Source organism: Streptomyces sp. NPDC006733, from assembly GCF_040636125.1.
Lineage (GTDB): Bacteria > Actinomycetota > Actinomycetes > Streptomycetales > Streptomycetaceae > Actinacidiphila.
Window position 1 is genome coordinate 340,479 of sequence record NZ_JBEYJD010000001.1, and the last position, 86,738, is coordinate 427,216.

General features: G+C 72.3%; 74 protein-coding genes, 1 tRNA gene and 1 riboswitch (1 of these 76 only partly in view). Of the genes, 55 read left to right on the top strand and 20 right to left on the bottom strand.

Features of this window, described 5'->3' with window-relative positions; all coding sequences use genetic code 11:
• From ABZ721_RS01540 to ABZ721_RS01555, 4 genes are all read left to right on the top strand, one after another.
• Positions 1–553, top strand: the 3' end of a protein-coding gene (locus ABZ721_RS01540; protein ID WP_358786495.1) for an NAD(P)/FAD-dependent oxidoreductase. Its footprint begins 956 nt before the window's first position; only the last 553 of its 1,509 coding nucleotides appear in the window; the start codon falls outside the window, past its left edge; the stop codon is at positions 551–553.
• Positions 550–1,533 carry an alpha/beta hydrolase gene (locus ABZ721_RS01545; protein ID WP_358786496.1) on the top strand — a complete coding sequence of 328 codons (984 nt, stop codon included), beginning with the start codon at positions 550–552 and terminating at the stop codon, positions 1,531–1,533. Before ABZ721_RS01540 ends, ABZ721_RS01545 begins: the two co-directional genes overlap by 4 nt.
• Complete coding sequence (locus ABZ721_RS01550) at positions 1,530–2,426, top strand: SDR family oxidoreductase (RefSeq protein WP_358786497.1); 897 nt, start codon at positions 1,530–1,532, stop codon at positions 2,424–2,426. Before ABZ721_RS01545 ends, ABZ721_RS01550 begins: the two co-directional genes overlap by 4 nt.
• A 105-nt stretch (positions 2,427–2,531) precedes the next feature.
• A complete protein-coding gene (locus ABZ721_RS01555) occupies positions 2,532–2,723 on the top strand; it encodes a hypothetical protein (protein ID WP_358786498.1) in 192 nt (63 codons plus the stop codon).
• A 154-nt stretch (positions 2,724–2,877) separates the two neighbouring features.
• Here ABZ721_RS01555 and ABZ721_RS01560 read toward each other — a convergent pair whose 3' ends face one another.
• On the bottom strand, positions 2,878–6,327 hold the full coding sequence (locus ABZ721_RS01560) for a S41 family peptidase (protein ID WP_358786499.1): 3,450 nt from the start codon (positions 6,325–6,327) through the stop codon (positions 2,878–2,880).
• Between the two features lie 139 nt (positions 6,328–6,466).
• Here ABZ721_RS01560 and ABZ721_RS01565 point away from each other — a divergent pair, with 139 nt between their 5' ends.
• The 6 genes from ABZ721_RS01565 to ABZ721_RS01590 all read left to right on the top strand — a co-directional run bounded on the left by ABZ721_RS01565 (position 6,467) and on the right by ABZ721_RS01590 (position 14,574).
• Positions 6,467–7,573 (top strand): energy-coupling factor ABC transporter permease, encoded by a 1,107-nt coding sequence (locus tag ABZ721_RS01565; protein WP_358786500.1) that lies wholly within the window; start codon positions 6,467–6,469, stop codon positions 7,571–7,573.
• 1 nt (position 7,574) lies between these two features.
• On the top strand, positions 7,575–8,339 hold the full coding sequence (cbiQ, locus tag ABZ721_RS01570) for a cobalt ECF transporter T component CbiQ (protein WP_358786501.1): 765 nt from the start codon (positions 7,575–7,577) through the stop codon (positions 8,337–8,339).
• Positions 8,336–9,127 (top strand): ABC transporter ATP-binding protein, encoded by a 792-nt coding sequence (locus tag ABZ721_RS01575; RefSeq protein ID WP_358786502.1) that lies wholly within the window; start codon positions 8,336–8,338, stop codon positions 9,125–9,127. Before cbiQ ends, ABZ721_RS01575 begins: the two co-directional genes overlap by 4 nt.
• A 370-nt stretch (positions 9,128–9,497) precedes the next feature.
• A complete protein-coding gene (locus tag ABZ721_RS01580) occupies positions 9,498–11,168 on the top strand; it encodes an FAD-binding dehydrogenase (protein ID WP_358786503.1) in 1,671 nt (556 codons plus the stop codon).
• 216 nt (positions 11,169–11,384) lie between these two features.
• Complete coding sequence (locus tag ABZ721_RS01585) at positions 11,385–13,175, top strand: glycoside hydrolase family 6 protein (protein ID WP_358786504.1); 1,791 nt, start codon at positions 11,385–11,387, stop codon at positions 13,173–13,175.
• 199 nt (positions 13,176–13,374) lie between these two features.
• The gene (locus tag ABZ721_RS01590; protein ID WP_358786505.1) at positions 13,375–14,574 is read left to right on the top strand and encodes a serine hydrolase domain-containing protein; all 1,200 of its coding nucleotides are present in this window, start codon (positions 13,375–13,377) and stop codon (positions 14,572–14,574) included.
• Positions 14,575–14,635: 61 nt separating this feature from the next.
• Here ABZ721_RS01590 and ABZ721_RS01595 read toward each other — a convergent pair whose 3' ends face one another.
• Entirely contained in the window at positions 14,636–16,252 is a 1,617-nt protein-coding gene (locus ABZ721_RS01595) for a penicillin-binding transpeptidase domain-containing protein (protein ID WP_358786506.1), read from the bottom strand.
• Between the two features lie 144 nt (positions 16,253–16,396).
• Entirely contained in the window at positions 16,397–18,181 is a 1,785-nt protein-coding gene (locus ABZ721_RS01600) for a phospholipid carrier-dependent glycosyltransferase (protein WP_358786507.1), read from the bottom strand.
• A gap of 190 nt (positions 18,182–18,371) precedes the next feature.
• On the opposite strand from ABZ721_RS01600, the gene rsmI reads away from it, so the two are divergent.
• Positions 18,372–19,256: a 16S rRNA (cytidine(1402)-2'-O)-methyltransferase gene (gene rsmI, locus ABZ721_RS01605; RefSeq protein ID WP_358786508.1), complete on the top strand. Its 885-nt coding sequence runs from the start codon at positions 18,372–18,374 to the stop codon at positions 19,254–19,256.
• A 222-nt stretch (positions 19,257–19,478) separates the two neighbouring features.
• On the opposite strand, the gene ABZ721_RS01610 is transcribed toward rsmI, so the two are convergent.
• The gene (locus ABZ721_RS01610) at positions 19,479–20,243 is read right to left on the bottom strand and encodes a glucose 1-dehydrogenase (protein ID WP_358786509.1); all 765 of its coding nucleotides are present in this window, start codon (positions 20,241–20,243) and stop codon (positions 19,479–19,481) included.
• Complete coding sequence (locus ABZ721_RS01615; protein ID WP_358786510.1) at positions 20,240–20,995, bottom strand: TetR family transcriptional regulator; 756 nt, start codon at positions 20,993–20,995, stop codon at positions 20,240–20,242. The genes ABZ721_RS01610 and ABZ721_RS01615 overlap by 4 nt, the downstream gene beginning before the upstream one ends.
• Before the next feature lie 217 nt (positions 20,996–21,212).
• Here ABZ721_RS01615 and ABZ721_RS01620 point away from each other — a divergent pair, with 217 nt between their 5' ends.
• The 5 genes from ABZ721_RS01620 (at position 21,213) to ABZ721_RS01640 (ending at position 26,192) form a co-directional block, all read left to right on the top strand.
• Positions 21,213–21,563, top strand: coding sequence for a hypothetical protein (locus tag ABZ721_RS01620; RefSeq protein WP_358786511.1), 351 nt, complete (start codon positions 21,213–21,215; stop codon positions 21,561–21,563).
• A 33-nt stretch (positions 21,564–21,596) separates the two neighbouring features.
• Positions 21,597–22,475 (top strand): TatD family hydrolase, encoded by an 879-nt coding sequence (locus tag ABZ721_RS01625; protein WP_358786512.1) that lies wholly within the window; start codon positions 21,597–21,599, stop codon positions 22,473–22,475.
• A 296-nt stretch (positions 22,476–22,771) separates the two neighbouring features.
• Positions 22,772–24,118, top strand: a complete 1,347-nt coding sequence (locus ABZ721_RS01630; protein WP_358786513.1) for a ubiquitin-like domain-containing protein — start codon at positions 22,772–22,774, stop codon at positions 24,116–24,118.
• Positions 24,119–24,288: 170 nt separating this feature from the next.
• The gene (gene rsmA, locus ABZ721_RS01635) at positions 24,289–25,248 is read left to right on the top strand and encodes a 16S rRNA (adenine(1518)-N(6)/adenine(1519)-N(6))-dimethyltransferase RsmA (RefSeq protein ID WP_358786514.1); all 960 of its coding nucleotides are present in this window, start codon (positions 24,289–24,291) and stop codon (positions 25,246–25,248) included.
• A gap of 2 nt (positions 25,249–25,250) precedes the next feature.
• Positions 25,251–26,192 carry a 4-(cytidine 5'-diphospho)-2-C-methyl-D-erythritol kinase gene (locus ABZ721_RS01640; protein ID WP_358786641.1) on the top strand — a complete coding sequence of 314 codons (942 nt, stop codon included), beginning with the start codon at positions 25,251–25,253 and terminating at the stop codon, positions 26,190–26,192.
• Between the two features lie 757 nt (positions 26,193–26,949).
• Here the strand turns inward: ABZ721_RS01640 and ABZ721_RS01645 are convergent.
• Genes ABZ721_RS01645 through ABZ721_RS01655 form a run of 3 tightly spaced genes read right to left on the bottom strand, consistent with a single transcriptional unit; the run spans position 26,950 to position 28,009 of the window.
• Positions 26,950–27,270 (bottom strand): hypothetical protein, encoded by a 321-nt coding sequence (locus ABZ721_RS01645; protein ID WP_358786515.1) that lies wholly within the window; start codon positions 27,268–27,270, stop codon positions 26,950–26,952.
• Entirely contained in the window at positions 27,267–27,494 is a 228-nt protein-coding gene (locus ABZ721_RS01650) for a hypothetical protein (RefSeq protein ID WP_358786516.1), read from the bottom strand. The genes ABZ721_RS01645 and ABZ721_RS01650 overlap by 4 nt, the downstream gene beginning before the upstream one ends.
• The gene (locus ABZ721_RS01655) at positions 27,473–28,009 is read right to left on the bottom strand and encodes an ATP-binding protein (protein WP_358786517.1); all 537 of its coding nucleotides are present in this window, start codon (positions 28,007–28,009) and stop codon (positions 27,473–27,475) included. Before ABZ721_RS01655 ends, ABZ721_RS01650 begins: the two co-directional genes overlap by 22 nt.
• Positions 28,010–28,124: 115 nt before the next feature.
• On the opposite strand from ABZ721_RS01655, the gene ABZ721_RS01660 reads away from it, so the two are divergent.
• Both ABZ721_RS01660 and ABZ721_RS01665 read left to right on the top strand, forming a co-directional pair.
• Positions 28,125–28,976 (top strand): helix-turn-helix transcriptional regulator, encoded by an 852-nt coding sequence (locus ABZ721_RS01660; protein WP_358786642.1) that lies wholly within the window; start codon positions 28,125–28,127, stop codon positions 28,974–28,976.
• 12 nt (positions 28,977–28,988) lie between these two features.
• Positions 28,989–29,177, top strand: coding sequence for a DUF397 domain-containing protein (locus ABZ721_RS01665; protein ID WP_358786518.1), 189 nt, complete (start codon positions 28,989–28,991; stop codon positions 29,175–29,177).
• Here ABZ721_RS01665 and ABZ721_RS01670 read toward each other — a convergent pair.
• The gene (locus ABZ721_RS01670; RefSeq protein ID WP_358786519.1) at positions 29,174–29,491 is read right to left on the bottom strand and encodes a hypothetical protein; all 318 of its coding nucleotides are present in this window, start codon (positions 29,489–29,491) and stop codon (positions 29,174–29,176) included. The genes ABZ721_RS01665 and ABZ721_RS01670 overlap by 4 nt on opposite strands.
• 156 nt (positions 29,492–29,647) lie before the next feature.
• Between ABZ721_RS01670 and ABZ721_RS01675 the strand changes: the two genes are divergently transcribed.
• The 7 genes from ABZ721_RS01675 to ABZ721_RS01705 all read left to right on the top strand — a co-directional run bounded on the left by ABZ721_RS01675 (position 29,648) and on the right by ABZ721_RS01705 (position 38,935).
• The gene (locus ABZ721_RS01675; RefSeq protein WP_358786520.1) at positions 29,648–31,453 is read left to right on the top strand and encodes an ABC-F family ATP-binding cassette domain-containing protein; all 1,806 of its coding nucleotides are present in this window, start codon (positions 29,648–29,650) and stop codon (positions 31,451–31,453) included.
• Between the two features lie 169 nt (positions 31,454–31,622).
• A complete protein-coding gene (locus ABZ721_RS01680) occupies positions 31,623–33,380 on the top strand; it encodes a hypothetical protein (protein WP_358786521.1) in 1,758 nt (585 codons plus the stop codon).
• Positions 33,381–33,706: 326 nt separating this feature from the next.
• Entirely contained in the window at positions 33,707–34,393 is a 687-nt protein-coding gene (locus ABZ721_RS01685; RefSeq protein ID WP_358786522.1) for a LuxR C-terminal-related transcriptional regulator, read from the top strand.
• Positions 34,394–34,572: 179 nt separating this feature from the next.
• Positions 34,573–35,616 (top strand): galactose-1-phosphate uridylyltransferase, encoded by a 1,044-nt coding sequence (galT, locus tag ABZ721_RS01690; protein WP_358786523.1) that lies wholly within the window; start codon positions 34,573–34,575, stop codon positions 35,614–35,616.
• Complete coding sequence (gene galE / locus ABZ721_RS01695; protein ID WP_358786524.1) at positions 35,613–36,611, top strand: UDP-glucose 4-epimerase GalE; 999 nt, start codon at positions 35,613–35,615, stop codon at positions 36,609–36,611. The genes galT and galE overlap by 4 nt, the downstream gene beginning before the upstream one ends.
• Entirely contained in the window at positions 36,608–37,750 is a 1,143-nt protein-coding gene (gene galK, locus ABZ721_RS01700; RefSeq protein WP_358786525.1) for a galactokinase, read from the top strand. Before galE ends, galK begins: the two co-directional genes overlap by 4 nt.
• 342 nt (positions 37,751–38,092) lie before the next feature.
• The gene (locus ABZ721_RS01705; RefSeq protein ID WP_358786526.1) at positions 38,093–38,935 is read left to right on the top strand and encodes a response regulator transcription factor; all 843 of its coding nucleotides are present in this window, start codon (positions 38,093–38,095) and stop codon (positions 38,933–38,935) included.
• Here the strand turns inward: ABZ721_RS01705 and ABZ721_RS01710 are convergent.
• The gene (locus ABZ721_RS01710) at positions 38,894–39,391 is read right to left on the bottom strand and encodes a MarR family transcriptional regulator (protein WP_358786527.1); all 498 of its coding nucleotides are present in this window, start codon (positions 39,389–39,391) and stop codon (positions 38,894–38,896) included. The two genes, ABZ721_RS01705 and ABZ721_RS01710, sit on opposite strands and share 42 nt — an antisense overlap.
• 112 nt (positions 39,392–39,503) lie before the next feature.
• Here ABZ721_RS01710 and ABZ721_RS01715 point away from each other — a divergent pair, with 112 nt between their 5' ends.
• The 3 genes from ABZ721_RS01715 (at position 39,504) to ABZ721_RS01725 (ending at position 41,389) form a co-directional block, all read left to right on the top strand.
• On the top strand, positions 39,504–40,328 hold the full coding sequence (locus ABZ721_RS01715) for a trans-aconitate 2-methyltransferase (RefSeq protein ID WP_358786528.1): 825 nt from the start codon (positions 39,504–39,506) through the stop codon (positions 40,326–40,328).
• Positions 40,325–40,690 carry a VOC family protein gene (locus tag ABZ721_RS01720; RefSeq protein WP_358786529.1) on the top strand — a complete coding sequence of 122 codons (366 nt, stop codon included), beginning with the start codon at positions 40,325–40,327 and terminating at the stop codon, positions 40,688–40,690. The genes ABZ721_RS01715 and ABZ721_RS01720 overlap by 4 nt, the downstream gene beginning before the upstream one ends.
• Before the next feature lie 114 nt (positions 40,691–40,804).
• Positions 40,805–41,389 (top strand): Uma2 family endonuclease, encoded by a 585-nt coding sequence (locus ABZ721_RS01725; protein WP_358786643.1) that lies wholly within the window; start codon positions 40,805–40,807, stop codon positions 41,387–41,389.
• Between the two features lie 48 nt (positions 41,390–41,437).
• Here ABZ721_RS01725 and ABZ721_RS01730 read toward each other — a convergent pair whose 3' ends face one another.
• The 6 genes from ABZ721_RS01730 to ABZ721_RS01755 all read right to left on the bottom strand — a co-directional run bounded on the left by ABZ721_RS01730 (position 41,438) and on the right by ABZ721_RS01755 (position 46,266).
• Positions 41,438–41,956 carry a hypothetical protein gene (locus ABZ721_RS01730; protein ID WP_358786530.1) on the bottom strand — a complete coding sequence of 173 codons (519 nt, stop codon included), beginning with the start codon at positions 41,954–41,956 and terminating at the stop codon, positions 41,438–41,440.
• 49 nt (positions 41,957–42,005) lie between these two features.
• A complete protein-coding gene (gene pth / locus ABZ721_RS01735) occupies positions 42,006–42,605 on the bottom strand; it encodes an aminoacyl-tRNA hydrolase (RefSeq protein WP_358786531.1) in 600 nt (199 codons plus the stop codon).
• An 85-nt stretch (positions 42,606–42,690) separates the two neighbouring features.
• Positions 42,691–43,281 (bottom strand): 50S ribosomal protein L25/general stress protein Ctc, encoded by a 591-nt coding sequence (locus ABZ721_RS01740; protein ID WP_358786532.1) that lies wholly within the window; start codon positions 43,279–43,281, stop codon positions 42,691–42,693.
• Positions 43,282–43,495: 214 nt separating this feature from the next.
• Positions 43,496–44,476 (bottom strand): ribose-phosphate diphosphokinase, encoded by a 981-nt coding sequence (locus ABZ721_RS01745; protein WP_277438543.1) that lies wholly within the window; start codon positions 44,474–44,476, stop codon positions 43,496–43,498.
• 165 nt (positions 44,477–44,641) lie between these two features.
• On the bottom strand, positions 44,642–46,084 hold the full coding sequence (gene glmU, locus ABZ721_RS01750) for a bifunctional UDP-N-acetylglucosamine diphosphorylase/glucosamine-1-phosphate N-acetyltransferase GlmU (protein ID WP_358786533.1): 1,443 nt from the start codon (positions 46,082–46,084) through the stop codon (positions 44,642–44,644).
• Between the two features lie 110 nt (positions 46,085–46,194).
• Positions 46,195–46,266: transfer RNA gene (locus tag ABZ721_RS01755), tRNA-Gln, on the bottom strand.
• Between the two features lie 200 nt (positions 46,267–46,466).
• On the opposite strand from ABZ721_RS01755, the gene ABZ721_RS01760 reads away from it, so the two are divergent.
• Both ABZ721_RS01760 and ABZ721_RS01765 read left to right on the top strand, forming a co-directional pair.
• Positions 46,467–47,450, top strand: coding sequence for a fatty acid desaturase (locus tag ABZ721_RS01760; RefSeq protein ID WP_358786534.1), 984 nt, complete (start codon positions 46,467–46,469; stop codon positions 47,448–47,450).
• Between the two features lie 88 nt (positions 47,451–47,538).
• Positions 47,539–48,141, top strand: coding sequence for a TetR/AcrR family transcriptional regulator (locus ABZ721_RS01765; protein ID WP_358786644.1), 603 nt, complete (start codon positions 47,539–47,541; stop codon positions 48,139–48,141).
• An 87-nt stretch (positions 48,142–48,228) separates the two neighbouring features.
• On the opposite strand, the gene ppc is transcribed toward ABZ721_RS01765, so the two are convergent.
• Entirely contained in the window at positions 48,229–50,961 is a 2,733-nt protein-coding gene (gene ppc, locus ABZ721_RS01770; protein WP_358786535.1) for a phosphoenolpyruvate carboxylase, read from the bottom strand.
• Positions 50,962–51,199: 238 nt separating this feature from the next.
• On the opposite strand from ppc, the gene ABZ721_RS01775 reads away from it, so the two are divergent.
• Positions 51,200–52,579 (top strand): histidine kinase, encoded by a 1,380-nt coding sequence (locus ABZ721_RS01775; RefSeq protein WP_358786536.1) that lies wholly within the window; start codon positions 51,200–51,202, stop codon positions 52,577–52,579.
• A gap of 154 nt (positions 52,580–52,733) precedes the next feature.
• Here ABZ721_RS01775 and ABZ721_RS01780 read toward each other — a convergent pair whose 3' ends face one another.
• Together ABZ721_RS01780 and ABZ721_RS01785 are read right to left on the bottom strand one after the other, a co-directional pair.
• Positions 52,734–53,225, bottom strand: a complete 492-nt coding sequence (locus ABZ721_RS01780) for an SUKH-3 domain-containing protein (RefSeq protein WP_358786645.1) — start codon at positions 53,223–53,225, stop codon at positions 52,734–52,736.
• A gap of 32 nt (positions 53,226–53,257) precedes the next feature.
• Complete coding sequence (locus tag ABZ721_RS01785) at positions 53,258–53,758, bottom strand: YwqJ-related putative deaminase (protein WP_358786537.1); 501 nt, start codon at positions 53,756–53,758, stop codon at positions 53,258–53,260.
• Between the two features lie 254 nt (positions 53,759–54,012).
• On the opposite strand from ABZ721_RS01785, the gene ABZ721_RS01790 reads away from it, so the two are divergent.
• The 9 genes from ABZ721_RS01790 (at position 54,013) to ABZ721_RS01830 (ending at position 68,780) form a co-directional block, all read left to right on the top strand.
• On the top strand, positions 54,013–54,798 hold the full coding sequence (locus tag ABZ721_RS01790) for a sensor domain-containing protein (RefSeq protein WP_358786538.1): 786 nt from the start codon (positions 54,013–54,015) through the stop codon (positions 54,796–54,798).
• 100 nt (positions 54,799–54,898) lie between these two features.
• Positions 54,899–55,924: an SMI1/KNR4 family protein gene (locus ABZ721_RS01795; RefSeq protein ID WP_358786539.1), complete on the top strand. Its 1,026-nt coding sequence runs from the start codon at positions 54,899–54,901 to the stop codon at positions 55,922–55,924.
• Positions 55,925–55,932: 8 nt separating this feature from the next.
• Positions 55,933–58,539, top strand: a complete 2,607-nt coding sequence (locus ABZ721_RS01800; RefSeq protein ID WP_358786540.1) for an SUKH-4 family immunity protein — start codon at positions 55,933–55,935, stop codon at positions 58,537–58,539.
• 200 nt (positions 58,540–58,739) lie between these two features.
• Positions 58,740–59,663: a cellulose-binding protein gene (locus ABZ721_RS01805; RefSeq protein WP_358786541.1), complete on the top strand. Its 924-nt coding sequence runs from the start codon at positions 58,740–58,742 to the stop codon at positions 59,661–59,663.
• Positions 59,664–60,073: 410 nt separating this feature from the next.
• Entirely contained in the window at positions 60,074–60,865 is a 792-nt protein-coding gene (locus tag ABZ721_RS01810; RefSeq protein WP_358786542.1) for an ABC transporter ATP-binding protein, read from the top strand.
• Positions 60,862–63,426 carry an FtsX-like permease family protein gene (locus ABZ721_RS01815; RefSeq protein WP_358786543.1) on the top strand — a complete coding sequence of 855 codons (2,565 nt, stop codon included), beginning with the start codon at positions 60,862–60,864 and terminating at the stop codon, positions 63,424–63,426. The genes ABZ721_RS01810 and ABZ721_RS01815 overlap by 4 nt, the downstream gene beginning before the upstream one ends.
• A 187-nt stretch (positions 63,427–63,613) precedes the next feature.
• Positions 63,614–67,174 (top strand): transcription-repair coupling factor, encoded by a 3,561-nt coding sequence (mfd, locus tag ABZ721_RS01820; RefSeq protein WP_358786544.1) that lies wholly within the window; start codon positions 63,614–63,616, stop codon positions 67,172–67,174.
• Between the two features lie 143 nt (positions 67,175–67,317).
• Positions 67,318–68,334 carry a glycosyltransferase family 2 protein gene (locus ABZ721_RS01825; protein ID WP_358786545.1) on the top strand — a complete coding sequence of 339 codons (1,017 nt, stop codon included), beginning with the start codon at positions 67,318–67,320 and terminating at the stop codon, positions 68,332–68,334.
• Positions 68,334–68,780, top strand: coding sequence for a GtrA family protein (locus ABZ721_RS01830; protein WP_358786546.1), 447 nt, complete (start codon positions 68,334–68,336; stop codon positions 68,778–68,780). Before ABZ721_RS01825 ends, ABZ721_RS01830 begins: the two co-directional genes overlap by 1 nt.
• Here the strand turns inward: ABZ721_RS01830 and ABZ721_RS01835 are convergent.
• Positions 68,761–70,191 (bottom strand): DUF2079 domain-containing protein, encoded by a 1,431-nt coding sequence (locus ABZ721_RS01835; RefSeq protein ID WP_358786547.1) that lies wholly within the window; start codon positions 70,189–70,191, stop codon positions 68,761–68,763. The two genes, ABZ721_RS01830 and ABZ721_RS01835, sit on opposite strands and share 20 nt — an antisense overlap.
• A 321-nt stretch (positions 70,192–70,512) precedes the next feature.
• On the opposite strand from ABZ721_RS01835, the gene ABZ721_RS01840 reads away from it, so the two are divergent.
• From ABZ721_RS01840 to ABZ721_RS01910, 15 genes are all read left to right on the top strand, one after another.
• Entirely contained in the window at positions 70,513–71,157 is a 645-nt protein-coding gene (locus ABZ721_RS01840; RefSeq protein ID WP_358786548.1) for a hypothetical protein, read from the top strand.
• Entirely contained in the window at positions 71,154–72,692 is a 1,539-nt protein-coding gene (locus tag ABZ721_RS01845) for a protein kinase (protein ID WP_358786549.1), read from the top strand. Before ABZ721_RS01840 ends, ABZ721_RS01845 begins: the two co-directional genes overlap by 4 nt.
• A gap of 68 nt (positions 72,693–72,760) precedes the next feature.
• Complete coding sequence (locus ABZ721_RS01850; protein WP_358786550.1) at positions 72,761–73,474, top strand: HNH endonuclease family protein; 714 nt, start codon at positions 72,761–72,763, stop codon at positions 73,472–73,474.
• Positions 73,475–73,599: 125 nt separating this feature from the next.
• Positions 73,600–74,241: a SurA N-terminal domain-containing protein gene (locus ABZ721_RS01855; RefSeq protein ID WP_358786551.1), complete on the top strand. Its 642-nt coding sequence runs from the start codon at positions 73,600–73,602 to the stop codon at positions 74,239–74,241.
• A gap of 59 nt (positions 74,242–74,300) precedes the next feature.
• A complete protein-coding gene (locus tag ABZ721_RS01860; RefSeq protein ID WP_358786646.1) occupies positions 74,301–75,284 on the top strand; it encodes a nucleoside triphosphate pyrophosphohydrolase in 984 nt (327 codons plus the stop codon).
• A 49-nt stretch (positions 75,285–75,333) separates the two neighbouring features.
• On the top strand, positions 75,334–76,035 hold the full coding sequence (locus tag ABZ721_RS01865) for an endonuclease V (RefSeq protein WP_358786552.1): 702 nt from the start codon (positions 75,334–75,336) through the stop codon (positions 76,033–76,035).
• Between the two features lie 17 nt (positions 76,036–76,052).
• Positions 76,053–77,354, top strand: a complete 1,302-nt coding sequence (locus ABZ721_RS01870) for a cytochrome P450 (RefSeq protein WP_358786553.1) — start codon at positions 76,053–76,055, stop codon at positions 77,352–77,354.
• A 179-nt stretch (positions 77,355–77,533) separates the two neighbouring features.
• Positions 77,534–78,553 (top strand): transglycosylase family protein, encoded by a 1,020-nt coding sequence (locus ABZ721_RS01875; protein WP_358786554.1) that lies wholly within the window; start codon positions 77,534–77,536, stop codon positions 78,551–78,553.
• 272 nt (positions 78,554–78,825) lie between these two features.
• Positions 78,826–78,998, top strand: a riboswitch (cyclic di-AMP (ydaO/yuaA leader).
• 4 nt (positions 78,999–79,002) lie between these two features.
• The gene (locus ABZ721_RS01880; RefSeq protein WP_358786555.1) at positions 79,003–79,728 is read left to right on the top strand and encodes a transglycosylase family protein; all 726 of its coding nucleotides are present in this window, start codon (positions 79,003–79,005) and stop codon (positions 79,726–79,728) included.
• A gap of 272 nt (positions 79,729–80,000) precedes the next feature.
• Entirely contained in the window at positions 80,001–81,284 is a 1,284-nt protein-coding gene (gene eno, locus ABZ721_RS01885; protein WP_358786556.1) for a phosphopyruvate hydratase, read from the top strand.
• A gap of 94 nt (positions 81,285–81,378) precedes the next feature.
• On the top strand, positions 81,379–81,876 hold the full coding sequence (locus ABZ721_RS01890; protein ID WP_358786557.1) for a septum formation initiator family protein: 498 nt from the start codon (positions 81,379–81,381) through the stop codon (positions 81,874–81,876).
• A gap of 88 nt (positions 81,877–81,964) precedes the next feature.
• Positions 81,965–82,519, top strand: coding sequence for a DUF501 domain-containing protein (locus tag ABZ721_RS01895; RefSeq protein ID WP_358786558.1), 555 nt, complete (start codon positions 81,965–81,967; stop codon positions 82,517–82,519).
• The gene (locus ABZ721_RS01900) at positions 82,516–83,460 is read left to right on the top strand and encodes a Ppx/GppA phosphatase family protein (RefSeq protein WP_358786559.1); all 945 of its coding nucleotides are present in this window, start codon (positions 82,516–82,518) and stop codon (positions 83,458–83,460) included. The genes ABZ721_RS01895 and ABZ721_RS01900 overlap by 4 nt, the downstream gene beginning before the upstream one ends.
• 309 nt (positions 83,461–83,769) lie before the next feature.
• Positions 83,770–85,182 (top strand): NAD(P)/FAD-dependent oxidoreductase, encoded by a 1,413-nt coding sequence (locus tag ABZ721_RS01905; protein WP_358786560.1) that lies wholly within the window; start codon positions 83,770–83,772, stop codon positions 85,180–85,182.
• 155 nt (positions 85,183–85,337) lie between these two features.
• Complete coding sequence (locus ABZ721_RS01910) at positions 85,338–86,663, top strand: cyclopropane-fatty-acyl-phospholipid synthase family protein (RefSeq protein ID WP_358786561.1); 1,326 nt, start codon at positions 85,338–85,340, stop codon at positions 86,661–86,663.
• Positions 86,664–86,738 lie beyond the last annotated feature (75 nt).

Consider the following 86,738-nt stretch of genomic DNA (forward strand, 5'->3'; position numbering starts at 1 on the left):
CACGTCGGACGGCACCGAGCGCGAGGTCGACGCGATCGTCTTCGGCACCGGCTTCCACGTCACGGACATGCCGATCGGCGACCGCATCACCGGCGTCGGCGGCCGTTCGCTGGCCGAGCACTGGAAGGGCGGGATGGCCGCGCTGCGCGGCACCACGATCGACGGCTTCCCGAACCTGCTGCTGATCATCGGCCCCAACACCGGCCTCGGGAACAGCTCGATGATCCTGATGATCGAGTCGTCCATCAACTACGTCGCCTCCTACCTGCGCACCCTGGAGCAGACCGGAGCCGCCGCGCTGGACGCCAAGCCGGCAGCGGTCCAGGCGTGGAACGCCGAGATGCAGCGGCGCACCGCCCGCACGGTGTGGAACACCGGTGGCTGCAAGAGCTGGTACCTGGACGCCGAGGGCCGCAACACGACGGCCTGGCCGGGCACGACGGCCGAGTTCCGGCGCGCCACCCGCGAGCTGCGGCTGGCGGAGTACGACGTGCTGCCGGCGCCCGCGCGCACGGCGGAGCCCGTCGAGCCGGCGGAGGTGGCCGCGTCATGAGCCGGACCACCGCGAAGGCCGCGACGGCGGGCCTGGCCGCCGATAGCCCGTTCACCCTGCCCGCCCCCCGCCGCGAGCTGGTCGTGCACTCGGCGGACGGCACCCGGATCCACGTCGAGGAGCACGGCCCGGCCGACCGGCCGACCGTCGTCCTGATCCACGGCTGGACCTGTTCCACGCTCTTCTGGGCGCCGCTGATCCGGAACCTGTCGGCCGACTTCCAGGTGGTCGCCTACGACCAGCGCGGCCACGGCCGCAGCGGCGTCCCCGACCGCACGGGGTACAGCACGCGGGCGCTCGCCGACGACCTGACGGCGGTGCTGGAGGCCGTCGTCCCCGAGGGGCGGCGGGCGGTCCTGGTCGGGCACTCGATGGGCGGCATGACGCTGATGGCCGCCTCCGGGCGCGCCGCCGTGAAGTCCCGCACCGCCGCCACCCTGCTGGCCAGCACCGGCAGCGGGCGGCTGCTCGCCGAGACCCAGGTACTGCCGCCGCGGTTCCGCTCGAAGAAGGTCCGCGACGGCTTCCACCGGCTGCTGCTCGGCTCGCGCGCCCCGCTCGGCCCGGTCAGCGCGGTGTCGCGGGCCGCGCTCAAGTACGGCGTGATGGCGGCGGGTTCGACGCCCGAGCAGGTCGCCGCGACCGCGCGCGTCGTGCACGCCTGCCGGACCCGGCCGCGCTCCGCGTGGGGACGGGTACTGGCGGGGCTCGACCTGGACGCGGCGCTCGGCGGGCTCACCGCGCCGACCGCCGTCCTGGTCGGCTCGGCGGACAAGCTCACCCCGCCGGTGCACGCGCGCGGCATGGCCGCCGCGCTGCCGCACTGCGTGGGCCTGACCGAGCTCGACGGCCTCGGCCACATGACACCCATCGAGGGCACGGACGCGGTCGCGGACGTCGTCCGCGGTCTGGTCAGGGACCACCTGCCGAACCACCCACCGGTCCGGGAGAACCTTTCCGTGAAGGAGAAGACGGTATGAGCCAGTCGTTGAACGGGCAGGTCGTGGTCGTCACGGGTGCCGCCCGCGGGGTGGGCGAGCTGCTCGCGCGCAAGCTCGCGCGGCGCGGCGCCAAGCTGGCGCTCGTCGGCCTGGAGCCCGACCAGCTGAAGGCGGTGGCGGAGGGGCTCGGCGGCGGCGCCGCGCACTGGGTCGCCGACGTCACGGACCTCGCGGAGATGGAGCGGGCCGCGGCCGAGATCCTGGCGCACTTCGGCCGGATCGACGTCGTGGTCGCCAACGCGGGAGTGGCGACCGGCGGTCCGTTCCTGGACTCCGACCCCGTCGCGTTCGAGCGGGTCATCAGCGTCAACCTGCTCGGCAGCGTCACCACCGCACGGGCCTTCCTGCCCGCGCTGCTGCGCTCGCGCGGCTACCTGCTGCAGATCGCGTCGCTGGCGGCGATCACCCCGGCGCCGATGATGACCGCGTACTGCGCGAGCAAGTCGGGCGTCGAGGCGTTCGCGCACAGCCTGCGCGCCGAGGTCGGCCACAAGGGCGTCAAGGTCGGCGTCGGGTACCTGAGCTGGACCGACACCGACATGGTGCGCGGCGCCGACGAGGACGAGCTGATGCGCCACATGCGCGCCAAGCTGCCCTGGCCGACCAACCGCACCTACCCGCTGGAGCCGGCCGTCGAGCGGATCGTCGCCGGGATCGAGCGGCGCTCGCCGCACGTGTACGCCCAGTGGTGGCTGCGCGGCATGCAGTCGATCCGCGGGTACCTGCCGTCGGTCATCGGCGGCGCGCTCGGGCAGCGGGAGATGCGGAAGGCGGAGCCGAAGTTCGCGGCCACCTCGGGCACCCGGCGCGGGCTCGTCGGCCGGGGCGGGGAAGCGGACGAGGCGGCGCAGTCGTCACGCTCCGTAGGGTGACGAAGGCCTGGTCAGTGTGGGGTCTTCGTCCCGACATGCGAGGTGTGTCCACTCGTGTCAGTCTGATCGAGGCCCCATCCCCACTAGCTCCAGGAGGAGTAGATCATGGGCGCTTTCGACCAGTTCAAGGACAAGGCCGGCGACCTCTCGAACAAGGCCAAGGAGGCCATGGACGAGAAGCGGGACAAGTCCGCCAAGGGCGCGGACGAGACTCGCGACAAGGCTGCCGACATGCGTGACCAGGGCCGGAACAAGGCTCAGGACGCGGCCGAGGACGCCCAGGACAACTGGAGCTAGTCCGCTAGCGCGGCACGAACGGTGAAGGGGCGCACCCGCCACGGGTGCGCCCCTTCCTGCTGCCCTTCCTGCTGCCCTTCCTGCTGCCCTTCCTGCTGCCCTTCCTGCCCCGCTGGTCCGTTCCCTCCGAGGGGAGCGGACCAGCGGGAGCGGATCAGCGCGGCGGCAGGGGCGGTCGGCGGCGGTCCGGCCGCCGCGAGAGGTCCGGCGGGACGACGGCGGGGTGTTCGGCCAGCAGCGTGAGGGCCGCGTCCACGGCCACGCCCAGCTGCGCGTGTCGCCCCTCCGCCCAGTCCAGCGGGGTGCGCAGGGCCTCGATGTCGGGATCGACGCCGTAGTTCTCGACGCTCCACTCGTACGCGTCGAAGTAGCCCGCGTTCATCGGCACCGTGATCACCGTGCCGTCACCCAGCGTGTGCCGGCCGGTCATCCCGACCACGCCGCCCCACGTCCGCAGCCCCACCACCGGCCCGATGCCCAGCAGTTTGAACGCCGCGGTGATCATGTCGCCGTCGGAGGCGGTCGCCTCGTCGGCCAGCGCGACGACCGGACCGCGCGGCGCGTTGCTCGCGTACGAGACGGGCTGCGCGTTGCGGGTCACGTCCCAGCCGAGGATGGTGCGGGTGAGCTTCTCGACGACGAGTTCGCTGATGTGGCCGCCCGCGTTGCCCCGCACGTCCACGATGAGCGCCTCGTAGGCGACCTCCCTCCGCAGGTCGCGGTTGAACTGCGCCCAGCCGGAGCCGCCCATGTCGGGGATGTGCAGGTAGCCGCACCGGCCGCCGCTCAGACTCCGCACGACGGAGCGCCGTTTGGCGACCCAGTCCTGGTAGCGCAGCGGCCGTTCGTCGACCAGCGGGACGACGGCGACCCGGCGCGGGTGCCCCTCGCCGGGCGGGGTGAACGTCAGCTCCACCGTCGTGCCGCCCGCTCCCGCGAGCAGCGGGTACGGTCCCGCGCACGAGTCGACGGGCCGCCCGTCGACGTGGGTGAGCACCGCCCCCTCGCGGATCCCGGTGCCGGCCAGCGGGGAGCGCGCCTTGGAGTCCGAGGACTCGCCGGGCAGGATCCGCACCACCGACCACGTGCCGTCCTTGTTGCGCTGGAAGTTGGCGCCGAGCAGCCCGATCGGCCGCTGGTAGTGCGCGGGCCCCTCGTTGCGGCGGGCGGGGCTGACGTAGGCGTGCGACGTCCCCAGCTCGCCGAGGACCTCGCGCAGCAGGTCGGCGAACTCGTCCGGGGTGGCGACGCGTTCGACCAGCGGCCGGTACTGGTCGAGGACGGCCGGCCAGTCGATGCCGCACATGTCGGGGGCCCAGAAGTAGTCGCGGATGAGCCGGCCGGCCTCGGCGTACGACTGCCGCCATTCGGAGGGCGGGTCGACCTCGTGCAGGATCCGCCGCATGTCGACGTAGACGGTCGAGTCGTCGTCGCCGAGCTCGGTGGCCGGCAGGACAGCCAGCTCGCCCTCGTCGAAGACCGCCAGCCGCCGGCCGTCGCCGCTGACCGCGTACCAGTCCATGTGGCGGACCAGCTCGGTCCGCTTGGACTTGCCCAGGTTGTAGTACTCCAGGGTCGGCCGTGCGGAGGGGTCCGTCGGGTTGGTGAACGTCTCGCCGAGCGCGCCGGAGATCGGCCAGCGCAGCCACACCAGGCCGTTGTGCACCGGTTCCAGCGCCGAGTACTTGGACGCGGGGACCGGGAACGGCGTGACGCGGCTCGCCAGCCCCTCCGTCTCGACCACCACGGGACCGCCCCCGCCGCCCTCCGCCGGGTCCAGGCCGCCGCCGATCGGGCGGCCGTCGACGGGCAGCGCGAACGGCGACGGCGTCGCGGAGTTGAGCGGTACGAGGTAGGGGCGGCAGCCGAGCGGGAACGACAGGTCGCCGGTGTGCACGTCGTAGACGGGGTCGAAGCCGCGCCAGGACAGGAACGCCAGGTACCGGCCGTCGAGGGTGAAGACCGGCTGCTCGTCCTCGAAGCGGCCGTTCGTCACGTCGATGATCGTGCGGTCGGCGAGCTTGGCGATCTTCACCGAGCGCAGGGACCGCCCGATGTTGGGGTGGGACCAGGTCAGCCAGGCCGAGTCGGGGGAGAACGCGAGGTCGCGGACGGGCCCGTTGGTGGACCTGATCAGCTCGGTCACGGTCCCGGACGCCCGGTCCGCGTGGTCGGGGTCGGTCATGAAGCCGCCGCCGGCCCCGGCGCCGTTCTCGCCCGCGTGGCCCCCCTCGCCGGTGGCGACGAGCAGCAGCCGCCCGTCGTTCGCGGCGACGGCGAGCGTACGGCCGTCCGGGGACGAGACCAGTTCCAGCACCCGGCCCAGCTCGCCGACGCCGAGCCGGGGGCCGGTGCCGGTGACGGCGGCGCGGCCGGCGGTGCCGGTGGAGACGGGGGTCTGCGGAGGACCCGCGTCCGCGCCCGCACCGTCCTCGTCCTCGTCCGGGGCGTCGGGGCCGTCGTCCTCGTCGAGGCCCTCCAGCGCCGCCCGCACCGCCGGGCGGCTGGCCCGGCCCGGCAGCTGGGCGATCTCGATGCCGTCCTCGCCCTCCGCGTCCGTGACGAAGGCGATCCGGCCGGTGTCCCCGAGCATCTCGGGCAGCCGGACCCGCGCGCCCGGCTCGTCGGTGATGGTGCGGGCCGGGCCGTCGCGGTGGGTCAGCCAGTACAGGCTGCCCCGGACGCAGACGGCGCTGGCGCGGCCGGTCCGGTCGCAGGCCAGGCCGTCCAGGTGCGCGGCGGCCGGCACCTGGTAGGGCCGCCGCCCGGCGCGGGGGCCGCCCAGCCGGACCTCCAGCCGGCGCGGCCGGGCGCCGGGGGAGAAGTCGTCGACGATCCACAGCTCGCCCGCGCACTGGTAGACCACCCGCTCGCCGTCGGTCGCGGCGCTGCGGGCGTAGAAGTCCGCGTGGTCGGTGTGCCGGCGCAGGTCCGTGCCGTCCGGAGCGCACGAGTACAGGTTGCCGATGCCCTCGTGGTCTGAGAGGAACGCGACCCGGTCGCCGACGAACATCGGCGAGTTGAGGTGCCCGTCGATCCTCGGTGCCAGCCGCTCGCCGTGCAGCCACAGCCGTCCCGTCGCACCGCCCCGGTACCGCTTCCAGGCGTGCGGCTCGTGCGGCGGGGTGCCGCTCAGCAGCAGGGTGTGGCGCTCGCCCGCCACGTCGCTCACCGCGATGTCCGAGACCGGCCCCCACGGCAGCCGTCCGCCGGGGCCGCCGGTGGTGGGCACGCTGTGGGCCCAGGAGAAGTACGAGAACGGCTGGCCGTGCGAGGAGACCGCGAGGATCTGCCCGTCGGGCGTCCAGGAGCACACCCGGGTGTCGAAGCTGCCCCAGTACGTCAGCCGGCGGGCGGGCCCGCCGTCCACCGGGGCCAGGTGGATCTCCGGGTCCAGGCTGCGCCAGGAGGTGAAGGCGATCGTGGAGCCGTCCGGCGAGAAGCGCGGCGAGCCGACCCGGGTGCGGTCGGCCGTGACCCGCCAGGCCCGGCCGGGGGCGCCTTCGGGCGGCCCGAGCGGAGCGACCCAGATGTCGTCCTCGGCGACGAAGCACAGCAGTTCACCGTGGATATGCGGATACCGGAGATACGCGCCATCGATCACCTACCCCATGGTTCTGGGCATGGGGAGTGCGGGCAACTCGTGCGCGCCTCCGCTGCATCCAAACCGCTCTTGCACACCATTTGCAGGAAGCCGGTACCATCGAACGATTGGCCAGGAGGCAGCACTCAAGGGGAACCTCATGCACGTACCCGACGGATTCATCGACACGCCGGTGTCAGCGGCGACCGGTGTCGTCGCGATCGCTGCCGTCGCGATCAGCCTGCGCGGCGCCCGCCGTGAGCTGGACGAGCGCACCGCGCCCCTCGCGGGCCTCGTCGCCGCCTTCATCTTCGCCGTGCAGATGCTGAACTTCCCGGTCGCCGCCGGTACCAGCGGCCATCTGCTGGGCGGCGCGCTCGCCGCGATACTCGTGGGCCCCTACACAGGGGTCCTCTGCGTGTCCGTCGTCCTGCTGATGCAGGGCGTGCTGTTCGCGGACGGCGGGCTCACGGCGCTCGGCACCAACATCACCGACATGGCGATCGTGACGACCGTCGTCGCCTACGCGATCTTCCGCAGCCTGGTGAAGGTGCTGCCGCGCAGCCGCGCCTCCATCACCGCCGCCTCGTTCGCCGCCGCGGTCGTCTCGGTGCCGGCCGCCGCCGCCGCGTTCACCGCGATCTACTGGCTCGGCGGCACCACCGACATCCCGATCGGCAAGGTCGCCACCGCGATGGTCGGCGTCCACGTCCTGATCGGCATCGGCGAGGCCGCGATCACCGCGGCCACCGTCGGCGCCGTCGTCGCCGTCCGCCCCGACCTGGTCTACGGGGCCCGGGGGCTGAGCAAGCCGCTGGAGCTGCGCACCACGCCGACCGGCGCCCCGCTGGTGCCGGGCGCGGCCCGGCCGGCCACCGCGTCCGTCACCGTGGCCACCCCCGCGCCCGCTGCCGCCGTCACCTCGCCCGCGCCCGCCGGCCGCTCCAACCGTCCGGTCTGGATCGCGGGCCTGATCGCGGCACTGGTCCTCGCGGGCGGCGTCAGCTACTACGCCTCCGCCAGCCCCGACGGCCTGGAGAAGGTCGCCCACGACAAGGGCATCGACGAGAAGGCCAAGCCGCACGCGTCCGAGGACTCCCCGCTCGCGGACTACAGCGTCAAGGACATCGGCGACGCCCGGCTCTCCGGCGGCCTCGCCGGGATCATCGGCGTCGGCGCGACCCTGACCGTCGGCTCCGGCGTCTTCGTCGTCATCCGCCGCCGCCGCAACCACGCCGGCCTGCCGGTACAGGGCCAGGAGGCCTGACATGGGCGCCGGACACGCGCACCGGCTCTACCGGCACGGGCACTCGCCCGTGCACGGCATGCCCCCGCACTGCAAGATCGCGGCCGTCTTCGGCTTCGTCCTCGTCGTGGTCTCCACCCCGCGCGAAGCGGTGTGGGCCTTCGGCCTGTACGCGCTCCTGCTGCTGGCCGTCGCGTTCCGCGCCCGGGTCCCGATCCCGTTCCTGCTGCGCAGGCTCCTGATCGAGGTGCCGTTCGTCGCCTTCGCCGTCCTGCTCCCGTTCGTCGCGACCGGCCCGCACGTCGACTTCCTCGGCCTGTCGCTGAGCGAGAGCGGGCTGTGGGGAGCGTGGAACGTACTGGCCAAGGGGACGCTCGGCGTCGCCGCGTCCGTCCTGCTCGCCTCCACCACCGAACTGCGCGAGCTGCTGCTGGGCCTGCAGCGGCTGCGGATGCCGCCGCTGCTCGTCCAGATCGCGTCGTTCATGATCCGCTACGGCGACGTCATCACCGACGAGATGCGGCGGATGCGGATCGCCCGGGAGTCGCGCGGCTTCCGGGCCCGCGGCGTCCGGCACTGGCCGGTGCTCGCGAAGTCCGCGGGCGCGCTCTTCATCCGCTCCTACGAGCGCGGCGAACGCGTCCACCTCGCGATGGTCAGCCGCGGCTACACGGGCTCGATGCCCGTCATCGACGACGTCACCGCGACCCGGGCACAGTGGTCGCACGCCGCCGTGCTCCCCGTACTGGCCCTGGCCGTCTGCCTGGCAGGATGGACGCTGAGATGACCACAGAACCGACCCTCGACCCGCTCACCGGCGGGCAGCCGCCCTCGCTGGACGTCCGCGGCCTCGCCTACGCCTACCCCGACGGCCACCAGGCCCTCTTCGGGGTGGACCTGAGCGTCGCCCGCGGCGAGCGGGTGGCCCTCCTCGGCCCCAACGGCGCCGGCAAGACCACCCTCGTCCTGCACCTCAACGGCATCCTGACCGGCGGCGCCGGCACGGTCACCGTCGGCGGCCTGCCCGTCGGCAAGAAGCACCTCGCCGAGATCCGCCGCCGGGTCGGCATCGTCTTCCAGGACCCCGACGACCAGCTCTTCATGCCGACCGTCCGCGAGGACGTGGCCTTCGGCCCCGCCACGTCGGGGCTGCGCGGCGCGGAGCTGGAGGCGCGCGTCATGAGCGCGCTCGACCAGGTCGGCATGGCCGCCTTCGCGGCCCGCCCCCCGCACCACCTGTCCTTCGGACAGAGGCGGCGGGTCGCGGTCGCCACGGTGCTGGCGATGCGGCCGGAGATCCTGGTCCTGGACGAGCCCTCGTCCAACCTGGACCCCGCGTCCCGCCGCGAGCTGGCCGACATCCTCCGCACGCTGGACGTCACCGTCCTGATGGTCACCCACGACCTGCCGTACGCCCTGGAACTCTGCCCGCGCGCGGTCGTCCTCAGCGAGGGCGTCATCACCGCCGACGGCCGCACCCAGGAACTCCTCTGCGACGAGGACCTGATGCGGGCCCACCGCCTGGAGCTCCCCTTCGGCTTCGATCCTCGCTCGGTGACGGCGCCGGTCGCGTAACGGGGCCGGCCGTTACGCGCAGCGGGTGGGTGCGCACGGTGCGCGGCTGGGGTCGGCGCCGCCGCGGGGGTATCTCTCCCCCAACCTCCGGCCGGGGGTGCCCCCAGGGGCAAAGGCTCGTGCGGTTCTCAAACTTCAGGTCGGCTTCGTTCGCCGCCCTGCGGGGACACCCCCACACCGTCACCTCCGAGGCCGTATCGCGCCTGCCGGTGAGCGGGGCTGAGCGCATTTCCCAGGCCCGTCGCGTGGATGCCATTCCGCAGCCGCCAGGTGTGCAGACGTGGAACGGGGCCGACCACCGACCCCAGCCGAAACCCGCGCGTACCACGCGGTAACGTGCCCCCCACCGTCGAACCCGGAAGGCACCGCCATGGCAATGGACGCGGACGTCATCGTCGTAGGAGCAGGACTCTCCGGGCTGGTGGCGACAGCCGAACTCGCCGCGGCCGGCCGCAAGGTCATCCTCGTGGACCAGGAGCCGGAGGCGTCCCTCGGCGGGCAGGCGTTCTGGTCGTTCGGCGGGCTGTTCCTGATCGACTCGCCGGAGCAGCGCCGCATGCGCATCAAGGACAGTCCGGAGCTGGCCCTCCAGGACTGGATGGGCACGGCCGGCTTCGACCGTCCCGAGGACCACTGGCCCCGCAAGTGGGCCGAGGCATACGTGGACTTCGCCGCAGGCGAGAAGCGCTCCTGGCTGCACGAGCGCGGCGTCCGGTTCTTCCCCGTGGTCGGCTGGGCCGAACGCGGCGGGTTCCTGGCGACCGGCCCCGGCAACTCCGTGCCGCGCTTCCACATCACCTGGGGCACCGGCCCCGGCATCATCGAGCCCTTCGTCCGCCGGGTGCGCGAGGCCGTCGCCTCCGGCCGCGTCGAGCTGCGGTTCCGGCACCGGGTGACCGGGCTCAGCGTGACCGGCGGCGGCGTGGCCGGCGGCGCCGTGGACGGCGTGACCGGCGAGGTCCTGGTCGCCGACGGGGCCGAGCGCGGCGCCCCCAGCTCGCGCGAGGTGAGCGGGGAGTTCAGCCTGTCGGCGCAGGCCGTGATCGTCACCTCCGGGGGCATCGGCGGCAACCACGACCTCGTGCGCAAGGCCTGGCCCGCACGGCTCGGCATGCCCCCCGAGAAGCTGCTGTCCGGTGTCCCCGCGCACGTGGACGGCCTGATGCTCGGCACGGCCGGCGCCGCGGGCGCGAACCTGATCAACGGCGACCGCATGTGGCACTACACCGAGGGCATCGAGAACTGGAACCCGATCTGGGCGCGGCACGGCATCCGCATCCTGCCCGGCCCGTCCTCGCTGTGGCTGAACGCGCGCGGCGAGCGGCTGCCGGTGCCGCTGTTCCCCGGGTTCGACACCCTGGGGACGCTGGAGCACATCATGACGACGGGGTACGACTACACCTGGTTCGTCCTGACCCAGAAGATCATCGAGAAGGAGTTCGCGCTCTCGGGATCCGAGCAGAACCCGGACCTGACGGGCAGGAGCGTGCGGGACGTGCTCAAGCGCGCGCTGCCGGGCGCGACCGGGCCCGTCGAGGCCTTCAAGAAGTACGGGCCCGACTTCGTGGTCGAGAAGGACCTGTCCGCGCTGGTCCGCGGGATGAACGCGATCACGAAGGACGCGCTGATCGACGAGACCGCGCTGCGCCGCGAGATCGAGGCGCGGGACCGCGAGATCGCGAACACGTTCAGCAAGGACCTTCAGGTCATGGCGATGCGTGGAGCGCGCAACTACCTCGGCGACAAGCTGATCCGCACGGCGTCGCCGCACCGGATCCTGGATCCGAAGGCCGGCCCGCTGATCGCGGTCCGGCTGAACATCCTGACGCGCAAGTCGCTCGGCGGGCTGGAGACCGACCTCGACGGGCAGGTGCTGCGCGCCGGCGGCGAACCGCTCGGCGGGCTGTACGCGGCGGGCGAGGCGGCCGGCTTCGGCGGCGGGGGCATGCACGGCTACCGCTCGCTGGAGGGGACGTTCCTCGGCGGCTGCATCTTCTCCGGCCGCACGGCGGGCCGTTCGGCGGCCGCGGCCACCGCATAGCGGAGGGCGGGTTCCGCACAGCGGGGCGGGCGGCGGCGACCGCGTGGGTCAAGTCGCCGCCGCCCGACGGCGGTTCTGTTTGAAGCGTTGACAGGACTTGGTCAACGCTTAACTATGGGAGCGCTCCCACGTTAAGAGCATGTAACCGAACGGGCTCCATAGCACAACTTCCGTCGACCACTTGAAGGTCAACCCCACTTCGGAGGTAGTCCGCACATGAAAGCTCCAACACAACGGCGCCGCACGGCCCTCATGGCCGCTGGTGTCCTGATCGCCACCGGCAGCGGTACCGCCGCGGCGTTCACCGCCACCAACGCCTCGGCCGCCTCGGACGCGGCGGCCGGCTGTTCGGTCGCGTACACCGTGCAGAACCAGTGGGACACCGGCTTCACCACCCAGGTGACCGTCACCAACACCGGACCCGCGGTCACCTCCTGGTCGTTGGGCTGGTCCTTCGCCGGCAACCAGAAGGTGACGCAGGGCTGGAGTGCGGACTTCGCGCAGAGCGGCGCCGCCGTCACCGCCAAGAGCCTGTCGTACAACGGGACCCTGGCGACCGGCGGTTCCACGGGCTTCGGCTTCAACGGCTCCTACAGCGGCACCAACACGAGCCCGACCGCGTTCACGCTCAACGGTGTCGCCTGCAACGGCGGCACGACCCCCCCGACGACTCCCCCCACGACTCCGCCGACCACACCCCCCACCACGCCCCCGACCACGCCTCCGACGACTCCGCCGACCACCCCGCCGCCCGGCACCCGGGTCGACAACCCGTACGCGGGCGCCAAGGGCTACGTCAACCCGGAGTGGTCCGCGAAGGCCGCGGCCGAGGCCGGCGGCAGCCGCATCGCCAACCAGTCGACGGCCGTCTGGCTCGACCGGATCGCGGCGATCAACGGCGTGAACGGCGGGATGGGCCTGCGCGCCCACCTGAACAAGGCGGTCACCCAGGCCGCCGGACAGCCGCTCACCATCCAGCTGGTCATCTACGACCTGCCGGGCCGTGACTGCGCGGCGCTCGCCTCCAACGGCGAGCTCGGCGCGACCGAGCTGGGCCGCTACAAGACCGAGTACGTCGACCCGATCGCCGCGATCATCGCCGACCCGGCCTACGCCGCGCTGCGGATCGTCACGATCATCGAGCCCGACTCGCTGCCGAACCTGGTCACCAACGCGGGCGGCACCGCCGGCTCGACCGAGGCGTGCGCCACGATGAAGGCGAACGGCAACTACGAGGCCGGCGTCGGGTACGCGCTGCACAAGCTGGGCGCGATCTCGAACGTATACAACTACATCGACGCCGGCCACCACGGCTGGCTGGGCTGGGACACCAACATGGGCCCGGCCGCCCAGGGGTTCCTGAAGGCCGCGACGACGGGCGGCGCGACCGTCAACGACGTGACCGGCTTCATCGTCAACACCGCCAACTACGGTGCGACCACCGAGCCGTTCTTCAAGATCACCGACAATGTGAACGGCACGTCGGTCCGCCAGTCCAAGTGGGTGGACTGGAACTACTACGTCGATGAGCAGTCCTTCGCCCAGGCGCTGCGCACCCTCCTGGTGACGACCGGCTTCAACTCCAACATCGGCATGCTGATCGACACCTCCCGCAACGGCTGGGGCGGCACCGCCCGGCCCACCGGACCGGGCGCGACGACCAGCGTGGACACGTACGTCAACGGTGGCCGCACCGACCGCCGCATCCACCTCGGCAACTGGTGCAACCAGTCCGGCGCGGGTATCGGCCAGCGGCCCACCGCGGCTCCGGCCGCCGGTATCGACGCCTACGTCTGGGTGAAGCCGCCGGGTGAGTCCGACGGCGCCAGCTCGCTCATCCCGAACGACGAGGGCAAGGGCTTCGACCGGATGTGCGACCCGACCTACACCGGCAACGGCCGCAACGGCAACAGCATGTCGGGAGCGCTCCCGAACTCGCCGCTGGCGGGCCAGTGGTTCTCCGCCCAGTTCCAGGAGCTCCTGAAGAACGCCTACCCGGCGCTCTGACCGTCCCCTGAACGGCGTGCCCGTCCGTCGGGCCCGCCGGCCGCGCCCCGCTCATGCCTCACGAGCGGGGCGCGGTCCTGTTCCCGCCCGGGAGGGGATGGAGGGAAGGGAACGGGGAAGACCGGGGTTGGGATGTGCGTGCGCGCCGTGCACCATGGGGGTGCGGATTCATGTCGGGCGCGGAGCGGGAGCGACAACGGTGGTGGACGTCCACGGGACGGTGACGGACGGCTTCGAGCCGGTCCGCGAGGCGTTCGCACGCAACTTCGAGCAGCGCGGTGACCGCGGCGCGGCCTTCGCCCTCTACCGCGACGGCCGCAAGGTCGTCGACCTGTGGGCGGGCACGGCCGCCGCCGACGGCGACGAGCCCTGGCAGGAGGACACCGCGCAGATCGTCCGGTCGGCCACCAAGGGCCCGGCGGCGGCCTGCCTGCTCCTGCTGCACCAGCGCGGCCAGCTCGACCTGGACGCCCCCGTCGGTACGTACTGGCCCGCCTTCAAGGCCGCGGGCAAGGACCGCGTCACCGTACGGGACGTCCTCGCCCACCGGGCCGGCGTCCCCGCGCTCGACGTGCCCCTCACGCCCGAGCAGGCCGTCGACGGGGTGTCGGGCCCCCGGGCCGTCGCCGCGCAGACCCCGCTCTTCGCGCCGGGCACCACCCACGGCTACCACGCCCAGACCTACAGCTGGCTGCTCGGCGAGCTCGTCCAGCGCGCCTCGGGGCGCAGCCTCGGCCGGTACATCGCCGAGGAGATCACCCGGCCGCTCGGCCTGGACCTGTGGGTCGGCCTGCCGGCCGACCAGGCGCACCGCGTCGGCCGGATCGCCGACGTCGCGCCGCCGCCCCCGGCCGCCGCGACCGGGCTGCGGGCCCGCCCCAAGCAGTCCGTCCACGACGCCTACGCGGACCCGGACTCCCTCACCCGCCGGGCCTTCGCCGCGATCACCCCGCTGCCGGACGAGAACGACCCGGCCTACCGGGCCGGCGAGCTGGCGGCCTCCAACGGCATCGCCACCGCCCGCTCACTGGCCCGCTTCTACGCGGCCCTGATAGGCGACGTGGACGGGTACCGGGAGAGCGACGCGGACAGCCGGATGCTCTTCGCCCCGGCGACCGTCACCAGCGCCCGCACCGTCGAGTCCGAGGGACCGGACCGGGTGCTGGTCGTCAACACCCGCTTCGGCCTCGGCTACATGCTGCACGGCCCGTCGTCCCCGTTCCTCGGCCCCACCTCGTTCGGCCACCCCGGCCGCGGCGGCCCGCTGGCCTTCGCGGACCCGGACGCGGGCATCGGCTTCGGCTACATCACCAACGGCATGCAGAAGAACGTCACCTCCGACCCCCGCGCCCAGGCCCTCGTCCGGGCGGTACGGGAGTGCGTGGCCGCGCTGGGGTAGGGCCCCGGAGGGTGGGTGGTGCGGGCCCGGGGCGGGTCCGGGTGGTCCGGGGGTCCGGTGGTCAGGAGGCCTTGAGGACGGCCGCGACGATGGGGCCGGCGGAGTCGCCGCCGTGGCCGCCGTTCTGCACGATGGCACTGGCCGCGACGTCGTCGCGGTAGGCGAGGAACCAGCCGTTCGGCTGCCCCTCGCCGTCCTCGGCGGAGCCGGTCTTCGCGCCCACCGTGCCCTGCACGCCGCTCATCGCGGTGGCGGCGGTGCCGCTCTGCGCGGTCTGCCGCATCATCTGCTGCAGCGAGCTCTTGACGCCGGAGGAGAGCGGCGTCGTACTGATCGACGGCCGGTTCGGGATGAGGTCGGCGGCCACGATCCGCGGCTGGTGGAAGCGCCCGCTCCTGGCGGTGGCCGCGACGGACGCCATGTCCAGCGGGCTCGCGGTGATCCGGCCCTGGCCGATCATCTCCGACGTCAGCTCGTCACCCGAGCCGCCCGGGACACTGCTGTCCAGGGACTTGACGCCGATCTGCCATTCCTGGCCGAGACCGTAGACGTTGCGCGCGGTGCTCGCCAGCGTGTCCCCGGGGACCTTGTCGGCCTGCGTGATGAAGGCGGTGTTGCAGGAGTTGGCGAAGTCCCAGGCGAAGGTGGCCTGGAGGTTCCCCTCCTTCTCCACGTTCTTGTACATCTTGCCCTGGTGGATGTTGTCGTGCGCCTTGCACGGCACCTTGGTGCCCGGCGTGATGCCCGCCTTGAGCAGCGCCGTCGCCGTGACGACCTTGAAGGTCGAGCCGGGCGCGGCGCTCGCGCCGAAGGCCAGGTTGGTGCCGGTCGCCGGGTTGTTGGCGACGGCCAGGATCCCGCCGGTGTTCACGTCCAGCGCGGTGACGGCGGAGCCGGACCGCTTGAGGACGGCCGCCTCGGCCGCCGCCTGGATGCCCGCGTCCAGCGTGGTCGGGAACTTGCTGCCAGTGCCCTTGACGAGGACCTGCAGCGTCTCGGTCACGGTGCCGTCGGCGCCGTCGATCCAGGTCTCGACGCCGGGGGTGCCGCCGGAGGCCTTGGACGCGTAGCTGGTGCGCAGCTGGGTGAAGAACCGCCCCAGCGACGGGTACTTGGCCGGGTCGAGGACCTTGCCGTTCCGGTCGGTGAAGTCGAGCGTGGGCTGCTTGGCGGTGCCCGTCTCCAGGCTCGCGCCCTCCGCGAGCTTCGGGTGCACGACGGCGGCCTTCCACTGCACGACGGGCTTGCCGCCCGAGCCGCGGACGACGGTGAGGGCGGAGTCGTACGTCCACGGCGAGGTCTTGCCCTGGAACGAGAGCGTGGCGGCGACACCGAACGGCACCTTGGCCCCGATGGGGGCGCCCGGGGTGAGCTTGACGGCCGTGACGTGCGCCTTGTCCTTGTACCCGGTCAGGGCGGCGGCGGCGGTCTGCGGGGAGTCCGTGAGCTTCCCGGCCTTCTCGGCGTCGCCCGAGGACCAGGCGGCGAGGAAGTCGGCCGCGGTCTCCGACACGTCCTTCGGGTCCAGCGGCCCGATGGTCTTCGTCGACGAGGCGGACTTCGACGACGAGCTGTCGCTGTTGAGAGCGTCGAGCACGTTGTACACCCCGTACCCCGCGACCCCGAGCATCCCCGCGACGACCCCGCTGACTATGCCGACCTTGGCACCCCGCTGCATTTCCCGACCCCCATCGTGAGTTGAACGCGTTCAAAGAAAGCGCTCGTCACCGCACTTTACGTGACGGCAGTGACGCAGGGGGTCTCATTACGGGCACGCGTCAGCATCAGGTTCGGACCAGGAGGCCCATTCCGGCCACTCCCGTCAGATCCAGGAGTCGAACCACATGCGGGCACGCCAGGCGTCCATGGAGATCGGCATCCCCGTGTAGATCGGGAAGAAGTAGATGAAGTTCCAGACGATCAGCAGGACGAGCGTGCCCGCGCCGACCGCGCCCCACATGCGGCGGCGTTCGTCGGAGCCCGGGGGGCCGAGGATCGCGCCGACCATCATGGCGACGGCCAGGCAGAGGTAGGGGACGAAGGCGACCGCGTAGAAGAGGAAGATCGTGCGGTCCTGGTACATCATCCAGGGCAGCCAGCCGGCGAAGGCGGCGCAGAGGATCGCGCCCGCCCGCCAGTCGCGGCGGAAGCCCCAGCGGTACAGCAGGTACAGCAGGGCGAAGCACGCCGACCACCACAGCAGCGGGGTGCCGATGGCGAGGATCTCGCGGGCGCAGCCGCCCGCCGCGGTGCAGCCGTCGGCGCCGTTCTTCGGCGACTCGTAGAAGTACGAGACGGGCCGGCCCAGGACCATCCAGCTCCACGGGTTCGACTGGTACATGTGCGGCGTGGAGAGGCCGATGTTGAACTGGTAGACCTGGAACTCGTAGTGCCACAGGCTGCGCAGCGCGTCCGGCATCCACGTCATGTCGAACTGCGGCAGGTCGATCCGGCCGATCGCCGGCAGCTTGATGTGGTCCGGCGACAGGCCCTTGCGGTGGGCCGCCCAGTCGCGGCCGTAGCCGCCCTTCGTCGCGAACCAGCCGCTCCAGGAGACCAGGTACGTGCCGATGGCGACGACCACGACCGACAGGAACGCCCAGCCGGTGTCCTTGCGCAGCACCGCCAGGTACGGGCGCCGGGCGCCCGCGACCCGGCGCGAGCCCGCGTCCCACAGGATCGTCATCAGCCCGAACGCCGCCAGGAAGTACAGCCCGTTCCACTTGCTCGCGCACGCCAGCCCCAGGAAGAGCCCGGCCGCCAGCCGCCACGGCCGCCAGCCCATGCCGCCGCGGTCCCCGACCCGGCGGTCCGGGCCCGCCAGGCCGTCCTCGCCGACCGGCAGCGCCGCCGCCAGCCGGGCCCGCGACCAGTCGCGGTCCACGACGAGGCAGCCGAACGCGGCCAGCGCGAAGAACATGATGACGAGGTCGAGCAGTGCCGTACGGCTCATCACGTAGTGCAGGCCGTCCACCGACAGCAGCAGGCCGGCCAGGCAGCCGAGCGCGGTGGAGCGGAACAGCCGGCGCCCGATCCGGCACACCATCAGCACCGACAGCGTGCCGAGCAGCGCGACCATGAACCGCCAGCCGAACGGGTTCAGCCCGAAGAGCTGCTCGCCGATGGCGATGACCCACTTGCCGACCGGCGGGTGCACGACGTAGCCCGGGTCGGGCGAGAGCGGGATGACCTGCGGATCGGCCAGGATCTGGGGGTTGGAGACCTTGCCGTCGGTCCAGGTGCCCTCGTAGCCGTACTGGAGCAGCGACCACGCGTCCTTCGCGTAGTACGTCTCGTCGAATATCACGGCGTGCGGCTTGCCCAGGTGCCAGAAGCGGATGAGGCCCGCCAGCAGCGCCACGAGCAGCGGACCGCCCCATCCGGTCAGCCGCGCCACCTTCGCGGCGGCCGCCGGGCCCAGGCCCAGCGAGCCCCACATCCGGGTCCCCGGCTCGGGGAACGGCACCACGAGCCGGTCGCGGACGTCCACGTGCGGCCGCTCCGCATAGCCGAAGCGGCGCAGCCGTCGCTGCCATGCGCTGGGCTGCGGCTCCGGGAGGAGAAGGCCCTCGTCCCGCTCGGCCTGGGTCGCGGTGTCACTGGTCACCGGGCCATCGTAGGGATGTCCCACCGGGATCCGGGCCCCGGGCAGCGGGATTCGTTCACCCGAGCGGTCATTTCCCGTCCTTTCACCCCGCCCGGATCCGGTAGGGCGGGGGCTCGGGGCCACCGCCGGCCCCGCTGTCGGCCCGCCCGGCGATTGAGGGCAAAGGGCGGGCGGGTGGGATGCTGGGCCCGTGACTAGCTCAGCAGCAGGTGTCCTGGTTCTGGCGGGGACCCCCATCGGCGACATCCAGGACGCGCCCCCGCGCCTCGCCGCCGAACTCACCGCGGCGGAGGTGATCGCCGCCGAGGACACCCGGCGGCTGCGCCGCCTGACGCAGGGCCTCGGCGTGCACACGACCGGCAGGGTCGTCTCCTACTTCGAGGGCAACGAGAGCGCTCGCACCCCCGAGCTGGTCGAGGCGCTGGAGAACGGCGCCCGCGTGCTGCTCGTCACCGACGCGGGCATGCCGTCCGTCTCCGACCCCGGCTACCGGCTGGTGGCGGCGGCCGTGGAGAAGGGCATCCGGGTCACGGCCGTGCCCGGCCCGTCGGCCGTCCTGACGGCGCTCGCGCTCTCCGGGCTGCCGGTCGACCGGTTCTGCTTCGAGGGCTTCCTGCCGCGCAAGGCGGGCGAGCGGTTGGCGCGGCTGCGCGAGGTGGCCGACGACCGCCGCACGCTCGTGTATTTCGAGGCACCGCACCGCATCGACGACACGCTGGCGGCGATGGCGGAGGCGTTCGGCGCCGACCGCAGGGCGGCCGTCTGCCGCGAGCTGACGAAGACGTACGAGGAGATCAAGCGCGGCCCGCTGAAGGAGCTGGCCGCCTGGGCGGCCGAGGGCGTGCGCGGCGAGATCACCGTCGTCGTGGAGGGCGCCCCGGAGCGGGGGCCGTCCGATCTGGGCCCGGCCGAGCTGGTCCGGCGCGTGCAGGTGCGCGAGGAGGCGGGGGAGCGCCGCAAGGAGGCGATCGTCGCCGTGGCGGCCGAACTCGGCCTGCCGAAGCGCGACGTCTTCGACGCGGTGGTGGCGGCGAAGAACGCCGCCAAGGCCGCGGGAGGCCCCGGGTCCGCGTGACCGGAGGCCCCCCACCCGCGTGGCCGAAGGCCCCCTGCCCGTCGGACGGGCGGGTGCCTGACGTCAACCGCCCGTCCGACGCCCGCCCGTCTGACGTCAATCGCCCGCCCGCCTGACGCCGACCGCCCGTCTGACGTCAACCGCCCGTCCGACGCCCGCCCGTCTGACGTCAATCGCCCGCCCGCCTGACGTCGACCGCCCGCCCGGCGGCTACCGGCGTCCCTACTGGCCCATGACGTACTTGACCGTCGGCCCGGCCGTCCAGCCGCCGTCCACCGCGAGCTCGGAGCCCGTCACGTACGAGGCGGAGTCCGAGAGCAGGAACATGACGGCGCCCGCGATCTCGTCGGCCTCGCCCACCCGGCCCATCGGCGTGTTCGGGAAGTTGCCCTCACCGCGCTGGATGCCGACGGACGCCGTCATGTCCGTGTACGTCATGCCGGGGTGGACCGAGTTCACGCGGATGCGGGCGGTGCCCAGCTCCACCGCGGCGATCTTGGTGAGGCCGCGCACGCCCCACTTGGAGGCGCCGTAGCCCGCGGTGAGGGCGAGGCCGATCAGGCCGGCGGCGGAGGAGATGTTGACGATCGAGCCCGCGCCGCGCTCCTTCATGGCGGGGATGACGGTCTTCATGCCGATGAAGACGCCGGTGAGGTTGGTGTCGAGGACCTTGCGGAAGTAGTCGACGGAGGCGTCCTCGATGAACTTCCCCTCGGCTATCCCGGCGTTGTTGACCAGGCCGTCGATGCCGCCGAACTCCGCGACCGCGAATTCCGCGACCGACGCCCAGCCCTCCTCGGACGTGACGTCGTGGCGCAGGAAGCGGGCCCGGTCGCCGAGCGCGGCGGCCGTGGCCTTCCCCTCCTCCTCCAGCAGGTCGGTCAGCACGACCCGGGCACCTGCCGCGACCGCCTGCCGGGCGGCCTCGGCCCCCAGGCCGCGGGCCGCGCCGGTGATGATGACGGTCTTGTCGGTCAGGTCGTTCATTGCGGTCTCCCTGGTGGGTGCGGGTCGGTGGAACGGGTGTCGGTGGAAGGCATGGCGGTGGAAGGAACGTCGGGGGGCGTGGGCGTGGGCGCGGTCGTGGGCGTCGTCGCCGTCGTGGTGGGGGCCGGGGCGCGCAGCAGCGCCGTCGTCATGCCGACGAGGTCGGCCAGGAACAGCGGCTCGTCGGTGAGCGGCCGGGTGCCGTCGAGGTACTGGCGGGCCCGGTCGCCCAGGGCCGCGCCGATCAGGGTGAGCGCGAGGTCGAGGCGTTCCAGGCGCACGGGCTCCGGCAGAGCGCCGAGGCAGTCCTCGACGCGGCAGATGAGCCGCCAGTAGCCGGTGCCGTCCAGCGTCGGGTGCGGCGTCCGGGTGCGCACGCCGCTCTCATGGCTCAGCTGCGCGGAGATCAGCAGGCAGTGCCGTCCGCCCACGGTGGCCAGTTCCGTCGCCTCGGCCGCGACGAGGGCGGCCAGCAGCTCCCGCAGATCCGGAGGATCTGCTTCCGGGCGCGCCAGCAGCTCGGCCAGGCGCGGCGCGAGCGCTGCCTCCGTCCGGACCTGGCGGTCGGCCATGACGGCTTCGAGCAGGCCCTGCCGCGACCCGAAGTGGTACTGCACGGCTGAGGGGTTGGACTGCCCCGCGAGGCGGGTGATGTCGCGGGTCAGGGCGCCGTCGACGCCCTTGACGGCGAAGAGTTCCGCGGCGGCGCGGAGCAGCTTGCGCCGGGTCTCGGGACCCGAGGTTCTCGCCATGCGCCGCATCCTAATGCAGGGCATTAATAAGTGTCGTGACGTGTGTCACGCGCCTAAACTCGGACGAGGGCAAAGCAATGTCGCGCACTACCCACATACAGCCCAAAAGTGCCCCAAGAGTCGGATACCCCTGCTGCGGTATCCGCCGGAAAGGCGTTCGCTGATTAATGGGAAGACCCGCTCCGGACGCCTCGTCCGGAGGGCAACAGGAGCTGCCATGAGCGAGATCGTCGGATCCGACACCACCGTCTCCGAGGCCTACGCGTTCGCCTGCCTCAGCTGCGGCCACGGCTGGGAGCAGTCGTACGACATCGAGCACCATGTCGACGCGAAGGGCCAGTCCTTCGTCACGTACGTCACCGCCGGTGAGAAGGTGCCGTCCCCGCTCACCCGCCCGACCTGCCTGAACTGCGGGGGGCACAAGGTGCGGATCATGCGATCGGGCCAGGTCTCCGACGCGATGTCGCTGTGGACCACCCCGGCGGGCGAACGGGCCGTGCACCGCAGCCACCACTGGTCCCTGCTGCACCGGCTGCACCGCAAGCAGTCGGACGTCGACACCGCCTGACCTCCTCGACCTGCCCTCCTTAAGATCGGGGGCATGTCCCCGAAGAACGAGAAGTCCGCGGCCCCGCCGGTGCCCGAGCCGCTGCGGGTCCCGGTCGCCGACTCGCACACCCACCTCGACATGCAGGAAGGGACGGTCGAGGAAGCTCTGGCCAAGGCCGCCTCCGTCGGGGTCACCACCCTCATCCAGGTCGGCTGCGACCTCAAGGGCTCCCAATGGGCGGCCGACACCGCCGCCCAGCACCCGAACGTGTGGGCCACCGTCGCCCTGCACCCGAACGAAGCCCCCCGGATCGTCCACGGCGATCCGGACGGCTGGTCCCGCCAGGGCGCCCGCACCCCCGGCGGCGACAAGGCACTGCAGGACGCCCTCGACCGGATCGCCGCGCTCGCCGCCCTTCCCCAGGTGCGCGGGGTCGGCGAGACCGGCCTCGACTACTTCCGCACCGGCCCCGAGGGCGTCGAGGCGCAGCAGTTCTCCTTCCGCCGCCACATCGACATCGCCAAGGGCGTCGGCAAGGCACTCGTCATCCACGACCGCGAGGCGCACGAGGACGTGCTGCGCATCCTCGACGAGGAGGGCGCGCCCGACACCGTCGTCTTCCACTGCTACTCCGGCGACGCCGCCATGGCCCGGATCTGCGCCGACAAGGGCTACTACCTCTCCTTCGCCGGCAACGTCACCTACAAGTCCGCCCAGGACCTGCGGGACGCGGTCGCCGTGGCGCCGCTCGACCGGCTGCTGGTCGAGACCGACGCGCCCTTCCTCACCCCGGTGCCGTACCGCGGTCGGCCCAACGCGCCGTACCTCATTCCGGTCACCCTGCGGGCGATGGCGGCGGCGAGGCAACTGCCCGAGGACGAGCTGGCGTCCGCCATCGGGGCGAACACGGCGCGCGCCTTCGGGTACTGACGCCCGTACGGCCGCACGTACTGACGCCCGGACGGCCGCCCGGACGGCCTCGTGCACTGACGCCCGTACGCCCGTATGCCCGTACGGCCGCACGGACGGACGCCCGTACGGCCTCGCGTGTGCTCGAACGTGGTGCCGCACGGGTCCCTGCGCGTGCCCCCGCGCGCGTCCCCGCACGTCCATGGCCGTCGCAGAACATCCGTTCGTCACTCAACGTGCCCGGATGGTTTTGGATAGTCACCGATAGTCGGTTAGGGTCCCGGTCCTGAGCGGTGGCCGTCGGACCTGGAGTCGTCGTGAGCAATGCGCAGGGCACCCATCGAGCGGCACGCGGTGCGGCCGGCGCCGGCGCTCGACTGCCGCAGCAGTCCGACTGGGACGCCGTACCGAACTCCTCGTGGTCCGACGAGGCGGCCGCGACCGGCTGCCTCCCGCTGATCCCCGAGCAGGAGCAGGCGCCCGCCCCGGCCCCTGCTCCCGCCCCGGCTCCGGCTCCGGTCGGGGCGAGAACGGCGGCCCGCCGGGCCGACCGGGCCGACCGGTCCAACCGCCCGGACGTCCTGCGCAAGCTGCTGCCCCAGGCGCTCGTCGTCGCGTTCCTGGCGGGCGGGACCGTCGCGTTCCTCGCCGGGCAGAAGGACGTGCAGCTCACCGTCGACGGCGAACCGCGCACCCTCCACACCTTCGCCGACGACGTGGAGGAGGTGCTCGCGCAGCAGGGCGTCACCGTCGGCGAGCACGACCTCGTCGCGCCGGACCCGCACGCGCAACTGCACGACGGCGACGAGGTCGAGGTCCGCTACGGCCGTCCCGTCACCCTCACCCTCGACGGCCACCAGCGCCGGGTGTGGACGACGGCCGGGACGGTCGAGGAGGCCCTGCGCGAACTCGGCGTCCGAGCCGAGGGCGCGCACCTGTCCACCTCGCGCGGCTCGACCATCGGACGGCACGGGCTCGACCTCGTCGTGCGCACCGAGCGGACCGTCACGCTGCTCGTCGACGGCCGGGAGCAGACCGTACGCACGAACGCCGCCACCGTCCGCGAGGTCATCGCCCGCTCCGGCATCGTCCTGCGGAACCAGGACACGACGTCCGTGGACCCCGAGAGCTTCCCCCGCGAGGGCCAGACCATCTCGGTGCTGCGCATCTCCGGCACCGAGGAGGTGCGCGAGGAGCCGGTGGGATTCCGTACCGAGAAGCACAAGGACGCCAAGCTCTTCCAGGGCACGGAGGCCGTCGACACCACGGGCAGGCCGGGCGTCCGCCGGGTCACGTACGCGTTCCGGACGGTCAACGGCGTGAAGCAGAAGGCGAAGGTCGTCCGCTCGGAGATCGTCAGGGAGCCCGTCACCCAGGTCGTCCGCGTCGGCACCAAGCCGCTGCCGACCTCGGTCGCCGGAGCCGACGGGCTCAATTGGAGCGGGCTCGCGCACTGCGAGGCCGGCGGGCGCCCCCACGCGGTCGACCCGTCCGGCACCTACGGCGGCCTCTACCAGTTCGACCGGCAGACCTGGCACAGCCTCGGCGGCACCGGCAGCCCCCAGGACGCCCCCGCCGGCGAGCAGACCTTCCGCGCCAAACGGCTCTACATCCAGCGCGGCGCCAGCCCGTGGCCGGTCTGCGGCCGCAAGCTCGGCGGCTGAGGCGGCAGAGCTGCCGCCGGGCGGCCGGGCGGCTGAGGAGGCTGAGCGGCGGCCGAGCCACGACGGAGCCACGACGGAGCTGTGGCTGGGCGCCTGCGCGCCTGGGCGTCTGAGCGCATGAGCGGCGGGGACATGCGGGGCGGCGGCCCCGGGGCCCGTACGCTGAGTACGTGAGCACCACTGAGCCCGACGCCCTCCTCGGTCCCGCCGACATCCGCGAACTGGCCGCCGCGCTGGGCGTACGCCCCACCAAGCAGCGGGGCCAGAACTTCGTCATCGACGCGAACACGGTGCGGCGCATCGTGCGGACGGCCGGAGTCCTGCCCGGCGACACCGTCGTGGAGGTCGGTCCCGGCCTCGGCTCGCTGACGCTGGCGCTGCTGGAAGCGGCGGACCGCGTCACGGCCATCGAGATCGACGACGTGCTCGCCGGCGCGCTCACCCCCACCATCCAGGCCCGGATGCCCGCCCGCGCCGACCGCTTCGCGCTCGTGCACAACGACGCGATGCAGGTCAAGGAGTTGCCGGGACCGCCGCCGACCGCGCTCGTGGCGAACCTGCCGTACAACGTGGCCGTGCCGGTGCTGCTGCACATGCTGGCGACGTTCCCGACGATCGAACGCACCCTCGTCATGGTCCAGGCCGAGGTCGCGGACCGGCTGGCCGCCAAGCCCGGCAACAAGGTCTACGGCGTCCCCTCGGTGAAGGCGAACTGGTACGCGGACGTCAAGCGCGCCGGCTCCATCGGCCGCAACGTCTTCTGGCCCGCCCCCAACGTCGACTCCGGCCTGGTCGCGCTGGTCCGCCACGAGCCGCCGAAGACCACGGCCACCCGCCGCGAGGTCTTCGCCGTCGTGGACGCGGCCTTCGCCCAGCGCCGCAAGACCCTGCGGGCCGCGCTCGCCGGCTGGGCCGGCTCAGCACCGGCCGCCGAGGCCGCGCTCGTCGCGGCCGGCATCTCGCCGCAGGCACGCGGCGAGGCGCTGACGGTCGAGGAGTTCGCGGCCATCGCCGAGCACAAGCCGGTCGTGGCGGAGGCGGCGAAGGCTGAGGGGACGGCGGAGAGTGCGGGGTCCGCGAAGGGTGCACAGACGGCGAACGCTGCGGAGTCCGTGGAGGGGGCGGAGTGAGCCTGCCCGCTGCGACGGCCGCCTCCGTGACCGTTCGGATCCCCGCCAAGGTCAACGCGCAGCTCGCCGTCGGCGGCCTGCGGCCCGACGGCTTCCACGACCTCGCCAACGTCTTCCTCGCCGTCGGCCTGTACGACGAGGTCACCGTCACCCCCGCCGACGGCCTGCGGATCACCGCGTCCGGCCCGGACGCCGCCCAGATCCCGCTGGACGGCACGAACCTCGCCGCCCGCGCGGCCGTCGAGCTCGCCGCACGGCACGGCATCGAGCCGAACGTCCACATCCACATCGCCAAGGACATCCCCGTCGCGGGCGGCATGGCGGGCGGCAGCGCCGACGGCGCGGGCGCGCTGCTCGCCTGCGACGCGCTCTGGGGGCTGAACAGCCGGCAGGACGAACTCCTCTCGATCTGCTCCGAGCTGGGCAGCGACGTGCCGTTCAACCTGATCGGCGGCGCCGCGCTCGGACGCGGCCGGGGCGAGATCCTCACCCCGCTCGACGTGCGCGGACCGTTCCACTGGGTCTTCGCCGTCGCGGACGGCGGCCTGTCGACCCCGGCCGTCTACCACGAGTGCGACCGGCTGCGCGAAGCGTCCGGCACGGGCTCCACCACGGCCGACATCCCTGACCCGAACCCTGCCCCGGCCCTGCTCGACGCCCTCGCCTCGGGCGACCCCGAAGCGCTGGCCGCCGCCCTGAGCAACGACCTTCAGCCGGCCGCTCTGTCGCTGCGCCCGTCGCTCGCCGACACCCTGCGGGCGGGCACCGAAGCCGGCGCCCTGGCCGCCCTGGTCTCCGGCTCGGGCCCGACGTGCGCCTTCCTCGCGGGCACGGCGGCAGAAGCCGAGAAGATCGCCGAAGCGGTGCTGGCCTCCGGCACCTGCCGCACGACCCGCGTCACGACGTCCCCGGCGCCGGGAGCGACGATCCTCCCGGTGGTGTGACGGGTCCGGCGGGTCTGAGGAGTCCGACGGGCTTCAAGGGCTTTTAACGGCTTTACGTTTTCGGTCGGTGGGGACGGCCGGCGTGGTGTGGTGGTTGCGGTTCGGGCGGTGCGGAGTGGTTCTTCTGCGGCGCTGCGCACCTTGACCGGGCGGAGGGGGAGGGCCCCGGCGCTGCGCGCCTGGCAGCGAGACGGTCCGCTGCGCTCCCCTCGGCGAGGTCGCGGTGGGCCGGATCCGGTGGTGCGCTGCGGCCCGTGCGTGTGTGTACGGAGTGAGGGCGGTCCGCTGCGCGGCCCCCTGCCAGATGGGGGCTCGTGGCGTGGGCAGCGCCGTGCGGGTGGGTGCGCTCGGGCGGAGCGACCTTCCGGCCTTCCTTGCTTGCCGAGATGTGGGGCGGATGTGACGAGGAAGTTCTGTCGGGTCTTGTGGGGCGTTGTTCCGGACGATGTGGATCACTTAGGACGCACGGAGCTTCGTATAGCGAGCGTCCGGCCGCACGAGGTGATCGTCCGCGCCGCCCCACCGGCCGGGGCCGACCGCCGCCCTGCCTGGGGAGCGCAGCGAGCCGTGCCGCTACGCATCGAGCCGCGCCGCCCCACCGGCCGGGGTCGCCCCCGTCCGCGCCCGGGGAGCGCAGCGAGCCGCTTCCCTGCCAGGCGCGCAGCGCCAGGGCCCTCCCCTCCGCCCGGTCAAGGTGCGCAGCGCCGCAGACGCACCACTGCGCACTGCTCGCACGCCGGCCCCCACCGGCGGAGCCTCAGCCGTACAGGTTCGCCACGTACGCGTACACGCTGAGCTGCGCCCCCATCGCGATCACCCAGAGCGCCGGGCGCCACGGGCGGCGCGACATCGCGCCGTAGCTGCCGACGGCAGCCGCCGCGAGAGCGACGGCCATCGGCCCTACGGACAGCAGGATTCTGCCGTTGTCGTTGCAGAAGGGGTGGGCGCCCGGCTCGCACTCGTTCGCGGCGGACAGACCCATCAGCGACACGGCGGTCAGCCCGACGAGGGCGCAGAGGCAGACGACCGCCACCCCCGCCACACGCACGCCCCGCACGGCGATCTCTCTGGCAGTCACGAGCGGCAGGGTAGTCCGTGCGCGGCGATGTACGTGCGCCAGCGGTGCACGAAGAGCGGCAACGGCGCGGAACTGCCCGTGCGTTCGGCCTCCCACCGGGCGGCACGCAGCTCCCGGTCGAAGCGGTCGGCCGCCGCCAGGTCCACGGCGCTGACGGCCACCCGCAGAGCCGCCTCGACCAGGGGGTCGCCGGGCGGCCCCATCAGGCGGCCAGCTCGAACCACAGCAACTTCCCGCACATCCCGAACACTTCCTCGCCGAGTGCGTACCCGCCCCACCGGTCCGCACATTCGCGCACGAGCAGCAACCCGCGCCCCCGCTCGGCACACTCGGGCGGACCGGGCGGGCTCGCCCCGCGAAACGGCGGGGGGATCGTGGGATTGGAGTCCCACACCCCCACCCGTACGTGCGTTGTGCGCGGATTGCTCAGCCGGATCCAGGACGGCCCGTCGGAGTGCAGCAGCGAGTTGGTCACCAACTCGCTCGCCAATAGCTCCGCCACGTCGCTGACCTGCGCCAGGCCGTACGTGTGCAGCACGGTTCGGGTCACCGCCCGCGCGATGCGGACGGCTCTGCGGTCGCGCGGGAGCGCGAGGGTGTACGTCCAGAAGTCGTCTGAACACGAAGTGTTCGCAGATACGTTGTTGTCGTTACGCATGGGGGATCGCCTCCGGTCAGGTGGCCCGGTGGCGGTGTCGCCCTTGGCGGGCGGTGCTCTTCCGGCGCCATCGAGTGGCATGCGTCACACTGTAGGACGTCGACTGTGAAGTATTCGGGGATTCACTTGAATACATTCAGGATGCGCTCGTGTGGGTGACCCGCCGCACTGTGCACGGATCGAGAAGGGCGCAGCCATGCCACAGAGCAGTACCCCGACCCTGCGGCAGCAGCGCCTTGGCGCTGAGCTGCGCAAACTGCGTGAGCGGGCGGGCCTGTCCGCGACAGCGGCGGCGGCCCTTTTCGGTGTCAACCAGTCGCGCATCAGCAACATCGAGTCGGGACGGCACCCCGTGAGCGCCGACCGGGTCCGCGCGATGGCATCCGGCTACGACTGCGTCGGCGAGGATCTGATCGAGGCGCTCGTCGCGATGACGGGGAAGCGTGCCCGGGGCTGGTGGGAGGAGTACCGCGACATCCTGCCGACCGGGCTCCTCGACCTTGCGGAGATGGAGCACTACGCGACGGCGATGCGGGTGGCCGTCGTCATTCACATGCCCGGCCTGCTTCAGACGCTGGACCATGTCCGCGCGGGGCTTCAAGATGTCGTTCCACCGCTTCGCCCGCATGACGTCGAACATCGCGTCTCGTACCGAATGAAGCGGCAGGCGATCCTGTACGGCGATCGGCCGACACCCTACGGCGTGATCATGCATGAGGCCGCACTGCGGATGGGGGTTGGCGGCCGGGACGTTGCGAGGGGACAGTTGGATCACCTCATCGAGATGAGCGAGCACGAGAACGTTGACGTGCGGGTGATCCCCTTCGGGACTGGTGCCTTTGTCTCCACAGGCCAGTCGATCATCCTTGCAGCGGGACCCGTTCCGCTCTTGGACACCGTTGAGCTGGACAGTGAGCACGGCTGCGAGTTCCTGGACGCCGAGGCGCAACTCGTGAAGTACCGACTCGTGCTGGACCGGATGAGTAGTGGGGCTCTGACCCCGGAGAAATCGCGGGATCTGATCCACAGCATCGCCCAGAGCCTCTGAAAGGCGGCCTACATGTCCTCTCTGCCCTGGCGGAAGTCCTCTTACAGCCCCGAGCAAGCGAACTGCGTCCACATATCCCGGACCGCCGACGGAACCATCCGCCTCCGCGAGTCCGACGATCCCGACGTGATCGTCCGCACCACCCCCGCCGCGCTCCGCGCATTCCTCCGCACGCTCAAGGCCGGGGCGGCCCAGCCCTAAACCGGGGCGGCCCGGCCCCAGGCCCCGCCCCAGGCCGAGGCCAGCATGCCGTTGGCTATCCACGCCACCGCCAGCAGCGCCAGCCCCAGCGCCCCGAAGGCCGCCCGGCCGTCGCGGCGCAGGACGCCGTACAGGGCGGTTGTCGTGATCACGGGGGCCGCGATGTGGGGGAGGAGGACGACCAGGGACTGGCGGTCGGGGTCGCAGAGCGCGTACGTGAGCAGGTCTGCGGCGATGAGCAGCGCTCCGAGGAGTCCGCGGACGACCACGGGCGGGCGGGGTGCGGCCGGCGGGATGCTCACGGGGAGGGTCATGCCGATGACGCCAGGTCGCCGCAGGGCGCACGGCATGAGCGGTGCTAACTCAAGGCTGCCGTGAGTACGGACCGTCACCGGGGGCTGACGGCACGGTCCACCCGGCGGCCCGACTACCCTGGGAGATCGATCGTTCCGCACCAGCATGGAGTAAAAGTGGCCGTCAACCTCGTCAACGTCGAGGCCGTAGGAAAGGTCTACGGCACCCGGGCGCTGCTCGACGGTGTTTCCCTCGGCGTTTCGGAGGGCGACCGCATCGGGGTCGTCGGCCGCAATGGTGACGGGAAGACGACCCTGATCCGGATGCTCGCGCAGTTGGAGGAGCCGGACACCGGGCGCGTCACGCACGTGGGCGGGCTGCGGCTCGGGGTGCTGACGCAGCACGACAGCCTGGATCCGACCGCGACCGTCCGGCACGAGGTGGTCGGCGACAAGGCGGACCACGAGTGGCTCGGGGACGCGAAGATCCGCGACGTGCTCACCGGGCTCTTCGGCGGGCTGGACCTGCCGGGGTTCCCGCAGGGGCTGGACACCGTGATCGGGCCGCTGTCCGGTGGCGAGCGGCGCAGGATCGCGCTGGCGAAGCTGCTGATCGACGAGCAGGACCTGGTCGTGCTCGACGAGCCGACCAACCACCTCGACGTCGAGGGCATCGCCTGGCTGGCGAGCCACCTGCAGAACCGGCGCTCCGCGCTGGTCTGCGTCACTCACGACCGGTGGTTCCTGGACCAGGTCTGCACCCGGATGTGGGACGTGCAGCGCGGTGACGTGCACGAGTACGAGGGCGGCTACAGCGACTACGTCTTCGCGCGGGCCGAGCGCGACCGGCGCGCGGCCACCGAGGAGGGCAAGCGCCAGAACCTGATGCGCAAGGAGCTGGCGTGGCTGCGCCGCGGGGCCCCGGCGCGGACCAGCAAGCCGCGCTACCGCATCGAGGCCGCGAACGAGCTGATCGCGGACGTGCCGCCGCCGCGGGACAGCGCCGAGCTGATGAAGTTCGCCAACTCGCGGCTCGGGAAGACCGTCTTCGAGCTGGAGGACGTGACGATCCAGGGCGGCGACAAGGTGCTGCTCAAGCACCTGACGTGGCAGCTCGGCCCGGGTGACCGGATCGGTCTGGTCGGGGTGAACGGCGCGGGCAAGACGTCGCTGCTGCGGGCGCTGGCGAAGGCCGCGTACTCGCAGGGCGACGAGCAGCCGCCGGCCGGCAAGGTCGTCGTCGGCAAGACGGTGAAGCTGGCGTACCTGTCGCAGGAGGTCAGCGAGGTCGACCCGACGTGGCGGGTGATCCAGGCCGTGGAGAGCGTGCGCCAGCGCGTGGACCTCGGCAAGGGCAAGGAGATGACGGCCGGGCAGCTGTGCGAGCAGTTCGGCTTCTCGAAGGAGAAGCAGTGGACGCCGGTCGGTGACCTGTCGGGTGGTGAGCGGCGCCGGCTGCAGATCCTGCGGCTGCTGATGGACGAGCCGAACGTGCTCTTCCTCGACGAGCCCACCAACGACCTGGACATCGAGACGCTGACGCAACTGGAGGACGTCCTCGACGGATGGCCCGGCTCGATGGTGGTCATCAGCCACGACCGGTTCTTCCTGGAGCGCACGACCGACAACGTCTGGGCGCTGCTCGGCGACTCGACGCTGCGGATGCTGCCGCGCGGGGTGGACGAGTACCTGGAGCGGCGGCGCCGGATCGCGGCGGACGCGGCGCCCGCGCCGGTCGCGGCGAAGGGCAAGGCGGCCGGGGCCGCGGGCTCGCGGGACGAGCGGGCGGCGAAGAAGGAGCTGCAGAAGGTCGAGCGCAGGCTCGACCGTATCGGCCAGGAAGAGGCCAAGGTGCACGCGCAGATCGCGGACAACTCGACCGACTTCGACCTGGTCGCGAAGTTGGACACGCAGTTGCGCGCGCTGCGCGACGAGCGCGACGAGCTGGAGATGCGCTGGCTGGAGCTGGCCGACGACGAGTAGGCCCGTGGGTGCTGGGATGACGCCGGGGCGTGCGCGCCCCGGCGTGTGGGGCTTGTAGCGGGCGCGTAACGGTCGGGCTCCGGCGCGTGGAGTGGCTGGAACGCAGTGATAGAAAGAGAACTCCCGCTTACCTGACCTTTACTGGTATGGCCTGAATGAGGACCTGCTGATGACGCAGCCGCCCCCGCCGCCCGGCAACCCGCCCAACCTCGGGAAGCCCGAGGCTGCTGGGCCTCCGCCTCCCCAGCAGGCCCCCTATCCGCCGACGGCCGTGAGCCCGCAGGCGCCCCAGCCGCCGCAGGGGCCGCCGCAGGGGCCGCCGCCCGGCCAGCAGCCGTACGGGCAGCAGCAGTACGGCTATCCGCAGACCCCGCCCCCTGGGCAGGTTCCGGACAACCCGTACGCGCAGCCCGTGCCGCCGGGGGAGAACCCGTACGCGCAGCCGGCTCCGCAGCAGCCGCAGTACGGCTACCCGCAGGCGCCGCCCGGCCAGGCTCCGCCGCCGCAGTACGGCTACCCGCAGGGTCCGCCCCCGCCGCAGACCGTGTTCACGCAGCCTCCCGGCGGCGGTCAGGGCGGTGGCAACAGCAAGATCGTGGTGATCATCGCGGCGGTCGTCGCGGCGGTGCTGGTCATCGGTGGCGGCGTGTGGTTCGCGACCAAGGACGACGGCGGCAGCAAGAAGCCGGTCGCGGACCAGTCCTCGACCGGGACCGGCGGCACCAACGACAAGCCGAAGGGCGTCATCAACGCCAAGATCGGCTGGAGCAAGGACTCGACGCGGCCGCCCGCCGAGGAGATCCAGGCCAAGATCCCGAACACCTGGTTCAGCGGTGACACCGTCGTGAAGACGATGACCGACTCCGTCAAGGGGTTCGCGCTCCAGGGCGGCGCGGAGAAGTGGTCGATCCCGATCACGGGCGAGTCCTGCCCGGCCTCGGACACCGCCTCCGACAACCGGGTCGCGATCCAGTTCGGCGCCAAGTGCGAGATGCTGATGGCCGTCGACATCGCCCAGGGCAAGAAGCTCTGGGAGGTGCCGCTGCCCATCGCGGCCGGCTCCTCGGCCAGCACGTTCATGTACTCCACGGTCGCGGTGAGCGGTGACATCGCCGCGGTGTCCTGGCTGCACGGGTACGCCGGGTACAAGCTGAGCACCCACGCGCAGGTCTGGGCGCCCGTCCCGTCGTCGAACTGCCAGGACAAGAGCTACACCGGCGGCAAGCAGCTGGTCGTCGAGGTGAAGTGCGGCAAGGAGGTCTTCGTCCGGGGCGTCGACACCACGACGTACAAGACGACCTGGTCCTGGCAGGTGTCGGCGGGCACCGAGCTCTCCGCCATCGTGTCCACCGATCCGGTGGTCGTCGGCATCGGCGCGACCAACAGCCTGATGTCCGACCTGATGTACCTGGAGAACGGCAAGCTCGTCGGCCACACGTCGCTGGGCAACGGCGGCTACGAGGGCAACTACGGGATCCACTGCCGGATCCCCGGTGAGGGCGCCTGCTTCAACTTCGTCATCGACGGCACGACGCTGTACACACCGACGAAGCCGCACAAGGACGCGGGCGGCGGCTACGGCCAGACCACCGAGATCGCGGCCATCGACCTGCGGACCGGCAAGCCGATGTGGACCGTCAAGCCGGACGTCCCGGGCGAGGCGCGGGTCATCGCCCTGGAGGACGGCAAGGTCATGGCGTACCAGGAGTCCGGGTACGAGAAGCCCGGCGGGATCTACGCCATGGACCCGAAGACGAAGAAGAACACGCCGTACATGAAGTTCGGCGCGGACACCGAGAAGGCCGAGCGGGACTTCTCGGACCTCTACAGCTACCAGTGGCTGTACAAGGGCCACTTCATCGTCACCGCCGTCAACGTCTCGGCGCGGGAGACCTCGTCGACCGCGGTGATCACGGACATCAGCTGACCCCTGTGGACGGGTAAAACCCCAGTACCGCACCGACGGGCCCATAACGAGACACCTGTCCCGTTGTGGGCCCGTTCTGTGCACGATGGGACGCTCCGGTTGCGAACCGGCCATCAATGACGGGTATTTCGGAATTGAGGGGTACTTCTCACCGGTAAGGGGCGCGCCGCGTCGAACAAACGTGTAGCTTCCGGGGCTAGACCCGGGCCCGCCGAGGGTCACCGCCGGGACAGTGGGCGGGCCGTGCGCTACGTACAAGTGGGGGCAGGACGTGGAGCCGCCGGGGCCGATCCCGATCGGTCCTCGGGGGGATAGGGGAACGCGACATGGGCGTACGACTTGTCGTCATCGACGACCACCGGCTGCTCGCCGAGGCGCTCGCCTCGGCACTGAAACTCCGGGGCCACCGGGTGCTCGCCGCGGCCTCGCCGGCGGCGGGAGCGGCGGATCTGATCCTCAGCAGGTCGCCCGAGGTGTGTCTGATCGGCACGTCGTCCCCGGCCGACGCGGCCGTGTTCGAGACCGTGTCACGGGTGAAGCGCGAGCGCTCGGCGGTGGCCGTGGTCGTGCTGGGGCCCGTGCCGAGCCCGCGCGGGATCGCGGCGGCGTTCGCGGCCGGCGCCTCGGGCTACGTGCGGCAGGACGAGCGCATCGAGGGCGTGGAGCGGGCCATGGTCAAGGCCAGGGCCGGTGAGGTCGCGGTCTCGCCGCAGCTGCTGCAGAGCGCGTTCGCGGAGCTGCTGAACCCGGTGGCGGAGCCCGACGACGAGGGCAGCCGGCTGCTGCAGATGCTCACCCCGCGCGAGGTCGAGGTGCTGATGCGGGTCGCCGAGGGGGAGGACACCCGGCTGATCGCCGCCGGGATGAACATCGCCCCCAGTACCGCGCGCACCCATGTGCAGCGGGTGCTGATGAAACTCGGCGTCGGCTCCCGGCTGGAGGCGGCCGCGCTCGCGGCCCGTACCGGGCTGCTGGACCGGGTGGCGGCCGGGAGCGTGTCCGCCCGCGGCTGACCGCGTTCCACCGCCCCTGACCCCGATGCCCCCGCGCCGTGCGCGGGGGCATCGTCATGCCGCCGTGCCTCCGCTCCCCGCCGATCTCACCGCTTCCTGGCCGACGCATTGACGCTACTGTTGTTTTGTGGTTCATTGTGCGCGGTTCTGTTGAGTAAGTGTAATGAGGGGCCCCCGGAGTGAAGAAGACGACGACGCGCCTGGCGGACGGCCGGGAGCTGCTCTACTACGACTCCCGTGACGACGTGGTGCGGGACGCCGTGGACCGGCGCCCGCTCGACGCGGTCGCCACCTCCGCGGAGCTGCGCCGCGACCCGCTGCTGGGCGACACCGTCGCCGTCGCCTCCCACCGGCAGGGCCGCACCTACCACCCGCCGGCCGACGAGTGCCCGCTGTGCCCGTCGCGCGACGGGCGGCTGAGCGAGATCCCGGCCGCCGACTACGACGTCGCCGTCTTCGAGAACCGCTTCCCCTCCCTGGCGGGCGACGCCGGGCGCTGCGAGGTCGTCTGCTTCACCTCCGACCACGACGCCTCGTTCGCCGACCTCAGCCCCGAGCAGGCCGGACTGGTGCTCGACGCCTGGACCGACCGCACCGCCGAGCTGTCCCAGCTCCCCGGGGTCGAGCAGGTCTTCTGCTTCGAGAACCGCGGCAAGGAGATCGGCGTCACGCTCGGCCACCCGCACGGGCAGATCTACGCGTACCCGTTCACCACCCCGCGCACCGAGCTGATGCTGCGCTCGCTGGCGGAGCACCGGGAGCGCACCGGCGGCAACCTCTTCGACGACGTGCTCGCCGACGAGCGCGCCGACGGCCGCCGCATCGTGCTGGCCGGTGAGCACTGGACGGCGTACGTCCCGTACGCGGCGCACTGGCCCTACGAGGTGCACCTGTACCCGAACCGCCGGGTGCCGGACCTGCTGGGACTCGACGAGGACGCCCGCAGAGAGTTCCCACAGGTCTATCTGGAACTCTTGAAGCGCTTCGACCGGATCTTCGGGGAGGGCGAACCGCGCACGCCGTACATCGCGGGCTGGCACCAGGCGCCGTTCACGGCGGCCGACCGGGGCGAGTTCGCGCTGCACCTCGAGCTTTTCACCGTCCGCCGCACTTCCGGCAAGCTGAAGTTCCTCGCGGGTTCCGAATCCGGCATGAGTGTGTTCATCAACGACGTGCCACCGGAGAGCGCGGCACAGCGACTGCGAGAGGTAGCGAGCCAGTGAGCACCCCCCTGAAGGTCCTGGTGACCGGCGGCGCCGGTTACGTCGGCAGCGTCGTCACCGCCCACCTGCTGGAAGCCGGCCACCGGGTCACCGTCCTGGACGACCTGTCGACCGGCTTCCGCGAGGGCGTGCCGGCCGGCGCGGACTTCGTCGAGGGGCGCGTCCAGGACGCGGGCAAGGTGCTCGACCCCTCCTTCGACGCCGTGCTGCACTTCGCCGCCTCCTCGCAGGTCGGCGAGTCGGTCGCCGACCCGGGCAAGTACTGGCGCAACAACGTGGCGGGCTCCATGGAGCTGCTCGCCGCGATGCGCGAGGCGGGGGTCCGCCGGCTCGTCTTCTCCTCCACGGCCGCGACCTACGGGGAGCCGGCGTCCGTGCCGATCACCGAGGACGACGCGACCGCGCCGACCAACCCGTACGGCGCCACCAAGCTGGCCGTCGACCACATGATCACCGGTGAGGCGGCGGCGCACGGGCTGACCGCCGTCTCCCTGCGGTACTTCAACGTGGCGGGGGCGTACCGGTCGGTCGGCGGGGGTCTGATCGGCGAGCGGCACGACCCGGAGTCGCACCTCATCCCGCTGGTCCTCCAGGTCGCGCAGGGCCGCCGCGAGGCGATCTCCGTCTACGGCGACGACTACCCGACGCCGGACGGCACCTGCGTGCGCGACTACATCCACGTCGCCGACCTGGCGCAGGCGCACCTGCTGGCGCTGACCGCGGGCGGCGCGGGCGAGCACCTGATCTGCAACCTCGGCAACGGTGAGGGCTTCTCCGTCCGCCAGGTCGTCGAGACCGTCCGGCAGGTCACCGGCCACCCGGTCCCCGAGGTCACCGTCCCGCGCCGCGGCGGCGACCCGGCCGTGCTGGTCGCGTCCGCCGAGCGGGCCCGGCGGGTCCTCGGCTGGCGTCCGACCCGGTCGGATCTCGCCGAAATCGTCCAGGACGCATGGGCGTTCGCCCAGCGCGGGGAGAGTCAGGAGAACGCCAAGTGACCGTTTTCGAGAAGGTGTTCGGCGCCGCCGCGGAGGGCGTGTGGGCAGCGCCCGGCCGGGTGAACCTGATCGGTGAGCACACCGACTACAACGACGGCTTCGTGATGCCGTTCGCGCTGCCGCACACCACCGTGGCCTCGGTCGCCCGCCGCGACGACGGCCTGCTGCGGGTGCACTCCGGCGACATGCCCGGCGGCATCGTGGAGCTGCGCCTGGACGAGCTGGCGCCCGGCAGGGACGACGGCTGGGCCTCGTACCCGGCGGGCGTGGTGTGGGCGCTGCGGGAGGCGGGCCACCCGCTGACCGGCGCCGACATCCACTACGAGAGCACCGTCCCCACCGGGGCCGGGCTGTCGTCGTCCGCCGCGCTGGAGGTCGTGACCGCGCTGGCCCTGAACGACCTGCACGGGCTGGGCATCGAGCGGGCCGCGATGGCGCTGCTGTGCCAGCGCGCCGAGAACGTCTACGTCGGCGCCCCGACCGGGATCATGGACCAGACGGCGTCCGCCTGCTGCACCGAGGGACACGCGCTGTTCGTGGACACCCGGGACGGGTCGCAGCGCCAGGTGCCGCTGGACCTCGCGGCGGAGGGGATGCGGCTGCTGGTCGTGGACACCCGCGTCAAGCACGCGCACAGCGACGGCTCGTACGCCGAGCGCCGGGCCGGCTGCGAGGCCGGCGCCGCCGCCCTCGGGGTGCCCGCGCTGCGCGACATCCCCTTCGACGGCCTGGCCGGGGCCCTCGACCGGCTGCGCGAGGGCGGGCAGGACGAGAGCATCCTCGGCCTGGTCCGCCACATCGTCACCGAGAACCACCGGGTCGAGCAGGTCATCGAGCTGCTGGACGCGGGCCGGACCCGCGACATCGGCGCGGTCCTGACGGCCGGTCACGTCTCGCTGCGGGACGACTTCCGGATCTCCTGCGCCGAGCTGGACCTCGTCGTGGACACCGCCAACGCCTCCGGCGCGCTGGGCGCGCGGATGACGGGCGGCGGGTTCGGCGGCTCGGCCATCGTCCTCGCGGAGAGCGACGCCGCGGAGAAGATCACCGAGGCGGTCGTCTCGGCGTTCGCGGCCGCGGGCCTGAAGGAGCCGCGGGTCTTCACGGCGGTCCCGTCGGCGGGCGCCCGCCGCGTCTGACCCCGCCGTCCCAAACCCCCGCCGACCGGATTGTGGCGGGGAGACGGAGCACCAGCCTTCCCGCGCGCCCCATGGGTTGGCCGAATGCATCCGCTGCTACCGGCCACTTCTGCCAATCGGGCGCTATCGGCGCCCCCGGCCCCTACGCTTCTGACACAGCGCCGGTGGGGGCCGGCGCCATCAGGGGGCGAGACGCAAGGATTCGGCACCCGGAACAGGCACCACGGACGCGGCACGACGGCGGTCGTGCGGTGCCGAGGTGGATCACCCTGTTTCCGGGCGCCGGATCCCATGCGATCAATCCCAAACGTGGGGGAGGGCAACATGTCGGGAGTGGGGCCCGTGGGACGTATTCGTGTCCTCGTCGTGGACGATCACCGGATCTTCGCTGAATCGCTGGCCGCCGCACTGGCGGCGGAGCCGGACGTCGACGTGTCGGCGGCCGGCAGCGGCCCCGCCGCCCAGCGCTGTCTGGAGCGCGCGGTGGCCGACAACCGCAGGTACGACGTGCTGCTGGTCGACGCCGACCTCGGCGCGGTGTTCCGTGCGCCGGGCGCCCCGGTGGGCGCCGGCACGCTGACCGCGGTACCGCGGCTGGTGCCGGAGGTGCGGCACGCGGACCATCCGGGCCCCGCCGTGGCGGCGGTCCCGGAGCAGCTGGTCGACGGCATCGGACTGGTGGAGCGGGTCCGGACCGAGTACCCGTCGACGCGCACGGTGGTGCTGGCCGAGCGGGACGACGCGCGGCGCGCGGCGCGGGCGCTGCAGGCCGGGGCCTCCGGCTGGGTCGCCAAGGACTGCTCGCTCTCCCGGCTGCTGGCCGTGATGCGCGGGGTGCTGCGGGACGAGACGCACCTGCCGCCCGCGCTGCTCACCGGCGTGCTGCGGGAGCTGACGGCCGCCCGCCGGCACCGCACCGAGAGCGAACGGCTGGTGGAGTCGCTGACGCCGCGCGAGCAGGAGGTGCTGCGCTGCATGGTGGCCGGGCTCGGCCGCAAGGCGGTCGCCGAACGGCTCTTCCTGTCCCCGCACACCGTCCGCACGCACATGCAGAACGTGCTGGGGAAGCTGGGCGTGCACTCGACGCTGGCGGCGGTCGCGCTCGCGCGCCGGGCCGGTGTCGGACCGGTCGAACTGGTCCCGTCAGCCGGGGATGTTGTCGAACGGAGCGGTCAGCTGTCGTAGCAGCGCCGCCAGGTCGCTGCGCTGGCGGTCCGTCAGCTCGCCGAGGATGGACCGCTCCTGGGCGAGCAGCCCGGCCAGCGCCTGGTCGGCGCGCTCCCGCCCCTCGGGCGTCAGCCGCACGAGCACCCCGCGCCGGTCCGAGGGGTCCGGGAGCCGTTCCACCAGGCCCTTCTTGGCGAGCCGGTCGATGCGGTTGGTCATCGTGCCGGAGGTGACGAGGGTCTGCGTGAGCAGTTGCCCGGGGGAGAGCTGGTACGGGTCGCCGGTGCGGCGCAGCGAGGTGAGCACGTCGAACTCCCACGGCTCCAGGCTGTGCTCGGAGAAGGCCAGCCGCCGGGCCCGGTCCAGGTGCCGGGCGAGCCTGCTGACGCGGCTGAGCACCTCGAGCGGTTCCACGTCGAGGTCGGGGCGCTCTCGGCGCCATGCAGCGACCAAACGGTCGACCTCGTCCTCCATGACGATCAGTGTAGTGGTTCTGTCGATATGAAGTCTCTTGACGTCAAGATAAATCGTGAGGCACCGTAGAGGACGTCAGCAGACCCGCCAGAACCACCAGGGAGACAGAAACGTGCCGGCAGCAGCACCCGCCTGGGACCCCCAGCAGTACCTGCACCACACCGACCACCGCACCCGCCCCTTCCACGAGCTGCTCGCCCGGGTGCCCGTCCTCCCCGGGGAGGGGCCGCGCATCGCGGACATCGGCTGCGGTCCCGGCAACGTCACCACGCTGCTCACCCACCGCTGGCCGGCCGCCCGCGTCACCGGCTTCGACAACTCGCCGCAGATGCTGGAGGCGGCCCGCGCCTACGCGGGCCCGACCCCCGGCGGCGGGCACCTGGACTTCCGGGCCGCCGACGCCGCGCACTGGGCGCCGGACGAGACCTACGACCTGATCGTCGCCAACGCCGCCCTGCAATGGGTCGAGGGCCACGCGCAGCGATTCCCGGAGTGGCTGGCCCACCTGGCCCCCGGCGGCACCTTCGCCTTCCAGGTCCCCGGCAACCACACGGCCCCCAGCCACGTCCTGCTCGCCGAACTCTGCGCGTCCCCGAAGTGGCGGACCCGGCTGGGCGGCGCGGCCGACCGCCGCGTCCTGATCCACGAGCCGGAGGAGTACTTCCAGCAGCTCAGCTGCCTCGGCTGCGAGACCGACGTGTGGGAGACGACGTACCTGCACCACCTTCAGGGGCCGGACCCGGTGCTCGAATGGACCAAGGGCACCGCGCTGCGCCCGGTGCTGACCGTGCTCGGGGACGACCGCGCCGCCCGCGAGGCGTTCCTCGCCGAGTACGCCGAACTGCTGCGCACGGCCTACCCGGCCGGTCCGCACGGCACGGTCTTCCCGTTCCGGCGGATCTTCGTCGTCGCCCGCAAGGACGGGGCCGCCGCGTGATCAGCGCCCTCGACCACGTCCAGCTCGCGGCGCCGCCCGGCAGCGAGGACGCGCTGCGCGCCTTCTACGGGGACGTCCTCGGCATGACCGAACTCCCCAAGCCGCCCGCGCTCGCCGCCCGCGGCGGCTGCTGGTTCGCCTCCGGCGCGGCGCAGCTCCACCTCGGGATCGAGGAGGACTTCCGGCCCGCCAGGAAGGCGCACCCGGGCATCAGGGTGGACGGCATCACCGCGTACGCCCGGCGGCTGGAGGAGCGCGGCGCGCCCGTCGTGTGGGACGACAACCTGCCGGGACACCGCCGCTTCTACTGCGACGACCCGGTCGGCAACCGCCTGGAGTTCCTGGAGCCGGATGATTCCTGAAGGCCGCAGGATCCGGCAGCGCGGGGACCGGTCCCACGCTTGCGGGTGATGTGACGGACGGTACCGCCCGCTACGGTGAAGGCAGACTGCAGAATCCCGTCCATGGGAGGAACCATGACCGCCGAGTCCGTGCACCGCTGGCCGGTGCCGCCGCAGGACGGCTACACCGTGGACGACCTGCTGACGCTGCCCGACCTCCCGCCGCACACGGAGCTGATCGACGGGAGCCTGGTATTCGTGAGTCCGCAGCGGTACTTCCACAGTGTGGTGATCGATCTGCTGATGAGCGGCTTGCGCCGGACCGTTCCGAAGCATCTGAAGGCGGTCCGGGAGATGACCGTCATCCTGAGCCGGCGCGACGGTCCTGAGCCCGATGTCTCGGTCGTACGGGCCGAGGCGGTGACCAGCCGCCTCCAGACCCGCTTCGACGCGGCGGACGTCCTGCTCGCCGTCGAGGTCGTCTCCCCGGACTCCGAGGCACGCGACCGCGAGACCAAGCCGCGGAAGTACGCCGCGGCGGGCATCGAGAACTTCTGGCTGGTCGAGATGGCGGGGCAGGACGCCCACCCGGTGGTCCACGTGTACGAACTCGACAAGGTCACCAAGGCGTACGCCCTCACCGGAATCCACCGCGACCTGCTCAAGACCGGCGTCCCGTACGACATCGACATCGACCTGGGCGCTGTCGACGAGTTCTAGTCGCGGGCCGCCCGGCGGTAGCCGGGTGCAGGTCCGGGGCGACGCGGACTACAGCAGGACGAAGGCCGTGGCCATCAGGGCCGCGCCCGACAGGCCGGCTGCCCAGGCGCTGCGCGGCATCCGCAGGCCGCCCGCGAGTACCAGGGCGGCCAGCAGGAGGGCGCCGCCGAGCGGGACCCAGGCGTAGAGCACTCCGGGCCAGCCGATGCGCACCACGTCGTCGGTGCCGGGCTTCACGGCGACCCTGAGCCGCTCGCCGGTGCGGTGGGTGACCGACCGGGTGATGGTGACCTTCGGCCGCGCCGTGGCGGCCCCGGCGGGGGCGAAGGGGCCGGTGCAGGTCTTGTCGCCGCAGGCGGCGACCGTCATGGTGCCGCGCTCGCGGCCCTTGCTGAGCATCACGTGCTGGGCGGTGCCCCAGGACACCCACACGCCCGAGGCGAGCAGCAGGGCGACCACCGTCCACAGGATCACGGCCTTGCCGACGAGCAGCACGCCCCAGGTACTCTCCGCCGCCCGGCGGGCCCGGCTCCGTTTGACCATGCGGGCGATCTTTGGCCATGACATGCCATGGAGTCAACCGCCGTGGCAGGAGGCGGGCGCCGCCGGCGGGCCGTCAGCTGTTGTACGTGCTCTGTGCCCGCTCCAGGCCGTCGGAGATCAGCGACTCGACGGCGTCGGCGGAGCGGTCGACGAACCAGTCCAGTTCCTTGCGCTCGGCCGAGGAGAAGTCCTTGAGCACGAAGGCCGCCACGTCCATCCGGCCGGGCGGCCGGCCGATGCCGCAGCGCACCCGCAGATAGTCCGGGCCCAGCGACTTGGTGATCGACTTCAGGCCGTTGTGGCCGTTGTCGCCGCCGCCCAGTTTCAGCCGCAGCGTCGGGTAGTCGATGTCCAGCTCGTCGTGGACGGCGATGATCTGCCCGGTGGGCACCTTGTAGAAGTCGCGCAGCCCGGTGACGGGCCCGCCGGAGAGGTTCATGAACGTCATCGGCTTGGCCAGCACCACCCGCTGCCCGGCGATCCGGCCCTCGACCACCTGGGCCCGGCTCTTGTGCGTCTTGAACCGGCCGCGGATCCGCTCCGCGAGCAGGTCAGCGACCATGAAGCCGATGTTGTGCCGGTTGCCGGCGTACTCGGGGCCGGGGTTGCCGAGTCCGGCCACCAGCCAGGGCCCCTCGGGGGCGGGCGAACTGCTCATGCTCATGCCGTCCATTCAAGTCCACTGACGTCGCAACCCGAACCGCCGCCCCGCTCCGAGGGGAGCGGGGCGGCGGTTCGGGACAGCGGAGGCGGGAGGATCAGGCCTCGGTGCTCTCGGCGGTCTCGGCGGACTCGTCCGCCGGCTCCTCGGCCTGCGGGGCCACGATCTGGATGACGACGGTGTCGCCGTCGATCGTCAGCACGGTGCCCTCGGGCAGCGTGATGTCCTTGGCGAGGATGGAGGCGCCTGCCTCCAGGCCCTCGATGGAGACGGAGACCGAGGTCGGGATGTGGGTGGCCTCGGCCTCGACCGGAAGGGCGTTGAGGACGTGCTCCAGCAGGCCGCCGCCCGGGGCCAGCTCGCCCTCGGTGTGCACGGCCACCTCGACGCTGACCTTCTCGCCGCGCTTCACGGTGAGCAGGTCGACGTGCTTGAGGAAGCCCTTGATGGCGTCGCGCTGGACGGCCTTGGGGAGCACGAAGGTGGTCTTGCCCTCGACCTCGAGGCTGATCAGGACGTTCTTGGTGCGGAGCGCGAGCAGCAGCGCGTGACCCGGGAGGTTCACGTGCACCGGGGTGGCACCGTGGCCGTAGACGACACCGGGGACCAGGTTGGCGCGGCGCGCACGGCGGGCGGCACCCTTGCCGAATTCGGTACGGACCTCGGCGCTGAGCTTGACCTCGGACATGAGAATCACTCCTCGTAAAGAGACGACTGGCTTGGACACATGTCGCCCGGCCCACGACGGGGGCCGATCCACTTACGAGGAGCGCGCCGATAACGGAGACGAAAAAGCCTCCCTCGCCGAGCAAACTCCAGGAGTCTACCCGGCGGGGAGGCCTTGACGAAATCGATCAACCCGTCCTCGGGATCGGAGCGGGAACCGACCGGTGATCAGGTGTTCAGTGCGAGGCGCCGTCGAAGAGGCTGGTGACCGAGCCGTCCTCGAAGACCTCGCGGATCGCGGACGCGAGCGTCGGCGCGATCGAGAGGACCGTGATCTTGTCCAGCTCCAGCTCGCCCGGGGTTGGCAGCGAGTTGGTGAAGATGAACTCGCTCACCTGCGAGTTCTTCAGGCGGTCGGCGGCCGGGCCGGAGAGCACACCGTGCGTCGACGCCACGATGACGTCCTCGGCGCCGTTGGCGAACAGGGCGTCCGCGGCGGCGCAGATGGTGCCACCGGTGTCGATCATGTCGTCGACGAGGACGCAGATGCGGCCCCTGACGTCACCGACGACCTCGTGCACCGTCACCTGGTTCGCGACGTCCGGGTCGCGGCGCTTGTGGACGATCGCCAGCGGGGCGCCGAGGCGGTCGCACCAGTTGTCGGCCACGCGGACGCGGCCGGCGTCCGGGGAGACGATGGTGAGCTTGGTGCGGTCGACCTTGGCACCGACGTAGTCGGCCAGGATCGGCAGCGAGATCAGATGGTCCACCGGGCCGTCGAAGAAGCCCTGGATCTGCGAGGCGTGCAGGTCCACGGCGAGCAGCCGGTCGGCACCCGCGGTCTTGAACAGGTCGGCCATCAGCCGCGCCGAGATCGGCTCGCGGCCGCGGTGCTTCTTGTCCTGGCGGGCGTAGCCGTAGAACGGCAGGATCACGGTGATGCGCTTGGCGGAGGCCCGCTTCAGCGCGTCGATCATGATCAGCTGTTCCATGATCCACTTGTTGATCGGAGCGGTGTGGCTCTGGATCACGAACGCGTCGCTGCCGCGCGCGGACTCCTCGAAACGGACGTAGATCTCACCGTTCGCGAAGTCGAACGCCTTGGTCGGGACGAGGTCGACACCGAGCTGGTGGGCCACCTCCTCCGCGAGTTCCGGATGAGCGCGTCCGGAGAAGAGCATCAGCTTCTTCTCACCGGTCGTCTTGAGCCCGGTCACACCGTCTCCTTGGTTCTACGGGTCCACGGGGGTTCGGAGGCGACCCCGGTAAGACTCAGTTAAGACTCGGTTCGCAGCTTCGTCCCGTGGACGTCGGCCTGCGGCATTCCGTGCACCTCTACGGTACGCCCCGCCGGGCCGCGTCGTGACCTGGCGGGAGTGCCGTTACTCACCCTGGGCGGCTCGCTCGGCGGCCTCCGCGGCGGCGCTCCCGGGGCGCTTGCGGGCGACCCAGCCCTCGATGTTCCTTTGCTGGCCGCGCGCCACGGCCAGCGAACCGGCCGGTACGTCCTTGGTGATCACGGAGCCGGCGGCGGTGTAGGCGCCGTCCCCGACTGTGACCGGTGCCACGAACATGTTGTCGGAGCCGGTCTTGCAGTAGCTGCCGATCGTGGTGTGGTGCTTGACCTCGCCGTCGTAGTTCACGAAGACGCTCGCGGCGCCGATGTTCGTGTACTCGCCGATCGTCGCGTCGCCCACGTACGACAGGTGCGGCACCTTGGTGCCCTCGCCGATCGTCGCGTTCTTCATCTCGACGTACGTGCCGGCCTTGGCCTTCGCGCCGAGCCGGGTGCCGGGGCGCAGGTAGGCGAACGGTCCGACGGTGGCGCCCTCGCCGATCTCGGCGCTCAGCGCGACCGTGTTGCTCACCTGGGCGCCCGCGCCGACGGTGGTGTCGGTCAGCGTGCAGTTCGGGCCGACCTCGGCGCCCTCGGCCACGCTGGTGGCCCCGTACAGCTGGGTGTTGGGCAGCACCAGGGAGTCGGGCGCGAACCGGACGTTCACGTCGACCCAGGTCGAGGCGGGGTCGACGACGGTGGCGCCGGCCAGCATCGCCGCGTCCAGCAGGCGGTCGTTGAGCGTGCGGCGGGCCTGGGAGAGCTGCACCCGGTTGTTGATCCCGGCGATCTCGCGGTGGTCCGCGGCGACCGCGGCGCCGACCCGGTGCCCGGCCTCGCGCAGGATGGCGAGGGTGTCGGTGAGGTACTCCTCGCCCTGCGCGTTGTCCGTGGTGACCTTGCCGAGCGCGTCGGCGAGCAACTGCGCGTCGAAGGCGAAGACGCCGGAGTTGATCTCGGCGATGGCCAGCTGGGCCTCGTTGGCGTCCTTGGTCTCCACGATCGCCGACACGGAGCCGTCGGCGGCGCGCACGATCCGGCCGTAGCCGGCCGGGTCCGGCACCGCGGCGGAGAGCACCGTGACGGCGTTGCCGTCGCCCTCGTGCGTCGCGACCAGCGAGCGCAGCGTCCCGGCGGTCAGCAGCGGGGTGTCGCCGCAGGTGATCACGACCGTGCCGGTGAGGACGACGCCCTGGGCCGACAGCGCCTCCAGCGCCATCCGGACCGCGTGCCCGGTGCCGAGCTGCTGGTCCTGCACGGCGGTGCGCGCCTCGGGGTCGATCTCGGTGAGGTGGGCGGCGACCTGCTCGCGGGCGTGGCCGACGACCACGACCAGGTGCTCCGGGTCGAGCGCGCGGGACGCGGCCACGACGTGGCCGACCAGGGTGCGCCCGCAGATGGCGTGCAGGACCTTGGGGACGGCCGACTTCATGCGGGTGCCCTCACCCGCGGCGAGGACGACGACAGCAGCCGGGCGGTTGGGGCTCACGGAAGGGGCTCCTCGGCTTTGGGTGACGGACATCCGCAGGATACCGGGGGGTATGCGGGGGGAAATACGCGCGGGTCCCGACCAGGAAGGCCGGGACCCGCTCGTTCAAGCTCCGCCGCCAGGACTCGAACCCGGACAAAGGGCACCAAAAGCCCCGGTGCTGCCAATTACACCACGGCGGACCGGCGCACCTGGGCGCGCCTGCGCGTCCCTACTATGCCGCAAGCGACCACGTGAACGCGACGAGGTTCGGGGTAGACCTAGTAACGGGGCGTCAGCCCTCCGGGCCTGTTGCCTGACGACGCGACGCTGCCATACTTACGTCGCCGTAGGTTACGGTTCCGTAGTAAATCCCCCCATACACCCCCGGTGAGGGACCTTCATGACCGCACAGGCCGACGTGATCACCGAGCCCCGAGACCCCGGGCCCGGCCAATTCGTAACCCTCGCCACCCTCGGTGGCGACAACAAGGGCATGACCGAGCGCATCACCCTCGGCGCCTTCATCGGCGTCCCCTTCGCGGCGCTCGTCGTCGCGATCCCACTGGCCTGGGGCTGGGGGATGAGCTGGCTCGACCTCGGTCTGATGGTCGGCATGTACTTCATCGGCTGCCACGGCATCACCATCGGCTTCCACCGGTACTTCACCCACGGTGCCTTCAAGGCCAAGCGCCCGCTGCGGATCGCGCTCGCCGTCGCCGGCTCGCTGGCCGTCGAGGGCCCGGTCGTGCGCTGGGTCGCGGACCACCGCAAGCACCACAAGTACTCCGACGCGGACGGCGACCCGCACTCCCCGTGGCGCTACGGCGAGACCGTGCCGGCCCTCATGAAGGGCCTGTGGTGGGCCCACATCGGCTGGATGTTCGACACCGAGCGGACCCCGCAGGAGAAGTACGCGCCGGACCTGATGAAGGACCCGGCGATCAGGATGATCTCCCGGCAGTTCCTGGCCTTCACCCTCATCTCGCTCGCGATCCCGCCGCTCGTCGGCGGACTGGTCACGATGAGCTGGACGGGCGCCTTCAGCGCGTTCTTCTGGGGATCGCTCATCCGGGTGGGCCTGCTGCACCACGTCACCTGGTCGATCAACTCCATCTGCCACGCCGTCGGCGACCGCCCGTTCAAGTCCCGCGACCGGTCTGGCAACGTGTGGTGGCTGGCCATCCTGAGCTGCGGGGAGTCCTGGCACAACCTGCACCACGCCGAGCCCACCTCGGCCCGGCACGGCGTGCTGCGCGGCCAGGTCGACTCCAGCGCCCGCCTCATCCGCTGGTTCGAACAGCTGGGCTGGGCGAGCGACGTCCGGTGGCCCAGCAAGGAGCGGATCGCCGCCCGGCGTAAGGAAAGCATCAGCGAAGCGGCATGATTGACGCGTGAGCGACGGCAGCAGTACGAGCGGCGAGGGCCCGAACGGAACGGCGGGTACGAGCGCTCGGCGCGCCCGCCGGGTACGGATGACCGGCAAGGAGCGGCGCGAGCAACTGCTCGACATCGGTCGCACGCTCTTCGCGGAACGCGGTTTCGAGGGCACCTCGGTCGAGGAGATCGCCCACAAGGCGGGAGTCTCCAAGCCGGTCGTCTACGAGCACTTCGGCGGCAAGGAAGGCCTCTACGCCGTCGTCGTGGACCGGGAGATGCGCCGGCTGCTCGACATGGTCACCAGTGCCCTCACCGGCGGCCATCCGCGCGAGCTCCTGGAACAGGCGGCGTTCGCGCTGCTCGACTACATCGAGCAGTACACCGACGGGTTCCGGATCCTGGTCCGGGACTCGCCCGTCGCCCAGTCCACCGGCACCTTCGCGTCCCTGATCAGCGACATCGCCACCCAGGTCGAGGACATCCTCGGCATGGAGTTCAAGAACCGCGGCTTCGACGCCAAGCTCGCGCCCATGTACGCCCAGGCTCTCGTCGGCATGGTCGCCCTGACCGGCCAGTGGTGGCTGGACGCGCAGCGGCCGGACAAGGCCGAGGTCGCCGCGCACCTGGTGAACCTGTCGTGGAACGGGCTGTCGGGCCTGGAGCCCAAGCCCCGGCTGATCGGGCACCGCAAGAACTGAACCGCAGGGCTGAACCGCACGAACCGAACGGCGAGGGCCCCCGGACGACACAGCGTCCGGGGGCCCTCGTACGTCCTGGTGGGGCCGTCAGCCGGTGTTGCGCAGGCCCGCCGCCACACCGTTGACCGTCAGCAGCAGGGCCCGCGAGAGCAGCGGGTCCGCCTCCTCGCCCCGGGCCGCCGCCTCGCGCTGCCGCGAGAGCAGGGCGACCTGGAGGTACGAGATCGGGTCGAGGTACTGGTCGCGGATGTGGAACGTCTGCGCCAGCGCCGGGTCGCCGGCCAGCAGCTCCGTCTCACCGGTGACCCGCAGCACCTCCTGCACGGTGAGCGCGTGCTCCGCCTCGATGGTGTCGAAGACGTGCTTGAGCTCGTCGGGCACGAGGGAGTCCACGTAGTGCCGGGCGATCCGCAGGTCGGTCTTGGCCAGCGTCATCTCGACGTTGGACAGGAAGTTGCGGAAGAAGTGCCAGTTCGCGTGCGCCTCGTCGATGACGGAGCCGAGACCGGCGTCCCGCGCGGCCTTGAGGCCGGAGCCGACCCCGAACCAGCCCGGGACGATCTGCCGGGACTGCGTCCAGCCGAACACCCATGGGATGGCCCGCAGCCCGTCGAGGCCCGCGCCCGAGTCCGGGCGGCGGGAGGGGCGGGAGCCCAGGTGCAGCTCGGCGAGCTGGTCCACCGGGGTCGAGGCGAAGAAGTACGACGGCAGGTCCGGGTCCTCGACGAGGTTCCGGTACGCGTTGTGCGCCGCGTCGGAGATGGTGTCCATCGCCGCGTCCCAGCGGGCCAGCGCCTCGTCGGACTGGCGCGGCGAGGTGTGCAGGGCGGACGCCTGCAGCGTCGCCGCGACGGTCAGTTCGAGGTTCTCGCGGGCCAGCGACGGGATCAGGTACTTGTCGGAGATGACCTCGCCCTGCTCGGTCACCTTGATCTCGCCCTCCAGCGTCCCCCACGGCTGCGCGAGGATCGCGGTGTGCGAGGGGCCGCCGCCGCGGCCGACGGTGCCGCCGCGGCCGTGGAAGAGCCGCAGCCGCACGCCGTAGCGGTGCGCGACGTCGCGCAGCCGGCGCTGGGCGCGGTGGATCTCCCACTGCGAGGTGGTGATGCCGCCGAACTTGGAGGAGTCGGAGTACCCGAGCATGACCTCCTGCACGTCGCCGCGGAGCGAGACCAGCCGGCGGTAGGACGGGTCCGCGAGCATCTCGTCGAGGATCCGGTCCGCCTCCTTCAGCTCGTCCGTCGTCTCCAGCAGCGGGACGATGCCGATCTGGGCGACCCCGCCGTGCAGGTCGATCAGGCCGGCCTCACGGGCCAGCACCGCCGCGGCGAAGACGTCGTCCGCGCCCTGGCACATCGAGATGATGTAGGACTCGACGACCTCGGGCCCGAAGCGCGCGAACGCCTCGCGGATGGTGTGGAAGACCCCGAGGGTCTTCGCGCCGGCCGCGTCCAGCGGGGCCGGGGTGCCGGCCAGCGGGCGGCGGGAGCGCAGCTCCTTCGCGAGCAGCTTGCGCCGGTAGTCGCGCGGCATGTCCGCGTACCGCCAGGACTCCTCGCCGAGCCGGTCGAAGAGCTGACCCAGCGCGTGGTGGTGCGCGTCGGCGTGCTCGCGCACGTCCATCGTGGCGAGCTGCAGGCCGAACGCGGCCAGGGTGCGGATGGTGCGCTCCAGCCGGCCGTCCGCCATCAGCTCGCCGCGGTTGGCGCGCAGCGAGGCCTGGATCAGCGCGAGGTCCGCCAGCAGCTCGCCGCTGCCCAGGTAGTCGCGGCCGGGGACGTGCGCGCTGCCCGCGGCGAGCCGCTCGCGGGTGTTGACGAGCTTCTGCCGGATGCAGGTGGCCTTGAGGCGGTACGGCTCCTCGGCGTTCAGCCGCTTGTAGCGCGGGCTGATCTCGGGGAGCGCCGACAGGTCGGCGTCGAGCGAGGTGAGCAGCTCCGTGGTCGCGCCGCAGTTGCGGATCGAGTTCGAGAGCGCGCCGCGCAGCGTGTCCACCAGCTCCAGGGCGTCGGTGATGCCGTGCTCGTGCTGCAGGATCAGGACGTCCCAGGTGACCTCGGGGGTCACGTTCGGGTTGCCGTCGCGGTCGCCGCCGATCCAGGTGCCGAAGGTCAGCGGGCGGGTCTCGGGCGGCAGCGGCACACCGACCCGCTCCAGCTCGGCCGACAGGTCCTCCAGGACGTCGCCGACGGCCCCGGCGTGCAGCTCGTCGAGGTAGTAGATCGCGTTGCGCGCCTCGTCGGCGGGCTCCGGGCGCACCACGCGCAGCTCGTCGGTCTGCCACAGCAGGTCGATGTTCTCGGCCAGCCGCAGGTCGGCGCGGCGGCGGTCGCCGTTCCCGTCGCCCTGGTGCGCGTCGAGCAGCTCGGCGATGCGCCGCAGCTTGTTCAGCACGCTGCGGCGGGCCGCCTCGGTGGGGTGCGCGGTGAAGACCGGGCGCACGTTGAGGTGCTTGACGGTCTCCCGGACGTGGTCCGCGTCGGCGTCCTTCATCAGGTCCGCCGTCTGGCTGAGCAGACCGCCCTCGGAGGCGCGGCGGGCGCGCAGCTCGCGACCGCGGTGCACCTGCTCGGTGACGTTCGCGAGGTTGAAGTACGTGGAGAAGGCCCGCACCAGCTTCGCGGCGGTCTGCAGGTCCGTCTCGCCGAGGAGGGCTGCGGCGGCCTCGCCGTCGGAGCGGGTCAGGGCCCGTACCTTCTCGACGAGGTCGAGTAGCTCCTGGCCCTCCTGGCGGACGAGCGTCCCGCCGAGGAGTTCGCCCAGCCGGCGGATGTCGGCGCGTAGGGCTGGGCTGTCCGTTGCGTTGTCGGCGCTGCTCACAGGTGCGGCTCCTAGTGCAGTGGAATGGGCGACGGCTGATCTCCCCGCCGGAGAAGGGCGAGGTGGGGCGGACCGCGCTGTCCGACCCGAACAGGATAGGTCGCGCCATCGCCGGCCACGGCCCCCGCCCATCTGGCGGACACCCCTAAAGGCCCGCGCCGGGTCCCCTGGCCGGGTCCCGCACGGCCCGGGACACCGCGACCCCTGCCCGCGCGGGACACGGCCTAGGCTGGTCCGTATGAGTACGACGGGGGCGCACGTACCGGATGACAGGGGTGGGGGCCGGGCCCGGCCCGGCCCGTGGTGGTGGCCGAGGCGGCGCAGCCTCGTGCTCGACGCGACGCTGGCCGCTGTGTCGGCGCTGGAGTGCTTCCTCGAAGGGGCCTCCTTCGCGGAGAAGACCGGGATCGAGCCCGGGATCGGCGCGGTCTTCGGGCTGCTGGTCGGCGCGTCGCTGCTGGTGCGCCGCCGCTGGCCGGTCGCGGTCGTGCTGCTGGCCATCGCGGTCACGCCCGCCCAGCTCGGGTTCCTGCTCGGCATCGTCGGCCTGTACACGCTGGCCGCCTCCGAGGTGCCGCGCCGCATCACCGCGACCCTGGCCGTGATGACCGGGGCCGGCACGATGATCGTCGCGTTCATCCAGATGCGGGAGAGCCTGCGGCAGGACAGCGAGACCCCGATGGTCGTCATCGTGATCACGTCGGTCCTGATGGCCCTGGGGCTGACCGCGCCGCCGGTGCTGCTCGGCCTGTACGTCCGGGCCCGGCGCCGGCTGGTGGAGAGCCTGCGGGAGCGGGCGGACGGCCTGGAGCGGGAGCTGACGCTCCTCGCGGAGAAGGCGACGGAGCGGGCGGAGCGGGCGCGGGCCGACGAGCGGACCCGGATCGCCCGCGAGATGCACGACGTGGTCGCGCACCGGGTCAGCCTGATGGTGGTGCACGCGGCGGCGCTCCAGGCGGTGGCCCTGAAGGACCCGGAGAAGGCGTCGGCCAGCGCGCAGCTGCTGGGGGACATGGGGCGGCAGGCGCTGAACGAGCTCCGCCAGATGCTGGGCGTCCTGCGGACGGCGCAGGTGGTGGACACGCTGGCCTTCACGGAGCTGGGGGTGGCACGCGTCGCGGGCCGGTCCGTCGGCGCGGTGGACGGCGCCGTCCCGGCCGCCGACTCCTCCGCGGACGGGCCGCAGGGGGACGGAGCCTGCCTCGCCCGGCTGGAGGCGCTCGTGGAGGAGTCGCGGGCGGCGGGGATGCGGGTGGAGCTGACCGTCGAGGGCGAGGAGCGCTCGTGCGAGAACCAGGTCGAGCGGACCGCGTACCGCGTGGTGCAGGAAGCCCTCACCAACGTGCACAAGCACGCCCCCGGGGCCGTGACGGAGGTCCGGCTCGCCTACCGCGAGGCCGAGGTCGCCGTCCGCGTGCAGAACGGCCCGTCGGACGGCTCGCCCGCCGCGGCGCTGCCCAGCGGCGGCCACGGCCTGGTCGGCATGAAGGAGCGCGTCACCGCGCTGGGCGGCGGCTTCGTGGCCGGCCACACCGAAGCGGGCGGCTTCCGCGTCTCCGCCATGATCCCCGCCCTCCCCACCGCCGCGATCCCGGCCGGGCCGCCGGCCGCGGGCTGAGCGCGGGCGCGGTCGGGCCGCCCCCGCGTCGCGGCGCGTTCCCGCGGCGCGCGGCCGTCAGGCCCTCGCGCGGGCCCGGTCGGGTGCCGGGCGGGCAACCCGTGCGGGTGGCGGGCTCGCGGTCCGGTCCCGCGGGTGGCGCGGCGGCCGCTCGTCAGGCTGTCGTGAGGCGTTCCGGGCGGCCTCCCGCGACCAGGGTGGTCAGAGCGCCGTCGATGTCGGCGCCCAGGTACCAGTCGCCGGTGTGGTCGATGGCGTAGACGTGGCCGTCGGCGTCGATGGCGAGCAGCGAGCCGGAGCCCATCTCCTCGCCGAGCGGGGAGACCTCGGTCTCCAGCGCCCGGCCGAGGTCGGCGAGGGTCCGCGCCAGGTGCAGGCCGCGCAGCGGGTTGACGAGGACCGGGGTCGGGGCGATCTGCCGGCCGGGGCCGGTGGTGGCGGGTATCGCGAGGTTGCCGAACTCGGCCCAGGCCTCGACCGCCGCGGGCGAGACGGCGTGGCGGTGCCCCGCAGGGGAGGTGTGCGCGCGCAGCGCGTCCGCCCACACCTCGGCCTGCTTGATGTCCCAGCGGCCGGGCTGCCAGCCCGCGGACCGCAGCGCGGCGTCCACCCCCGCCGGGAAGCGGGTGCTCGGGACGCTCGGCATGGCGGCGGCGTGGTGCGCGCCGTTCGCGTCGCTCACGCCGCCTCCGCCGACGGGTCGACCGGCCGTACGCCGAAGTGCGCCAGCAGCGGCCCGCAGGAGCGGCAGGGCGGCGCGTACGAGCCGTGCTCGGGATCGCCGTCCTCACGTATCCGGCGGGCGGTGAGCCGCGCGCCACGCAACGCCTTGCGCGCCTCACTCTGCGTGAGCGGCTTGCGGGCCGCGCGCTTGCTGCGCGAGGCGTCCGCGGCCGAGAGGAACCGGGAGAGCAGCACGGGTTCCGGACAGCGTCCGGTGAAGCGCTCGCGCTGGGCGACCGGCAGTGTGTCGAGGAAGTCCTGGATCAGCGGATGCAGCGCCGGCGCCTGCTCGGCCTTGCTTCCGGTGCAGGTCAGAACCTCGTCGCGGATGGACAGCGCGGCGGCGACGGCCGGCAGGATGCCGTCCCGCCGGTGCCGCAGAACGGGTGGCCCCGCCGTGTCCGCGCCCTTGGCGCTCCAGGTGAGCCGCGGGTCCGCGGCGTCCGTTGTCTGCATGGTTGGTGCGTCCTCCTGTCCGCCCGCCGGGGCGGGCGATCCCCCGTTTACGAGACTCAGAGTGCCAAAGGTGCCAGGAGGTGGGGAAGTCGGGTGCGGTGTGCGCAACATCTTGTGTGTCCCATGTCACCGTGGGATGACGGATCGTCTGCGGAGTGGAAACGGCTTGGACGGGGCAGCAGATGGGCCGGAAGGATGGATCGAAGCTCGCACAGGCGGGCGGAACGTTCCGTCCCGGAGGGGGAGTTGCCCGTATGCGCGCTCGGTCCCGCACCACCACTCGCACCAATGTCCGTATCCGCCAGGTCGCCACGGCGGCCGCCGTCCTGCCCGTCCTGGCCCTGGGAGCGGCCTGCTCGGGCGACGACGGCGGGAGCGGTGACGAGAAGGGCAAGGCCGGCGCGACGACGTCCGCCGCCGCGTCCCCGACCACGCCCGCCAAGGCCCCGCTGACCGCCGCCCAGTTGAGGGCGGCGCTGGTCAAGGACGCCGAGGTGCCCGGCTACAAGGTCGAGGCGTCGAAGAACGAGGCGATGAGCCCCGAGGACGCGATGACGTCCGACAAGCCCGAGTGCCAGCCGCTCGCCGACCCGCCCAGCACCAAGCCGAAGTACGCGCGCAAGGCTTTCGTCGGCGCCTCCGTCGGGAAGGTCGACCCGGCCAACCTGCCGGGCGGCATCCAGCTGACCCAGATGCTGCTCGCCAGCCACGCCCCGGGCGACGCGGCGAAGATGGTGGCCGACATCCGGCAGGCCCTGGAGAAGTGCACCGCGTTCACGGCCACCGACGGGGCGGGCAAGAAGACCCCGTTCGCGATCAAGAAGGGCCCCGCGGTCACCGCGGGGGACGAGGCCGTGGCGTACGTGATGTCGGACACCGGCGACAAGGAGGGCGGCACGGCGCTGGTCACGGTCGTGCGCAGCGGCGACGCCAGCGTCACGTACCTGTCGGTGAAGGGGACGGGACAGGCGGGCGACCCGCCCCTGGCCGTCGCCGGCAAGCAGGACGCGAAGCTGAAGGCGGCACAGGCGGCGGGCTGACCCGGCGGGACGGCGGACCGACCCGGACGGGGGCGGTCGACGCGCTTGCCACACCCCCTAGGCTGTGCTCATCACCCGGACGCAGCAGGGGGCAACCGCCATGACGACAGGTCGGCCAGGGCTGGGGGCACCTCCCAGCACCCGGACCGGGGGACGGACCGTGCCACCGAACGCGGCCTACGCCGGTCAGGTCGTGCACTTCCCGGACCCGGTGCGGGCCGCCCGGCACCCGCAGGGTGTCTGGGTCGACGACGACGGCTACCCGGACTTCTCCGCGTTCGCGCGGGCGGCCGCGGAGATCGCGGAGCCGCCCGAGGGCTTCGGCGTCGACGAGCTCCGGCTGACCGACTACGTGTCGGCCAACGCCGCGATGCACGCCGCCGGGCACGAGCTGTGGGCCAGCCTGCTGCCCGTCGCGACCCCGCACGGCTGGACCTGGCACCACGTCGCGGGCACCCGGCGGCTGGAGCTGATCCCCGTCGAGGTCAAGGCGCTGCTGCGGCACCACGGCGGCCTCGCCGCCTCGACCGCCGACCACGCCAAGCGCGGTACCCGCCCGCTGCAGGAGACCCGGCCCGTGCACTTCCGGCTGCCGAAGGCGACGCCCCACCACAGCGGGATGGCCGTCACCGAGCAGCAGGTGCTGGACGTCGAGGAGGAGCTGGGGTACCGGCTCCCCGGCGCCTACCGCACGTTCCTCAAGGCGGCCGGCGGCTGCGCCCCCGCCGGGGTCGCGCTCGACCCGGACCTGGGCCTGCTGCTGGACCAGCCGTTCTTCACGGTGCGCGACGAGGCCGCGGTCAACGACCTCGTGTACGTCAACAAGTGCCTGCGCGACCACTTCACCAAGGACTACCTGGCCATCGGGTACGTCCAGGGCGGGGTGCTCGCGGTGAAGGTCAAGGGCGAGGGGACCGGCTCGGTCTGGTTCTGCGCCTACGACGACGCGCGGGACGGCGACCACTGGTCGTCCCCGCAGGAGCGGGTCGCGGAGCTGCTGCTGCCGTGCGGCGACTCGCTCGACGCGTTCCTGCTGCGGCTGGCGGGCACTCCGCCCGAGCTGGAGACAGTGGCGAACCTGATGGTGGACGGCGGCTTCGCCGGCGCCGTCCCAGTGGAGGGGTGAAGCAGGGAATGGTCACTTTCGCGCAGGCGCAGGAGCGCGCCGAGCGGTGGATCAACGGTGACGTCCCGGCGTACCAGGCCCGCGAGGTGCGGGTGCGGGAGTTCGACCTGGGCTTCGTCGCCTGGTCCGAGCCCCGCGAGGACGGTCCGTCGAGTGACGACGGACAGGTGCGGCTGGTCATCGCGCGGGACAGCGGAGAGGCCACCCTGTGGCCCGGTCTGCCGGTCGGCGAGGTCATCCGCCGCTACGAGGAGGAGTACGGCGCGGTGCCGAACGACACCCCGCCCGCCCCGCCCCAGCGGCTCGATCTGGGGGCGACGTCCTTCCTGATCAGTCCACCGCAGTGGCTGCAGGACGCGGCCGACAAGATGGGCATCCCGGACCGCCGCCCCGGCGCGGCCCCGGACGCGCCGGCCGCTCCGGCGGCCCCGGTGCCCGCCCAGGCGTCGGCCGAGATCTCCTCCGAGGCCTGGTCGGGCCGTACCACCAGCGCGCCGGACGACTCCGTGTCCGTCCCCGTGCCCGCCACGGTCTTCGCCCCGCCGATCTCCGACTCCGACGAGGCGCACACCCCGCCGCCGGGGGCCGGTGCCGAGGCGAAGACCGAACTGATGCCGCAGGGCAGCTCGCTGCCCGCGACCATGATCGCTCCGCCGGAGGGCGGCGGCTTCCCGATCGGGCCGCCCGCCGCCGGTCCCGGCGGCCCGGGCCGCGGCGGCCCGGCCCTGCCGCCCCCGTCGGGCCCCGGCGTGCCGCTGCCGCCGCCCGCGGGCCTGGTGGTCCCGGGCGGACCGGGCGGCCCCGGGACATCCAGCGCCCCCGGGCGCGGCGCCGCCGACATCGCCGACGCGGAGACCGCGAAGGCGGTGCGCGGCGGCGTGCCGGCGGCCGGACCCGTACGGCGCAGCCCGGACGCCCCGCCGCCGCCCAGCGCGCCCAACGGTCCCGGCACCCCCGGCGCCTCGGACGGCGGGGGATACCTCCCGACGCAGATGGTGCCCGCGCGCAACCCGAACGACCCCGGCCCGCCCGCGCCCGGCGCCCCGGGTGCTCCCGCTGCTCCGGGCAGCCCGCCGTCCGGCGGTGTGAACTACGCGGCGACGATGCTGGCGGGTCCCGGTGTCGGCGGCCCGGGTGGTCCCGGCGGTCCTGGCGGCCCGCCGCCGCCCCCCGGACAGATCGGCGGCGGCCAGGGCGGTCCGCCGCCTCCGCCGGGACAGATCGGTGGCGGCCAGGGTGGTCCGCCGCCTCCGCCCGGACAGATCGGCGGCGGTCGGGGCGCGCCTCCCGCGCCGCCGGCCGGCGGTTCCTCGGGTGGTGTGAACTACGCGGCGACGATGCTGGCGGGTCCTGGTGTCGGCGGCCCGGGTGGTCCCGGCGGTCCTGGCGGCCCGCCGCCCCCGCCCGGACAGATCGGTGGCGGCCAGGGTGGTCCGCCGCCTCCGCCCGGACAGATCGGCGGCGGTCGGGGCGCGCCGCCCGCGCCGCCCGGCGGCGGTGCGCACTACGCTGCGACGATGCTCGCCGGCCCGAACCCCGGCGGCCCCGGCATGCCGCCGCCCCCGCCCGGGGCCGGCGCACCGCCGCCGCCCCCCGGCGGTTACGGGTACCCGCAGCCGCCGGCCGGTGTGCCGACCGTCGGCCCCGGCTACATGGCTGTCCTGAGCTACCGCGCGCACGACGGTTCGCAGCAGCAGCTCATCCGGCGCTCGGCGCCGGGCACCCCGCACCCGGAGTGGCAGATCCTGCACGAGCTGCGCGCGCTCAACGTGCCGCCGCAGCAGGTGCTGGAGCTGCACACGGAGCTGGAGGCGTGCGATCTGCCGGGCGGCTACTGCGCCCGGATGATCCGCGAGACCTGGCCCCAGGTGCGGATCAGCCACACGGCCCCGTACGGCCGGGAGCACGCCTCGCGCCAGCAGGGCGTCCAGCACCTGCTGACGCACCAGGGCGAGCTGCACCAGGTCGCGGCGGCGCCGGCCCGGCCGCAGCCGCAGCGGGTGCCGATGCCGGACCCGAACCAGGTCCAGCGGGTGCCCCCGATCCCGCTCGAGGGGATCGGGCACGAGCTGGCGCAGGCGTTCGGGCCGCAGGGCCTGTTCCGGTTCGACCAGCGGGCGGTCTCCCGCCAGGGCGTGCCGGACATCGTCGCGCAGACCCTGATGTGGGCCGGGCTCCCGGTCGATTTCGGGCCGTTCTTCTGGGCGCAGGCCCAGCCGGGCCGCCCGGTGCCCACGCTCGCCGAACTGGCGCAGGAGCGCGGGGTGCAGCCGGCCTCGGACGCGGGCTCGTACCTGGTCATGGGCAACGACTTCGGCCGCCAGCTGTGCGTGCAGTACGGGACGGCGCACATCGTCGCCGTGCCGCTCGAGGCGGGCCCCGGCGGGCAGCCGGTGCCTCCGCAGTTCGTGAACTCCAGCCTGCCGGAGTTCGCCCGCTGCCTCGCCCTGCTCGGGCGGATGTGGCGGCTGCGGATCGGGCTCACCCCGGACCAGGCCGGCCGCTGGACGGTCGACTTCCAGGCCCAGCTGGCGGCGCAGGACCCGGCCGCCATCGCCTCGCCGGACAACTGGTGGGCGGTGCTGATCGAGCAGATGTGGGACGGCCTGCTCTGACGTTCCCCGCTGTCTGACCCCGCGGTGTCGTGCATGTCCCGGGCGGCCCGGGTCCGGATCATTCGGACCCGGGCCGCCGCGCTATGTACCGGCGGTGGGTTGGGTAGGGGTATGTCGGAGTGTCGCGGTATACACAATTCGGACATAACGACGAAAATAGAGCAGAAAGTACGGTTCGGAAGGACGGCGAGGGGCAGCGCATGAGCAGCACGGCAACACCTCACGGCTTCGACACCGTTCGCGGGCGCGGCTACCGCGTGGAACAGGTCGAACGCTTCCTCGAGGAACTCTCCGAGGACCGCGACGCGGCCTGGGAGCGGGCCGCCCGGCTCACCGTCCTCGCGAACGAGATGGACGCCGAGGTCACGGCGCTGCGGGAGCACGTCGACGCGCTGGGTCCGGCGACGTACGAGACGCTCGGCGAGGGCGCGCGGGAACTGCTGCGCCTGGTCCAGGACGAGGCCGCGGCGGTCAGGGAGCGCGCCGAGAACGAGATCCAGTACGCCCGGGACGCCGCGGAGACCGCGCGCCGCGCGCTGCAGGACGGGGCCAGGGCGGCCGCCGCCGAGCGCCGTGCCCTGGCCGAGGACCGGGCCGACCGCGTGCTCGACGAGGCGCGCGGCCGCGCCGGTGAGATCCTCGCCGAGGCGCAGGCCGAGGCGGGGCAGGTGCGCGGGGAGGCCGAACAGGGCCTGGAGGCCGCCCGGCAGGACACCGCGCGCACGCTCGCCGAGGCGGAGAAGGACCGCCGTGAGCGGATGGACGCCTTCGAGCACGAGATGGCCGAGCGCGAGGCAGGCGTCGACAGCCGGATCGGCGAGCTGACCGGCTACGCGGAGCGCCGCCTGGAGGAGGCGCGCGCGGCGCGCGCGGAGGCCGAGGAGTTCGCGCGGCGCGGGCAGGAGGAGGCCGAGGCCCAGGCGGCGGCCCTGCTCACCGAGGCCAGGACGCGGGACGAGCGCATCCGGCGCGAGAGCGAGCGGGAGCTGCGCGAGCACGAGGAGCGCCGCGAGGAGATCCGCGCCCACCTCGCCCATGTCCGCAGCAGCCTGGCGGCCCTCACCGGCCGCCCGCTCTCCGACGACGACCCCTCCGTCCCGGAGCCGGGCCCCGCCCCCGAGTAACCGGAACGACCGCTTCCGTGACGGTGTGTGTACACCGCACGATTCACTGCGCACCGCGGGCCCCGACAGCCGTCGTCGGAGGCATCGCCGCAGGCAGGACCGGGTTGGCGCCCCTCGCGTGACGATGCCGCGCGCCCGCCGCCCCCGAGTCGGGACGCGGCTCGATGTCCGCGACCCTTAGGGGAAAGTACGCACTTCCGCCTACTCGATGTTCGTACTGGCGGAGGACGTTCGGAGCGCGGCTCATCCATAGGGTCATGAGTGGGACGTGGTGGGGCTAACCCCACCGGCAAGACGGAGACCTGCCCCATCGCCGCGACCCCAGGCAGACCAGCAAGCTGATAACGCGGGACAGGGGCCACCGGGTTCCGGGGCGTCCCGATGAATCCTCAAGATTTCAGGAGATAGCAGTGACAACGGCTGTAACGATTCCCAAGTCCGGGGGCAGCGGAGAGCGTTCGGCTGTTGCCGCCCGTGCACGGCAGGTCACCAAGTCCTACGGCACCACCGAGGAGACCCGGGTGGTCGCGCTGGACGCGGTCGACGTCGACATCGCGCGCAGCGGTTTCACCGCGATCATGGGCCCGTCCGGTTCCGGCAAGTCCACCCTGATGCACTGCCTGGCCGGTCTCGACACCGTCACCAGCGGCCAGATCTGGGTCGGTGACACCGAGATCACCAAGCTGAAGGACAAGAAGCTCACCCAGCTCCGCCGGGACCAGATCGGCTTCATATTCCAGGCGTTCAACCTGCTCCCGACGCTCAACGCGGTCGAGAACATCACGCTGCCGATGGACATCGCGGGCCGCAAGCCCGACCGCGAGTGGCTGGACCGCGTCATCGAGACCGTCGGCCTGGCCGGCCGCCTCAAGCACCGCCCGAACCAGCTCTCCGGCGGCCAGCAGCAGCGTGTCGCGGTCGCCCGCGCCCTCGCCGCCCGCCCCGAGATCATCTTCGGTGACGAGCCGACCGGGAACCTGGACTCGCGCGCCGGCGCCGAGGTGCTGGGCTTCCTGCGCCGCTCGGTCGACGAGCTCGGCCAGACGATCGTCATCGTGACCCACGACCCGGTCGCCGCCTCCTACGCGGACCGCGTCATCTACCTGGCCGACGGCCGCATCGTCGACGACATGGCGAACCCGACGGCCGACTCCGTCCTCGAGCGCATGAAGTCCTTCGACGCCCGTGGGAGGGTGTCGTGACCGTCTTCAAGACATCGATGCGCAACTTCGTCGCGCACAAGGGCCGCATGGTGCTCAGCGCCGTCGCGGTGCTGCTCTCGGTGGCGTTCGTCTGCGGCACGCTGGTCTTCACCGACACCATGACCGCGACCTTCGACAAGCTCTTCGCCTCCACGGCGTCGGACGTCTCGGTCAGCGCGAAGAAGGTCGACGACGCGCAGGACACCGGCCGGCCGGAGACCGTGCCCGCCGCGCTGCAGAGCAAGCTGCAGCAGGTCAAGGGCGTCAAGCAGGTCACCGTCGAGGTGTCCAGCGAGAAGGTCACCGTCGCCAACGACAAGAACGAGAACATCGGCCCCAGCTCCGGTGCGCCCACCATCGCCACCAACTGGGACGAGAACGAGAAGAAGTCGGTCGAGATCACCTCGGGCCACGCACCGCGCGGACCCACCGAGACGATGCTCGACGCCGACACCGCCAAGAAGAAGGACGTCAAGCTCGGCGACTCGCTCCGCGTCATCGCCGCTCCCGGCGACTTCACCGCCCAGGTCGTCGGCATCGTCACGTTCAAGACCACCAACCCCGGCGCGGCGATCGTCTACCTCGACACGCCCACCGCGCAGAGCCGGCTGCTCGGCAACACGGACTCGTACAGCGGATTCGGCCTGACGGCCGCCGAGGGCGTCAACGACGACCAGCTCAAGAAGGACGTCACCGCCGCCGTCGGCACCGGCTACAAGATCCAGACGGCCGCCGAGTCCAAGGCCGAGGCCAAGGACGACATCGGCTCGTTCCTGAACCCGATGAAGTACGCGATGCTCGGCTTCGCCGGCATCTCGGTGCTCGTCGGCATCTTCCTCATCGTGAACACGTTCTCGATGCTGGTCGCCCAGCGCACCCGCGAGATCGGCCTCATGCGGGCCATCGGCTCCAGCCGCAAGCAGATCAACCAGTCCGTGCAGTTCGAGGCGTTCCTGCTCGGCGTGACGGGCTCGATCCTCGGCATCGGCGGCGGCATCGGCCTCGCCGTCCTGCTGATGAAGCTCATGGGCAAGCTCGGCATGCACCTCGACACCTCCGAGCTGACGATCAAGGCCGCCACCCCGCTGATCGGGCTGGGCATCGGCGTCGTCGTCACCATGCTGGCCGCCGCGCTGCCCGCCCGCCGGGCGGGCAAGATCTCGCCGATGGCCGCCATGCGCGACGCCGGGACCCCGGCCGACGGCAGGGCCGGGAAGATCCGCGCCTCCATCGGCGCGGTGCTGACCGGTGCGGGCGTCGCCGCCCTGTTCGCCGCCGCCAACGCCACGAAGGCGTCGACGGGGGCCTCGTACCTGGGCCTCGGCGTGGTCCTGACGCTGCTCGGCTGCGTCGTCATCGGCCCGCTGCTCGCCGGTGTCATCGTCCGCGCCCTCAGCGCCGGAACGCTCCGGTTCTTCGGCCCGGTCGGCCGGCTCGCGGAGCGCAACGCGCTGCGCAACCCGCGCCGTACGGGTGCCACCGCCTCGGCGCTGATGATCGGGCTCGCCCTGGTCGCCGGACTGTCCGTGGTCGGCTCCTCGATGGTGGCCTCGGCCACCGACCAGCTCGACAAGTCGGTCGGCGCGGACTTCATCCTGCAGACCGACAACCAGCAGCCGCTCAGCCCCGCGCTCGCCAAGGCGATCCACTCGGCGGACCACCTGGAGCACGTCACCGACTACACCGGCGTCAACGCCAAGCTGACGACGCCGGACGGCAAGACGTCCACCAAACAGCTGACCGCGGCCAGCCCGACCTACGCGGACGACCTGCGGATCGAGACCGTGCAGGGCAAGCTCGGCGACGCCTACGCGGCCGGTGCGATGTCCGTCAACGACGGCTTCGCCAAGGACCACGGCATCAAGATCGGCAGCGAGCTGACGGTCGCCTTCGTCGGCGGCGAGTCGGCCAAGCTCAAGGTCAACGCGATCACGTCGGACGACACCACGTTCGACAAGGGCGCGATGTACATGAACATCGCCACCGCGAAGCAGTACCTGCCGGCAGACAAGATGCCGCTCAACGAGATCATGTTCGCCAAGGCCGTCGACGGCCAGGCGAAGGAGGCCGCCGCCTCCCTGAAGGCAGCCGTCAAGGGCTACCCGCAGCTGACCGTCCGCGACCAGTCGGACTACAAGGAGCTCATCAAGAGCCAGGTCAACCAGCTGCTCTACATGATCTACGGCCTGCTGGCCCTGGCGATCATCGTCGCCATCCTGGGTGTCGTGAACACCCTGGCGCTGTCGGTCGTCGAGCGCACCCGTGAGATCGGCCTGATGCGGGCGATCGGGATGTCGCGGCGCCAGCTGCGCCGGATGGTCCGCCTGGAGTCCGTGGTCATCGCCCTCTTCGGCGCCCTGGTCGGCCTCGGCCTGGGCATGGGCTGGGGCACCACGGCGCAGCAGCTGCTGGCCCTTGAGGGCCTGGGCGTCCTGAAGATCCCGTGGGGGACGATCATCTTCGTCTTCATCGGATCGGCCTTCGTCGGCCTGGTGGCCGCGCTGGTCCCCGCCTTCCGGGCGGGCCGGATGAACGTGCTCAACGCCATCGCCACCGACTAGGCAGTCTCCCCACTGCCTACAGGCGGCCCCGGAACGCAGACCCCCCGCGTTCCGGGGCCGCCGTCCGTTTGTCACACCTCGATGACGGACGGCGGTTGTCAGTGGGGCGTCGTACGCTGGTCTGACCCCGGCCCGTTTGACGTGTCGGGTCGTTCGCGTTGTCCAGCCCTGGGACGGAAACCCCTTCATGAGTCTGAACGGTCTGCTCGACGTCGTCGTGAACGATCCGGCTCTTGCCGAAGCGGTCAAGGCCGGCGCCGACGGCAATCGCCCGTACGTCGACCTGGTGGGCCCGCCCGCCGCCCGCCCGATCGTGCTCGCGGCGCTCGCCGCCCGCACCGGCCGCGCGGTGCTGGCGGTGACGGCCACCGGCCGTGAGAGCGAGGACCTGGTGGCGGCGCTGCGCTCGCTGCTGCCGCCGGACTCCGTCGTGGAGTACCCGGCGTGGGAGACGCTGCCGCACGAGCGGCTGTCGCCGCGCTCGGACACCGTGGGACGGCGGCTCGCCGTGCTGCGCCGACTCGCGCACCCGCTGGCGGACGACCCGACGGCCGGGCCCGTGAAGATCGTCGTCGCACCGATCCGCTCGGTGCTGCAGCCGCAGGTCAAGGGGCTGGGCGAGCTGGAGCCGGTGGCGCTGCGCAGCGGGCAGAGCGCGGATCTCGGCGAGGTCGTGGACGGGCTGGCGGCCGCCGCGTACGCGCGCGTGGAGCTGGTGGAGAAGCGCGGCGAGTTCGCGGTGCGCGGCGGGATCCTGGACGTCTTCCCGCCGACCGAGGAGCACCCGCTGCGGGTGGAGTTCTGGGGCGACGACGTCGAGGAGATCCGCTACTTCAAGGTCGCCGACCAGCGGTCCCTGGAGATCGCCGAGCACGGCCTGTGGGCGCCGCCGTGCCGGGAGCTGCTGCTCACCGACGAGGTGCGGGCCCGCGCGGCCGAGCTGGCGGTGCGGCACCCCGAGCTGAACGAGCTGCTCGACAAGATCGCCGAGGGCATCGCCGTCGAGGGCATGGAGTCGCTGGCCCCGGTCCTGGTGGACGACATGGAGCTGCTGCTGGACGTGCTGCCCGCCGGGAGCATGACGGTCGTCTGCGACCCGGAGCGGGTCAGGACGCGGGCCGCGGACCTGGTCGCCACGTCGCAGGAGTTCCTGGAGGCGTCCTGGGCGGCCTCCGCCGGCGGCGGGGTGGCGCCGGTCGACCTGGGCGCGGCCTCGCTGTGGTCGATCGCCGACGTGCGCGAGCACGCCCGCGAGCTGGGCACGCCCTGGTGGTCGATCAGCCAGTTCGCCTCCGGCGAGGGCAAGCACAGCGCGGCCGACGACGCCGACGCCGACGAGGACACGCTGCAGCTGGGCATGCACGCGCCCGAGCTGTACCGGGGCGACACCGCCCGCGCCCTCGCCGACACCAAGGGGTGGCTGGCCGAGGGGTGGCGCACGGTCTACGTGACCGAGGGCCACGGCCCGGCCGCCCGCATCGTCGAGGTGCTGGGCGGCGAGGGCATCGCCGCCCGGCTGGACATGGACCTGGCCGGTCTGGAGCCGTCCGTCGTCCACGTCTCGACCGGCTGCATCGAGCACGGCTTCATCGACGCGCGGCTCAAGCTGGCCGTGCTGACGGAGTCCGACCTCACCGGGCAGAAGTCCTCCACCAAGGACATGGGGCGGATGCCGTCCCGGCGCCGCAAGACCATCGACCCGCTGACCCTGCAGCCCGGCGACTACATCGTGCACGAGCAGCACGGCGTGGGCCGCTACGTCGAGATGGTGCAGCGCACCGTCCAGAACGCCACCCGCGAGTACCTGCTGGTCGAGTACGCGCCCGCGAAGAAGGGGCAGCCCGGCGACCGGCTCTTCGTGCCGACCGACCAGCTGGAGCAGATCACCAAGTACGTCGGCGGCGAGGCCCCGACGCTGCACCGGCTCGGCGGCGCGGACTGGACGAAGACCAAGGCGCGCGCGAAGAAGGCCGTCAAGGAGATCGCCGCCGACCTGATCAAGCTGTACTCGGCGCGGATGGCGGCCCCCGGCTACACCTTCGGGCCCGACACCCCCTGGCAGCGCGAGCTGGAGGACGCCTTCCCGTACGTGGAGACGCCCGACCAGCTGACCACCATCGCCGAGGTCAAGGAGGACATGGAGAAGTCCGTCCCGATGGACCGGCTGATCTGCGGCGACGTCGGCTACGGCAAGACCGAGATCGCGGTCCGCGCGGCCTTCAAGGCGGTCCAGGACAGCAAGCAGGTCGCGGTGCTGGTCCCGACCACGCTGCTGGTGCAGCAGCACTTCACGACGTTCTCCGAGCGGTACGCGCAGTTCCCCGTCGTGGTGAAGGCGCTGTCGCGCTTCCAGTCCGACAGCGAGGCCAAGGCCGTGCTGGAGGGGCTGCGGGACGGCTCGGTCGACGTCGTCATCGGCACCCACCGGCTCTTCTCGTCCGAGACGAAGTTCAAGGACCTGGGCCTGGTCATCGTCGACGAGGAGCAGCGGTTCGGCGTCGAGCACAAGGAGCAGCTGAAGAAGCTGCGGGCCAACGTGGACGTGCTGACGATGTCCGCCACCCCCATTCCCCGCACGCTGGAGATGGCGGTCACCGGCATCCGCGAGATGTCGACGATCACCACCCCGCCGGAGGAGCGGCACCCGGTGCTGACCTTCGTCGGGCCGTACGAGGAGAAGCAGATCGGCGCCGCGGTCCGGCGTGAGCTGCTCCGTGAGGGCCAGGTCTTCTACATCCACAACCGGGTCGAGTCGATCGACCGGGCGGCGGCGCGGCTGCGCGAGATCGTGCCGGAGGCGCGGATCGCCACCGCGCACGGGCAGATGGGCGAGAGCCAGCTGGAGCAGGTCGTCGTCGACTTCTGGGAGAAGCGTTTCGACGTGCTGGTCTCCACGACGATCGTCGAGTCCGGCATCGACATCTCCAACGCCAACACGCTCATCGTCGAGCGCGGCGACAACTTCGGCCTCTCGCAGCTGCACCAGCTGCGCGGCCGGGTCGGCCGCTCCCGCGAGCGCGGCTACGCCTACTTCCTGTACCCGCCGGAGAAGCCGCTCACCGAGACCGCGCACGAGCGGCTGGCGACCATCGCGCAGCACACCGAGATGGGCGCGGGCATGTACGTCGCGATGAAGGACCTGGAGATCCGCGGCGCGGGCAACCTGCTCGGCGGCGAGCAGTCCGGGCACATCGCGGGCGTCGGCTTCGACCTCTACATCCGGATGGTCGGCGAGGCGGTCGCGGACTACCGCTCGGCGCTGGACGGCGCGGGCGAGCCCGAGGAGACGCTGCTCGACGTCAAGATCGAACTGCCGGTGGACGCGCACGTCCCGCACGACTACGCGCCGGGCGAGCGGCTGCGGCTGCAGGCGTACCGCGCCATCGCCGCCGCCAACAGCCACGAGGACATCACCGCGGTCCGCGAGGAGCTGACCGACCGGTACGGCAAGCTGCCGGAGCCGGTGGAGAACCTGCTGCTGGTGGCCGGGCTGCGGCTGCTCGCCCGCAAGGTCGGGGTCAGCGACATCACCCTGGCGGGCAGCAACGTCCGGTTCGGCCCGGTCGAGCTGCGCGAGTCGCAGGAGCTGCGGCTGAACCGGCTCTACCCGCGCACGGTCATGAAGGGCGCCGCCCGCCAGCTCCTGGTGCCGCGCCCGACCACCGCCAAGATCGGCGGCACGCCGGTCGTCGGCCGGGAACTGCTGCTGTGGACGTCGGAGTTCCTGACCACGATCCTCGACAACTGATCCACCGCGCGGCGCGGGCCCCACCGGCCCGCGCCGCGTGTCACGTGGCGTTCAGACGGCCGTCATGTGGCCCTTGTGCCGTGGCCGCGCGGGGGTCAGGTACCGCGGGCAGCATCTCCGTGTATCCCACGGAAAGTGAACCCATGCGCCTGTCCGTCGTCGTTCCCTGTTACAACGAGGAATCCGGTGTAGAGCTTTTCGACGCGAAGATCCGGGAGACCCTCGACCTCCTGCCCGTCGAGTACGAGCTCTGCTACGTGGACGACGGCAGCTCGGACGCGACGCTGGAGCGGCTGCGCGGCCTGGCCGAGAGGCACGCCGGCAGCACCCGGTACGTCTCGTTCAGCCGGAACTTCGGCAAGGAGGCCGGCATGCTCGCCGGGCTCCGCGAGGCCACCGGCGACGCCGTCGTGCTGATGGACGCCGACCTGCAGCACCCGCCGGAGCTGATCGTGCGGATGCTGGAGCTGTTCAGCCGCGGCCACGACCAGGTGATAGCCCGCCGCACCCGCGAGGGTGACAAGTTCGTGCGGAGCACCGTGAGCCGGCTGTACTACCGCATGGTCAACAAGTGGGTCGACGTCGAACTGACCGACGGCGTCGGCGACTTCCGGCTGCTGTCGCGGCGGGCCGTGGACGCGCTGCTGTCGATGCCGGAGTACAACCGCTTCTCCAAGGGGCTCTTCTCCTGGATCGGCTTCGACACCGTCACCTTCGACTACCGCAACGCCGCCCGCGCCGCCGGGGAGACCAAGTGGCGGTTCGGGGCGCTGCTCAACTACGGGATCGACGGCCTGATCTCGTTCAACAACCGCCCGCTGCGCGCGGGGATACACCTGGGGCTGGCGCTGGCCGGCCTGGCCGGGCTGTACGCCGCCTGGGTCACGGTCGCCGCGGTGGTCGGCGGGGTGACCGCGCCCGGCTACGTGACGCTGATCGTCGCCATCGTCGGGCTCGGCGGGCTGCAGATGATGATGCTGGGGCTGATGGGCGAGTACATCGGCCGCATCTACTACGAGTCCAAGCGGCGGCCGCACTTCCTCGTCAAGGAGACCAACGTGCCGCCCTCCGCCTTCGAGGGCCCGGACGGCACGCCCGTCAGCGGCTCCGCCGTGCTCGTGGAGCGGCCCGCGCGGTCGGCGGCGGAGGGTCGGCGCTGATGCCCGTACGCCTCCTCCAGGTGGTGCGCTTCGGCCTGGTGGGCGTGGTGAACACCGCCACGTTCTACGGCTGCTACCTGCTGCTGCACCGCTGGATGCCCTACTACCCGGCGTACGTGGCGGCGTTCGTGCTGAGCATGGTCGGCTCGTTCTTCCTCAACACGTACTTCACCTACCGGACCCGGCCGACCTGGCGGAAGTTCCTGTTCTTCCCGCTGACCAACCTGACGAACTTCACCGTCACCTCGGTGGGCATGTACGTCCTGGTGGAGTGGTGCGGCGTCGGGGAGAAGCCGGCCCCGCTGATCGCGGCGGCCGCCGCGATCCCCGTCACGTTCGTGCTGTCCCGGCGGATCCTGCTCGCCCGCGAGCAGCCGGCGCCCGCCGCCGGGGACCCCGCCGCCCAGGAGCCCGCCCTCGCCCCCGCTACGCGCGACGCAGGATGACGTAGCCCTCGCCGGTGGCGATCTCGGTGTACGTCGCCGTCGGGTGGAGCTGGTGGGCGTAGGTGACCGGGTCCGGGACCCAGCCGTCCCCGTTGTCGATCGCGATGTAGTCGGGGACGACGGTTTTCGCGCCGCCCACCCAGTAGACCGTGCAGCGGTTGACGAGCCGGCTGATCGGCCCGACGTTGGCCTCGACGCTCGCCCCGTCCGGGATCTGCCGCAGCAGCTTCTCGACGGCCTTGACGTGCGCGCCCGGCTGGTACGTGGCGGTGTGCGTGAGGTCCGCCAGCGGGAGCGTGGTGCTCAGCGCCAGGGCGGCGGCCGCCGCGGCGGCCGGCAGCTGCGAGGCGTAGGAGCGCAGCCAGCCGCGCGGGCTGTCGCGCGACTCGTTGACGGCGTCGACGAGGGCGAGCAGGACGACGGGCATCAGCACGGCGCTGTAGTGCCAGTCCAGGCCCCAGTAGTGGTCGTCGTGCGAGACGAAGCGCCAGCCGATGGTGGGCAGGGCGGCGACCAGCAGCGGGGAGCGCAGCGCGAGCAGGCCGCTGGTGGGCAGCAGGATCCACAGCAGGGTGCGCAGCGCGGTGTCCGGCGGGATGTGCCCGGCGACCGGGGCGCCGCTGCCGCCGAGCTTGTTCCAGTAGTCGTAGCCGCCGCTGTTGTTGAAGGCGGGGATGAGGACGCCGAAGGCGATGGCGGCGAAGGCGACGCCGAAGCCGATCAGCCAGATCGCGTACGAGGCCGCCCGCGGATCGTCGCGCCGGGAGCGCAGCAGCACGACGACGCCGATGGCGGCGACCGTCGCGCCCATGTCCTCCTTGACGAGGATCAGCGGCAGCGCCCACCACATCGCGGTCGTCCACCGCTTGCGCAGCACCGCCTCCAGCGAGAAGGCGAGCATCGGCATGGCGAAGGCGATCTCGTGGAAGTCGAACTCGACGGCCCGCTGCACCCCCCACGACAGGCCGTAGGCGACCCCGACGGCGAGCCCGCGCCCGCGGCCGAGCAGGTGCGCGCCGACCCGGGCGACCGGGACGACGGAGAGCGCGAAGAGGGCGGCCTGCACCACGAGGAGGGTGACGGGCGAGGGGAAGACCCGGTAGAAGGGGGCCACCAGGGCGGTGATGGGGCTGAAGTGGTCGCCGAGGATGTTGGTCCCGGGGCCCTTGAGGTCGGCGACCGGCGCCTGGAGGTGCGCGTAGGACTTGATCGCCTGCTCGAAGATGCCGAGGTCCCAGGACATCGTCGCCATCCGCCGGAACCGGCACACCGACAAGGTGGCGTACGCGACGAAGAGCGCCCCGGCCAGCCAGTACGGGTCCAGCCCGGGGCGCAGGAGGCGGCGCACGCCGCCGGGGGCGGTGTCGCTGTTCCCGTGCTGGGCGGGGATGGCCGCAGTAGCCATGTCCATGCTGCGTTCCTTTCGCACGGGAAGACGCGCGGCACCCTCGGCCGGTGCACGCCCGCCACGAAAAGATACGTGAGTGCCGCCGGAACGCGGTTCCGCCGGTTCTCCCGGCGCCTGGCCGCGGTCTCCGGGCGTCCTGCCGCCGGTCTCCCGCCGTCCTGCCCCGGGTCACCGCAACCGCCCGCATCGCAGTATGCGTCGCTCCTGGTGACCGGGGCCAGACGGGCGGGGCCGGGGCCGAATTGTTGCGGCATCGCCGGACCGCTCGTCCGTCCCGGCCGATACGCTCGCTCTCCCAGCCGAGACTCTTGTTCAGGAGCAGCCATGAACGGCCCAGGCATCACGCCGCCCCCGCCGAACGACGGCGCACGGACCGGGTTGCGCGTCCTGTTCGTGCTGCTCGCGGTGATGTCGTGCGGGATGCTGGCCTGGACGCCGCTGCTGCGCATCGCCCTGCTGCGCCGCCGCAACGCCGTGGACTGGGTGCTCTGCGGCGCCAGCTTCGTGCTGTGCGTCGTGCTGGTGATCCTCCTCGGCAGCGGGGGCGACAGCGGCGACAGCGGCAACGACAACAGCCCGCGGGACAACGCGGTGGTCTCCATCCTGTTCATCCAGGCCATCGTGGTGGCGGTGTACTACCTCGTCACCGACATCCGGCACTACAAGGCGGTGGACGCGCGGGCGGCCGCGCTCGCGTACGGGCAGCAGGGGCGGCAGCAGTTCCCCTACGGCGGAGTGCGGACGCAGCACCCGCAGCAGACGCAGCTGCCCTCCGCCCGCGCCGACTACAACCCGTACCGCGACACCCCCACCCCGGGCCCCGGCCCGTCGCAGACGCCGGTCCCGACGCCCGTCCCGACGCCGACCCCGACCCCCGACCCGGCCGCGCATCCCGCCCCGCGCATCGACCAGGTCCGTGCCGAGCTGGACGAGCTGAGTGACTACCTCCGCAAGGAGGAGGGCAGATGAACGGCCGGCTCGTCGCCGGGCGGTACGAGCTGGCCACCGTCCTCGGCCAGGGCGGCATGGGCCAGGTCTGGACGGCGTACGACCGCCGGCTGGACCGCCGGGTCGCGGTGAAGCTGCTGCGCCCCGACAAGGTCGCGGGCGGTGAGAACGTCGCCGAGCTGCGCCAGCGCTTCGACCGCGAGTGCCGGGTCACCGCGCAGGTCGACCACCCCGGCCTGGTCACCGTCCATGACGCGGGCACCGACGGCGACGAGCTCTACCTCGTCATGCAGCACGTCGAGGGCCAGGACCTCGCGGACCACCTCGCCCAGCACGACCCCTACCCGTGGCCCTGGGCGGTGGCGGTCGCCGCCCAGCTGTGCGCGGCGCTCTCCGCCGTCCACGCGGTGCCGATCGTGCACCGGGACCTGAAGCCGAGCAACGTGATGGTCCGCCCGGACGGCACCGTCGTCGTGCTCGACCTCGGCGTCGCGTCCGTCATGGACACCGACACCACCCGCCTCACCCACACCGGCACCCCGATCGGCAGCCCCGCCTACATGGCGCCGGAGCAGGCGATGGGCGGCGCCGTCGGGCCGCGCACCGACCTGTACGCGCTCGGCGTGGTCCTGCACGAACTGCTCAGCGGCAACGTGCCGTTCCACGGGTCCACCGCGCTGGGCGTGCTGCACCGCCACCTCTACGAGGCCCCGGTCGCGCTGCGGCAGCTGCGGCCCGAGGTGCCGGAGGCGCTGGAGTCCCTCGTCCTGCGGCTGCTCGGCAAGGACCCGCAGGACCGGCCCGCCGACGCCCAGCGCGTCTACGGCGAACTCGCCGCCCTGCTCCCGTCCGCCGGGAGCGCGCAGCGCGCGCCGGGGCCGATGGACCCGACGCGCCCCTTCCTGCGCCCGCACGCCCCCTGGCCCGACCGGCCGGGCAGCGCCGCCGCCCCCGACGCTCCCCAGGTGCCGGCCATGCCGTCGACGCCGCCGGCGGGCCCGGACATCGCGGCGTCGGTCGACGAGGTGCGCCGGCTGCTCGACGCGGGCCGCATCACGCAGGCCGTCGACATCCTCGGCGGCGTGCTGCCCGCCGCGGCGGCGAAGCACGGCGAGCACTCGCCGATCCTGCGCATGCTGCGCAAGCAGTACGCCCACACGCTCATGGAGGACGGCCAGTACCGTCGCGCCTTCCCGGAACTGCGCCGGCTGGCGGAGGAGTTCGCGAGCCAGAACGGCCCCGGCGACCGGCAGGTCCTGCAGTTCCGCTACGAGGCGGCGCAGTGCCTCGAACAGCTCGGCGAGGCGGGCGCCGCACTCGGCGAGTACCGCACGCTGCTGCCGTACTTCGAGCAGTACGCCGCCACCGACCCGGTCCTCCCGCTGGAGATCCGCCGCCGGATCGGCAACCTGCTGCTCTCCGTCGGCGACCGCGCGACCGCCCGCGAGGTGCTCGGCCGGCTGCTCTTCGACGCCGAGCGCGTGCACGGACGGCACCACCCGTTCTGCGCCGAGCTGCGCCGCACTCTGGCATGGCTGGGCCAAGTGCGGGCATGAGGCGTGCAGATGGGTGGTCCGTCCGGGCCGCCGGTTACGCCGGGCATTCGACGCCATAGGGTGCGAACATGTTCAAACGCGGGGCACGGGCACCACACATACTCCTCTGCGGACTGGCGGTCGCCGGTCTGCTCGGCGCCGCCGGCTGCAAGGCCGACACCGAGAGCGGGTCCTCCGGCAACGGGAACGGGCCCGCCAAGAGCGCACCGGGCGGCAGCGCGCTGGCCGCGGTCGACTCGCTGACCGTCAAGGGCCGTGCGCCGAAGACGGGTTACACGCGGGAGAAGTTCGGCAAGTCGTGGGTCGACACCGACCACAACGGCTGCGGGACGCGCGACGACATACTGAAGCGCGACCTCACCGCGGAAACGTTCCGCTCCGACCAGGGCGGCGACTGCGTCGTCACCTCGGGCAAGCTCGCCGACCCGTACACCGGGAAGTCGATCACCTACACCCGGGGCAAGAGCACGATCGACATCGACCACGCGGTCGCGCTCTCGGACGCCTGGCAGAAGGGCGCCGGGCAGTGGGACACCGACAAGCGGGTGCAGTTCGCCAACGACCCGATGAATCTGATCGCCGCCGACGCGTCCGCCAACCGCTCCAAGGGCGACGGTGACGCGGCGACGTGGCTGCCGCCGAACAAGGGGTACCGCTGCGCCTACGTGGCACGCCAGGTCGCCGTGAAGAAGAAGTACGGGGTGTGGGTCACCGCGGCCGAGAAGGACGCGATGCGCGAGCAGCTGAACACCTGCCCGAAGGAGAAGCTGCCCACGAGTTGACCGGTCCGTGATCCGCCGCGTGGGCCCGAGTTCGGCCGAGTGCTGGATATGGAGGCGGTCCGCTCCATATCCTCGATCTTCGCAAGGTCGAAGCACCGCCGCTCGATCCCATGCCGGGAGGCACCATGGTCCGCCGACGCACCGCCGTCTCGCTCGCCGCCGCCGCACTCGTGGCGATGACCCCTGTGATCAGCGCGTGCGGCACCCCGCACGCGGGGGCCGCCGCCGTGGTGGAGAACGAGACGATCTCCGTCTCGGACCTCCAGTCGAAGGTCAACGCGGTCCGCACCGCGCAGGAGAAGTCGCCCCAGGCCGCGGCCCTGATCGAGGGAAGCAGCGACCTCACCAGCCAGACGCTGGGCACGATGGTGGTGACCCGGCTGTTGGACCGCGTCGCCAAGGACGCCGGGGTCACCGTCACCCGCTCCGACGTCGGCCGGATGCGGTCCGCGATGGAGGCCCAGGCCGGCGGCGCCGACGCGCTGGCGCCGGCGCTGCTGGAGAAGTACAACGTCGCGCCCTCCGACATCGACGCGTTCTGCCGGCTGCAGGTCGAGGCCGGCAAGATCATCAGCAGCCTCGGCGTGCAGCCGGGCAGCGACGGGGGGAACGCGGCGCTGAACCAGCTGCTCGCGAAGACCGCGAAGACGATGAAGATCGACGTGAACCCCCGCTACGGCACCTGGGACGCCCAGCGGGCGCAGCTCGGCACCACGCGCGAGCCCTGGCTCGCCCCGGTCGAGGCGCCCGCCGTCCAGGGGGCGTGAGGCGGTCCGCCCGGAGCCGGGCGCGGGGCGGGAGGTAGGTTCGTGCGGTGGACGACTCGATGACCCCCGCGCCCGGCCGCCTCGTACTGCTCACCATGAGCCACCGGGTGGCGCCCGGCCTGCTGTCGTGGCCCGCGTGGGAACTGCTGCGCGGGGCCGACCAGGTCATCTGCCCGGACCCGCACCACCCCCAGCTGCCGTACCTGCGGGAGGCGGGCGTGCGCCTCGTGCACGCCGCGCCGACGGGGCGGGAGTTGGTGGACGCCACCGCCGGTGAGCGGACCGTCGTCTATCTCCCGACCGCCGACAACGACCCGGCGGTCACCGACGAACTGGCCCGCCTCGGCGGGTCCGGCCGGGTCGCGATGCCGGACCTGGAGCTGCTGCCCGGCTCGTACGACCTGCCGGGCGCGCGGCTGCTCGACCTCGTGCAGATCATGGACCGGATCCGCGTCGAGTGCCCGTGGACCCGCGAGCGGACCCACACGGACCTGGCCAAGTACGGCATCGAGGAGATGTACGAGCTGGTCGAGGCGATCGAGGACGGCGATCGGGAGTCGCTGCGCGAGGAGCTCGGGGACGTCCTGCTGCAGGTCGTCTTCCACTCCCGGATCGCCGAGGACGACGCGGAGGAGCCGTTCTCGATCGACGACGTCGCCGGCACGATCGTCGACAAGCTCATCCACCGGCACCCGCACATCTTCGGCGACGAGATCGCCGAGACGCCCGAGGCGGTCCAGGAGAACTGGGTCCGGCTCAAGGGAGTGGAGAAGCAGCGCGACTCGGTGACCGACGGGGTGCCGGTCGGGCAGCCGGCGCTCGCGCTGGCCGCGCAGCTCGGCGCGCGGGCGCGCCGGGCCGGGCTGCCGGTGCCGGACGCCGCCGCGAGCGCCGTGGGCGTCGTGCCCCCGGCCGACGAGGCGGCGCTGGGCGACCTGCTGCTGGCGCTCGCGACGGCGGCCAACGCCGCCGGGCTCGACGCGGAGTCCGCGCTGCGGGCCGCCGCCCGCCGCTACCGCGACGCCCTGCGCGCGGCGGAGTAGCCCGGACCCGGGATCGGGGCCGTCGTGCCCCGCGACGTAGCGTTCTGCCATGCAGATCGACGTACCGCACGAGTGGCCCGCCGGTGAGGCGCAGGCACGCGAGATCCAGGACCGGTTGCGCGAGCGCGCGGACCACGTCGGCCCGGGGCCGGGCCGGCCGCGCTTCGTCGCGGGGCTGGACGTCGCCTACGCGGGCGACGGGAACGGCACGGGCGACCGGGTGGCCGCCGCCGTCGTCGTCCTGGACGCGCGGACGCTCGCGACGGTGGAGCAGGCCACGGCCGTCGGCGAGACGTCGTTCCCCTACGTTCCCGGGCTCTTCGCGTTCCGCGAGCTGCCCACCCTGGTCGAGGCGCTGCGCAAGCTCGACACCGTCCCCGACCTGCTGCTGTGCGACGGCCACGGGCTGGCGCACCCCCGCCGGTTCGGCCTCGCCTGCCACCTCGGGGTGATCACCGGCATCCCGACGGCCGGAGTCGCCAAGACGCCGTTCACCGGGAGCCACGACCCGGCCGCGCTGGGCCCGGAGCGCGGGGCGTTCGCCCCGCTCGTCGACGGCGGGGAGACCGTGGGGCGCGCACTGCGCACCCGGCGGGGCGTCAAGCCGGTCTACGTGTCGACAGGGCACCGCATCGACCTGGACACCGCCTGCCGGCACGTCCTCGCCCTGGCGCCGGAGTACCGGCTGCCGCAGACGACCCGGCTCGCCGACCGGCTCTGCCGGGACGCGCTGGCGGCGCGGGGCGCCTGACGGGCTAGCGTCAGGGGGTGCCTGACGAGACTGCCGCCACCCCCGCGCCCGCCCCCGCCCCCACCCTCTTCACCTGGGAGTTCGCCGCCGACCCCTACCCGGCGTACGCCTGGCTGCGCGAGCACGCGCCGGTGCACAGGACCACCCTCCCCAGCGGCGTCGACGCCTGGCTGGTGACGCGGTACGCGGACGCGCGGCAGGCGCTGGCGGACGGGCGGCTGAGCAAGAACCGGGGCCACCACAGCGAGGGCGCCAACGCCAAGAACAAGGTGGGCATCCCCGGCGAGCGCGGCGCCGACCTGATGACGCACCTGCTGAACATCGACCCGCCGGACCACACCCGGCTGCGCCGGCTCGTCTCCAAGGCGTTCACCCCGCGCCGGATCGCGGAGTTCGCGCCGCGCGTGCAGGAACTGACCGACCGGCTCATCGACGGCCTCCAGCGGGACGGAACGGGCGCGGTGAAGTCGGAGGCGGACCTCATCCACGAGTTCGCCTTCCCACTCCCCATCTACGCCATCTGCGACCTGCTGGGCGTCCCGCCCGAGGACCAGGACGACTTCCGCGACTGGGCGGGGATGATGATCCGCCACGGCGGCGGCCCGCGCGGCGGCGTCGCCCGGTCGGTGAAGAAGATGCGCGCCTACCTGCTGGAGCTGATCCACCGCAAGCGCGCGGACCTCGGCGACGACCTGATCTCCGGGCTGATCCGGGCCAGCGACCACGGTGAGCACCTGTCGGAGAACGAGGCCGCGGCGATGGCCTTCATCCTGCTCTTCGCCGGGTTCGAGACCACCGTCAACCTCATCGGCAACGGCGTCCACACGCTGCTGCGCCATCCCGAACAGCGCGCCCTGCTCCAGGCGTCGATCGCCCGCGGCGAGACCGGGCTGCTGGAGACCGCCGTGGAGGAACTGCTGCGCTACGACGGGCCGGTGGAGCTGGCGACCTGGCGGTTCGCGACGCAGTCGCTGACGATCGGCGGGCAGCTGATCGGGGAGGGCGAGCCGGTGCTCGTCGTGCTGGCCGCGGCCGACCGAGATCCCGACCGGTTCGACGGGCCCGACACGTTGGACCTGGCGCGCCGCGACAACCAGCACATCGGCTACGGGCACGGCATCCACTACTGCCTGGGCGCCCCGCTGGCCCGCCTGGAGGCGCAGTCCGCGCTGGCGACGCTGCTGACCCGGCTGCCGGACCTGCGGATGGCGGCGGACCCCGATGACCTGCGGTGGCGCGGTGGTCTCATCATGCGCGGACTGCGGACGCTGCCGGTCGCGTTCACCCCGGAAGCCGCACTTCCGCCCGCTAAACCCTGATGGAGCGTCAAAAATGTCCGGTGCGCGAGGTACGGGACGGAATCGACCGTGACCTGAGCGTGATGATCGCTACACCGACTTGTGATGCGATGGTCAACACCGCTACGTTCTGCGGTCATCGCAGGGTTGCCGCAGCTGACGCGGGACCGTAGTCGATCTTTTTTGGAGTGGGTGACCGCATGCTGAAGTCCGGGAACGGCAGACATCGCCGACCGCGCCAGGCCTCGACCGCCGTCGTGGTGGTCGCGGTGACCGGAGCGGGGATCGCCCTGCCGCTGCTCGGTGCGGGTGCCGCGCAGGCGGCCGATGTCAAGGTCTGGGACAAGGTGGCGGCCTGCGAGAGCAACGGCCTGTGGAGCGCCAACCCCGGCAACGGTTTCTACGGCGGACTGGCGATCACCGCGGACACCTGGGAGCAGTACGGCGGCAAGGTCTACGCCGAGCGCCCGGACCTCGCCAGCCGCTCGCAGCAGATAACGGTCGCCGAGACGCTGCTCGCCGAACTCGGCCCGGAGGCCTGGCCCGGCTGCGCCGAGCCCGCCGGGCTCGTCTCCGGCGGAGCGCCGCCGGCGGTCGACCCGGGCTCGATCCTGCCGTCGGTCCCCGTGACGACGCCGACGACGCCCGCCACGAAGCCGACGGCGCCGACGGCTCCCGGGGTGCCCACGACCCCCGCCACGCCCACCACGCCCCCGGTGACCACGACGCCGCCGGTGGGCACGGCGCCGACGACCCCGTCGACGCCCACCGGCACCCCGGTGACGGACGACCCGGCGACCGGTCCGGCGACCGATCCTTCGGGCGGCTCGACCGCCGCCACGCCGACCACCACCCCCAAGGCTCCCGCCGTCATCTCGGACCTCGCGGACACCACCCCGGGCCGGAGCCAGGGCCGGCACGCCAAGCCCGGCTCGCCGGACACCGCCGACGGGACGGCCACCGACCGTGCCTCGCGCGACGCGGACCGCCTCGCGGGCTCCACCGGCACAGGGGACGCGAACGGCGCCCAGAACACCGGCCAGGGCGACGTGGCGGGCGACGGCGACTACGTCGTGCTGCCCGGCGACAACCTGTGCGACATCGCCGCCGACCACCATCTGCAGGGTGGATGGAAGGCGCTGTATGGGGCCAATGACCGGATTGTTGGGGACAATCCGGACCTTATTCTCCCGGGCCAGCACCTCGACTTGAGCTACTGAGACCCTCGGCGGACCGCTGGAGACGATCCCGGCACCCCCGGATCCTGTGACAAGGGTCTCCGTGGCGGCTGTGACGGCCCGGTTGCACTGCGTCGCATTTCTCCCTTCCGACCTGCGAATCTGTGCGCCCGCTCAGTCGGATGGGGGACATGTCGCCCACCCCGGGGATGTTTGTCCTCGCCGGGATCGTGTGCTTAACGTCGTACTGCTCGCCACAGCGGGCCCCGCCGGTCAGGATCGCCGAGTCCTGCCGCCGACCGACGGGAACAGTCGACGCGAAAGCGCCGTAGGCAGGAGCGGGGGACCCAAGGTCTTCCGCCGGCCCGGACCCGAACTCGTGGGGGACGGACCGGCTTGGGGTGGAGCAGCGCGGTGTGAACCGCGCAGCCGGGCAACTCACGCCCGAACCCGACAGCTGACCTCGTAGGCGTCGGTGAGGATGAAACACCATGGCTAAGCACCGCCGCGCGTCCAAGTTCACCCGCATCGCCGCGCTCGCCGGCGTCACCACCGCCGCGATCGCCGTTCCCCTGATGGGTGCCACGGGCGCCTCCGCCGCCTCGGTCGCCACCTGGGACGCTGTCGCCCAGTGCGAGTCCGGCGGCAACTGGTCCATCAACACCGGCAACGGCTACTACGGCGGCCTGCAGTTCTCGCAGTCCAGCTGGGAAGCCGCGGGCGGTACCGCGTACGCCTCCCGCGCCGACCTCGCCACCAAGGGCCAGCAGATCGCCGTGGCCGAGAAGCTTCTCGCCATGCAGGGTCCCGGTGCCTGGGCCTGCGCCGGCGCCGGCAACCTGACCGCCGGTGGCGAGTCCGCCCAGGTCGACACCTCGGGTTCCTCGTCCTCCTCGAAGAGCTCCACCTCGGACTCCTCGTCGCGTGACTCCTCGGACACCGCCAGCCGCGGCACCGAGAAGCGCACCCCGGTGAAGAAGAGCAAGCCGGCCGCCAAGCCGGTCGAGACCAAGAAGGCCGAGAAGGTCGAGACCAAGAAGGCCGCCCCGGTCCAGAAGGGTGACGGCGAGTACAAGGTCGTCGCCGGTGACAGCCTCTCCGAGATCGCCCAGGCGCAGCACGTGGCCGGTGGCTGGGAGAAGCTGTTCGAGCTGAACAAGTCCATCGTCAGCGACGCCGACCTGATCTACCCGGGCCAGCAGCTGCACCTCGGCTGAGCACCTCCGCTCGGCTGATCCCCGAAAACTCCCCGGCCAGGCACGCACTCCCCCCGAGCGTGCCGGGCCGGGGTTTCGGCTTTAGCCACGCGGACGGCGGGCGAACGCCGTGTGGACGTAAGACGACGTTGGTCACCTGTTGTCAGCCTTTGGGCCCCTTTTCGTCTCGCGGGTCGGCCGATCGACGGGTCCACCCTCCCCGGGCGGTTAGGCTCGTGTCGCAAAGCGCAGAGAGACACGCATCAGCTGTACACAGCCTGAAGGAGACACTCGTGCCGTCCATCGACGTCGTCGTAGCCCGGGAAATCCTCGACTCACGAGGCAACCCCACCGTCGAGGTCGAGGTCGGCCTCGACGACGGCAGCACCGGCCGCGCGGCCGTGCCGTCCGGTGCCTCGACCGGAGCCTTCGAGGCCCTGGAGCTTCGCGACGGTGACAAGAGCCGCTACATGGGCAAGGGCGTCGAGAAGGCCGTTCTCGCCGTCATCGAGCAGATCGGCCCGGAGCTGGTCGGCTACGACGCCACCGAGCAGCGGCTGATCGACCAGGCGATGTTCGACCTGGACGCCACCCCGGACAAGTCCTCGCTCGGCGCCAACGCCATCCTCGGCGTCTCGCTCGCCGTCGCGCACGCCGCCTCCGAGGCCTCGGACCTGCCGCTCTTCCGCTACCTCGGCGGCCCGAACGCGCACGTGCTGCCGGTCCCGATGATGAACATCCTGAACGGCGGGTCGCACGCCGACTCGAACGTGGACATCCAGGAGTTCATGATCGCGCCGATCGGTGCCGAGTCCTTCTCCGAGGCCCTGCGCTGGGGCGCCGAGGTCTACCACACGCTCAAGGGCGTGCTGAAGGAGCGCGGGCTCTCCACCGGCCTGGGCGACGAGGGCGGCTTCGCGCCGAACCTCGACTCCAACCGCGAGGCCCTCGACCTCATCGTCGAGGCCATCAAGAAGGCCGGCTACCAGCCCGGCCAGGACATCGCGCTCGCGCTCGACGTCGCCGCCTCCGAGTTCCACAACGAGGACGGCACGTACGACTTCGAGGGCAAGAAGATCTCCGCCGGCGAGCTGTCGGACTACTACGCCGAGCTGGTCGCCGCGTACCCGCTGGTCTCCATCGAGGACCCGCTGAACGAGGAGGACTGGGAGGGCTGGAAGGCCCTCACCGCCAAGCTCGGCGACAAGGTCCAGATCGTCGGCGACGACCTCTTCGTCACCAACCCGGAGCGCCTGCAGCGCGGCATCGACGAGGGCTCGGCCAACGCGCTGCTCGTCAAGGTCAACCAGATCGGCTCGCTCACCGAGACCCTGGACGCGGTCGAGCTGGCGCAGCGCAACGGCTTCAAGTGCATGATGTCGCACCGCTCCGGTGAGACCGAGGACGTCACCATCGCCGACCTCGCCGTCGCCACCAACTGCGGCCAGATCAAGACCGGCGCCCCGGCCCGCTCCGAGCGCGTCGCCAAGTACAACCAGCTCCTGCGCATCGAGGAGATCCTGGACGACGCGGCGGTCTACGCCGGCCGCTCCGCGTTCCCCCGCTTCAAGGGCTGATCGGCGGTACCACCCGCACGTCTGACCTACGTCCCCGTCCCCGGTCCCGTACCGTGGCCGGGGACGTAGGTACGTGTGGACGAGGGGAGACGGCGTGGGGGCGGACCGGTTTGCCACCGCGGCGCGGCTGAAGGCGATCGGCCAGGAGGCTCAGGCCCGCGTCTACCGCGCGGCGACCAGGCGACCCGCCCCGCGGCGCAGCAAGCTCACCGGGCGGGCCGCGCTGCTGGCGCTCGTGCTCTGCGCCCTCATCGTCGCCCTCGCCTATCCGATGCGGCAGTACATCGCCCAGCGCTCGGACATCGCCGACCAGCGCAAGGAGGCCCAGCAGGCCAAGGAGCGCGTCGAGCGGCTGCGCGAGGAGAAGGCCCGCTGGCAGGACGACGCGTACGTGCGGACCCAGGCCCGCCAGCGGCTGCACTTCCTGCTGCCCGGTGAGACCGGCTACACGGTGGTGGACCCGGCGCCGAGCGCCGACGGCGACTCCGGTGCCCGCCGGTCCTCCGACGAGGCCGCCGCACACCGCCCCTGGTACGACAATTTCTGGGACAGCGTCGACCACGCCGACGCCGCCGGGACCCCGCGGCGGTAGCGGGCGTCACCGACCGACACCCGCCGGCAGCACGCTGCGGCAGCCGACGCCGAGAACCCGCCCGACCTTCCACGACCGAGAACGGCTCATGACAGATCACCCCGCTCCCACCCCCCGCACCACGCCGACCGAGGCCGACATCGCCGCGTTCAAGGAACAGCTGGGCCGCCCGCCGCGCGGCCTGCGGGCCATCGCCCACCGCTGCCCGTGCGGGCAGCCGGACGTGGTCGAGACCCAGCCGCGGCTGGAGGACGGTACGCCGTTCCCGACGCTGTACTACCTGACCTGCCCGCGCGCCGCGTCCGCCATCGGGACGCTGGAGGCCGACGGCGTCATGAAGGAGATGACGGCCCGGCTCGCCGAGGACCCGGAGCTGGCCGCCGCCTACCGGGCGGCGCACGAGGACTACCTCACCCGCCGGGACGCCATCGAGGTGCTGGAGGGCTTCCCGAGCGCGGGCGGCATGCCCGACCGGGTGAAGTGCCTGCACGTCCTGGTCGGCCACTCGCTCGCCGCCGGCCCCGGGGTGAACCCGCTGGGCGACGAGGCGATCGCGATGCTGCCCGACTGGTGGCGCAAGGGCCCCTGCGTCAGCGGCGGCCGCGCCGCCGACGCCGCCACGACCGACGGGGGAGCGAAGTGACCCGGGTAGCGGCCATCGACTGCGGCACCAACTCCATCCGCCTGCTGGTCGCCGACGCCGACCCGGTCACGGGCGAGCTCAAGGACCTGGACCGGCGGATGACGATCGTCCGGCTCGGGCAGGGCGTGGACCGCACCGGGCGGCTGGCGCCCGAGGCGCTGGAGCGGACCTTCGCGGCCTGCCGCGAGTACGCCGCCGCGATCGCCGAACTCGGCGCGGAGAAGCTGCGCTTCGTCGCGACGTCCGCCTCGCGCGACGCCGAGAACCGCGCGGACTTCGTCCGGGGCGTGGTGGACATCCTGGGCGTCGAGCCCGAGGTGATCACCGGCGACCAGGAGGCCGAGTTCTCCTTCACCGGCGCCACGAAGGAGCTGACCGGCCACGACGGCCTCGCGAAGCCCTTCCTGGTGGTGGACATCGGCGGCGGCTCGACCGAGTTCGTCGTCGGCGACGACACCGTGCTCGCGGCCCGCTCCGTGGACATCGGCTGCGTGCGGATGACCGAGCGCCACCTGACCGCCGACGACGGCACGGTCGTCGACCCGCCGACGCTGGGCCGGATCACCGCCATCAAGGCCGACATCAACGCGGCCCTCGACGAGGCGGCCGGCTTTGTCCCGCTGGAGCAGGCCCGCACCCTCGTCGGCCTGGCCGGCTCCGTCACCACGGTCGCCGCCATCGCGCTGGGACTGACGGAGTACGACTCGGCCGCGATCCACCACTCCCGGATCTCCCTGGAGCAGGTCAGGGAGATCACCGGCCGGCTCCTGGCGGCCACCCACGCCGAGCGCGCGGCCATCCCCGTCATGCACCCGGGCCGGGTCGACGTCATCGGCGCGGGAGCCCTCGTCCTGCTCCAGATCATGGAGCGCACCGGGGCCCGGGAGGTGGTCGTGAGCGAGCACGACATCCTCGACGGGATCGCCTGGAGCCTCGCGTAGAACGAAGTTTGTGAAACTCTTCACATGAAGTTCCGGCTCTGGGGCCCAATTTTCCCAGGCCCCAGGCCGGTGACGCCCTCAAAACCCTTGTGGCGTGGTGTTTCCGCCGTGTTACAGGCCTTCGGGAGCGGGCCGGAGCGGCGAAGATCTTCGCTGATCAGGTGGGGCGATCGAGGCCGGAACGGCGTGCCGGGTTCCCTTGACGGGCTGTGTGGCTGATCACGCGGCCGGGCAGTGTAGCAGAGGGTGTCCAGGACCTTGTGAAGGGGCTCACGAGCACCCCTCCATCAGGTGCTGGATACTCGAACCATGAGCACTTCGGAGCGTCCACGGATCCTCGTAGTAGGCGGCGGGTACGTAGGCCTGTACGCGGCGCGCCGCATCATGAAGAAGATGCGGTACGGCGAGGCGACGGTCACTGTCGTCGACCCGCGCTCGTACATGACGTACCAGCCCTTCCTTCCCGAAGCTGCCGCCGGCAGCATCTCCCCGCGCCATGTCGTCGTCCCGCTGCGACGCGTGCTGCCCGGTGCGGAGGTGCTCACCGGCCGCGTGATGAACATCGATCAGGACCGCAAGGTCGCGTCGATCCAGCCGCTCGTGGGTGAGACCTACGAGCTGCCCTTCGACTACCTGATCATCGCGCTCGGCGCGGTCTCCCGCACCTTCCCGATCCCCGGCCTCGCCGAGAACGGCATCGGCATGAAGGGCGTCGAGGAGGCCATCGGCCTGCGCAACCACGTGCTGGAGCAGCTCGACAAGGCCGACTCCACGACGGACGAGGACGTCCGCCGCAAGGCGCTGACCTTCGTCTTCGTCGGCGGTGGGTTCGCCGGCGCGGAGACCATAGGCGAGGTCGAGGACATGGCCCGCGACGCCGCCAAGTACTACCCGAACGTCAAGCGCGAGGACATGCGCTTCATCCTCGTCGACGCCGCGGACAAGATCCTCCCCGAGGTCGGCCCGCAGCTCGGCGAGTGGGGCCTTGAGCACCTGCGCGAGCGCGGTATCGAGGTCTACCTCAGCACGTCGATGAAGTCGTGCGTGGACAAGCACGTGGTGCTCGCCAACGGCCTGGAGGTCGACGCCTCCACCATCGTGTGGACCGCGGGCGTCAAGCCCAACCCGGCCCTCGCCCGCTTCGGCCTCCCGCTCGGCCCGCGCGGCCACGTGGACACCTCGGAGAAGCTCCAGGTGCAGGGCACCGACTACATCTGGGCCGCGGGCGACAACGCCCAGGTCCCGGACGTCGCCGCCCGCAAGGCCGGCGTCGAGAACGCCTGGTGCCCGCCGAACGCCCAGCACGCGCTGCGCCAGGCCAAGGTCCTCGGCGACAACGTGGTCTCGGGGATGCGCGGCTTCCCGCAGCAGACCTACGCCCACGCCAACAAGGGCGCGGTCGCCGGTCTGGGCCTGCACAAGGGCGTGGCGATGATCGTGGTCGGCAAGACCAAGATCAAGCTCAAGGGCCGGCTGGCCTGGTACATGCACCGTGGCTACCACGGCATGGCCGTCCCGACCTGGAACCGCAAGATCCGCGTCTTCGCGGACTGGACGCTCGCGATGTTCCTCAAGCGCGAGGTCGTCTCGCTCGGCGCCATGGAGAACCCCCGCGAGGAGTTCTACGAGGCGGCGCGTCCGGCCCCGGCCCCCGCTCAGGCGGCCACCCCGGCCGGCGGCGCCACCGCCGGGAAGGCGCAGGAGAAGGCCAAGGCCTCCTGACGCCGGTTCCACCGTCCGAAGCCGCTCATGCACGACCCGAAGGGGCGCCCGCCATCCGTGGTGCGGGCGCCCCTTCGGCGTGCTCCTGGTGACGCCCGTGCGGTTGGGCCGGAAAATCACTCGCGCCGGCGCTCGTGCGTCGTACGCTCGTGCGTATGGCAGATGCGGCCCGTCGCATGCGCGACCTTGCTGAAAAAGCCCTTCGAGGACCGTTCCCGCTGCGCATCCGCGCCTGGGACGGCAGCGAGGCCGGACCCCCGGAAGCCCCCGCGATCGTCATACGGCGCCGCCGCGCCCTGCGCCGCCTGCTGTGGAAGCCGGGGGAGCTGGGCCTGGCCCGCGCCTGGGTCGCGGGCGACCTGGACATCGACGGCGACCTCTACGAGGCGCTCGACCTGATCGCCGGCCTCGTCTGGGACACCGGCGAGGACGGCGCACCGCACGTCAGCCCCCTGCGGCGGCGGATGGACACCCTGCGCGACCCGCGCACCTACCGGCTGGCCCGCGAGGCCCTGGCGCTCGCGGGCCCCGGGCTGCCGCCCGCGCCGCCGCCCGAGGAGGCCCGCCGCCGGTTCGGGCCGCGGCACAGCCCCGGCCGCGACCGGGACGCCATCAGCCACCACTACGACGTCGGCAACGCCTTCTACGAGCGCGTCCTCGGCCCGTCGATGGTGTACTCCTGCGCCTACTGGGAGCACCCCGACACCACCCTCGAAGCGGCCCAGCGGGCCAAACTCGACCTGGTCTGCCGCAAGTTGGCGCTCCGGCCCGGCCAGACGCTGCTGGACGTCGGCTGCGGCTGGGGCTCGATGGTGCTGCACGCCGCCGAGCAGTACGGGGTGCGCGCCGTCGGCATCACGCTCTCCACCGAGCAGGCCGCCTACGCGCGCAAGCGCGTCGCGGAGGCCGGGCTGACCGACCGTATCGACATCCGCGTCCAGGACTACCGCGCGGTCGAGGACGGCCCGTACGACGCGATCTCGTCGATCGGCATGGCGGAGCACGTCGGCCGCGACCTCTACCGCGAGTACGCCACCCACCTCTACGGCCTGCTGCGGCCGGGCGGCCGGCTGCTCAACCACCAGATCGCCCGCCGCCCGTGGGCGGACGAGGAGGCGTACCACGTCGACGAGTTCATCGACCGCTACGTCTTCCCCGACGGGGAGCTCGCGCCGGTCGGCTCGACGGTCTCCCGGCTGGAGGAGGCCGGGTTCGAGGTGCGCGACGTCGAGGCGCTCCGCGAGCACTACGGGCTGACGCTGCGGGCCTGGGTGCGCAACCTGGAGGAGCACTGGCAGGAGGCGGTACGGCTGGCCGGCCCGGGACGGGCGCGGGTGTGGCGGCTGTACATGGCCGCGAGCGCGCTGTCCTTCGAGCAGAACCGCATCGGCGTCAACCAGGTGCTGGCCGTCAGGACCCGGCCCGACGGGGCGGCGGGCATGCCCCCGGCCAGGCCCTGGCCGGAGCAGCCGCAGGGGTGAAGTGTACGCGGGCGCACGGCGCTCAGCTCGATGACGACGCCGATGTCGACAACCGTGGTGGCGGACGTCGAGGGC

Coding starts and splice junctions, on each gene's coding strand:
- ABZ721_RS01670 (WP_358786519.1), bottom strand. CDS start 29,491: ATGACCCTCCCCGTGAGCATCCCGCCGGCCGCACCCCGCCCGCCCGTG.
- ABZ721_RS01545 (WP_358786496.1), top strand. CDS start 550: ATGAGCCGGACCACCGCGAAGGCCGCGACGGCGGGCCTGGCCGCCGAT.
- ABZ721_RS01725 (WP_358786643.1), top strand. CDS start 40,805: ATGACCGCCGAGTCCGTGCACCGCTGGCCGGTGCCGCCGCAGGACGGC.
- ABZ721_RS01575 (WP_358786502.1), top strand. CDS start 8,336: ATGACCACAGAACCGACCCTCGACCCGCTCACCGGCGGGCAGCCGCCC.
- ABZ721_RS01595 (WP_358786506.1), bottom strand. CDS start 16,252: ATGCAGCGGGGTGCCAAGGTCGGCATAGTCAGCGGGGTCGTCGCGGGG.
- ABZ721_RS01895 (WP_358786558.1), top strand. CDS start 81,965: ATGACAGATCACCCCGCTCCCACCCCCCGCACCACGCCGACCGAGGCC.
- ABZ721_RS01655 (WP_358786517.1), bottom strand. CDS start 28,009: ATGCCACTCGATGGCGCCGGAAGAGCACCGCCCGCCAAGGGCGACACC.
- ABZ721_RS01825 (WP_358786545.1), top strand. CDS start 67,318: ATGCGCCTGTCCGTCGTCGTTCCCTGTTACAACGAGGAATCCGGTGTA.
- ABZ721_RS01610 (WP_358786509.1), bottom strand. CDS start 20,243: ATGAACGACCTGACCGACAAGACCGTCATCATCACCGGCGCGGCCCGC.
- ABZ721_RS01585 (WP_358786504.1), top strand. CDS start 11,385: ATGAAAGCTCCAACACAACGGCGCCGCACGGCCCTCATGGCCGCTGGT.
- cbiQ (WP_358786501.1), top strand. CDS start 7,575: ATGGGCGCCGGACACGCGCACCGGCTCTACCGGCACGGGCACTCGCCC.
- ABZ721_RS01795 (WP_358786539.1), top strand. CDS start 54,899: ATGACGACAGGTCGGCCAGGGCTGGGGGCACCTCCCAGCACCCGGACC.
- ABZ721_RS01785 (WP_358786537.1), bottom strand. CDS start 53,758: ATGCAGACAACGGACGCCGCGGACCCGCGGCTCACCTGGAGCGCCAAG.
- ABZ721_RS01765 (WP_358786644.1), top strand. CDS start 47,539: ATGACCGGCAAGGAGCGGCGCGAGCAACTGCTCGACATCGGTCGCACG.
- ABZ721_RS01840 (WP_358786548.1), top strand. CDS start 70,513: ATGAACGGCCCAGGCATCACGCCGCCCCCGCCGAACGACGGCGCACGG.
- ABZ721_RS01800 (WP_358786540.1), top strand. CDS start 55,933: ATGGTCACTTTCGCGCAGGCGCAGGAGCGCGCCGAGCGGTGGATCAAC.
- ABZ721_RS01775 (WP_358786536.1), top strand. CDS start 51,200: ATGAGTACGACGGGGGCGCACGTACCGGATGACAGGGGTGGGGGCCGG.
- ABZ721_RS01790 (WP_358786538.1), top strand. CDS start 54,013: ATGCGCGCTCGGTCCCGCACCACCACTCGCACCAATGTCCGTATCCGC.
- ABZ721_RS01850 (WP_358786550.1), top strand. CDS start 72,761: ATGTTCAAACGCGGGGCACGGGCACCACACATACTCCTCTGCGGACTG.
- ABZ721_RS01910 (WP_358786561.1), top strand. CDS start 85,338: ATGGCAGATGCGGCCCGTCGCATGCGCGACCTTGCTGAAAAAGCCCTT.
- ABZ721_RS01865 (WP_358786552.1), top strand. CDS start 75,334: ATGCAGATCGACGTACCGCACGAGTGGCCCGCCGGTGAGGCGCAGGCA.
- ABZ721_RS01680 (WP_358786521.1), top strand. CDS start 31,623: ATGACGCAGCCGCCCCCGCCGCCCGGCAACCCGCCCAACCTCGGGAAG.
- ABZ721_RS01730 (WP_358786530.1), bottom strand. CDS start 41,956: ATGTCATGGCCAAAGATCGCCCGCATGGTCAAACGGAGCCGGGCCCGC.
- ABZ721_RS01660 (WP_358786642.1), top strand. CDS start 28,125: ATGCCACAGAGCAGTACCCCGACCCTGCGGCAGCAGCGCCTTGGCGCT.
- ABZ721_RS01625 (WP_358786512.1), top strand. CDS start 21,597: ATGTCCCCGAAGAACGAGAAGTCCGCGGCCCCGCCGGTGCCCGAGCCG.
- ABZ721_RS01830 (WP_358786546.1), top strand. CDS start 68,334: ATGCCCGTACGCCTCCTCCAGGTGGTGCGCTTCGGCCTGGTGGGCGTG.
- ABZ721_RS01620 (WP_358786511.1), top strand. CDS start 21,213: ATGAGCGAGATCGTCGGATCCGACACCACCGTCTCCGAGGCCTACGCG.
- ABZ721_RS01550 (WP_358786497.1), top strand. CDS start 1,530: ATGAGCCAGTCGTTGAACGGGCAGGTCGTGGTCGTCACGGGTGCCGCC.
- ABZ721_RS01845 (WP_358786549.1), top strand. CDS start 71,154: ATGAACGGCCGGCTCGTCGCCGGGCGGTACGAGCTGGCCACCGTCCTC.
- ABZ721_RS01580 (WP_358786503.1), top strand. CDS start 9,498: ATGGCAATGGACGCGGACGTCATCGTCGTAGGAGCAGGACTCTCCGGG.
- ABZ721_RS01880 (WP_358786555.1), top strand. CDS start 79,003: ATGGCTAAGCACCGCCGCGCGTCCAAGTTCACCCGCATCGCCGCGCTC.
- ABZ721_RS01905 (WP_358786560.1), top strand. CDS start 83,770: ATGAGCACTTCGGAGCGTCCACGGATCCTCGTAGTAGGCGGCGGGTAC.
- pth (WP_358786531.1), bottom strand. CDS start 42,605: ATGGACGGCATGAGCATGAGCAGTTCGCCCGCCCCCGAGGGGCCCTGG.
- ABZ721_RS01565 (WP_358786500.1), top strand. CDS start 6,467: ATGCACGTACCCGACGGATTCATCGACACGCCGGTGTCAGCGGCGACC.
- ABZ721_RS01615 (WP_358786510.1), bottom strand. CDS start 20,995: ATGGCGAGAACCTCGGGTCCCGAGACCCGGCGCAAGCTGCTCCGCGCC.
- ABZ721_RS01685 (WP_358786522.1), top strand. CDS start 33,707: ATGGGCGTACGACTTGTCGTCATCGACGACCACCGGCTGCTCGCCGAG.
- ABZ721_RS01740 (WP_358786532.1), bottom strand. CDS start 43,281: ATGTCCGAGGTCAAGCTCAGCGCCGAGGTCCGTACCGAATTCGGCAAG.
- ABZ721_RS01760 (WP_358786534.1), top strand. CDS start 46,467: ATGACCGCACAGGCCGACGTGATCACCGAGCCCCGAGACCCCGGGCCC.
- ABZ721_RS01855 (WP_358786551.1), top strand. CDS start 73,600: ATGGTCCGCCGACGCACCGCCGTCTCGCTCGCCGCCGCCGCACTCGTG.
- ABZ721_RS01710 (WP_358786527.1), bottom strand. CDS start 39,391: ATGGAGGACGAGGTCGACCGTTTGGTCGCTGCATGGCGCCGAGAGCGC.
- mfd (WP_358786544.1), top strand. CDS start 63,614: ATGAGTCTGAACGGTCTGCTCGACGTCGTCGTGAACGATCCGGCTCTT.
- ABZ721_RS01665 (WP_358786518.1), top strand. CDS start 28,989: ATGTCCTCTCTGCCCTGGCGGAAGTCCTCTTACAGCCCCGAGCAAGCG.
- ABZ721_RS01860 (WP_358786646.1), top strand. CDS start 74,301: ATGACCCCCGCGCCCGGCCGCCTCGTACTGCTCACCATGAGCCACCGG.
- ABZ721_RS01780 (WP_358786645.1), bottom strand. CDS start 53,225: ATGCCGAGCGTCCCGAGCACCCGCTTCCCGGCGGGGGTGGACGCCGCG.
- ABZ721_RS01835 (WP_358786547.1), bottom strand. CDS start 70,191: ATGGACATGGCTACTGCGGCCATCCCCGCCCAGCACGGGAACAGCGAC.
- ABZ721_RS01875 (WP_358786554.1), top strand. CDS start 77,534: ATGCTGAAGTCCGGGAACGGCAGACATCGCCGACCGCGCCAGGCCTCG.
- ABZ721_RS01805 (WP_358786541.1), top strand. CDS start 58,740: ATGAGCAGCACGGCAACACCTCACGGCTTCGACACCGTTCGCGGGCGC.
- ABZ721_RS01555 (WP_358786498.1), top strand. CDS start 2,532: ATGGGCGCTTTCGACCAGTTCAAGGACAAGGCCGGCGACCTCTCGAAC.